The organism is Viridibacillus sp. NPDC093762 (genome assembly GCF_050279675.1).
GTDB lineage: Bacteria > Bacillota > Bacilli > Bacillales_A > Planococcaceae > Viridibacillus.
The window spans coordinates 57,672-173,014 of record NZ_JBNNUK010000001.1; the positions used below are offsets into that span (position 1 = coordinate 57,672).

At 36.9% G+C, this 115,343-nt stretch carries 98 protein-coding genes, 1 riboswitch and 1 other annotated feature (2 of these 100 cut by a window edge); of the genes, 87 read left to right on the forward strand and 11 right to left on the reverse strand.

Translation table 11 applies throughout. The features are described from left to right. From rho to ACQKM9_RS00465, 37 genes are all read left to right on the forward strand, one after another. Positions 1-378, forward strand: the 3' portion of a protein-coding gene (gene rho / locus ACQKM9_RS00285; RefSeq protein WP_427732774.1) for a transcription termination factor Rho. Its footprint begins 906 nt before the window's first position; the window shows 378 of its 1,284 coding nt (coding positions 907-1,284); its start codon lies beyond the left edge, outside the window; its stop codon occupies positions 376-378. A 192-nt stretch (positions 379-570) separates the two neighbouring features. Continuing rightward, on the forward strand, positions 571-771 hold the full coding sequence (gene rpmE / locus ACQKM9_RS00290) for a 50S ribosomal protein L31 (protein WP_053417903.1): 201 nt from the start codon (positions 571-573) through the stop codon (positions 769-771). Positions 772-991: 220 nt separating this feature from the next. Further along, positions 992-1,585 (forward strand): thymidine kinase, encoded by a 594-nt coding sequence (locus ACQKM9_RS00295; RefSeq protein ID WP_427731606.1) that lies wholly within the window; start codon positions 992-994, stop codon positions 1,583-1,585. 143 nt (positions 1,586-1,728) lie between these two features. Then, positions 1,729-2,463 (forward strand): N-acetylmuramoyl-L-alanine amidase family protein, encoded by a 735-nt coding sequence (locus tag ACQKM9_RS00300; protein WP_427731608.1) that lies wholly within the window; start codon positions 1,729-1,731, stop codon positions 2,461-2,463. Between the two features lie 130 nt (positions 2,464-2,593). Continuing rightward, complete coding sequence (prfA, locus tag ACQKM9_RS00305; protein WP_427731610.1) at positions 2,594-3,664, forward strand: peptide chain release factor 1; 1,071 nt, start codon at positions 2,594-2,596, stop codon at positions 3,662-3,664. A gap of 1 nt (position 3,665) precedes the next feature. Continuing rightward, the gene (prmC, locus tag ACQKM9_RS00310; RefSeq protein WP_427731612.1) at positions 3,666-4,523 is read left to right on the forward strand and encodes a peptide chain release factor N(5)-glutamine methyltransferase; all 858 of its coding nucleotides are present in this window, start codon (positions 3,666-3,668) and stop codon (positions 4,521-4,523) included. Positions 4,524-4,566: 43 nt separating this feature from the next. Then, positions 4,567-5,163, forward strand: a complete 597-nt coding sequence (locus ACQKM9_RS00315) for a stage II sporulation protein R (protein ID WP_427731614.1) — start codon at positions 4,567-4,569, stop codon at positions 5,161-5,163. A 103-nt stretch (positions 5,164-5,266) separates the two neighbouring features. After that, a complete protein-coding gene (locus ACQKM9_RS00320; RefSeq protein WP_427731616.1) occupies positions 5,267-6,313 on the forward strand; it encodes an L-threonylcarbamoyladenylate synthase in 1,047 nt (348 codons plus the stop codon). 239 nt (positions 6,314-6,552) lie between these two features. Continuing rightward, positions 6,553-7,047, forward strand: a complete 495-nt coding sequence (locus ACQKM9_RS00325) for a manganese efflux pump (protein ID WP_427731618.1) — start codon at positions 6,553-6,555, stop codon at positions 7,045-7,047. Positions 7,048-7,103: 56 nt separating this feature from the next. Beyond that, a complete protein-coding gene (locus ACQKM9_RS00330) occupies positions 7,104-7,544 on the forward strand; it encodes a low molecular weight protein arginine phosphatase (RefSeq protein WP_427731620.1) in 441 nt (146 codons plus the stop codon). A 2-nt stretch (positions 7,545-7,546) separates the two neighbouring features. Further along, complete coding sequence (locus tag ACQKM9_RS00335; RefSeq protein WP_427731622.1) at positions 7,547-8,842, forward strand: methyl-accepting chemotaxis protein; 1,296 nt, start codon at positions 7,547-7,549, stop codon at positions 8,840-8,842. Positions 8,843-9,219: 377 nt separating this feature from the next. Continuing rightward, positions 9,220-9,660 carry a ribose 5-phosphate isomerase B gene (rpiB, locus tag ACQKM9_RS00340; protein WP_038180051.1) on the forward strand — a complete coding sequence of 147 codons (441 nt, stop codon included), beginning with the start codon at positions 9,220-9,222 and terminating at the stop codon, positions 9,658-9,660. Between the two features lie 14 nt (positions 9,661-9,674). Further along, complete coding sequence (locus ACQKM9_RS00345; RefSeq protein ID WP_427731624.1) at positions 9,675-10,223, forward strand: TIGR01440 family protein; 549 nt, start codon at positions 9,675-9,677, stop codon at positions 10,221-10,223. Between the two features lie 21 nt (positions 10,224-10,244). Continuing rightward, complete coding sequence (gene glyA, locus ACQKM9_RS00350) at positions 10,245-11,480, forward strand: serine hydroxymethyltransferase (protein ID WP_427731626.1); 1,236 nt, start codon at positions 10,245-10,247, stop codon at positions 11,478-11,480. Positions 11,481-11,850: 370 nt separating this feature from the next. Further along, positions 11,851-12,015 (forward strand): hypothetical protein, encoded by a 165-nt coding sequence (locus ACQKM9_RS00355; protein WP_427731628.1) that lies wholly within the window; start codon positions 11,851-11,853, stop codon positions 12,013-12,015. Between the two features lie 19 nt (positions 12,016-12,034). Beyond that, positions 12,035-12,664, forward strand: coding sequence for a uracil phosphoribosyltransferase (upp, locus tag ACQKM9_RS00360; RefSeq protein ID WP_427731630.1), 630 nt, complete (start codon positions 12,035-12,037; stop codon positions 12,662-12,664). Between the two features lie 21 nt (positions 12,665-12,685). Continuing rightward, positions 12,686-13,801: a non-hydrolyzing UDP-N-acetylglucosamine 2-epimerase gene (gene wecB / locus ACQKM9_RS00365; protein WP_427731632.1), complete on the forward strand. Its 1,116-nt coding sequence runs from the start codon at positions 12,686-12,688 to the stop codon at positions 13,799-13,801. Positions 13,802-14,328: 527 nt separating this feature from the next. Beyond that, a complete protein-coding gene (locus ACQKM9_RS00370; RefSeq protein WP_038180038.1) occupies positions 14,329-14,700 on the forward strand; it encodes an ATP synthase subunit I in 372 nt (123 codons plus the stop codon). 28 nt (positions 14,701-14,728) lie between these two features. Beyond that, positions 14,729-15,442, forward strand: a complete 714-nt coding sequence (gene atpB, locus ACQKM9_RS00375) for a F0F1 ATP synthase subunit A (protein WP_427731634.1) — start codon at positions 14,729-14,731, stop codon at positions 15,440-15,442. Between the two features lie 76 nt (positions 15,443-15,518). Next, positions 15,519-15,743: a F0F1 ATP synthase subunit C gene (atpE, locus tag ACQKM9_RS00380; protein ID WP_038180035.1), complete on the forward strand. Its 225-nt coding sequence runs from the start codon at positions 15,519-15,521 to the stop codon at positions 15,741-15,743. 168 nt (positions 15,744-15,911) lie between these two features. Continuing rightward, a complete protein-coding gene (gene atpF, locus ACQKM9_RS00385; protein ID WP_427731636.1) occupies positions 15,912-16,433 on the forward strand; it encodes a F0F1 ATP synthase subunit B in 522 nt (173 codons plus the stop codon). Beyond that, entirely contained in the window at positions 16,430-16,966 is a 537-nt protein-coding gene (locus ACQKM9_RS00390; RefSeq protein ID WP_427731638.1) for a F0F1 ATP synthase subunit delta, read from the forward strand. The genes atpF and ACQKM9_RS00390 overlap by 4 nt, the downstream gene beginning before the upstream one ends. A 27-nt stretch (positions 16,967-16,993) precedes the next feature. Further along, entirely contained in the window at positions 16,994-18,511 is a 1,518-nt protein-coding gene (gene atpA / locus ACQKM9_RS00395) for a F0F1 ATP synthase subunit alpha (RefSeq protein ID WP_427731640.1), read from the forward strand. Positions 18,512-18,564: 53 nt separating this feature from the next. Beyond that, entirely contained in the window at positions 18,565-19,422 is an 858-nt protein-coding gene (gene atpG, locus ACQKM9_RS00400; protein ID WP_038180030.1) for an ATP synthase F1 subunit gamma, read from the forward strand. 46 nt (positions 19,423-19,468) lie between these two features. Continuing rightward, on the forward strand, positions 19,469-20,884 hold the full coding sequence (gene atpD, locus ACQKM9_RS00405; RefSeq protein ID WP_427731642.1) for a F0F1 ATP synthase subunit beta: 1,416 nt from the start codon (positions 19,469-19,471) through the stop codon (positions 20,882-20,884). 24 nt (positions 20,885-20,908) lie between these two features. Beyond that, positions 20,909-21,313 carry a F0F1 ATP synthase subunit epsilon gene (locus tag ACQKM9_RS00410; RefSeq protein ID WP_427731644.1) on the forward strand — a complete coding sequence of 135 codons (405 nt, stop codon included), beginning with the start codon at positions 20,909-20,911 and terminating at the stop codon, positions 21,311-21,313. Positions 21,314-21,394: 81 nt separating this feature from the next. Further along, positions 21,395-21,631, forward strand: coding sequence for a DUF1146 family protein (locus ACQKM9_RS00415; protein ID WP_370588367.1), 237 nt, complete (start codon positions 21,395-21,397; stop codon positions 21,629-21,631). Positions 21,632-22,096: 465 nt separating this feature from the next. Next, positions 22,097-23,395: a UDP-N-acetylglucosamine 1-carboxyvinyltransferase gene (gene murA, locus ACQKM9_RS00420; protein ID WP_427731646.1), complete on the forward strand. Its 1,299-nt coding sequence runs from the start codon at positions 22,097-22,099 to the stop codon at positions 23,393-23,395. A gap of 88 nt (positions 23,396-23,483) precedes the next feature. Further along, positions 23,484-24,467 carry a stage II sporulation protein D gene (gene spoIID / locus ACQKM9_RS00425; RefSeq protein WP_427731648.1) on the forward strand — a complete coding sequence of 328 codons (984 nt, stop codon included), beginning with the start codon at positions 23,484-23,486 and terminating at the stop codon, positions 24,465-24,467. A 36-nt stretch (positions 24,468-24,503) separates the two neighbouring features. Then, positions 24,504-25,160, forward strand: coding sequence for a peptidoglycan DD-metalloendopeptidase family protein (locus ACQKM9_RS00430; protein WP_427731650.1), 657 nt, complete (start codon positions 24,504-24,506; stop codon positions 25,158-25,160). A gap of 111 nt (positions 25,161-25,271) precedes the next feature. Then, entirely contained in the window at positions 25,272-25,547 is a 276-nt protein-coding gene (locus ACQKM9_RS00435; protein WP_038180010.1) for a sporulation transcriptional regulator SpoIIID, read from the forward strand. Between the two features lie 207 nt (positions 25,548-25,754). Beyond that, positions 25,755-26,750 carry a rod shape-determining protein gene (locus ACQKM9_RS00440; protein WP_427731652.1) on the forward strand — a complete coding sequence of 332 codons (996 nt, stop codon included), beginning with the start codon at positions 25,755-25,757 and terminating at the stop codon, positions 26,748-26,750. 69 nt (positions 26,751-26,819) lie between these two features. Then, positions 26,820-27,659, forward strand: a complete 840-nt coding sequence (locus tag ACQKM9_RS00445) for a flagellar hook-basal body protein (RefSeq protein ID WP_427731654.1) — start codon at positions 26,820-26,822, stop codon at positions 27,657-27,659. A 39-nt stretch (positions 27,660-27,698) separates the two neighbouring features. Next, positions 27,699-28,538, forward strand: a complete 840-nt coding sequence (locus tag ACQKM9_RS00450) for a flagellar hook-basal body protein (RefSeq protein WP_427731656.1) — start codon at positions 27,699-27,701, stop codon at positions 28,536-28,538. Positions 28,539-28,568: 30 nt separating this feature from the next. Beyond that, positions 28,569-28,868 carry a DNA-directed RNA polymerase subunit beta gene (locus ACQKM9_RS00455; protein WP_427731658.1) on the forward strand — a complete coding sequence of 100 codons (300 nt, stop codon included), beginning with the start codon at positions 28,569-28,571 and terminating at the stop codon, positions 28,866-28,868. Between the two features lie 40 nt (positions 28,869-28,908). Further along, positions 28,909-29,346, forward strand: a complete 438-nt coding sequence (fabZ, locus tag ACQKM9_RS00460) for a 3-hydroxyacyl-ACP dehydratase FabZ (protein ID WP_427731660.1) — start codon at positions 28,909-28,911, stop codon at positions 29,344-29,346. Between the two features lie 116 nt (positions 29,347-29,462). Further along, positions 29,463-29,768, forward strand: a complete 306-nt coding sequence (locus tag ACQKM9_RS00465; protein ID WP_427731662.1) for a hypothetical protein — start codon at positions 29,463-29,465, stop codon at positions 29,766-29,768. Between the two features lie 56 nt (positions 29,769-29,824). Here the strand turns inward: ACQKM9_RS00465 and ACQKM9_RS00470 are convergent, their stop codons facing one another. Next, the gene (locus tag ACQKM9_RS00470) at positions 29,825-30,247 is read right to left on the reverse strand and encodes a YwpF family protein (RefSeq protein ID WP_427731664.1); all 423 of its coding nucleotides are present in this window, start codon (positions 30,245-30,247) and stop codon (positions 29,825-29,827) included. Between the two features lie 261 nt (positions 30,248-30,508). Between ACQKM9_RS00470 and ACQKM9_RS00475 the strand changes: the two genes are divergently transcribed. Next, a complete protein-coding gene (locus tag ACQKM9_RS00475) occupies positions 30,509-30,952 on the forward strand; it encodes a single-stranded DNA-binding protein (protein ID WP_427731666.1) in 444 nt (147 codons plus the stop codon). 299 nt (positions 30,953-31,251) lie between these two features. On the opposite strand, the gene ACQKM9_RS00480 is transcribed toward ACQKM9_RS00475, so the two are convergent. Next, positions 31,252-34,029 (reverse strand): DEAD/DEAH box helicase, encoded by a 2,778-nt coding sequence (locus ACQKM9_RS00480; protein WP_427731668.1) that lies wholly within the window; start codon positions 34,027-34,029, stop codon positions 31,252-31,254. Beyond that, a complete protein-coding gene (locus ACQKM9_RS00485; RefSeq protein WP_427731670.1) occupies positions 34,026-35,597 on the reverse strand; it encodes a hypothetical protein in 1,572 nt (523 codons plus the stop codon). The genes ACQKM9_RS00480 and ACQKM9_RS00485 overlap by 4 nt, the downstream gene beginning before the upstream one ends. Before the next feature lie 328 nt (positions 35,598-35,925). On the opposite strand from ACQKM9_RS00485, the gene ACQKM9_RS00490 reads away from it, so the two are divergent. The 9 genes from ACQKM9_RS00490 to ACQKM9_RS00530 all read left to right on the forward strand — a co-directional run bounded on the left by ACQKM9_RS00490 (position 35,926) and on the right by ACQKM9_RS00530 (position 46,115). After that, positions 35,926-36,264: a hypothetical protein gene (locus ACQKM9_RS00490; RefSeq protein ID WP_427731672.1), complete on the forward strand. Its 339-nt coding sequence runs from the start codon at positions 35,926-35,928 to the stop codon at positions 36,262-36,264. A gap of 109 nt (positions 36,265-36,373) precedes the next feature. Continuing rightward, positions 36,374-36,826, forward strand: coding sequence for an IDEAL domain-containing protein (locus ACQKM9_RS00495; protein ID WP_427731674.1), 453 nt, complete (start codon positions 36,374-36,376; stop codon positions 36,824-36,826). Positions 36,827-37,181: 355 nt separating this feature from the next. Further along, a complete protein-coding gene (locus ACQKM9_RS00500) occupies positions 37,182-38,021 on the forward strand; it encodes a flagellin (RefSeq protein ID WP_427732776.1) in 840 nt (279 codons plus the stop codon). 754 nt (positions 38,022-38,775) lie between these two features. Next, a complete protein-coding gene (locus tag ACQKM9_RS00505) occupies positions 38,776-39,606 on the forward strand; it encodes a transporter substrate-binding domain-containing protein (RefSeq protein ID WP_427731676.1) in 831 nt (276 codons plus the stop codon). A 138-nt stretch (positions 39,607-39,744) separates the two neighbouring features. Next, positions 39,745-40,407, forward strand: a complete 663-nt coding sequence (locus ACQKM9_RS00510) for an amino acid ABC transporter permease (RefSeq protein ID WP_427731677.1) — start codon at positions 39,745-39,747, stop codon at positions 40,405-40,407. A 17-nt stretch (positions 40,408-40,424) separates the two neighbouring features. After that, entirely contained in the window at positions 40,425-41,153 is a 729-nt protein-coding gene (locus ACQKM9_RS00515; protein ID WP_427731679.1) for an amino acid ABC transporter ATP-binding protein, read from the forward strand. 203 nt (positions 41,154-41,356) lie between these two features. After that, positions 41,357-42,259 carry a nuclease-related domain-containing protein gene (locus tag ACQKM9_RS00520; protein ID WP_427731680.1) on the forward strand — a complete coding sequence of 301 codons (903 nt, stop codon included), beginning with the start codon at positions 41,357-41,359 and terminating at the stop codon, positions 42,257-42,259. 1,011 nt (positions 42,260-43,270) lie between these two features. Then, a complete protein-coding gene (locus ACQKM9_RS00525) occupies positions 43,271-44,425 on the forward strand; it encodes an aminotransferase class I/II-fold pyridoxal phosphate-dependent enzyme (RefSeq protein WP_427731681.1) in 1,155 nt (384 codons plus the stop codon). A 160-nt stretch (positions 44,426-44,585) separates the two neighbouring features. Beyond that, positions 44,586-46,115, forward strand: coding sequence for a glycosyltransferase (locus ACQKM9_RS00530; protein WP_427731683.1), 1,530 nt, complete (start codon positions 44,586-44,588; stop codon positions 46,113-46,115). A gap of 97 nt (positions 46,116-46,212) precedes the next feature. On the opposite strand, the gene tagD is transcribed toward ACQKM9_RS00530, so the two are convergent. Together tagD and ACQKM9_RS00540 are read right to left on the reverse strand one after the other, a co-directional pair. Then, positions 46,213-46,608, reverse strand: coding sequence for a glycerol-3-phosphate cytidylyltransferase (tagD, locus tag ACQKM9_RS00535; protein ID WP_427731685.1), 396 nt, complete (start codon positions 46,606-46,608; stop codon positions 46,213-46,215). Between the two features lie 157 nt (positions 46,609-46,765). Continuing rightward, positions 46,766-47,854 (reverse strand): CDP-glycerol glycerophosphotransferase family protein, encoded by a 1,089-nt coding sequence (locus ACQKM9_RS00540; protein ID WP_427731687.1) that lies wholly within the window; start codon positions 47,852-47,854, stop codon positions 46,766-46,768. Between the two features lie 418 nt (positions 47,855-48,272). Between ACQKM9_RS00540 and ACQKM9_RS00545 the strand changes: the two genes are divergently transcribed. The 15 genes from ACQKM9_RS00545 to ACQKM9_RS00615 all read left to right on the forward strand — a co-directional run bounded on the left by ACQKM9_RS00545 (position 48,273) and on the right by ACQKM9_RS00615 (position 75,762). Beyond that, positions 48,273-50,405 carry a bifunctional glycosyltransferase/CDP-glycerol:glycerophosphate glycerophosphotransferase gene (locus ACQKM9_RS00545; protein WP_427731689.1) on the forward strand — a complete coding sequence of 711 codons (2,133 nt, stop codon included), beginning with the start codon at positions 48,273-48,275 and terminating at the stop codon, positions 50,403-50,405. 176 nt (positions 50,406-50,581) lie between these two features. After that, positions 50,582-51,760, forward strand: coding sequence for a CDP-glycerol glycerophosphotransferase family protein (locus ACQKM9_RS00550; RefSeq protein WP_427731691.1), 1,179 nt, complete (start codon positions 50,582-50,584; stop codon positions 51,758-51,760). A gap of 1,885 nt (positions 51,761-53,645) precedes the next feature. Next, positions 53,646-54,455, forward strand: coding sequence for an ABC transporter permease (locus ACQKM9_RS00555; RefSeq protein WP_427731693.1), 810 nt, complete (start codon positions 53,646-53,648; stop codon positions 54,453-54,455). A 23-nt stretch (positions 54,456-54,478) separates the two neighbouring features. Further along, complete coding sequence (gene tagH, locus ACQKM9_RS00560) at positions 54,479-55,285, forward strand: teichoic acids export ABC transporter ATP-binding subunit TagH (RefSeq protein ID WP_427731695.1); 807 nt, start codon at positions 54,479-54,481, stop codon at positions 55,283-55,285. A gap of 31 nt (positions 55,286-55,316) precedes the next feature. Continuing rightward, positions 55,317-56,870: a glycosyltransferase gene (locus tag ACQKM9_RS00565; RefSeq protein WP_427731697.1), complete on the forward strand. Its 1,554-nt coding sequence runs from the start codon at positions 55,317-55,319 to the stop codon at positions 56,868-56,870. Positions 56,871-57,402: 532 nt separating this feature from the next. Next, positions 57,403-59,967: a GW dipeptide domain-containing protein gene (locus ACQKM9_RS00570; protein ID WP_427731699.1), complete on the forward strand. Its 2,565-nt coding sequence runs from the start codon at positions 57,403-57,405 to the stop codon at positions 59,965-59,967. A gap of 435 nt (positions 59,968-60,402) precedes the next feature. Further along, positions 60,403-61,227, forward strand: coding sequence for a pre-peptidase C-terminal domain-containing protein (locus ACQKM9_RS00575; RefSeq protein WP_427731701.1), 825 nt, complete (start codon positions 60,403-60,405; stop codon positions 61,225-61,227). A 604-nt stretch (positions 61,228-61,831) separates the two neighbouring features. Beyond that, positions 61,832-65,287 carry an S-layer homology domain-containing protein gene (locus tag ACQKM9_RS00580; RefSeq protein ID WP_427731703.1) on the forward strand — a complete coding sequence of 1,152 codons (3,456 nt, stop codon included), beginning with the start codon at positions 61,832-61,834 and terminating at the stop codon, positions 65,285-65,287. A 315-nt stretch (positions 65,288-65,602) separates the two neighbouring features. Continuing rightward, complete coding sequence (locus ACQKM9_RS00585; RefSeq protein WP_427731705.1) at positions 65,603-65,761, forward strand: hypothetical protein; 159 nt, start codon at positions 65,603-65,605, stop codon at positions 65,759-65,761. 571 nt (positions 65,762-66,332) lie between these two features. Next, the gene (locus tag ACQKM9_RS00590) at positions 66,333-67,211 is read left to right on the forward strand and encodes a LysR family transcriptional regulator (protein ID WP_427731707.1); all 879 of its coding nucleotides are present in this window, start codon (positions 66,333-66,335) and stop codon (positions 67,209-67,211) included. Between the two features lie 108 nt (positions 67,212-67,319). Beyond that, positions 67,320-67,715, forward strand: coding sequence for a CidA/LrgA family protein (locus tag ACQKM9_RS00595; RefSeq protein ID WP_427731709.1), 396 nt, complete (start codon positions 67,320-67,322; stop codon positions 67,713-67,715). Then, positions 67,691-68,383 (forward strand): LrgB family protein, encoded by a 693-nt coding sequence (locus ACQKM9_RS00600; RefSeq protein WP_427731711.1) that lies wholly within the window; start codon positions 67,691-67,693, stop codon positions 68,381-68,383. Before ACQKM9_RS00595 ends, ACQKM9_RS00600 begins: the two co-directional genes overlap by 25 nt. A gap of 696 nt (positions 68,384-69,079) precedes the next feature. Next, positions 69,080-73,639 carry a S8 family serine peptidase gene (locus tag ACQKM9_RS00605; protein ID WP_427731713.1) on the forward strand — a complete coding sequence of 1,520 codons (4,560 nt, stop codon included), beginning with the start codon at positions 69,080-69,082 and terminating at the stop codon, positions 73,637-73,639. 65 nt (positions 73,640-73,704) lie between these two features. Further along, a complete protein-coding gene (locus ACQKM9_RS00610; RefSeq protein WP_427731715.1) occupies positions 73,705-75,258 on the forward strand; it encodes an Ig-like domain-containing protein in 1,554 nt (517 codons plus the stop codon). Positions 75,259-75,495: 237 nt separating this feature from the next. Continuing rightward, positions 75,496-75,762 carry a hypothetical protein gene (locus ACQKM9_RS00615; protein ID WP_427731717.1) on the forward strand — a complete coding sequence of 89 codons (267 nt, stop codon included), beginning with the start codon at positions 75,496-75,498 and terminating at the stop codon, positions 75,760-75,762. 214 nt (positions 75,763-75,976) lie between these two features. Here the strand turns inward: ACQKM9_RS00615 and ACQKM9_RS00620 are convergent, their stop codons facing one another. Next, positions 75,977-76,528, reverse strand: a complete 552-nt coding sequence (locus ACQKM9_RS00620; RefSeq protein ID WP_427731719.1) for a hypothetical protein — start codon at positions 76,526-76,528, stop codon at positions 75,977-75,979. A gap of 317 nt (positions 76,529-76,845) precedes the next feature. Between ACQKM9_RS00620 and ACQKM9_RS00625 the strand changes: the two genes are divergently transcribed. The 3 genes from ACQKM9_RS00625 (at position 76,846) to ACQKM9_RS00635 (ending at position 78,971) form a co-directional block, all read left to right on the forward strand. Beyond that, positions 76,846-78,213: a S41 family peptidase gene (locus ACQKM9_RS00625; protein WP_427731721.1), complete on the forward strand. Its 1,368-nt coding sequence runs from the start codon at positions 76,846-76,848 to the stop codon at positions 78,211-78,213. Between the two features lie 247 nt (positions 78,214-78,460). Next, positions 78,461-78,691, forward strand: a complete 231-nt coding sequence (locus tag ACQKM9_RS00630; RefSeq protein ID WP_427731723.1) for a hypothetical protein — start codon at positions 78,461-78,463, stop codon at positions 78,689-78,691. Between the two features lie 79 nt (positions 78,692-78,770). Then, positions 78,771-78,971, forward strand: coding sequence for a gamma-type small acid-soluble spore protein (locus ACQKM9_RS00635; RefSeq protein ID WP_427731725.1), 201 nt, complete (start codon positions 78,771-78,773; stop codon positions 78,969-78,971). A gap of 394 nt (positions 78,972-79,365) precedes the next feature. Here the strand turns inward: ACQKM9_RS00635 and ACQKM9_RS00640 are convergent, their stop codons facing one another. Further along, on the reverse strand, positions 79,366-81,093 hold the full coding sequence (locus ACQKM9_RS00640; protein WP_427731727.1) for an ABC transporter ATP-binding protein: 1,728 nt from the start codon (positions 81,091-81,093) through the stop codon (positions 79,366-79,368). A gap of 307 nt (positions 81,094-81,400) precedes the next feature. Between ACQKM9_RS00640 and ACQKM9_RS00645 the strand changes: the two genes are divergently transcribed. The 10 genes from ACQKM9_RS00645 to ACQKM9_RS00690 all read left to right on the forward strand — a co-directional run bounded on the left by ACQKM9_RS00645 (position 81,401) and on the right by ACQKM9_RS00690 (position 94,965). Then, positions 81,401-82,639 (forward strand): ABC transporter permease, encoded by a 1,239-nt coding sequence (locus tag ACQKM9_RS00645; protein ID WP_427731729.1) that lies wholly within the window; start codon positions 81,401-81,403, stop codon positions 82,637-82,639. 13 nt (positions 82,640-82,652) lie between these two features. Further along, positions 82,653-84,143: an ABC transporter permease gene (locus ACQKM9_RS00650; protein WP_427731731.1), complete on the forward strand. Its 1,491-nt coding sequence runs from the start codon at positions 82,653-82,655 to the stop codon at positions 84,141-84,143. Positions 84,144-84,169: 26 nt separating this feature from the next. Next, a complete protein-coding gene (locus ACQKM9_RS00655; protein ID WP_427731732.1) occupies positions 84,170-85,972 on the forward strand; it encodes an ABC transporter substrate-binding protein in 1,803 nt (600 codons plus the stop codon). Between the two features lie 268 nt (positions 85,973-86,240). Beyond that, positions 86,241-88,673, forward strand: coding sequence for a hypothetical protein (locus ACQKM9_RS00660; protein ID WP_427731733.1), 2,433 nt, complete (start codon positions 86,241-86,243; stop codon positions 88,671-88,673). Between the two features lie 192 nt (positions 88,674-88,865). After that, a complete protein-coding gene (locus ACQKM9_RS00665) occupies positions 88,866-89,153 on the forward strand; it encodes a hypothetical protein (RefSeq protein ID WP_427731734.1) in 288 nt (95 codons plus the stop codon). Positions 89,154-89,589: 436 nt separating this feature from the next. Beyond that, positions 89,590-91,050, forward strand: coding sequence for a 4-hydroxyphenylacetate 3-monooxygenase, oxygenase component (hpaB, locus tag ACQKM9_RS00670; protein ID WP_427731735.1), 1,461 nt, complete (start codon positions 89,590-89,592; stop codon positions 91,048-91,050). Between the two features lie 133 nt (positions 91,051-91,183). After that, a complete protein-coding gene (locus ACQKM9_RS00675; protein ID WP_427731736.1) occupies positions 91,184-92,029 on the forward strand; it encodes a ComEC/Rec2 family competence protein in 846 nt (281 codons plus the stop codon). A 141-nt stretch (positions 92,030-92,170) separates the two neighbouring features. Beyond that, positions 92,171-92,866: a YqjF family protein gene (locus tag ACQKM9_RS00680; protein ID WP_427731737.1), complete on the forward strand. Its 696-nt coding sequence runs from the start codon at positions 92,171-92,173 to the stop codon at positions 92,864-92,866. A gap of 965 nt (positions 92,867-93,831) precedes the next feature. Then, complete coding sequence (locus ACQKM9_RS00685) at positions 93,832-93,984, forward strand: hypothetical protein (RefSeq protein ID WP_427731739.1); 153 nt, start codon at positions 93,832-93,834, stop codon at positions 93,982-93,984. A 126-nt stretch (positions 93,985-94,110) separates the two neighbouring features. Then, entirely contained in the window at positions 94,111-94,965 is an 855-nt protein-coding gene (locus ACQKM9_RS00690) for a nuclease-related domain-containing protein (RefSeq protein ID WP_427732778.1), read from the forward strand. A gap of 280 nt (positions 94,966-95,245) precedes the next feature. Here ACQKM9_RS00690 and brnQ read toward each other — a convergent pair whose 3' ends face one another. Both brnQ and pruA read right to left on the reverse strand, forming a co-directional pair. Further along, complete coding sequence (brnQ, locus tag ACQKM9_RS00695) at positions 95,246-96,571, reverse strand: branched-chain amino acid transport system II carrier protein (protein WP_427731741.1); 1,326 nt, start codon at positions 96,569-96,571, stop codon at positions 95,246-95,248. Between the two features lie 68 nt (positions 96,572-96,639). Continuing rightward, positions 96,640-96,892 (reverse strand) — a binding site (T-box leader). Positions 96,893-97,182: 290 nt separating this feature from the next. Beyond that, on the reverse strand, positions 97,183-98,730 hold the full coding sequence (gene pruA, locus ACQKM9_RS00700) for an L-glutamate gamma-semialdehyde dehydrogenase (RefSeq protein ID WP_427732780.1): 1,548 nt from the start codon (positions 98,728-98,730) through the stop codon (positions 97,183-97,185). Positions 98,731-98,869: 139 nt separating this feature from the next. Here pruA and ACQKM9_RS00705 point away from each other — a divergent pair, with 139 nt between their 5' ends. Then, on the forward strand, positions 98,870-100,192 hold the full coding sequence (locus tag ACQKM9_RS00705) for a helix-turn-helix domain-containing protein (protein WP_427731743.1): 1,323 nt from the start codon (positions 98,870-98,872) through the stop codon (positions 100,190-100,192). 31 nt (positions 100,193-100,223) lie between these two features. Here ACQKM9_RS00705 and ACQKM9_RS00710 read toward each other — a convergent pair whose 3' ends face one another. After that, on the reverse strand, positions 100,224-101,195 hold the full coding sequence (locus ACQKM9_RS00710) for a proline dehydrogenase family protein (RefSeq protein ID WP_427731746.1): 972 nt from the start codon (positions 101,193-101,195) through the stop codon (positions 100,224-100,226). Between the two features lie 482 nt (positions 101,196-101,677). On the opposite strand from ACQKM9_RS00710, the gene ACQKM9_RS00715 reads away from it, so the two are divergent. After that, positions 101,678-101,902, forward strand: coding sequence for a proline racemase family protein (locus tag ACQKM9_RS00715; RefSeq protein WP_427731748.1), 225 nt, complete (start codon positions 101,678-101,680; stop codon positions 101,900-101,902). Continuing rightward, on the forward strand, positions 101,899-102,690 hold the full coding sequence (locus ACQKM9_RS00720) for a proline racemase family protein (protein ID WP_427731749.1): 792 nt from the start codon (positions 101,899-101,901) through the stop codon (positions 102,688-102,690). The genes ACQKM9_RS00715 and ACQKM9_RS00720 overlap by 4 nt, the downstream gene beginning before the upstream one ends. A 493-nt stretch (positions 102,691-103,183) precedes the next feature. On the opposite strand, the gene ACQKM9_RS00725 is transcribed toward ACQKM9_RS00720, so the two are convergent. Further along, a complete protein-coding gene (locus ACQKM9_RS00725) occupies positions 103,184-103,318 on the reverse strand; it encodes a sporulation histidine kinase inhibitor Sda (protein WP_427731751.1) in 135 nt (44 codons plus the stop codon). Positions 103,319-104,978: 1,660 nt separating this feature from the next. Between ACQKM9_RS00725 and ACQKM9_RS00730 the strand changes: the two genes are divergently transcribed. From ACQKM9_RS00730 to ACQKM9_RS00770, 9 genes are all read left to right on the forward strand, one after another. Continuing rightward, the gene (locus ACQKM9_RS00730; protein ID WP_427731753.1) at positions 104,979-109,367 is read left to right on the forward strand and encodes a S8 family serine peptidase; all 4,389 of its coding nucleotides are present in this window, start codon (positions 104,979-104,981) and stop codon (positions 109,365-109,367) included. A gap of 119 nt (positions 109,368-109,486) precedes the next feature. Further along, on the forward strand, positions 109,487-109,816 hold the full coding sequence (locus ACQKM9_RS00735; RefSeq protein WP_427731755.1) for a hypothetical protein: 330 nt from the start codon (positions 109,487-109,489) through the stop codon (positions 109,814-109,816). Positions 109,817-109,998: 182 nt separating this feature from the next. Next, positions 109,999-111,462, forward strand: coding sequence for a hypothetical protein (locus tag ACQKM9_RS00740; RefSeq protein ID WP_427731757.1), 1,464 nt, complete (start codon positions 109,999-110,001; stop codon positions 111,460-111,462). Between the two features lie 79 nt (positions 111,463-111,541). Further along, the gene (locus ACQKM9_RS00745) at positions 111,542-111,742 is read left to right on the forward strand and encodes a hypothetical protein (protein WP_427731760.1); all 201 of its coding nucleotides are present in this window, start codon (positions 111,542-111,544) and stop codon (positions 111,740-111,742) included. Between the two features lie 26 nt (positions 111,743-111,768). Beyond that, positions 111,769-111,878, forward strand: a riboswitch (TPP riboswitch). Positions 111,879-111,982: 104 nt separating this feature from the next. Continuing rightward, the gene (locus tag ACQKM9_RS00750; RefSeq protein ID WP_427731762.1) at positions 111,983-112,975 is read left to right on the forward strand and encodes an ABC transporter substrate-binding protein; all 993 of its coding nucleotides are present in this window, start codon (positions 111,983-111,985) and stop codon (positions 112,973-112,975) included. A gap of 13 nt (positions 112,976-112,988) precedes the next feature. Further along, positions 112,989-113,282, forward strand: a complete 294-nt coding sequence (locus ACQKM9_RS00755; RefSeq protein ID WP_427731764.1) for a thiamine-binding protein — start codon at positions 112,989-112,991, stop codon at positions 113,280-113,282. Next, the gene (locus ACQKM9_RS00760) at positions 113,279-114,031 is read left to right on the forward strand and encodes an ABC transporter permease (protein WP_427731766.1); all 753 of its coding nucleotides are present in this window, start codon (positions 113,279-113,281) and stop codon (positions 114,029-114,031) included. Before ACQKM9_RS00755 ends, ACQKM9_RS00760 begins: the two co-directional genes overlap by 4 nt. Before the next feature lie 5 nt (positions 114,032-114,036). Beyond that, entirely contained in the window at positions 114,037-114,783 is a 747-nt protein-coding gene (locus tag ACQKM9_RS00765; RefSeq protein WP_427731767.1) for an ABC transporter ATP-binding protein, read from the forward strand. A 5-nt stretch (positions 114,784-114,788) separates the two neighbouring features. Beyond that, on the forward strand, positions 114,789-115,343 hold the 5' portion of the coding sequence (locus ACQKM9_RS00770) for a TatD family hydrolase (protein ID WP_427732781.1). Its footprint extends 234 nt past the window's final position; the window shows 555 of its 789 coding nt (coding positions 1-555); it begins with the start codon at positions 114,789-114,791; its stop codon lies beyond the right edge, outside the window.

Below are 115,343 nucleotides of genomic sequence, written 5' to 3' on the forward strand. Positions count from 1 at the left end.
GCGCGTAATATTGAAGAAGGCGGTAGTTTAACAATATTAGCTACTGCATTAATCGATACAGGCTCTCGAATGGATGAAGTAATTTACGAAGAGTTCAAAGGGACAGGTAACTTAGAGCTTCATCTAGACCGTAGTCTAGCAGAACGTCGTATCTTCCCAGCTATCGACATTCGTCGTTCAGGAACTCGTAAAGAAGAACTACTAATTCCAAAAGACCAACTAGATAAACTGTGGGCGATTCGTAAAACATTCTCAGATTCATCGGATTTTGCAGAACGATTCCTAAAAAAATTACGTCAAACAAAAACGAATGATGAGTTTTTTGAACAGTTAAATTCAGATATGAAAGCTGCTCGAAACGGTAAAGGGTTACTGTAAAAGAGAATCTGTTTTCTACTAAAATTTAAATTCATATAATTTATTTTCTTGCAACACTGTATAGTTTTTGATATACTTCATACAGTATTGCAATAAACGTGTTGCATATGCGGCAAACTAATCTGGGTCGTGTAAGGCAACAGTTCGAAATACTCTGTTCCAGATGGTTCAGGGCGAAAGGAGATCATACACATGAAACAAGGTATTCATCCAGATCACAAAGAAGCAACAGTAAGCTGCTCTTGTGGTAACACTTTCACAACTGGTTCAGTAAAAGAAAAAATCGTAGTAGAATTCTGCAACGAATGTCACCCATTCTATACTGGCCGTCAAAAATTCGCGTCTGCTGACGGACGTGTTGACCGTTTCAACAAAAAATACGGTATTAAATAATTTAACCCGTATATACAAAATGCCTGCCCTGCAAGTAATTGCTAGGCAGGTATTTTTCTTGCGCCAAAATGCTTTTTCGTGTAGTATAAAGCTCGTTCGTTTAAAATAAAAAACTATGTAAGTGGATTACATAACATAGTTTTTATATAAAAAAAAGGGAAGTATTCTCTCTATTTTTTCGTTATGATGATGGATATAAGTGTTGAAAGGAGTCTAATTCATGTACGTAATGACTCAAAATGGTTGGATTGAAGTAATATGCGGAAGTATGTTTTCGGGGAAATCTGAAGAACTAATTCGCCGTGTTCGTAGATCTCAATTTGCAAAACAGAAAATTGCAGTTTTTAAGCCTGAAATTGATAATCGTTATAGTGAAGAAGCAGTTGTAAGTCATAATGGCACAACAGTAATAGCGAGACCTATCAAATCACCCAAAGAAATATGGGATTACATTTCAGATGATTTCGATGTAATTGCCATTGATGAAGCACAATTTTTTGAAGATGATATTGTAGAAATTGTTCAGCAATTAGCTAATCACGGATTCCGTGTAATACTAGCGGGACTTGATCAGGATTTCAAAGGAGTTCCATTCGGTCCGATGCCGAAGTTAATGGCAATCGCAGAGCTAGTAACAAAATTACAAGCAGTATGTAGTGTATGTGGATCGCCATCGAGTCGTACACAGCGCTTAATTAATGGACAGCCTGCAGGAATCGACGACCCGGTAATATTAGTAGGTGCTTCTGAAGCGTATGAACCTCGCTGTAGACATCACCATGTAGTGCCAGTAGGGAAGTCAATTCCCCAGTAAGAGTAGCTTGAAGGCTACTCTTTTTTTATGCTTTAAATAGGGTTTTATTAACAAAAATAATCATTTATCCCTAAATAGGATTCTGTTCTATTAAGGTATGCTAGTATTAAATCTAGTGAATCCATTATAGGAAAGGGAAACATATGAAAAAGATTATACTAATGTTGTTTTCGTTTATCGCCTTAATTACTATTTTTTCACCAGCTTCAGTAACTGCAAAACCAGCATTAAAGAAATCTAGCAAGAAAATAATAGTCATCGACCCTGGCCATCAGCAATATGCCAATATTGATGTTGAACCCATTGGGCCAGGAGCAATTAAAACAAAGTATAAAGTGACGGATGGTACGCACAGTCCCTATACAAACAAAAAAGAATCTATCCTTACTTTAGAAGCGTCAAAAATGCTTGGTAATACATTAAAAAAACGTGGTTATAAAGTAATCTATACACGTACAAAACAAAGCGTGAATATTAGTAATCGTGAACGTGCCAATATTGCTAATAAAAGCAATGCAGATCTCTTTTTACGTATACATGCAGACGGGTCTATCGATAAAAAAGAAAAAGGCTTTTCGATTTTAACTACATCATCTAAAAATCCATATATATCAAAGAGTATCAATAAAGAGAGTCTAGTAATCTCTCGTGAAATTATACAAAAGGTAGAAAAGAATAAAAAAGTTAAAGATATAAAAGGAATTATTTATCGGGATGATTTATCAGGAGCAAATTGGTCGAAGGTACCTGGTGTGTTGATTGAATTGGGGTACATGACAAATAAGGACGAGGATAAAAAATTAGCAGATCCATTATATTTAAAAAGCCTGACAAATAGTATAGCGGACGGTATTGACCAATATATGAAGAAAAAATAAAGTTCAATTCTCAAAAGAGTAGCGATAGCTGCTCTTTTTCATTATACTATTGAAGGAGCATATTTCGATATATAGCTAATCACAAGTTGATTTAAATAAAATTTCCAAAAGAAAGGTCAAGGTGAAAAAAATGTTTGATCGCCTACAAGCCGTTGAAGATCGTTACGATCGATTAAATGAATTACTTAGCGACCCTGAGATAGTCAACGACTCAAAAAAACTAGCGAAGTTTTCAAAAGAGCAGTCTGATATTAGTGAAACAGTAGAAGTTTATAGAGAATATAAAGAAGTGAAACAACAGTATCAAGAAGCAAAAGAAATGTTTGAGGATAAACTAGATCCTGAAATGCGTGAGTTAGTTAAAGAAGAAGTAAGTGAATTAGAAGAGCGAATTACAAAATTAGAAGACCATTTACGTCTTTTGTTAATTCCGAAAGATCCTAATGACAGTAAAAATGTTATTATGGAAATCCGCGGTGCTGCTGGCGGTGATGAAGCTGCTCTATTCGCCAATACATTATTCCGTATGTATAGTCGATATGCTGAAGCACAAGGCTGGAAAATTGAAGTTATGAATGCTAACCCGACAGAACTTGGAGGCTATAAAGAAATTGTCTTCATGATTAACGGACAAGGCGCGTACTCAAAATTCAAATTCGAAAGTGGAGCGCACCGTGTACAACGTGTACCAGAAACAGAATCACAAGGACGTGTGCATACTTCGACATCTACTGTAGTTGTAATGCCTGAAGCCGAAGAAGTAGAGTTAGATATAGCTGATAAAGATATCCGAGTAGATATTTATCACGCAAGTGGAGCGGGTGGACAGCACGTCAACAAAACGGCCTCTGCTGTTCGTATGACACATATTCCAACAGGCGTAGTTGTTGCAATGCAAGATGAGCGTTCGCAATTAAAAAACCGTGATAAAGCGATGAAAATTTTACGTGCGCGTGTATATGATAAATTACAACAAGAAGCGCAAGATGAATATAATGCAGAACGTAAATCTGCAGTTGGTACAGGTGACCGTTCAGAGCGTATCCGTACTTATAATTTCCCGCAAAACCGTGTTACGGATCACCGTATCGGTTTAACAATTCAAAAGCTTGATCAAATTATTGAAGGTAAGATAGATGAAATCTTCGATGCACTAATCTTAGAAGAACAAGCTAACAAACTTGAAAGCCTAAACGATTAATATGACGAGACAAGTATTTGAGGCCCTCAACCGGGCTTCTTCTTTTTTACAAGAAAACGGTCGAGAAGAAGGAGCTGCAAGATTACTCTTACAGTATGCATTAAATACATCCTACACAGGATTAATGATCATCATGCGAGATGAAATGACGAATGCGCAATGGGAAAACTATTTTGACATGATTGAGGAACATAAGAGTGGTCGACCTATTCAGTATATTACGGGCTCAGAAGAGTTTTACGGTCGTACTTTTACAGTAGATGAATCAGTCTTAATTCCTCGTCCAGAAACAGAAGAATTAATCGTAGAAGCACTGAAGCGCATTAAGAAACTATTTTCACCTACAACAACCATTCAAATAGCTGATATTGGAACAGGTAGTGGTGCGATTGCTATAACGATGAAAAAAGAAGTACCTCAAGCGACTATAATCGCAACAGATATTTCTCCTGAAGCACTTACGACAGCCAAGAATAACGCTAAGCTTTTAGATGCCGAAATAATTTTCAGAGAGGGAGATTTAACAGCACCTCTAGTACATGAAAAATGGGATATTGTATTATCTAATCCTCCTTATATAGCATTTGATGAAGCGAATGAAATGTCTGATATCGTTTTAGAACATGAGCCGCATAGTGCATTATTTGCAGAAGAAAGTGGACTAGCTTTGTACAGGAAGCTTGCTGAAAACTTGCCACCTCTTATGAAAACACCAAGTTTTATTGGCGTAGAGATTGGTTATAAACAAGGGGAGGCAGTAGCGAAATTTTTCAAAGAAAAATTTCCTCAAGCCAAAGTAGAAGTAGTAAAAGATATTAATCAAAAAGATAGAATGATTTTTTGCGAGATTAGTGAATAAAACATCTGAACCCTGTCTATCCTTGTGACAGGGAGGGATTAAGATGATACCAGATTACAAGAATATTGAAATGCCAAAACAAGAAGCCAAAACAAAAATGATGCCAGTGCTACAATTTATTGCAGCTCTGCTTTTTATACAAACACTTTTATTTTTACTACCACAGTGGTTTTCGCAGGATGCTTCACCAATTGCAGATGCTGATCAAATGCGATTCCGTATTGTTGCAAATAGCAACTCAACACAAGATCAGCTTATAAAATACGATATGTTAAAAGAAATAGAACCTATTATTAAAAAGCTAGCTGTCCAAACAAATGGAACGAGACTGGAACAGAATCTAGCAGTTGTGGAGCAAGAAATTCAAAATAAATTATCCGTAAAATTCAGTCAGCAATCGATACAGGTTTCTAGAAAACAAGAATTATTCCCGGCTAAACGTTATGAAGGATTTTTATATCCACAAAACTATTATGATGCACTTGTCGTGACAATTGGTAGTGGTAAGGGGGATAATTGGTGGTGCGCGTTATTCCCGAAAGTATGCTATCGCGAAGAAGAACCAAAAAAACCAGAAGAAACAAAAGAGGAAACACAGAAGTTTTTCATATGGGAATGGTTAAAAGATATATTCTCATAATAGGTTATGCACAATATTTGTAAAATTGTCCACAATATACACGAAGTTATCAACAAATTGTGTATAACTTTCTGAAAACTCTTGATTGAAGGGAGATACAGAGATGGAAACTAAACGTCTAAATGTGGACATAAATGTGGATAATGGAAAAAGTTATGCACAAGCTGTGGATTTGTTAAATAATGGAGAGGTAGTCGCTTTTCCTACTGAAACAGTATATGGTTTAGGTGCAGTTGCTACGGATGAAGCGGCAGTAAAGAAAATATTTGCAGCAAAAGGTCGCCCTTCCGATAATCCACTTATCGTTCATATTGGCACTTTCGAGGAACTAGAAAATTATGTCGACCATATTTCGCAAAAAGCAAAACTTTGTATGGAAGCGTTTTGGCCAGGTCCTTTAACAATAATTTTCAAGGCGAAACCAAATGTACTTGCTACTAGTGTTACAGCTAATTTGGATACAGTGGGGATTCGTATGCCTGATCATCCAGTTGCATTACAATTACTCCGACAATTAGAGAAGCCTGTAGCTGCTCCAAGTGCGAATAGGAGTGGTAAGCCAAGTCCGACAGAAGGTATCCATGTTGAAGAAGATTTAAATGGAAGTATCCCTTTGATTTTGGATGGTGGCACTACAGGAATTGGTGTTGAGTCAACTGTGCTAGATCTAACATTGGACACGCCTGTTATCTTACGTCCAGGTGGTGTCACAAAAGAAATGTTAGAAGCTGTTATTGGTCCAGTTGCTCAACCGTCACATACAGAACAAAATAGTGGTGTGGCCCCAAAAGCACCAGGTATGAAGTATACTCATTATGCTCCAAATGCTCCCGTCTATTTGATAGAGAAAGAAGAAAAAACAATTACTGTGGCTCTTGAGACTCTACATCAAAAAGGACTTAAAGTGGCGTTACTAGCCCCAGAAAATTTAAGCCACATAGCAGCTGATTGGTTTTTTACATTTGGTCAAAAGGATACAAATGAAGAGATGGCAGTTAATCTATACCATGCTTTACGCTCGTGCGATGCAACAACAGCGGATCTTGTTCTTGCTACAACTACATCAGAAGAAGGTGTCGGTGCAGCAATTATGAATCGCCTCGAGAAGTCAGCAGGAGGTAAATGGTATTCAGCAGATATTGACTTTTAACTGAGGGCGAATTTATCTAGTAGAAGCCACTAATTAATTTCTGATACTAAGCTGTTCTTTCTATATAAAAGAGAGAACAGTTTTTTTGTATATAGATGAAAGAGAAAAAAGAGATATACGTAATTTTAGTTTAGGACATAATTACACTTTAATAGTGAAGCAACACATTTGAAAACTAGCATAAAGCTGAACATCCCTTGCATATCGTAAAGAGATATCCAAAAGCAAGGGGGAACAGCGTGCAGGAAATAATAGCAGGCGTTATTACAGCGTTAGATGTACTCGCCCTATTTCTTATTTTACCGAAAGTGCGTTTTCGATTCGCCCTTTCCTGTTGGACAGCCGGTCTCCATGTTATATTTCCACTAATCGGTTTTTATGTAGGAGAATGGGCTGCCCAATATTTAATTACAATTGCCAAGATGCTCTCCGGTGCATTACTCAGTTTGATAGGTCTACAACTTCTGTTATCAGCTAGAGTTAAAGAGCCACCAAGTCTCTCTCCTATATTATTAGCTGTTACTGCAAGTCTTGATACCTTTTCAGTTAGCGTATCTTTTGGTATGCTTCAACTACAAAAGAGTTTATTTATTATGAGTACAGGTATAACAACTTTTATCTTTTCTTACATCGCTTTATCAATAAAAAGAAAAACACCAGTGAATTTAGGTATAATGTTACAAGTAATAGCGGGAGTTGCATTACTTTTAATGGGGGTATTATCTATATTTTAATAATTATATGGAACATTATTACTACTATGATATATAATGAGGAATGAGGGTGCTTAATGAATATTTATTTTATATGTACTGGAAACACTTGTAGAAGTCCAATGGCAGAAGCTATTTTAAAAGCAAAGAAATTAAATGATTTGGAAGTTCGTTCGGCAGGTATTTTCGCAATGCCAGGCGGTGAAATTTCAGAGAATGCTAAAGTGGTGTTATCAGAGGCGGATATATTTACAGAACATGTTTCAAAGCAAATTGAAGCAGAGGATTTAGAATGGGCTAATCTTATTTTAACGATGACATCAGCTCATAAGGAAATGATTTTGCAGGCTTCCCCATCTATCTCTGATAAAACATTTACATTGAAGGAATACATAGCGCCATATGGCTCTTATGATGTTTCAGATCCATTTGGAGGAGATGTCCATTTGTATCGACAAACGTTCCAGGAGTTAAATAAATTAATTGATGCACTCGAAACAAAATTATCGGAGGGCTAACGATGAATAAACGAAGTGTGAAGCATTCTTTTGGATTGAGAAAGCAACTCGTATTATTTGTATCAATTTTAGCAATCATAACTTATTCAACCAGTTTAATTTTTATCGAATATATTCAACCAGAATTTTTCCCTAATATTAATCGATTAATATTTGAAATCATTACGTATGCATTAGGTATTATATGGTCTGGTATTTTAGCGGCAGTATTTAGCTCATTTATTATTAAGCCATTGCAAAATCTAGAGGCTGCTACAAACCGTGCAGCAGAAGGCTACATAGGAGAAAATGTAGATTTACCAAGATCAAATGACGAGATAAGAGCGCTGGCAGTAGCGTTTCAGTCTATGCTCGAAAATCTCCGTAAAATGGTAGATAGTATTGATCGGAATTTCCAATCAACTAACGAAACAGTTCTAAGTTTATCAAAGGAAACTGAAAATGCAGCTACTCAAGCAGAAGCAGTATCTCTTACAATTGCACAAATTTCTGAAGGCGCAGAAAGCTCAGCAGTATCTATTCAGCAAACAGCAGAGGCGCTTGAAGATGTTCGAGTTATAGCTGAGGAAGTTAATGGCCGTGCAGAATTATCCTCAAAACATTCTGAGCGTATGAAGAAAGAATTAACATTTACAACGAAGAAAATTGAAGATCTTGTTTCAGGAATAAAACAAATTGTCTCTGGTAACAAAGATGCACTTGGAAATATCCATCAACTCGAAAGTAATGCAAAACAAGTTGAACGTATTATCCAATTGGTTGGAGATATTGCCGCACAAACAAATTTATTAGCATTAAATGCGTCAATTGAAGCTGCACGTGCTGGCGAGCATGGTAAAGGCTTTGCGGTTGTTGCAGAAGAAGTACGTCAACTAGCGGACCAAAGTGCAGAAGCTGTACAAGGTATTACGGGATTAATCCAAACGATGCAATCAGATGTACATAATGTTGTAGAACAAATGACGTCTCAAGTAGCCTTTGCAGTAAAAGAAGTAGAGAGAGTGTCAGAAACAACAAATGCTGTAGAAGGAATGACGTCAATCGTTCATGAAATGGCGGATTCTGTTGTTGAGATTTCTCAATTTGTAGAACAACAATTGCATAATATTGAAACGACTGCTCATCAATCTCAAGAAGTAGCTGCAATAGCTCAACAAACATCTGCTGGTGCGCAAGAAGTTCGAAGTGTAACGGAGGAGCAGGCTAGGTCAATCGAAGAAATTGATCAACTATCGAAGCATTTGAAAATGCAGTCAGAAGAGCTGTATAAAATGATACTGCAATTTGACCGCTCCTAACCATTGATTTAGACATAATGACTATCACGAAAGCCTTAATGGGGCTATTGTGATAGTTTTTTACTATTAAAGAATGTATATTTTAGTTTAAAATAACACTTACTATCTTAAAGCTCAGTAATAGTTTGCGCGAATTTTCAGATTTTGAATATCGAAAGAAATTCCAAAAAGAAATCCATTGAAATCCGAATTTAATTCATGATAACAATGTTTTATATTCGGTAATTGATCAATAAAGTCTGTGAAAAATACTATATAAAGAATAATATTCGTGTTTATATTTAATACTTTTATTTAATTACTGTGAAAAATATGTCTTTCTCTAGCTAGAAGTGGTAAACTATTGTTGAATAAAATTATCGAAAAGAGGGAACCCATTGAAAATTGCGATTTCATCAGACCATGGTGGCAACAATTTACGAAAAGAGATTATGACACTGCTAGAAGAGCTAGGCATAAACTACGACGATTTTGGACCACAATCCTCTGATTCAGTTGATTATCCTGACTATGCACTACCAGTTGCAGAAGGTGTAGCAAGTGGAAAGTATGATCGAGGTATTTTAATTTGTGGAACAGGCATAGGTATGTCTATCGCAGCTAACAAAGTGAAAGGTATTCGATGTGCATTAGTTCATGATTTATTTAGTGCAAAAGCAACTAGATGCCATAACAATTCAAACGTGTTAGCAATGGGAGAACGTGTAATTGGCCCAGGACTTGCGCTTGAAATTGTGCGAACTTGGTTATCTACAGAGTTTGAAGGCGGACGTCACGAACGCCGCGTTGAAAAACTTGCAGAGATTGAAAACGACTAAGAAGGTCATAAATTATGAACTTACAACAAATAACAGATCAACTACAACAGCTTCTAACTGAGGTAGAGCAACAAGCAACATTCCTTAAGGGGCAACTCTTTGTTGTTGGTTGTTCAACTTCAGAAATCAAAGGACAAAAAATCGGTACAGCTGGTGGTTTAGAAATAGCAGAAGCACTGTACGAACCATTACATGCATTTGCTGAAAATCACGGATTGTCTTTAGTATTCCAAGGTTGTGAGCATCTCAATCGTGCTTTAACTTTAGAACGTAAAGTAGCGGAAGACTACCGACTTGAGCCGGTTTCAGTTATTCCTGCCCAAACAGCAGGGGGCTCTATGTCGACTTACGTATATAATCAGCTTACAGATCCGGTCGTTGTGGAAGAAATACAAGCACATGCTGGTATAGATATCGGTCAAACATTAATTGGTATGCATTTAAAAAGAGTGGCAGTTCCTGTTCGTACTTCTGTAACCCATATAGGTGAGGCAGTTGTGACAGTTGCGATAACACGCCCCAAATTAATTGGTGGCGAAAGAGCAGTATATAAAAAAGACTAGATTACAGGGGGAATATGAATAATGATCAAACTTGCAGCACTAGACACAGCGGTATTTGAAGCAATGGAAGCCGAAAAAGCACGTCAACAAGCTAATATTGAATTGATTGCATCTGAAAATATCGTTTCTGAAGCAGTAATGGAAGCACAAGGTTCAGTACTAACAAACAAATATGCTGAAGGCTATCCAGGCAAACGTTATTACGGTGGATGTGAACATGTGGATGTTGTTGAAAACATCGCACGTGATCGCCTAAAAGAAATCTTTGGCGCAGAATATGCTAACGTTCAACCACACTCAGGTGCACAAGCTAACATGGCTGTATACTTCACAATCCTTGAGCAAGGCGACACTGTATTAGGTATGAACTTATCTCATGGTGGTCACTTAACTCATGGTAGCCCTGTAAACTTCTCAGGTGTACAATACAATTTCGTAGAGTATGGCGTAACAGAAGATACAAATGTAATAGACTATGAAGACGTTCGTCAAAAAGCGCTTGAGCATAAACCAAAATTAATCGTTGCAGGTGCATCTGCATACCCTCGTCAAATTGACTTTGCCAAATTCCGTGAAATTGCTGACGAAGTAGGCGCGTATTTCATGGTAGACATGGCGCACATCGCAGGTTTAGTTGCTGCTGGTGAACATCCAAACCCAGTACCATATGCTGATTTCGTAACGTCTACAACACACAAAACTTTACGTGGACCTCGTGGGGGACTTATTCTTTGTAAAGAAGAGTTTGGTAAAAAAATCGATAAATCGATCTTCCCAGGAATCCAAGGTGGTCCATTAATGCATGTCATCGCTGGTAAAGCAGTAGCGTTCGGTGAAGCACAACAACCAGAATTCAAAGAATACATTGGACAAGTTGTGAAAAACGCAAAAGTATTCGGTGAAGCACTTCAAGCTGAAGGTATTAAATTAGTATCAGGTGGAACAGATAACCACTTACTATTATTAGATGTTCGTTCTATGGGGTTAACTGGTAAGGTTGCAGAAGCATTACTTGACGAAGTACAAATTACTGCAAACAAAAACACAATTCCTTACGAAACTGAAAGTCCATTCGTAACTTCAGGAGTTCGTGTTGGTACAGCTGCAGTTACTTCTCGTGGTTTTAAAGAAGATGATATGAAAGAAGTTGCTTCAATCATTGCATCTGTTCTTAAAAATCCAGAAGATGAAGTGATTAAAGTAGAAGCACAAAAACGTGTTGCAGCATTAACTACTAAACATCCACTTTACGCATAATTGAATAGATTAATAAACTATAATAATAGTCGAAGCTACTTTTGTTCATTCAAAAGTAGCTTTTTTTATACTTGATTTCTAAAATAGAATACTCTTTGTTAACTATGAGAAGATTTTAATATAACTAAGGCAATTATAAGTGACCTAAAATCATATAGTTTTGAAACATCCATGATAATTATTTGGTCAGCTTTTCATCATGCAACTATTTAAATGATTCCTCATTCGCAAAAAGTAAAATATATTGAAGCATTAGTGATAATATGTCTGTACTTAGTACCTTTGTAATTTTCTATACGATTATTTAATTAGTTTATAATTTCCTCGTTTTATCGGTCTCTGAAGATGTTGAAACATGCTCTAGAAAGTGATGATAAAGCGGTTAGGTTATGTAATTGGACAAGCTTACTATTTTAATGAGCCATTAACACTAGAGCGAGCAGATGAATTACTCGTCAAAATATTACAAATTAAAAAAACGCAATGGACTCATAGTCAAACTACGTTTTTCTGTTATAATAATCAAGATAAATAAAAGTAGGGAGAGGAACACATTGGGTAAAGTATACGTATTTGACCATCCACTAATTCAACATAAGCTAACATACATTCGCGACAAAAATACAGGAACGAAAGAATTTCGCGAGCTTGTAGACGAAGTAGCAACACTTATGGCATTTGAAATCACTCGTGATTTACCATTAGAAGAAATTGAAATTGATACACCAGTAACAACAGCTAAAACAAAAGTATTATCAGGTAAGAAAATGGCTATTGTTCCAATTCTACGCGCTGGTATCGGTATGGTAGATGGAGTATTAAAACTAATCCCTGCTGCAAAAGTAGGTCATATCGGATTATATCGTGATCCACAAACTTTAAAACCAATCGAGTATTATGCAAAACTTCCTGCTGATGTAGAAGAACGTGATTTCATCATTGTTGATCCAATGTTAGCAACTGGTGGTTCTGCAATTGAAGCGATCAACTCTTTGAAAAAACGTGGTGCTAAAAGCATTAAATTCATGTGCTTAATCGCAGCTCCTGAAGGTGTAAAAGCGATTCATGATGAGCATCCAGAAATCGATATTTATATCGCTGCACTTGACGAAAAATTAAACGACCATGGTTATATTATTCCTGGTTTAGGTGATGCTGGAGACCGTTTGTTCGGTACAAAATAATGTGAAGGTGGTGCAAGGTCATTGCGTAAAAAATGGAAAGTGATGACTATTTTTGGAACAAGACCAGAAGCCATTAAAATGGCTCCCCTCGTTTTAGAATTACAAAAACATTCAGATCAAATCGAAACAATTGTGACAGTGACAGCGCAACATCGACAAATGCTCGACCAAGTGCTGGATACATTCAAAATTACGCCAGATTATGATTTGAACATCATGAAGGATCGCCAAACACTTGTTGATGTCACAACAAAAGGGCTAGAAGGTTTAGACCGAGTGATGAAACAAGCTAAACCGGACATCGTATTAGTTCATGGGGATACGACCACAACATTTATCGCAAGCCTCGCAGCCTTTTATAACCAAATTGCAATAGGTCATGTTGAAGCTGGACTTCGAACAGGTGACAAATACTCCCCATATCCAGAAGAGATGAATCGTCAGCTTACTGGTATTATGGCAGATATTCATTTTGCGCCAACTGAGCAGTCTAAACAAAACCTATTGAAAGAAAATAAAGCAAATAGCACGATTGTAGTTACAGGTAATACTGCAATTGATGCATTAGAAACAACTGTTAACGAATCCTACAGTCATCCAGTGCTCGAACAAATTGGACAAGATCGTATGATTTTATTAACTGCACATCGCAGAGAAAATCTAGGCGAACCAATGCGCCAAATGTTTAAAGCTATAAAAAGACTGTTAGTAGAGCATAGTGATTTACAAGTTGTTTATCCCGTTCATATGAACCCAGCTGTCCGCGAAATTGCCAATGAAATATTGGGAGACGAAGCAAAAGTTCATTTGATCGAACCACTTGAGGTTTTTGATTTCCATAATTTCGCTGCTAAATCATACATGATTTTAACAGACTCAGGTGGTGTGCAAGAAGAAGCGCCTTCTCTAGGGAAGCCGGTACTTGTTCTTCGTAATACGACAGAACGTCCCGAAGGAATTGAAGCCGGTACTTTGAAATTAGCTGGTACAGAAGAAGAAACCATTTATCGCTTAGCAAAAGAGCTTTTAATAGAAGAAAATACGTATAATGCTATGGCTCATGCTTCAAATCCATACGGTGACGGATTTGCCTCAAAAAGAATTGTCGAAGCTTTACTGACCTATTTGGAAAAGTGAAATCAATAGTTTATTGAATAAAAACTACCTTATGACCTGTTACAAGTAATTTGTAAGGTAGTTCTATTTCTGTCTATAAATAGATGATAATCTAACTTAAGTCAATATTGTTGTAAATTTGTCGACAATTTGACAAGGTTTCCACCTTTGTGAAGTTTTTCACTCTAACCAATTGACATGAAATATTCACTATTGTATGCTAACTAAGGGTAAGAATGATAAGGGTTCCTTAACTGTAAACAATCTACAATTACTTGAGTTATCAAGTTTTGCTAGTTTCACAGTTTGGGCATAATTTGTAAATTTATATGGTATTGTGCATCATTTTTTATGTCCTTATATGCGGTGGTTCTCCATTTAAAGCTTATCTCTCACATTTAATATGGATTCCGATTCATCTCTTTATGAGAGTAGATTACGGCTTCCGCCCCCGCTAGTAGTTTTAAATGACTACTTATCCGGCATCCAACCGGTGGTCAGCTATTACTTCCGTCATTCGAAAATAAGATTCAGGAGATCAAAGACCAATGCTAGAATTGCATCAGATTTTTGCTAAGCAGAAAAGAATGCTATTTTTTTTGCTCGCATTTTGTGCGTTAGGATGGGCTTTTACGCCATATCAAACAGTATTCGCTGGTCTCGCATTAGGTGCGCTTTTTGGTCATTATAACTTTTGGATTCTAGTCCGAAGAATGGAACGATTTGATCGCTCTATTAGTGAAGGAAAGAAAGTGGCATCACTAGGTTCGGCTTTTCGCTTTGCATCAGGTATTGCTGCAGTAGCGGTTGCTACCATGTTGCCAAAGTATTTTCATTTAATTAGCACGGTCATTGGGCTAATGATTCCGTACGTTCTGCTTTTAGTAGACAGGATCGTATTTCATGTAAAATACCAATAAGCGCATTTGAAAGAGAGGTGAATGCAAAGTGCAACATGAAAATCCACATTTTGAATTGTGGGGACTAGGATTTAACCCAGGTAATATTTTAATGTTAGTGGTAGCAGCGTTAATAGTTTTCTTAATTGCTTTCATTTCGACACGAAACTTAAAATTGAAACCAACAGGTATGCAAAACTTTATGGAGTGGGTTATGGACTTCGTAAAGAATATTATTGGCAGCGCCATGGACTGGAAAACAGGTGGTAAGTTCCATATACTTGGAATCACGCTGATCATGTTCATCTTCGTTGCGAATCTAATTGGTCTTCCTTTCTCAGTCGTAATTAATGGAGAATTATGGTGGAAATCACCAACAGCAGATCCAATCGTTACTATGACACTTGCGGTTATGATAATTGTATTATCTAACTACTATGGTGTTAAAGCGAAAGGATTCAAAGGGTATCTTGGAAGTTTCGCTCAACCGATGGCTTTCTTATTCCCATTGAAGATTATTGAAGAGTTCGCAAATACGTTAACTCTTGGTCTACGTCTTTACGGTAACATCTATGCAGGTGAGATTCTTTTAGGATTACTTGCAAGTATGGGAACGCTTTGGGGAGGATTAGGTTTCTTCGCAGCAGTAGTTCCGACAATGATTTGGCAAGGTTTCTCGATCTTTATCGGTGCAATCCAATCATTTATTTTCGTTATGTTAACAATGGTTTACATGTCTCACAAAGTGAGCGAAGACCATTAAGTATAAAATACTTAATTTAATAAGTTAAGTAGCTGACACACAAAAAACTTTATATTTCCAAGGAGGAAAAATTTCAATGGTAGGTTCAGTTGGTTTATTAGCAGCAGCAATCGCAATCGGTTTAGGTGCACTTGGTGCAGGTATTGGTAATGGTATGATCGTTTCAAAAACAGTAGAAGGTATCGCTCGCCAACCAGAAGCACGTGGCGTTCTTCAAACAACAATGTTCATCGGGGTTGCATTAGTAGAGGCCCTACCGATCATCGCTGTAGTAGTAGCTTTCATCGTAATGAACAAATAATCGTCTTTAATTGTTTTATAAAAAAATGGCGAAGAGACTTTTTGATAAAGGAAAACTTCGCCATTCCTTTATGTCTTTAAGGCATAATATTCCTTTAGACAATACATCTTACTAAGATTCAATCATATAAGATTTGAACTCTAAGCTCTTGAAGGGAGTGAAACAATCGTGTTTTTAGACTATCTAGTACTAGGAAATTCTGCTGAATTTATTAATGGTGGAGATATCCTTGTAACGTTAGCAGTTTTCATCATCCTAATGTTCGTTTTGAAAAAAGTGGCGTGGGGTCCATTGATGGGAATCATGCAACAACGTGAAGAATTAGTTGCTAGTGAAATCGAGTCAGCTGAAAAGAGCCGTCAAGAATCACAACAACTTTTAGAAGATCAACGCAGCCTTCTTAAAGAAGCGCGTGTAGAAGCACAATCGATTGTTGAAAACGCGAAGAAACAAGGCGACTTGCAAAAAGAAGAAATTATTTCTGCTGCTCGCGCTGAAGCATTGCGTTTGAAAGAATCAGCTGTGCGTGATATCGAGACTGAAAAAGAGAAAGCTATTGCTGCTGTTCGTGGAGAAGTGGTTTCACTATCTGTACTTGCTGCATCTAAAGTTCTTGAAAAACAAGTCTCAGTTGAAGAGAATCGTGCTCTAATTGAAGAAACGATTGCGAAGGCAGGGGAAACTCTATGAGTCAATCGACTGCAGCGAGTCGCTATGCCAAAGCATTGTTCCAATTGGCACAAGAAAAACAATTACTAACTGAAGTAAGTTCTGACTTACGTGAAGTGAAAGTTGTTTTCGAGGAGAATAAAGGGTTATTCCAACTTTTAGATTCTCCAAAATTAGAAGACAAAGAAAAGAAAGAACTTGTTTCTAAAGTATTTGCTTCTGTTCAACCAATCATCGTGAATGCAATTAAAGTCTTAATTGATAAAAAACGTATTCATGAAGTAGTAAGTGTGATTGAAGAGTTTATCCGTTTTGCTAATGATACGCAAGGTGTAGCAGATGCAATCGTATATACTACTCAACCTCTTACAGAAGATGAAACTCAACGCATTTCTACGGCATTCGCTCGTAAAGTGGGTAAAAATACACTTAATATTACAAACGAAATCGATCCATCTTTAATTGGTGGAGTTCGACTTCAAATCGGTAACCAAATTTTTGACAGCAGTATTTCACATAAACTAGCTGGCTTAAAACGTGCGTTAATCGGTTAATTATAAAGAATTTGAGAGGTGAGAAACATGGGCATCAAAGCTGAAGAAATCAGTGGACTTATAAAGCAGCAGATGGAGAATTACCAATCTGCAATGGAAGTTAGCGAGGTAGGTACAGTTATCACAGTTGGTGACGGTATCGCTCGTGCTCATGGCCTCGACAACGTCATGGCTGGAGAATTGCTTGAGTTCTCTACTGGTGTACTTGGTATGGCACAAAACTTGGAAGCGAACAACGTAGGTATCGTTATCCTTGGACCAACTAAAGGCATCAATGAAGGCGATGAAGTGCGTCGTACTGGCCGTATTATGGAAGTACCAGTTGGTGAAGAATTGATCGGTCGTGTTGTCAATTCACTAGGTCTTCCTGTTGATGGTTTAGGACCAATCAACACTACAAAATCTCGTCCAATCGAAAGCCCTGCTTTCGGAGTAATGGATCGTAAATCAGTACACGAACCATTACAAACAGGTATTAAAGCGATTGACGCATTAGTTCCAATTGGTCGTGGTCAACGTGAGTTAATCATCGGTGACCGTCAAACTGGTAAAACTACTGTTGCAATCGATACAATTTTAAACCAAGCAGACCAAGATATGATTTGTATCTATGTTGCTATCGGTCAAAAAGAATCTACTGTTCGTGGCGTAGTTGAAACACTTCGTCAACACGGTGCACTAGATTACTCAATCGTTGTAACTGCATCTGCATCTCAACCATCACCATTATTATACCTAGCTCCTTATGCTGGTATCTCAATGGCAGAAGAGTTCATGTTACAAGGTAAACATGTATTAATCGTATATGATGATTTATCTAAACAAGCATCTGCTTACCGTGAACTTTCATTACTTCTTCGCCGTCCGCCAGGTCGTGAAGCTTACCCAGGGGATGTATTCTACTTACACAGCCGCTTATTAGAACGTGCTGCTAAGTTGAATGAAAAATATGACTGTGGTTCAATCACAGCACTTCCATTCGTTGAAACACAAGCAGGGGATATCTCAGCTTACATTCCAACAAACGTAATTTCTATTACGGATGGACAAATTTTCTTACAATCTGATTTATTCCACTCAGGTGTACGTCCAGCGATCAACGCAGGTCTTTCTGTATCACGTGTAGGTGGTTCAGCTCAAATTAAAGCAATGAAAAAAGTTGCGGGTACACTACGTCTTGACTTAGCTGCATTCCGTGAGCTTGAATCATTTGCTCAATTTGGTTCTGACCTAGATAAAGCTACTTCAGCTAAATTAGAACGTGGTAAACGTACTGTAGAAGTTCTAAAACAAGACCTTCACAAACCTATTAAAGTTGAAAAACAAGTTACAATTCTATATGCACTAACAAAAGGATTCTTAGATGATATTCCTGTACAAGATATCGTTCGTTTCGAAAGCGAATTATACGCTTGGTTAGATGCAAATGACGAAAGCCACAAAAACGTTTTAAATCATATCCGTACTACTCAAGGACTTCCATCTGATGAAGACATGGCAGAAACTTTAAATGCTTTCAAAAAAACTTTTGCTAAATCAGAATAAGATCTGATAGTTTTACGTCAATATAAAATAAACGGTAAGGTGGTGAAATACCAGTGGCATCATTACGCGACATAAAAAAACGTATCACATCGACTAAAAGCACAAGTCAAATCACGAAAGCGATGCAGATGGTTTCTTCTTCTAAAATGACACGTGCTGAAGCAAACGCTAAAGCTTACGTTCCATATATGGAGAAAATTCAGGATGTTGTAGCTGCAATTGCAGCAGGTACTCCAGACGGATCACACCCGATGTTAGTATCTCGTCCAGTTAAGAAAACGGCTTATTTAGTTATTACTTCTGACCGTGGTCTTGCAGGTGGTTATAACAGTAACGTAATTCGTACTGCTAAAAACGCTATGGATGAACGACACAACTCTAAAGATGAGTTTGTGATCATCGCAATCGGCCGTATGGCAAGTGAATTCTTTGCGAAACGTGGATATAACGTAGTAGATGAAGAAATTGGTCTACCTGACCAACCTTTATTTGCTGACATTAAACAAATCGCTCGTAAGGCTGTTGGTATGTTCACTGATGGTACATATGATGAACTTTATATGTACTACAGCCACTTTGTCAGTGCCATTCAACATGAACCAACTGAGAAAAAGGTACTGCCAATTACAGACATCGCAGCATCAAGCACAACTGCATCTTATGAATTCGATCCATCTGGTGAAGCAATTCTTGAAGTATTGTTACCACAATACGCAGAAAGCTTAATTTATGGTGCGTTGCTCGACGGTAAAGCTAGTGAACATGCTTCACGTATGACAGCAATGAAGAGCGCAACCGATAATGCAAACGAACTTATTAGTTCATTAACACTTGTATATAACCGTGCACGACAAGCGGCTATTACACAAGAAATTACAGAAATCGTTGGTGGAGCTGCAGCCTTAGAATAGGCGCTCTCCAGCTTCTGTAATGCAAGTACGATAGGAGGGGAAAAGTATGAAAACAGGACACGTTCTTCAAGTAATGGGTGCCGTTGTTGACGTTCAATTCGACAACTCATCATTACCGGAAATTTACAACGCGCTTACTGTAGAAATTAAACGCCCTGGTGAAGAGCCTCAAACACTTACTCTTGAAGTAGCACTTCACCTAGGAGACAATGCTGTCCGCACTATTGCTATGTCATCTTCAGATGGCTTACAACGTGGCGCAGTAGTAACAGACCTTGGTGCTCCAATCTCAGTTCCAGTTGGTGACATCACTCTTGGACGTGTATTCAACGTACTTGGTGAAACAATCGATTTAGCGGGAGAAATTCCAACAACTGAACGCCGTGACCCAATTCACCGCGAAGCACCAACATTTGAAAACCTTTCAACTCAAGTTGAAATCCTTGAAACAGGTATCAAAGTAGTAGACTTATTAGCACCATATATTAAAGGTGGTAAAATCGGTCTATTCGGTGGTGCCGGTGTAGGTAAAACTGTATTAATCCAAGAACTTATTAACAACATCGCTCAAGGACACGGTGGTATCTCCGTATTCGCAGGTGTAGGTGAACGTACTCGTGAGGGTAACGATTTATTCTTCGAAATGAGCGACTCAGGCGTTATTAAGAAAACAGCAATGGTATTCGGTCAAATGAACGAGCCACCAGGCGCACGTATGCGTGTAGCTTTATCTGGTCTTACTATGGCTGAATATTTCCGTGATGAACAAGGTCAAGACGTACTTCTATTCATCGATAACATTTTCCGTTTCACTCAAGCAGGTTCTGAGGTTTCTGCGTTATTAGGTCGTATGCCTTCTGCCGTAGGTTACCAACCAACTCTTGCTACTGAAATGGGTCGTTTACAAGAACGTATTACGTCAACAAACAAAGGTTCTGTAACTTCTATCCAAGCGATCTATGTACCAGCCGATGACTATACTGACCCGGCTCCGGCTACAACTTTCGCCCACTTAGATGCAACTACTAACCTTGAGCGTAAACTTTCTGAAATGGGTATCTACCCAGCGGTTGATCCATTGGCTTCAACTTCTCGTGCACTATCACCAGATATCGTTGGTGTTGAACACTATGAAGTTGCTCGTCAAGTTCAACAAACTTTACAACGTTACAACGAATTACAAGATATCATCGCTATCCTAGGTATGGATGAATTATCTGATGAAGATAAATTAACAGTTGACCGCGCTCGTCGTATTCAATTCTTCTTATCTCAAAACTTCCACGTAGCGGAACAATTCACTGGTCAAAAAGGTTCTTATGTACCTGTTAAAGAAACTGTTAAAGGTTTCCGTGAAATTCTTGAAGGTAAATATGACAAATTACCAGAAGATGCATTCCGTCTAGTTGGTCGTATTGAAGAAGTTATCGAAAAAGCGAAAAGTATGGGTATTGAACTTTAATACTAGGGACGAGGAGGAAAAAATATGAAGACCATAACAGTCAACATTGTCACTCCCGACGGCCCAGTATACGATTCAGAAGTCAACATGGTGATTGCTAAAACTGTAACGGGTGAGATGGGTATTTTACCTGGTCACATCCCTACAGTTGCGCCACTAGTAGTAGGTGCTGTACGTCTGGATTCAGACAAGCAAACTGAATTAGTAGCAGTTAGCGGCGGTTTTGTTGAAATTCGTCCTGATAAAGTAACGATTTTAACTCCTTCAGCTGAAACAGTAAGCTCAATCGATCTTGCTCGTGCAAAAGAAGCGTTAAATCGCGCTGAACAGCGACTACAAAGTAAACAAGATGGCATTGATTTCAAGCGTGCTGAATTTGCACTTAAACGCGCTATGAACCGTATCAACGTTAAAGAGGGTAACATCTAATCTTTATAAATTAGAAATGCGGGCAGAATTCTTCTGCCCGCTTTTTTAAGATTTATTTAAAAGGAGATGACAAGTGTGGATATAACAGCATCAATTGGTCAAAATGCACTAATTAGCATTATTTCACATATATTTTTTATAGGGATCTCATTCTATGCATTACAAGCAATTATGTTTGAAAAAGTGTTTAAAAAGAATCACGTGTTTCAAATACAGTTGCTATTTATTTTATTAAGTATCGCAATTGGATCATCTGTTTCGAATTTTTTCTTAACATTTTCTGGATGGTCAAGTCAACTTCCGTATCTCTTTGAGTAACTTGTTTTATATGGAAAACAAATTATAATATAATATTTCTAGATTATCGGTTATTTTGACAAGATACGCTAAAATTTTTGAACTCTTACAGAGGGAACGCTTTCATTATTGCTATTTATTTGTTATGGTTGAATTTGTGAGAGTATATTATTATTTTTCCATATAGAATAATCATTACCCAGGAAATATTTTGTGGAAATTTGTTTTATTTAGATAATAATTGGGTATATAAAATGGGCGTCTAGTTTTCTAAAATCAGACACCATTTGCGCTAGCTTTGCGTAAAGTATAATGTCTATAGTTAATTGTTATCACTTTATTAAATAGTTTGTTGGATACTTGCCATGAGGCAAAAAAGAAGGTAACATGTTATATGCTTTGTTTACTAATTATTGACATCATACAATAGAAATTTATCGACTGAAATATATAATAAATGGATACATGGGTTCGGAGGGACAAATGGTGGAGAAAATCATTGTTAAAGGCGGTAATACCTTAACTGGTAACGTTCGAGTTGAAGGGGCAAAAAATGCCGTATTACCTATATTGGCGGCTACATTACTTGCGTCAAAAGGAAAAAATATTATTAAAAATGTGCCAAATTTGGCCGATGTGTATACAATCGATGAAGTATTAAAAAGTTTAAATGTAGATTTATCATTTTCACCTGAAACAAACACAGTAGAAATTGATGCAACTAAACAATTATCATCTGAAGCACAATTTGAATATGTACGTAAAATGAGAGCTTCAATTTTAGTAATGGGACCTCTATTAGCACGTAATGGCTTTGCACGCGTAGCTATGCCGGGTGGTTGTGCAATCGGATCACGACCAATTGATCAACATCTAAAAGGCTTTGAACTAATGGGCGCGAAGATCTCAATGGGACACGGCTATGTAGAAGCAACAACTGAAGGACGCTTACACGGAGCTAAAATTTATTTAGACTTCCCAAGCGTAGGTGCTACTGAAAATATCTTAACTGCTGCAGCTTTAGCAGAGGGTACTACATTTATCGAAAATGCTGCTAAAGAGCCGGAAATTGTGGATTTAGCTAACTTTATTAATGAGATGGGTGGTAAAGTTGTTGGCGCTGGTACTGACACAATCCGTGTAGAGGGCGTTAAAGAACTATATGGTACAACTCATTATATTATTCCTGATCGTATTGAAGCTGGTACATTTATGGTAGCAGCGGCGATTACAGGTGGAGATGTACTAATTGAAAATGGCATCGCTGAACATATGACAGCACTTGTTGCGAAAATGCGTGAAATGGGTGTTGAAATTACAGAAGAAGGCGAAGGTTTACGTATCCGTTCAAACGGACCTTTAAAAGCTGTAGATATTAAAACAATGCCACATCCAGGCTTCCCAACAGATATGCAATCTCAATTGATGGCTTTAATGTTGAAAACAACTGGTACGGGTGTTATTACTGAAACAGTATTTGAAAATCGCTTTATGCACGTTGAAGAGTTTAGACGTATGAATGCTTCTGCGAAAATTGATGGTCGTTCTGTTATTATCGATGGCCCATGTGATTTACAAGGTGCAGAAGTTGCAGCGACAGATTTACGAGCAGCAGCAGCACTTATTCTTGCAGGATTAGTAGCTGAAGGAATTACGCGTGTTTCTGAATTGCATCACTTAGATCGTGGATATGTTAATTTCCATAAAAAGCTTGCCGCTTTAGGCGCTGATATTGAAAGAGTATCGACGATTGAAAAAGCATCTGTAGAATTTCAAACAAATTAAACTAGCATAATACTAAAACGTTTAAGAGCTTAATTGCTCTTGAACGTTTTTTTCGTATAACGACGAATGCCTCAGCATAGAATGGCATATGAAAAAAATCCTTCTAATACCCATCAGCCTTTTTGTCGTTATCCTTTTGTTTGTGCTACCGATTGTTAGTATGCATTTTTATCCTAAAAATTTCACAAACGTATCTACTACGCAACAGACTCAGAAGAAACAACAAGAAAACGAGCCGCCTTGTGAAGTTTACATTACTGTGGAAGGAATTAAAGACCCCCTACCTCTGGAACAATATGTTGCTGGAGTTATAGCAGCTGAAATGCCCTCTAGCTTCCACTTAAAGGCACTTGAAGCACAAGCTATAGCTTCACGCACATTTGTCCTTAAAGTCACGGAGAATGGCCAGAAAGCGATAAAACCGAGTGTTCTCCATCAAGTCTTTGAATCAAAACAGCAAAGAAAGAAAAAATGGGGAGCAAATTTCAATAAGAACGAGAAAAAATTACAACAAGCTGTAGCTACTACAGCAGGTGAAATACTCACTTATAACGGTGAATTAATCACGGCTATGTTCTTTTCAACAAGCAATGGTAAAACAGAAAGTGCAGAAGAATACAGTGGACAAGATATTCCGTATTTACAAACAGTTACTGTAGAAGGCGAAAAAGAATTGTCTCCAAATTACATTCAAAACACAGACTTTTCTCTAACACAGTGGAATGCTGCCTTCAATTTTAAATGGTCTGCTGAACAACTAAACACTATTAAACTAACGAGAAACAGTTCTAATCGTGTTCAAATGATGCAAGTGGGAAGCTACAGTTGGACAGGCCGGGAAATCCGGGAAAAGCTTAATATCCCTTCTACGGACTTCAGAATTTATTGGAACCCATCTCAAAATAAGATTACTGTTACAACAGTAGGGTACGGCCACGGAGTAGGCATGAGCCAATACGGTGCGGAGGCTTTGGCGAGGGAGGGGGTCAAAGCAAAGGACATCTTAAAGCACTTTTATAAGAAAGCTTCTATTACTTCCATAAAAAATAATAAAAACATATGTTTAAACTGAAGCGTTATTGTCTAGAATGACGTTGAGGTGATGACAATGAGGGAAGAAAAAACACCAAACCCTTCTCCGAAAAAAGGTAGTGTCACAACAAAGCGTTGGTTTTGGCCTACTATTTATGCAAGCTTTTCAATTCTGTTAGTAGGACTTGTATGGGGATATAGTGCTTATACAAACCCAGACACTAACAACGCTACGAATTTAGCAAGTAAAGGCGAGACAGGTACATCAGTTGAAACAAATGCTAAGGCAGAGTCTATGAAATACCCATTCCAACAGGATCTTTTAGATGAAGTAGCAATCGTACAAGACTTTTACGATGTCGAAGCAGATGAAAAAACGAGAGAAGGCGCATTGCTTGTGTTCAATCAAACGTTCACTACGAGCAACGGTATCTCACTTTCAGTTGATGGGAAACCATTTGAAGTATTATCAGTTATGAGCGGTAATGTAGAGGAAGTGAAGATGGATCCATTCATCGGCAACGAAATCGTTATTGCACATCCAAATGGTACAACGACGAAATATAGCTCTGTAGGCGATATCAAAGTTAAAAAGGGCGACAAAGTTTCACAAGGACAAGTACTTGGTAAAACAATCGAAAACGAGTGGAATCCTACAGCAGGTAATCACTTATACTTCGAAGTTTTGGAAGATGGGGTTAATGTTAACCCTAAAAAAATCTTACCTTTTTAAATTTAGCTGAATAATGTCATTTATCAACGAAATAAGGAATGCTTAGTTCTTAAAAGCTCCAAGCAAACATAAGTTGAAGAAACGTTCGTACATTGTGGAAAGGAAGAGAATGTGCACGAACATATTCGCAACCGCTGTTTGAAACTTGGGTTTATGTTGAAAGAAACGAGGCAAACCGTAAGAGCGATGGCACAAATTACAGGCTATTCAAAAAGCACTATTCATAAAGACTTAACAGAACGTCTCAATGAAGTAAATGAAGAGTTGGCCAAGGAAGTTAGTGAAATTCTGGCGTACCATAAATCGGTACGTCACATACGAGGTGGGGAGGCTACAAGGAAAAAATGGTTAGCCCGACAATCGACTATGGAGAAGGCATCGAAGTAGGCAATATGCTTCGATGTCTTTTTACGTTATTAGGAAAATGAAAACGTAGATCTAGATTGAAAGAAAACCTTTAACAAGCCGTTCATATAAGCTATCTCCATAAAATATGTAGATGTAATTTCCCCCTTGATATGATAAAATATTCTAGATAATTACATATATAAAATGTACGATAAATGCTGTTATGTGAAGGAAGGGGAAAGTTCCATGTTTTCTAAGGATATTGGGATTGATTTAGGAACTGCTAATGTATTAATCCATGTTAAAGGTAAGGGAATCGTTTTAAATGAACCATCTGTTGTTGCGATAGATAAAAATACAAACAGAGTGCTTGCTGTAGGAGAAGAAGCACGTAAGATGGTAGGGAGAACACCAGGCAATATTATTGCGATTCGACCATTAAAAGACGGCGTAATTGCTGATTTTGATATTACCGAAGCGATGTTAAGACACTTTATAAGTAAACTAGACGTTAAAGGATTTCTCTCAAAGCCACGTATTTTAGTTTGTTGTCCAACAAATATTACAAGTGTTGAACAAAAGGCTATTCGTGAAGCAGCAGAGAAATCTGGTGGTCGTAATGTCTACTTAGAAGAAGAGCCAAAAGTAGCTGCTATTGGAGCTGGAATGGATATTTTCCAACCAAGTGGGAATATGGTTGTTGATATTGGTGGAGGCACTACAGATGTTGCTGTACTATCAATGGGAGATATCGTTACTTCTGAATCCATTAAGGTTGCAGGAGATGTATTCGATAATGATATCTTACAATATATTAAAAAAGAATATAAATTACTAATTGGGGAACGTACAGCCGAATCAATTAAAATGACGATCGGTACAGTGTATGCCGGTAGCCGAGAAGATGAGATGGACATTCGAGGACGAGACATGGTAACAGGCTTACCAAGAACAATTACAATTGGTTCTGCTGAAATTGAAAAGTCTTTACGTGAATCGATTTCAATGATTGTACAAGCAGCTAAAAACGTATTAGAAAAAACACCTCCTGAACTATCAGCAGACATTATTGACCGCGGTATTATGATTACTGGTGGTGGAGCATTATTGCACGGTCTTGACCAATTATTAACGGACGAGTTAAAAGTACCAGTACTTTCTGCAGAGAATCCAATGAACTGTGTTGCTGAAGGAACAGGCATTATGCTCAACAATATGGACAAAGTATCAAAACATATTTGATTTGTAGCCGAAATAAAGAAAGTATAGAAATCGCATATACTTTAATTTATTGATGAAAGGGTGATTACAATGTTTCGTGGGTTTTATACAGTAGCTACAGGAATGATTGCGCAACAGCGACGTACTGAATTACTGTCAAATAATATTGCCAATGCCAACACACCAGGTTATAAAGCAGACCAATCTACAATTCGTTCTTTCCCAGATATGCTTATGTCGCGTATGACTAAGTCAGGTACAAATTTAGAGAGTGGACTAAACACAACAACCAATAATCAGATTGGTGCATTAAATGCAGGCGTATATATGCAAGAAACATTACCAGACTATTCACAAGGTCAAATTACAGCCACTGATTTAACCACTGATGTTGCTTTAGTTGATAACCAATTACCGACAGATGCAGAAACAGGCGCTAAAGGTGCAATATTCTTCCGTTTAGAGCATCCTACAGAAGGAGAAACGTATACACGTAACGGTAATTTCACTTTAGATCCACAAGGCTACTTAACAAATGCACAAGGTCTTTATGTGTTATCAGATAGAGGTCAGCGTATACAGTTGCAAAATGATGATTATCAAATTATGGATGACGGTCGTATTATCGGAGCTGGAGAACAAGAAGTAGCACGTATCGGCGTATCATACGCAGCACAGCCAGATACACTTCAAAAGCAAGATAACGGACTATATCGTACATACAACGGTGAAGATTTACCATCTGCATACACAGTAAATGGTGTCAGCTTTAATTTAAAACAAGGTTATATTGAACGCTCAAATGTTGATGCTAGTAAAACGATGACAGAAATGCTGACAGCATACCGTGCATTCGAAGCAAATCAAAAGGTTTTACAAGCCTATGACCGTAGTATGGATAAAGCCGTTAACGAAATTGGCAAAGTGTAACAGAAACAGTATTTTTGAAATACATAGGAGGGCTATGATATGCTACGTACAATGATTTCCGCTTCCAACACGATGTCTCAATTACAACAACAGCTTGATACAATTGGCAATAACTTAGCGAATAGTAATACGCATGGTTTCAAAGCTAAGGAAGCAAAGTTTGGCGAATTATTATATCAACAATTTAACAATGACAAGTCTGATAAGACAGAGCGCCAATCTCCAATAGGAATTCGTATTGGTGTTGGGGCACAACTTGCTCAAGCACAAACGGTTTGGAAGCAGGGGAATATTCAAACGACAGAACGTTCTCTCGACTTTTCATTCACAAAGCCGAAGCAATACTTGAATATCATCATGCCAAATGGTGAAAATGGCGACCGTACAGTCTATACACGCCAAGGGGATTTATATATATCAACCGATGATTATAACAATGCCATGCTAGTAAATGCAGATGGCTATCCAGTTGCTGGTGCTGATGGAAATCCAATTATTTTCCCTGAAAACGTAAAGGAATTTGGTATGAAAGACAATGGTGAACTGAATATTACTTTTGATGACGGTTCAAAACGTACAGTAGAACTTGCTGTTACGGAGCTTCAACGTCCCCAACTAATGGAACATATTTCGGGTACATACATCGGTCTCCCTACAAACTTAAATGAATTAGGTGTGACAGAAGGTGAAGTCCTTCGTAATTTACAAGGTGCAGACCGTGCTGAGATTGGATTACAAAACGGTTCTTTAGAAATGTCGAACGTAGATACGTCTAAAGAAATGACTGAGCTTATTAATACACAAAGATCTTATCAATTTAATGCTAGAACGATTACTTTATCAGATCAAATGTTAGGTCTTATTAACGGCATTCGATAAAGCAATCTGAACAGAGGAGAAAAACAAGTTATGACAAACAATATGAAAAAAAACGCGACTGAGCCTAATACTTCAAAGCCAATGACTCGTAAAGAAGCAAAAATCGAGAGAGAGGTTAAAGAAGAAGTTAATATGAAATGGTGGTCAAATTTACGACTATTCCCAATCGGGATGCGAATCCTTGTCGTATTCATTTTGCTTGTCATAGCGGCTGTGTCAGGTGCAATGATTGGTTATAGTGTTATTGGTGAAGGCGATGCATTAGATACACTGAAAGTCTCTACATGGCGCCATATATTTGATATTATGAACGGCGTAGTGGACAAATAATCATTATTTCTTCAGAACCTTTCATATTAGGAGGACTAAAATGTTAACTGCAGATCAAATTCAAGCGATTTTACCTCATCGTTATCCTTTTTTACTTGTAGACCGTATTCTTGAACTGGAAGAAGGAAAAAGAGCGGTAGGTTTAAAAAACGTTTCAATTAATGAGCAATTTTTCAATGGTCATTTCCCAGGATACCCTGTGATGCCAGGTGTTTTGATTATCGAAGCACTTGCACAAGTTGGTGGAGTAGCGCTATTGAAGTCTGAAGAGTTCAAAGGACGATTAGCTTTCTTAACAGGAATTGATAATGCGCGTTTTAAACGTCAAGTAATTCCTGGTGATCAACTTCGTTTAGAAGTAGAATTTACTAAATTACGTGGTGTGATGGGTAAGGGACATGCTAAGGCAACAGTTGACGGGGAGCTAGTTTGCGAAGCAGACATTTTATTTGCAATTGGACCAGTACAAAAAGCATAAAATAAAGTTCAAATCACTTTTTTTTAGGATAGTTTCCTTCTTTCGGGACAAGATATGTTATATCGCACGTATAGTGTGTGATGGATATGACATTGCAGAAAGGAGGGAACTTTTTTATGTGGATTAAACCTGCAGCAGTGCTATTGCTTGGTTCACTTTTACTCGTTGGATGTAATACTAATAAAGCAAACGAGCCTCTAAAAAACGAAACGCCAATGGAGCGTGTCGAGGATGATGTTAATAAAGGAGTGGAAAACGTTACGCCAGACGTTCATGACGAACGTGTGAATGAAACGGTACCAGGTGACAATAAAGTCATAGACGAGAAGACAACAAATGAGAAAATCATAGACGAAAACGTAACACCAAATGATGAAATCGTCGAGGATAATCTTAATAAAGATCATAGAGACAATAGATAAAAAAAGATTAACAAAAAACTCGGCATAGTATAAATATGCCGAGTTTTTATCGTTTCTTACGGTATTATTCGTGGTCTATTTTTCATATCCGTTTTAAATTGATTTAAAAGTGCATCACCTTCATGACCCTCATCAATTAGCTTAGCCAGTAGTAGCTCCGCATATTGACGACGTATCGTTTTTAGTGTTCCTTTCAGCAATACGGAAACTTGATTGTCTATTTCCTTCACGGCATTTACGACAACCCTAAAGGCAGCTGGTTCATTGTCTGGATAAGAAATAACTGCGCGCACTTCTAAAATTTCATCGGTTCCTAAATAAGGCTCAAAAACAGCTTTATATTGGCGATCCATATACATTTCCAAAACCCATGATTTATGGCTATTCTCTTGATTGATAATGATGCCATCTGTTAAAGGAAATGACTTCAACTGATCATCCTGTAACAATTCAATAGAGAGCATTTTAAACGTTTTCACTAAAACTAACCACCATCCTTTATGTAATGTATTATGTCCATTATAACATATACCTAAATGTTCCAATTTTCACTTTTGTACAGTCATTCTAAAATAGAAAACCTATATAAGACAACAGTTTACAGGAAAGTACTTAAATTGACACGTTTAAAAAGCTAATTATACATACCAAAAATAGCCCAAAATCTATTTTTAAGACTTTGCGTAATTACTCATTCCAGAATAAGATGAACTTACATTCAAGCAAAAGGAGGTGAGACATTGAATCAAGTTTCGTTAGTAGGAAGGATTACAAAGGATCCTGAACTAAGAAAGTTACATGAAGGGAAGGTTCAAACTAACTTTATTCTTGCTGTAAATCGAAACTACAAAAATCAAAACGGAGAAATAGAAGCTGATTTCATCTTCTGTACAGCATGGGGAAGGCTGGCAGATAACGTTGTGAAGTATTGTGGCAAAGGATCACTAATAGGGGTTAGTGGCCGCGTACAATCACGCTCTTATCAAAAGGAGGATGGCAAAAGAATCTATATAACGGAAGTCATTGGAGAGGACGTCCGTTTTCTCGTTTTGAAAGACAGGGAAGGTAGACATGAACAAGTCGCTTCAGAAGCGGGTCTAACGACACGACAAGCATCTGTAGCAGAATTCACAAAAGAATTTCATTTACCTAATACTGAAAAAGAAAAATTACCGATTGTTTAATCCATATCCCTATTGGAAGACCGCACCAATAGGTCCATAATTTCTTAATTGAATTACCAAATAATCTACCACCTTACAAGGAGAATGTTTCATAGATTATGGTATTAACATCGGATCAAGCAATTGGGCTCGACCACGGATGAAGCAGTAAAAGTAATGATAAATCATTGCATTGCAATTTCATCTATCTGGGAAGGGGAAGTAAGAAGTAGAAATAACGATAGTATGTGAATAAGATCTAACGGGAGAGATCAAAAAAAATCCGGCTATCATCATAGCCGGATTTTATCGATAATAATTTAGTTAAAATTGAATGACAATAGATCTAGGATTTCTTCGTCTTTTAGTTCAGTAATCCACTGACTTGATTGGATGAGATCTTCTGATAATGCTTGTTTTTCAGTTAATAGTGTATCGATTTTCTCTTCAATAGTTCCTGTCGTGATGAACTTATGGACATGTACAAATTGAGTTTGCCCAATACGGTATGCACGGTCTGTCGCTTGGTTTTCCACTGCAGGATTCCACCAGCGGTCAGCATGTAGAACGTGATTGGCTGCCGTTAAGTTTAGACCGGTCCCACCTGCTTTTAAAGACAAGATGAAAATAGGGAATTCACCTTTTTGGAATGATTCAACGAAATGATCGCGCTGTTGCTTAGGCATACTTCCTGTTAAAAACGGCACATCTATATCATAAATTTCAGAGAAACAATGTTGTAGTAAGTGGCCCATACCGATATACTGTGTGAAAATTAAGCATTGCTCATTATTACTGGCAATTTCAGAGCCAAGTGTTACAAGGCGATCTAACTTTTCTGAACGCGGAAGCATATCCACTGCATTATCAAATGGTTCTTTTAAATACAGAGCGGGGTGATTACATAACTGCTTTAACTTACTAAGCATTTTCAAAATCAAACCCTTACGTTCAAAGCCAGTTAATGTTTCGAGCTTGTGCATTGTTTCTTGGATAAAGCTTTCGTAAAGCACAGCCTGTTCTTGTGTTAATGGACAGTATTCAAGCTGTTCAAGCTTATCAGGTAAATTCAGCATTAGTGCAGGATCCTGCTTCGTTCTACGTAATAGGAATGGTTGGATTTTTTTACGTAATTTTTGCTTATGAGCTTCAGAATCATCACGCTCAATCGGAGCTATATAATCTTCTTGGAAGCGACGAATGCTTCCTAAGTAACCTTTGTATATAAAGTCGAAAATAGCCCATAGCTCGGACAAGCGGTTTTCAACAGGTGTCCCTGTTAATGCAATATGATGTTCACCATTCAACTTACGAATCGCTCTAGATTGCTTTGTTTGCATATTTTTTATATTTTGAGCTTCATCAAGTGCAATACAAGCCCAATTCAATTTTTCAAGGCTATCTGCATCTTGTGTAACAGTTCCGTACGTTGTCAACACAACTTGAGGGGATTGCTCTTTTAAATAACTAACTAGTGATTCTTCTTTCAAACGACCTGCACCATAATGTAAGTAAACCTCTAAAGAAGGGGCAAATCGTTCAAGTTCTTTTTGCCAGTTGCCTAAAACAGAAGTTGGGCAAATGATTAGAGTCGGTGGCTTTTCCTCTTCATAGACATGACATAAATAGGAGATAAGCTGAACCGTTTTGCCGAGTCCCATATCATCAGCTAAACAAGCTCCAAACTGCTGGTTACGCATGAATGTCAGCCATTCATAACCTTCCTGTTGATAAGGACGTAAAGAAGCTTGTAGCTTATCTGATACAGGAACAGACGGCAAACCTTTTTTATCTTGTAGCTTTTTCACATAGTCCTTCAATGACTTCTGAATTTCAAATTGGAAGAATGGATCATCCGCAGAATCATCCTCATCCTCTTCCACTGGTACAACAAGTTCTTCAGGCAACTCCTGGAATAGCAGATCACGAACGGTCCAATTTTCATTTTCAGCTTTATCCATTAGTTTACGGATCTCTTGCATCCAAGCCGCATCCACCCGTACCCATTCTGTACCAGCACGTATAAATTCACGATTATCATTGACCATTTGTTGAAATTGCTCCATGGTTAGTTCTTGACCGTTCAAGGACAATTTCCAATTAAACGTCAGAATTTCTTGTAGACCAGCAGCTGATTTATAATTTGAAGCAGTGTTAGCACTAGCTCGTACTTTCACACGAGAATCTTTTATGTCTTTTAACCAAGCGGGTAAAATGATTTCAAAACCAAGTGCTTGTAGGCGAATAAAATCTGCACGTAAAAACTGTCTAACATCTGCATCCGATAAAGTTAATGACAAGAATAAACTGGTATCTGCATTTTCCATATAGTCATGCATATGCAATAAACTAGACATTTGACCTTGTAGCTTTTCTATTCCGTCAGCATGTTGCTTCCACTTATCAGGCAGCGCGTTTTCGATTTTCAAAGCGCGCTTGCGCATAGGTGGTGCCCAATAAGTTGCACTTTTTTTCCCACGAATAACGGTCTCTAAAACCCAATCCTCAGATAATTCCTCCGGTTCACGTAACCGTAAAGCGACGAAAATTTCATCATGAACATTTTTGGTTGTAATTGGCCATCCGCCATTTCGGAAGAAAGGTAACAATGGCTGTAAATCTGTAAAACGCAAACCAGCCTCTACCATTTTTTGCATTAATGCATTTTCTAGTAAATTTGCAGCTGTTTCAGCTAATGGAACCTTTAGCTCCAACTTTTGTTCTTCTTCGTCAAGTGAAATTGAATCCCATAGTCGAGGAGAGTACCAAAAACTAGAGGCTTCATTTGCTGCAGTCAGCCACTTCGCTGAAGCCATGTCGATACCTTCGTATTGAACAAAAGGATGTTGCTCTTTTTGAGAAAATAATTCAACCATTTCAAGGGGCGTTAACGTAACAAATTCCTCCGTATGATTAGCCGTTAAACCATAAAAAGTAGCCTCGTAGTGGAAAAAGAGAAAAGGAAGCCATTCATGTGTAAACATTGGTTGTCCATCGGATTTAAAAGCTTGCAACGTGAACGACTGATTGGACTCGGTTTGAATGCCAAGCGTGATGGATTTCATGAAAGTAGATGGCACGTTTGAAATAGTTGTCATAGCTTTAGGTTTCCTTTCTCGATTTCTTCTTGTAAAGCTCGTAATCGTTTATATTGTTGTCGAAGTGTTTCGACATATTGATTCCAATATTCATTTTTTGCACTTTTCTTCGCCGCAGACTTCATTTTCTTCCAAACTCGGACGGCTTGTTTATAATGTTGTCTCGATTTTTGAGAAACTTCTTCTAATGCAAGTGCATGATAAAGAGGAAGTAGAACTTCAGGTTTATACTCCAATACATCCTTCACACCACATAACTCCAAATAAGCTAATGAAGAAGGGAAGCGATGATGCAGAGCAGCCCATTCTAAATAACGTTCCTTTTCAATCAAATAATGTGAAAAAGGTTGCATGCCATACATACCAGAAGCTGTAAAGAGTAACTCTGCCTCTTCATCAGTTAAATCTATTTTTGAACAAAGACGATTAAAAGTATTGACGAAATTAGAACGATACCTCGTTGCTAGCCAACTATTGATGAATTCATCTAACAGCGGAAGCATCGAACGCAAAATCATTTGTAACGCTTCTGAATCCTCATTGCGGTCTGCAAAATGAGCTAGATCAAGCCATACTAATAACTCATCGACTTTAATTTGTGCCAATGATTGTTGTAAATCATCATACTTTTTCAGCATAAGGAAGAACATAGCTCGGATGCTTTCTACATTTACATCACTCGAAAAGTCTTTTTCTGCTCGAAGCATATCAAGTTCAAGCTCACGTCGCTTTTTCTCATTAAACATTGACTCCCAAAACAATGTGTAAATGTACAAACGCTCTTCAAAATAGCCTTCCTGTTTTACAAGGAAATAATGCGTCATTTGTTGCAATGTATCATAGAACGGATCCGTCGCAAAAAGACGAGATTTACTAGCAGTTAAGCGAATATAATCTTTTAATGCCTGGCTTTCTTGCTCGATAAAATTGATCATATAGGAGCGCGCTGACTCATTAGCTGGATGTAGGTGCTTCCAAGTATGAGATAGAAGTGCCATATGCGTAAATAATTGATATAAACTGCGCCATTCACGTTCTAATGGCGTATGTTTTGCAATCTGAGACTGCATATCAGCGAAAATACTCTCAATTAAATAAGGGTTTAATGATTGTTGATTATATAAATTCACTTTGTAAATATTCTCTACAAGCTTAAGCCAACTTTCAGGCGTACGCTCATCTTTAAATAAAGAAAGCTGATTTAACTTCTGAGAACGGAAATTCTCGAGCCAACCAGACAGTGAATCAACATATTGATATAACACGAACATCGCCGCTAATTTATGGCGGCACCATTTCTTATTACGACAATCGCATGTAAATAAATCATCGTTTATATATAACGTTGCCGTAGCAGGAGTAGCATCCTGCACAACAAAATGAAGTATATTAAGTACTTCACTATATGAGGAAATTTTCACATAGTTATGGCGTGCTAAAAAAGCTGCTCTTCTGACAAGCTCTTCATCCTCGGGAACTGATGAATTCAGCTCTAATTCAATTGCAGCCATATTATTGCGAATAGCATCTTCATATTTTTTGGCAATTTCTGAAATATTTGTATTCATACATTCCGCTCCTGAAAAAAATCGTTCCTTTCATTATACGGCTATTTCAGGTCATCCGTAAATGCATAAGGACAGTCTTTATTTTTTTATATAACTAATCAAACAAGAATAATATTATATTTCCTGAAAATAAGCGGCTATAAGCATACTGTATGAATTGATAAATAGTGAAGAAAGTCTGGTTTTATTAAAAAAAAACATCTAAATCATGAAGAAACTCAATAAAACAGGGTACTTTTTCATTATGTTATTGAATTCTTAAGAGAATAATGTGAGAATGTATATAACTAAATATTGGAATAAATAATAATATTAGGAAGGTGATTGATTGGCACGTTATATGATTCGAATTCCTGATTTTAGATCATCCATACATTCAGTTAAATCTTTTAAATGGTATTTAGTTTATGCACCTAAAAACCGATCTAAAAAGGTCATCATTTCTTCTGAGGGAAGTTATGAAGAACGCCACGACGTTTACATTGATAATCACTTTTTCGATACAGTTAGTGTAGACTTAACCCGGAACCATATTTTACTACATCAACGAAGAATATCATACGAGCAAAGCGAGGAGAATTTAAAAGCTTTATTAACCACTATTTATGTAATCGCTGAGCCGAATACTTTTTATTTTTTTACATATGGAAGGAAGAAAAAGAGCTAAATTCTAGAAGGCAAAAGAAATTTGTTCTTTTGCTTTTTATCTGCACTAAATGAGCATATAATGGTACCATATAAATAATCTGAAAATTCTATAAAAAGGAGTGGCTTACATGTTACATGTACGAAGAATGGAACCTTTTTATACTAAGAAAGAGGGGAATCGACTAAAGTTAGTATTTGCTTATCAATATTTCTCCATTACCAAAGAAGATGAGCTATATCATTTTGTCCCAGTAGAGGGCAAGGAAATCATTATTAATCTAAATAATTTACAAATTGAAAACTTATCTGAAGTATTTGTTTTCCAAAAAGGTAGTCGCTTCATACGCTTACCGTTGTATCAATTGCTAACCATATCTAACATCCATGATCATCTGAAAATTATTTACGACTCCCTTGAGCTGAGTAAGGAAAAGGGCAAAACAGAGCAATTCATTAGTACTAATAAGGAAGTAGTAGACCTAATCACTCAACTTGAAAAGGACAACAAACTTCGCCTTATAGATCATGCACTTGCTGTTCGAGATGAAAATTTATTTATCACACTAACACACAAACTATAGCATCGTACTAACGGAGGATTATCAATTGAATAACCAAACCACATAGAAAGCACCTATCATTAATAAAACGATAGGTGCTTTTAACTTGCCCTCAATGTGTTAATACATATACAAAAATAATTAAAAGTGCTATAAAAACCCCAAATGCATTAATTACAAAATCGTAGAAATCCAATTTCACATTTTTTTTCTTTTCCAATTCAATACATCCCCTTTCGATGAATACCAGTAATAGTTATATAAAGCTTTGACAAATCACTTAAACTTTAAACACATAAACTAGAATTATAATTTCCTTATAAAGGAATAAATGTAAAGGTCGATATAAATGAAAAACACAAAAGGACTGAGGGGTATGAGGATAGGAAATTGGTATTCACAAGGACTCTCTATATTAAAAAGTATGAATAACAACTGGAATATGGCGAGTAAAGCACTCGAACGCCTATCAACAGGTTATCGTATTAATCGAGCTGGTGACGATCCTGCAGGTCTAGCCATTTCAGAGAAGATGCGTGCACAGATTCGTGGACTCAACATGGCCAGTAAGAACATTCAGGATGGTATTGGAATGATCCAAACAGCCGAAGGAGCACTAAACGAAACACACGCTATGCTTCAGCGTATGCGAGAACTCTCAATTCAAGCCTCAAATGATACATTAACCGACGAAGATCGTCGTCAACTGGACCTAGAATTCCAAGAGCTAAAAAAAGAAATTACAAGAACATCAACAGACACCGAATTCAATACAAAAAAGCTACTCAACGGCAGTGCATCAAAAGATCCTTTGAAAATTCAAGCAGGTGCAAACGCAGGTCAGACTATCGACATATACATTAACGATATGAGCGGCGCAAGCCTCGACATGGACGGACTATCTATTGATACCAGAGAGAATGCTGAATCAGCCATCTCTAAACTTGATGCAGCGATCAACAAAGTCTCCAGCGAACGCTCACGCCTAGGAGCTTACCAAAATCGTCTCGAACATGCCTACAACAACTCAGTCAACATGGCAGAAAACTTAACCGCTGCTGAATCCCGCATCCGTGATACAGACATGGCCCAAGAAATGATGAACTTCGTCAAAGCCAACATACTCCAACAAGCAGCCCAATACGCCTTAAGCCTACACATCCAAAGAGCCCAATCCATCTTAGAACTACTACGCCCACCCAATCCAAAACGCTAAAGCCCAGCTTAACAGCGGGCTTTTTATTTTTGGGGAATGGTGGTAAGTAGCGCTAAAGGGAGATTGAGTGGAGCTAGAGTGATCTTGAGTAGGGCCAAAGAGAGCCCGAGTAGCGCTAAAGAGAGGCCGAGTAGAGCTAAAGAGGTCTCGAGTAGCGCTAAAGAGAGGCCGAGTAGCGCCAAAGAGAGCGAGTAGAGCTAAAGAGGTCTTGAGTAGGGCCAAAGAGAGGCCGAGTAGCGCCAAAGAGAGGCCGAGTAGAGCTAAAGTGATCTTGAGTAGGGCCAAAGAGAGCTCGAGTAGAGCCAAAGAGAGGCCGAGTAGCGCTAAAGGGGCCTTGAGTAGGGCCAAAGAGAGGCCGAGTAGCGCCAAAGAGAGCGAGTAGCGCTAAAGAGGTCTTGAGTAGGGCCAAAGAGAGGCCGAGTAGAGCTAAAGTGATCTTGAGTAGGGCCAAAGAGAGCTCGAGTAGAGCCAAAGAGAGCGAGTAGCGCTAAAGAGGTCTTGAGTAGGGCCAAAGAGAGCCCGAGTAGCGCTAAAGAGTCTCGAACAACAGCAAATCTACCATAATCGCTGTATAAAGTAATATACATATAAATTGCATAAAAATGAATAAAAATACGAAAAAACTATTAAAATATGAATAAAACATCTAAAAAACTTATAAAATATTTATTTTTATGTAGACGAATGAATAAAAATAAACTATACTTCATTTTATCAACTTATTCTAAAAATTAAATGAAGTGAGGTATATATTATGAAGAAATGGTTAGCGGCATTATTAATGATTACCATGCTAGTAGTTGCAGGCTGCGGCAATGGAGGAGATTCAAATTCATCTGCAGGAAAGAGCAATAACAACTCAACTATCCAAAAAGTAATTAAAGCAAAAAAACTAGTAATTGGTACAAACCCTGGTTACTTCCCATTTGAAATGGTCGACTCAAAAGGAAAATTCATTGGTTATGATATCGACGTTGCGCAAGCAATTGCAGATAACTTAGGCGTTAAACTAGAAGTAAAACAATACGGATTTGACGGACTGGTTCCGGCTCTACAAACGGGTGAGATCGACATGGTTTTCGCAGGTATGTCTATCACAGGTGAACGTGCATTAGCAGTTAGCTTTGCAAATCCTTACTACAAAACAGGACAAGCCATTATGCTTCAATCAAAAAACAACACTATAAAATCATATGAAGACCTAGATAAAAAAGGCACTAAAATTGCAGCTCAAATTGCAACAACAGGTTCATTAATTTCAAAAGACATGTTCAAAAATGCAGAAATTAAAGATTATGAAGACTTCCCGGCAGCAGCACTAGCACTACAATCTGGACAAGTTGATGCAGTAATCTATGACGAGCCAGCTATCCAAGTTTACAACCTACAACATGTAGGAAAAGTGAAGAAACTGGAAGGCGTCATCTCTGCAGACAACTTAGGTCTGGCAGTACAGAAAAATGATTTCGAATCAGTACAATGGTTAAATTCATTCTTACACTCATACATCGATAGCCCAGCTGAATTACAATCACGTGCAAAATGGTTCGAAAATAGCGAATGGTTAAAAACAGTTAAAGAATAATAGAACAAGCTATACTTTGAAACATTACAAATGGCTTAGCTAAACATAAGAGGGACTACTCCACTATGTTTGCTGACGTCATTGTAGTCTTTCATCGAATAAAAACCGATCACAGAAATGATCGAGGAGGACATTTACATGGACATTCAACTAGACTGGAGCGTCATTCCAAATAATATGGACGTCTTCATCCAAGGCGCCTTACTAACATTAGAAATTTCAGCTATCTCATTATTATTAAGTATTCCATTGGGAGTTATTTTTGGAATTGGGCGTATTTCACGTAACCCTATTATTCGCTTTATATCAAGTACTTACGTTGAAATCATGCGTGGCGTACCGTTACTAGTATTGTTAATGTGGATTTACTTCGGGTTAGGTCAATTTTTCTCATTAGGATCTTATTGGGGTTCAATCGTTGGTCTAGCAACATTCTCAGGTGCATTCCTTGCTGAAATCGTTCGCTCGGGTATCCAAGCGGTTCCTAAAGGTCAAATGGAAGCGGCACGTTCAGCAGGTATGTCAAATTTCCAAGCAATGCGCTACATCATATTACCTCAAGCATTTAGAAGAATCTTACCGCCAATGGCATCACAATTTATCATTCTTATCAAAGACTCTTCATTAATTTCTGTCATCGCAGGTGTAGATTTAACGTTAAAAGCAAAAAATTTAGCTGCAACATCATTCCGTTATATAGAAATTTGGACATTCGTTGCGCTCGTTTATTTCATCATGACATTCAGCTTATCTTTAATCATTCGTCAAATCGAAAAACGTATGCTGAAAAATGAACAATAAGAAGGGGAATACGAATTATGATTTCTATCAAAAATGTTAATAAAAGTTTCGGTAATCATCATGTATTAACCGACATTGACCTAGAAGTACCAAAATCAAATGTTGTCGCACTAATCGGGCCAAGTGGAGCAGGTAAATCAACTCTAATCCGTACCATAAATGCACTAGAAGAAATCGATACGGGTGAAATAATCGTAGACGGTATTTCTATCCATGACAAAAAAACGGATATTAACAAAGCCCGTACGAACATCGGCTTCGTATTCCAAAGCTTTAACCTATATCCGTTCTTAACCGCACTCGAAAATGTCACAATCGCCCCAATAAAAGTAAAGGGACTATCAAAAGCTGAAGCAGAAAAACGAGGCAAAGAACTACTAACATCTCTAGGTTTAGGTGACAAATTCGATGCCTACCCAGGACGCCTATCCGGTGGTCAACAACAACGTGTAGCAATCGCACGTGCACTTGCAATGGATCCACAAGTCATGCTCTTTGACGAACCAACATCAGCTCTTGACCCAGAAATGGTCAAAGAAGTACTCGATGCCATCCGTAAGCTTGCGAACGACGGCATGACAATGGTAGTCGTTACCCACGAAATGGGCTTCGCTAAAGAAATCTGCGACCAAATCGTCTTCATGGCCGATGGTAAAATCGTCGAAGTCGCACCACCAGAAAAATTCTTCACAAACCCAGACTCAAAACGTGCACAAGACTTCCTATCAGTTGTCTTAAATCACTAATAATGAGCCAGCCGCATAAGCAGCTGGCTTTTTTGTGCACATTATTTAATTGTAAAATATTACATAAAAAGATATAATAGTATGTAAAATTATGATAGAAAGGAGTAAGTATAATTTTTGAACCACGACAAAAACCAATAATATTGTCAGCATATCCGAGACTATTAAGGAGACTCTCCCCAACATTCTCAAAAACCATTGACTTGCAAAAAGAATTGGAAAACATCCAAGCAGGATACAATGGAGAATGTAGAGTCGACCAATTGATCCAAGAAACGCATTTTACTCTCCCATTTCAAACGCTCCCCAATGTCGAAATTCAAGCATCCTCAAACAGACTCATTCAAATAGATTCATTAATAATCACACCAAGCTATATTTGCATCCTTGAAGTAAAACATCTAAGAGGAACATTAAAGTTTTTAGAAAACCCCTACCAACTAATCCAAACAATTGATGGTAACAACACACCATATGTATGTCCTCAACAACAAATATTACGAACAGTCGACAGTTTGGAATACTGGTTGCAACACCAAGTCGGCATCCAATTACCAATTTTCAAAGCAATCGTATTACCAAACAAACGCACACACGTTGAAATCCCACCAACACAAATTAAATTACTAGGACCAAAAGAAGTACCACTCTACCTACAAAAATTAAATAAACACCCAGCCATTATCACAACAAACCAATTTCAACATATCGTTTATAAAATAAAAAATAGCAACAAACCATACAACACATTTCCGTTAACAAAAAAACATAGCATTCCTTTAGACCAACTTAAAACAGGCATCATCTGTTACTGTGGGGGACAAGGTCGACGTTTTTCCCAACGTACATGGACATGCCAAAACTGCGGAAAAAATATCGATAACGCTATCAAACTAGCAATGCTAGACTGGTTCTGGCTCTTCAAATCAACCATAACCCATAAAGAATGTAGTCAATACCTACAAATCAACAACAAAAACCGAATAACAAAACTACTAAAACAAATGAACCTAACCCCTACAGGCCATACTAGATCACGAACATATCACTATAATTATAGAAAGCCATTGTTTAAAGAAACTCTGTCTAACGAGAATAGTATCTAAATAAAGAAAGCTTGTGAGCAGCACCAAAGCCGTAGCGAGCAGCGCCAAAGCCATGCCGAGCAGCGCTAAAGCCGGAGTGAGTGGCGCTAAAGCCGGTGAGAAGCGCCAAAACTGTAGTGAGTAGCGCTAAAGCCAGAGTGAGAAGCGCCAAAGCCAGAGTGAGAAGCGCTAAAGCCGGTGAGAAGCGCCAAAGCGCGGGTGAGAAGCGCCAAAGCTGTAGTGAGTAGAGCCAAAGCGCGGGTGAGAAGCGCCAAAGCCAGAGTGAATAGCGCCAAAGCGCGGGTGAGAAGCGCCAAAGCCCTCGTGAGAAGCGCTAAAGCCAGAGTGAGAAGCGCCAAAGCCCTCGTGAGAAGCGCTAAAGCCGGTGAGCAGCGCCAAAGCCCTCGTGAGAAGCGCTAAAGCTCCCGTGAGAAGCGCTAAAGCCAGAGTGAGAAGCGCTAAAGCCGGTGAGAAGCGCCAAAGCCAGAGTGAGTAGAGCCAAAGCCAGAGTGAATAGCGCCAAAGCCGGAGTGAGCAGCGCTAAAGCCAGAGTGAGAAGCGCCAAAGCCCTCGTGAGAAGCGCTAAAGCCGGTGAGAAGCGCCAAAGCCAGAGTGAGAAGCGCCAAAGCCGGAGTGAGAAGCGCTAAAGCCAGAGTGAGAAGCGCCAAAGCCCTCGTGAGAAGCGCTAAAGCCGGTGAGCAGCGCCAAAGCTCCCGTGAGAAGCGCTAAAGCCAGAGTGAGAAGCGCTAAAGCCGGTGAGAAGCGCCAAAGCCAGAGTGAGTAGAGCCAAAGCCGGAGTGAGAAGCGCTAAAGCCAGAGTGAGAAGCGCCAAAGCCGGAGTGAGAAGCACTAAAGCCGGGATGAGAAGCGCTAAAGCCAGAGTGAGAAGCGCTAATCCCCACTCGAACACCCATAAACTCAAAATCAAAAAATATCCAAAATATGAAATAAGATATTTAAGTTTTCAGAATTTGAGGGTATAATAAATAGCAAGAAATAAAAATGCTAATCATATGAAAGAAGGAACACCAAATGTCTCTATCCCTTAATCCGCAAGCTCAAAAGGGTGGATTACCCGGAATACGCCAATTCTCAAATCAACTTATCAATTATCCCGATGCCGTCAACTTAACGATTGGCCAACCAGACTTCCCAACTCCTGAATCAATCAAACAAGCAGGTATCCGTTCAATCGAACAAAACCTTACAACATACTCACATAACGCTGGTCTCATCGAACTTCGCGAAGCGGCTGTAGCGTTCTTTAAAGAAAAATACGACTGCCACTATAATGCTGTAGACGAAATTATCGTTACAAACGGAGCAAGTCAGGCAATTGATTCTGTATTCCGTACAATCTTTGAAGAAGGGGATGAAATCATCCTCCCAGCACCAATTTACTCAGGATACGAACCAATTATCCAATTTTGCGGTGCAAAAGTAGTTTACCTAGACACGACAGACACTAATTTCCAACCATCTGCGGAACGTCTAGAAAAACTGATCACACCTAAAACGAAAGCCGTACTATTTAACTTCCCATCTAACCCAACAGGAGCCACAATCTCCCACGAACAAATGGATACGTTAGCGAAAGTACTATCAAAACAAGATGTCTTTATCATTTCAGACGAAATTTATAGTGAAAACACATTCGAAGGAGAACACCGTTCATTCGGTGCGTATCCTGAGCTAAAAGATAAATTGTTCTTAATTCACGGTTTATCAAAATCACACTCAATGACAGGTTGGCGTATTGGATTCCTTATGACATCTGCTAAGCTTCTGGCAGAAGTCGTGAAAATTCACGCATTCAATGCAATCTGTGCAGCACTTCCTAGTCAATATGCTGCTATCGAAGCACTGACAAACTGCAAAGACATTCCAGCTGAGATGAACAAACAATATATTGTCCGTCGTGATTACGTTTACGATCGCCTAATTGCAATGGGTATTGAAGTTCAAAAACCAACAGGTGCCTTTTATATTTTCCCATCTATCAAAAAGTTTGGATTATCATCTCAAGAATTTGCAATCCGACTTATGAAAGAGGGGGGCGTTGGTGCCATCCCAGGATCTGTTTTCACTCCATATGGTGAAGGCTACCTTCGCATCACTTACGCGTATGCACCAGCAACATTAAAAGAAGGGCTTGATCGTCTAGAAGCCTTCATTCAAACACTATAAATTAAAAATTATACCCAAAATGCCAAGTGAAACTATCTCACTTGGCATTTATTATGAACAATGCAAAACATACGGCTAACTTGAAAATAATTGAATTCAGAACCGAAAACAGAGTATAGTAGACCTTAACAAACACACCCAAAAAGAAAGTAGTGAAATAATGAAAAAAATATTCATGGTCATTTGGGACATTGGCGTAGATAAATATGGCGTTAATAGTGTCATGTACAAACGAGCAGGTTTATTAAATAACGCTGACTATTGCTCTGAACTAATCACACTAGACTACAAAGATAATTATTCTGAAATAGAATTACAATTAAAAAAAGAAGGCAGACTTGCCGAAAACGTCAAAATCACGAACATTTATGACTACTATAAACAAAGCTACACAACAAGTGAACCAACAGTCGAAAGTATTGAAAGCTACCGTTTAGCTAGCGAAAAATTTGAACCCGGATATCAAGTAGAAGATAGCGGAGAACAAACGCACTACTTCCAAAATGGTACATATGTAAAATGTAAAACTTGGGACAGGCATCAAAAACTGAAATACATCGACTATTACACACCCGAACAAATTCTCATTAAACGTGAAGAATTCCATAACGATGGTTATATTAACCGTACGCTCTATTATCATTTGTCTAACAATGAGCTAAACCAAGAACTACACTATACGCCAGACGGCTTTTGTTACCTTTCGAAATGGTACAACCATAAAACGGGTAAGCAACAGAAAACTTATCTATTCCATCCCAATTCAAAGAAAGTCTTAAGTTTTGCCAATAACAAAGAATTCCATGTCAATTGGTTTAACGAATTATGCAACAATGAGCCTGAAAAGCCAATTATCATCTGCGATGGAGCAGGTACAGCAAGCAAAGTTCGCAGTATGGAATCCGGCTTGGCACACCGTATCTATACTATTCATACAAATCATTTTGAAGCACCTTACACATATGGTAGCGAGCTCAAGGAACATCACAATGGCATACTAGAAAACTTGGAGAATGGCGACCCTATTGTGGTCCTAACAGAAAAGCAAAAAGAGGATATCATCAAGCAATTTGGTGATCACGACAACATTTATGTTATTCCCAATGTAATCGAAGTGAGAAATGTGGATATAGCTACAAAAGATCCACTTCTAGTTACAGTCGTAGCAAGATTAGATGAAGGGAAAGCAGTTGGTGAAGCTGTTCGTGCATTTGCTAAAGTTATTCAAGACGTTCCTGATGCTAAACTTCATATTTACGGTGAAGGGCCAAAAAAACGTGCGTTAACGTCGCTTATTCGGAAATTAAAATTGAGAAAAAATGTCGAATTAAAAGGCTACACAAACAAAGTAGACGAAGTATTAGCAAAAGCTACCGTAACAGTCCTAACATCAAAATACGAAGGCTTTAGCTTGATAGCATTAGAATCATTTGCTAATAAAACGCCGGTCATTTTATACGATAACAACTACTATATAGACGAATTTGAACCAGCTGGACAGAATGGTTATGCTGTTCCAAATAAAGACCTTGAGCAATTAGCAGAAAAGATCATCTACCTACTAGAAAATGAAGACGAGGCAAAAAGAATGGGAGAAAATGCATACCGTACCGCACAAAAGAAATACTCTCCTGAACTTCAATACGAATTATGGACAAGCCTTTTGAATAAAGTCGCATTACAAGATTAAAAGGTCGCCTATGCGACCTTTTTTGTTTGTCATTTCTAAACAAAATAAAAAACCACCTCTCCAATATAGGAGCAGGTGATTAGTTAAAGTGAAATGCTTATTTAGATACTTTATTTAAATCTTTTTTAATCTTAGTTGTAGAAATACCTTCAGTACGAGGTAAGTAAACTACTTCGCAATGATCTTTTAGGAAATCGAATTTACCTTCCCAGTCGTGGCCCATAACAAATGTGTCGATATTATGTTCTTTCACGTCTAGAACTTTTTGTTCCCAATTATCTTCCGGTATTACTTCATCTACATACTTGATTGCTTCAAGAATTGTCTTACGGTCTTCAAAACTATAGTAAGCTTTTTTCCCTTTTAAAGCATTAAATTCATCAGAAGAAATAGCAACAACAAGGTAATCGCCTAAAGCTTTTGCACGTCGAAGAATATTAACATGTCCCACATGAAGTAAATCAAATGTACCATACGTAATTACTTTTTTCATAGTGTGCCTCCATACATAATACTAAATGGTATTATATTATATTTAACTAGAAATGCCAAATTCATTTCTGTAGATAATCTCCATAAAAGGTCTTAATAGAATTAAGAACGCCTAAAACTCATGCAAGGTTCCCGAGAATAAGCTCCGAACCATTTGCCTAATCCATCAAATACGCTGCCAATCTTTCACTAGCATGACCATCAGAATAGGTATTCCAATCATTTGAAAAAGCCTCCACTTGCTCCTGATTAAATTCATGATGCAATAGTACATAAACTAGTTCTTCATCATTTGAAACAACCGGACCAGGAACCAACTGTTCATAATCCATCCAAAAACCTCGCTCCATTTCATATGCTTCTAAATCATAAGGATAGAAAATCTGCGGTTTACCAAGTAGAGCAAATTCAAATGGGATCGAAGAATAATCACTGATTAAATAATCCGTTACAAACAGCAGCTTGGAAACAGGTACATCATTTGCAACGGAAACAATTGCAGGATGAGCAATTGACTCAGCATTATGAGCCACAGCAGGGTGTAACTTGATCACCATTGCAAAATCTTCTCCAAGTGAATCCATGATTTCTACAAAATTCAAAGGAATCTTCTGTTCTAACAGTTGCTGATCGCGGAAAGTTGGTGCATATAAAATAACCTTTTTTCCAGCTAATTGAGGATACAACTCGAAAATTTCACTACGAGCATTAACCTCTTCGTTTTGTTGAAAGTAAAAATCAGTACGTGGAATCCCAAATCGCAAAAATTGATCTTTGCGCATGCCAAACGCAGACTTGAAAATCGGTACCATTTCATCAGATCCAATAATTACTTTCGTCATCCGCCCATAAACCTTCTCAAATCGCTTTACAGCAGAAGGAGAACGGAACATGATACTTGGATCTTGCAATGCAAACTTCTTAATTGCGCCAGCTGCATGCCATAACTGTATACACTCGACATCCGCGCGAAACGACGTTGCACTTAAAATGGCAAAATAATTGTCGATCAATACCTTACTCCCCGTTGCCAAATGATATAAACCTTTCAAATAGCCACTAATATTGGATGCGTGGAAATCCACTACATTTCCAGCAGTTAAGCCTAAATCTGAAAAGTCATCTTTGCATTTGCTAGTTTTCAGAACATAAATCTCTTCAAAACCGCGTGATTGCAACTCGCGTATTACAAACCGCGCATTATCACCAAAGTCACATAAAAAAACAATTTTATTCTTTTGTGGCAAAAACTTAAAAAGCCCGAATACAATCTTATTTATCAATAAATAAATATATATTATAAATTCCTTTAACATTCATTCACCTATTTTTCTACATTTCGTTGGATAATCGCTAAAAAAAAACGAAATATTCGAAAAAACATTCATTTTTATGTTTGATTACCACATTGTGAGAGGTATTGTAATTTAGGAATTACATACAATAACTGCTATTAGTATAACTGAAATAATAGTTATATAACAAAGAAAATTTTAAGAATAATTATACTGATTAATATTGTCTTGTGGTATTATCGATGAGGCATATATATCAAAAAAATAATAAAGAAAATGGAATATTCGCGAAAATCATTAAGAGGAAGATAGAATACATAACCATTAATAATTTTAGGATAATGCATGAACTTAATAAAGAGGTGTAAGAATGGATAAATTAGTATCAATTATTGTAACTGTATATAATACAGCTGAATTTTTAGAAGAATGTTTAACATCTATAACGAATCAAGTATACAAAAACATAGAAATAATTATAGTAAACGACGGCTCGACAGATAATTCAACAGAAATAATTGAGCAGTATACAACTGCAGATTCTCGCTGCCGTAGCATCAATTTAACTGAAAATAAAGGTGTAGGTTATGCAAGAAATCTTGGAATCGAACAAGCTTCTGGGGATTTTGTATATTTTGTAGATAGTGACGACTTTATCAATGAGAATGCGGTTGATAAATTAATACAAGGTCTTGGTAACAAATCTTATATTATGGGTCGCACTAAGAAACTAACGAATAAAGAAGATAGCAATATCGATATTGAAGAACATGAAGTGACAGTAAGAAAACGTAACAAGGTATTTAAAGTGTTACAAAATTTAAGTGTGCTCAATAGTTTGTTTTCTATGGAAATCATTCGTAAATACAATCTTCGTTTCTCAGAAGAAACAGATTGTTATACCGAAATGTCATTCTTAGTGCCTTTATATAAAAACCGTACAGTAATTTATCAAGTGAAAGAAAGTGTATATTTCCGCCGTCTTCGAAATGATCCGATTACCAACCCATCGCTTATGCAGCAAGATAGAGAGAAGATATTAAAGGATTTCTTAACAGTTTATAATCAGCTTAAAGCAGAGCTAGAGGGGACAAACAAAGAACAAAAACTCCTTGATAAATTACTTATTCATTTTTACCGCTCTAAATTTATCCTAATAATGAGAGATGCAACTCAAATCGATCGAAACTTTGAACAACTAGCAACTGCAATGGAAAAGGTTTCTCCAGCGCAATATAAAAATCAAAACTTATTAGTTCGTGGTGAACTGAAAGCACTACGTAATCACAAATTGAAAAGTTACAAAAGAGCAGTTAGCATTCACCATTTCGGAAGAGAATCAAAACAAAATTTTTCAAGCAAAACAAAACTGACTCGACAAATTTATAAAGATATATTCCAAAAACGACCTCTAAATGAGAAGAAAATAGTTTTCGAAAGTTTCCTTGGAAAAAACTACGCGGATAGTCCGAAGTATATTTATGAATATATGGTTAAACACTACCCAGAGTACGAATTCGTCTGGTCGTTTAATGAAACAAATCATGATATTCCAGGAAATGCGAAGCAAGTGAAGCGTCTAAGCCTTGCTTATTACTATCACATGGCAACGGCAAAGTATTGGGTAAATAACATGCGGCAGCCACTTCACCTTCAAAAACGTGAAGGGAATGTATTTTTAGAAACTTGGCATGGTACACCACTGAAAAAACTAGTTTTCGATATGGATGAAGTCTATTCAGCCAATCCTAAATATAAACAACAATTTTATGAGCAATCACGATTATGGGATTATTTAATTGCGGCAAATTCGTACTCATCGGAAATTTTCAAAAGCGCATTTAAATTTGATAAAGTCATGCTGGAAGATGGCTACCCACGTAATGATACTTTGTACATTAACAACAATTCAGATTACATTACGAAGATGAAAACTAAATTAAACATCCCGTTAGATAAAAAAGTAATTCTTTATGCACCTACATGGCGTGATGACGAATTTTATGAACCTGGAAAATACAAGTTTAATCTAAAATTCGATTTGCAAAAAATGCATGAAAAACTTGGTGATGAATATGTCATCTTACTAAGAATGCACTATTTCATAGCAGATGATCTCAACATTAATGGTTATGAAGGTTTTGTCTATAATATGTCCAAATATGACGATATTGCAGAACTATATCTGATCTCAGACATTCTCATTACAGATTACTCATCTGTTTTCTTTGATTACTCAAACTTGCGAAGACCGATTCTGTTCTACACTTATGATCTCGAAAAGTATCGTGATCAACTGAGGGGCTTCTATATCGATATCGAAAACGAAGTACCAGGGCCACTAGTCAAAACAACTGATGAAATCATTGATGCCGTACTTAATATTGATAAAGTAACCATCGAATATAAAGAAAAATACGACGTTTTCTATGACAAAATATGTAGCTGGGAATCCGGAAAAGCAACAGAGAAAATCGTAGAAAAAGTATTCAAAAACCATTAAATTGATGAAAAGCGTTCCACCCGTTGTACAATATGCGGGAAGAACGCTTTTTTTTGAATAGTAAAAAATAAAAACTTTAATGTTTTTTTCTTGTTATGCTTAATGATAAAATATAACATGGGCCAAATGAACTTATATAACATGAATATAAATATGAATAGAAAGAGTGGATTCAGTTGTTAAAGAAGATAAAGAAAAGTAAATACACTAAAAAGCTCATTACAAAAGCATTTAGGCTATTATCTAGAACACCTAGAAAGAAAAATTTAGTCATATTTGAAAGTTTCCATGGAAAACGTTATAGCGATAATCCGCGTGCCATTTATGAATACATGAAAGAAAATAATACGGAATACACACTGATCTGGAGTGTAGCTAAGGACAGCATACCTCTATTTGAAGAAATGGGCGTTCCGTACATGAGACGCTTTTCATTAAAATGGTTACTGAATTTCCCGCGTGCCGAGTACTGGGTCAACAACGTTCGCTTACCGAAGTGGATGCCAAGACCGAAAGAAACGGCGTATCTACAAACTTGGCATGGTACACCGCTGAAAAAACTAGGTACTGACATTGAAGAAGTATATATGCCAGGGACAAAAACAAACAAATATCGTAAAAATATTATTGCTGAGTCAAAAAACTGGAACTATTTAATAGCGCCAAATGCATATTCAGGAGAAATTTTAGCACGTGCATTTCACTTTAAAGGCAAAGTGATTGAGTCAGGATATCCACGAAATGATGCATTACAAAACACAGATCCAAGCAAAACTGAAAAAATCCGTAAGTCACTAAACATCCCAGAAGGTAAGAAAATCGTCCTATACGCACCAACATGGCGTGATGACCAATTCTTCAAAAAAGGGAAATACAAATTCGAATTCCAATTCGACATTCAAAAACTTAAAGAACAATACGGAGACGATTTCGTCCTACTTGCTCGCATGCACTACTTAGTATCAGAAAGCTTTAATTTCGCTCAATACGGAGACTTCATCAAAGACGTTTCAAACTACTATGACATTGCAGACTTATACTTAGTCAGCGACCTTTTAATCACTGACTACTCATCGGTATTCTTTGACTATGCTATCCTAGATCGCCCAATTATCTTCTACATGTACGACCTTGAAGATTACCGCGACCGTCTACGTGGCTTCTACATCGACATCGAAGCAGATGCACCAGGACTAATCGTCAAAGAACAGGACGAACTATTTACTGAAATTGGTCGTGCCCTAACTGAAGGCCACCATTCAAAAGAACAATTCGACCGCTTCGCAGAACGCTTCTGCGAATGGGAAGACGGCAAAGCCTCAGAACGCGTAGTCAACGAAGTATTCAAAAAATAAAACTAAACAAATAAAAAGCGAGAGAAAATATTATATTTTCCCCTCGCTTTTTTATTTGGCAAAGATAATCTTGAGCAGAGCTAAAATTCTTGCTGGTAGCGCCAAAACCAGAGCGAGTAGCGCCAAAGCCAGAGCGAGTAGCGCCAAAACTCGAGTGAGTAGCGCGAAAGCCCGTGAGTAGCGCCAAAGCCAGAATGAGTAGTGCTAAAGCCAGAGTGAGTAGCGCGAAAGCCAGAGCGAGTAGCGCTAAATCCCACGCGAGTAGCGCCAAAGCCAGAGTGAGAAGCGCTAAACCCCGAGCGAGTAGCGCTAAATCCCGCGAGTAGCGCCAAAGCCAGAGTGAGTAGCGTGAAAGCCAGAGTGAGTAGCGCGAAAGCCCGAGCGAGTAGCGCCAAAGCCAGAGCGAGTAGCGCCAAAACCCGAGTGAGTAGCGCTAAAGCCCGCGAGTAGCGCCAAAGCCAGAATGAGTAGTGCTAAAGCCAGAGTGAGTAGCGCGAAAGCCAGAGCGAGTAGCGCTAAATCCCACGCGAGTAGCGCCAAAGCCAGAGTGAGAAGCGCTAAACCCCGAGCGAGTAGCGCTAAATCCCGCGAGTAGCGCCAAAGCCAGAGTGAGTAGCGTGAAAGCCCGCGAGTAGCGCGAAAGCCAGAGCGAGTAGCGCCAAACCCCACGCGAGTAGCGCGAAAGCCAGAGTGAGAAGCGCTAAACCCCGAGCGAGTAGCGCTAAAGCCCGCGAGTAGCGCGAAAGCCCGAGCGAGTAGCGCGAAAGCCAGAGTGAGAAGCGCTAAAGCCCGAGCGAGTAGCGCGAAAGCCCGAGCGAGTAGCGCTAAAGCCCGCGAGTAGCGCCAAAGCCAGAATGAGTAGCGCGAAAGCCCGCGAGTAGCGCGAAAGCCAGAGCGAGTAGCGCCAAACCCCACGCGAGTAGCGCTAAACCCCGAGCGAGTAGCGCGAAAGCCCGCGAGTAGCGCCAAAGCCAGAGTGAGTAGCGCGAAAGCCCGAGCGAGTAGCGCCAAAGCCAGAGTGAGAAGCGCTAAACCCCGAGCGAGTAGCGCGAAAGCCCGCGAGTAGCGCGAAAGCCAGAGTGAGTAGCGCCAAACCCCACGCGAGTAGGGCGAAAGCCAGAGTGAGAAGCGCCAAAGCCCAAGCGAGTAGCGCCAAACCCCACGCGAGTAGCGCCAAAGCCAGAGTGAGAAGCGCCAAAGCCCGCGAGTAGCGCGAAAGCCAGAGTGAGAAGCGCCAAAGCCAGAATGAGTAGCGCTAAAGCCCATGCGAGTAGCGCGAAAGCCAGAGTGAGAAGCGCCAAAACCCGAGTGAGTAACGCTAAAGCCCGCGAGAAGCGCTAAACCCCGAGCGAGTAGCGCCAAAGCCCGCGAGTAGCGCCAAACCCCGAGCGAGAAGCGCCAAAGCCAGAGTGAGAAGCGCCAAAGCCCACGCGAGTAGCGCCAAAGCCCGAGCGAGTAGCGCCAAACCCCACGCAAGTAGCACCAAAGCCACCACGAGTAGCGCTAAACCCCACCCAATACGCACCCCAAACCCTACCCCAAAATCAAAATCTTTTCCCCTCATCAACACAACTGTTAATTTCTCTCAAATATTTACGTTTTGAAAACAGAATTAAAGGATATTATATGATATACTATGTTGTATGTTTTTATGGTAATATGTATAATATTTGGCGTGATAAAATGCCGTCATCATACACTTTCAAGACTTTTAACAGAGCTACATAATGATGGAAGATAGTATCGCCAAAAACGCGAAAATGCATCTTTTCGAAAACAATAGCGTCATGATAATCAATCATTCTACAATTAAGCTATCATTTATACGAAACAATGCGACAAAATCATCCCTTAATGAAATTCGAGGAATTGAGGAAAAAACAATATGAAAGCATTTATTAATATCATTAAAGAACAAATTTCGTCTTTTTATATGGTACAAAGACTAGCAAAGTTCCAACTAAAGATTGATAATCAGAACAACTATCTAGGCTTCATCTGGGAAGTACTTAACCCAGCGATTCAAATGGCTATGTATTATGTTGTCTTCGGACTTGGACTCAGAGGGAAATCAGAATTGGACGGAGTGCCCTATGTCTACTGGATGCTTGCAGGGATCTCGATGTGGTTCTTTATCAACAAAGCTATATTAAATGGTTCAAAAGCGATTTATCAAAAGTATTCAATGGTCGCCAAGATGAACTTTCCGTTATCAGTACTACCAAGCTACATCATTACTGGGAAGTTTTACGGTCACTTAACATTAGTAGGCGGCATTATGGTCGTCTTTTGGATAAAGGGTTACGCCCCGAGTATTTATTACATCCAGCTTATTTACTTCCTAGGGATGAGTTATATTTTTGCGTTTAGTGTTACACTATTAACTTCAACTTTGACAGTCGTAGTTCGTGATGTACAAATGCTAATCCAATCTGTATTACAAGGGATGTTCTTCTTATCACCAATTTTATGGGATCGTAGTGAAAACTTTCCTGAATGGCTACAAAGTTTATTGACACTAAACCCATTCTATTATTTAGCAAATGGATATCGCGCATCACTACTTTATAACAATTGGTATGTTGTTGAGCATTGGCAATTAACGTTATTTAACTGGGGACTTATTCTCGTCATATTGATAATTGGTTCATCAGCACACTATAAATTCAGAAACCGTTTCTCTGACTTTATCTAAAAGTAACATGGAGGACATAAAACATGGCAGAATCAGTCATTATAAAAAATGTAACTAAAAAGTATCGTATGTATAGATCAAAAAAAGAACAAATCGGCGATCTACTTTTCCCTGGTAAAATGGGCTCTGACTTCAATGCTATCGATGGCATATCATTTGCCGTAGAAGAAGGAGATGTAGTTGGGCTAGTAGGTATAAATGGTTCTGGTAAATCTACCCTTAGCAACATCATTGGCGGAATTATTCCTCCTACTTCAGGTGAAATCATTGCCAAGGGTGAGGTCAATGTTATCGCCATTAATGCAGGTTTAAACAACCAACTAACAGGTATCGAAAATATCGAATTTAAATGTCTATTAATGGGCTATAGCAAAGAAAAAATTGATGAAGTAACACCGCAAATTGTCGAATTCTCAGAACTAGGAGATTTCATCTATCAGCCTGTAAAGAAATACTCTAGTGGTATGAAGTCCAAACTAGGCTTTGCTATCAGCGTTACAGCTGACCCTGATATTATTGTTATAGATGAAGCGTTATCTGTAGGAGATCAAACTTTCGCAGACAAGTCACTAGCCAAGATGAATGAATACAAAAAACGCGGTAAAACGATCTTCTTCGTCAGCCATAACTTAAGACAAGTAACAAGTTTCTGTAACAAAATTGCTTGGATTGAAGGCGGTCAGCTTAGAGAATTTGGCCCGGCAAATGTCGTTATGAAAAACTACAATGATTTTATCAAACAGTACAACAAACTTTCATATGAAGATCAAATAGATTTCCAAAAGAAACTTGCAGATCGTCGTAAATATGGGTCCAAAAAGAAGAAATAAATAACGGCACTAGAAAGGATGTGAACCCCTAATGAAAAGAAAAATCTTCATGACAGCATGGGATATGGACATCGAAAAAGGCGGCATCAACAAAGTCATGCTCAAGCGCGCCAGCCTTTTTACTAATGACGAATACGATATTGAACTCCTAACAATGGATTTCAAATTTAACTATGACATCATTGAAAAAGAATTGAAGCTATCAGGGCAACTTCCGAAAAGCGCAAAAATAACAAACGTTTATGATTACTATAGAAGAAAATTTACAAAGAATACGATATCATCTGCAGCTCAATCTAAATTCGAACAACAGCTAAAGAAATTCGAAGAAGGATACTGGGTAGAAGATGGTGGTGAATTCGCTCGCTACTTCCAAAATGGGACTTATATAAAGTATAAAAAATGGCATGAAGATGGCACGATTAACTTTATCGATTACTTCGATGACAACCGAGTACGTATACGCCGTGAAGAATTCCATCATACTGGTTTCCTTCAGCGCGAAGTCCTTTATCATCCAAGTAACAACAAAAAGAACCAAGAGCGTTTCTATACGGAAGATGGTTTTTGCTTCTTATCACTTTGGTATAACAACAACAATGGTAAGCTTCAAAAAGTATACTTATTCAGTCCAGATTATGATAAGGTCGAATACTTCCCGTCGAGCAAAGAATTCCATGATTTCTGGCTAAACGAAATGTGTCGTGTAGAAGTCGTTAAACCTATCATCATTTGTGATGGCTCAGCACCAACAACGCGAGTGACATCAATTGACGATGAACTTGTCTATAAAATTTATATGTTACACTCAAATCATTTCGCTGCACCATACGAATTGGGTAGTCCATATAGAACAGTGTATCAAGCAAAACTCGATATCATTCCAAAGGGGTATCCGGTCGTAGTGCTAACAGAACAACAACGACTTGATCTACACAAAGAAATTGGTAACCGTGGCAATATCCATGTCATCCCAAACTGTGTAGAAGTGAATGATTTTAACGTCGAAAAGAATCCAAAGCTTGTGTCGATGATTGCCCGTTATAGTCCAGAAAAACGATTAGACGAAGCAATCAAAGCCTTCTCACGAGTTGTAGAACAAGTACCTGAAGCGAAGTTGCATATTTACGGTAATGGCAATGAAGAAGAGGCGCTAAATAAGTTGATTCAAGAGCTTAAGCTAGAAAACAGTGTTGAGCTTAAAGGTTACACAAACAAAGTGCATGAAGTACTTGCAGCATCATCTGTCTCGCTCGTTACTTCAGCATACGAAGGTTTCAGCCTAGCCATGCTCGAGTCACTTGCAAATAAGACACCAGTGATTAGCTATGACATCAACTATGGACCATCTCAAGTAATCGAAGACGGTGTAAATGGCTATCTTGTCCCAAATGGTGACCGTGAACAACTAGCGGAGAAAATCATTCATCTATTAAATAACCATGATTTAGTAGTGAAGATGGGGAAAGAAACACGTAACACTGTGCTAAAAGATTACACACCAGAGCGATACTATGAAAAGTGGTCAAAATTATTACAAGACGTCGTAAACGAAAATCATAATCTATATACACAAGAAATCTAAGAGTTGCCCTGGGCAGCTCTTTTTTTTTTGTCCCAAAACCTCATGAATCCCCAAAAATAATAAAAAACAATGAACTACAAATGCTATTCCACAATTTTGTAACATAATCGTAAAGACAAACTCTACTATGAATAAGCTATACTTAACGTGAATAGTGATAGGTCGATATACACATCAGATAGAATGGTACATTATATTACAAATTCTCTGCTTTTTTAAAATATATCGACAATTACATAAGTCATAAGATGTGATGATAAAGAACTAATTTAAGTATTACAACACAATTTTAATATAATTTACTATATAATGGAATGTGTGTATTCTAGTAATCTCATTTTTATAAGGCAAAAGTCTATAGTTCTGCATCAATTTAACCATTGTACGCAAACACCAGCTATATGATTGCCAATATCTAATGACCACCTATTTTGTCGACGTAACTTAAAAAAGCCCAAGCGATAACCATCAGTATCCAACATTTCTGACGCGTATATGAACCTATTAAAGTGAAAAAGAAAGGAAGTAGAATATGATAAAAAAACACGGTTGGACAATCATCTGTACCTTACTACTAGCAATTTTCGTCATTGGAGCTAACGGCACCGAAGCTGCGGAAAGCTACAAAACAACGGCAATTAGCAAGATCACAGTCATTAAATCTACAAAAGCGAAAATCTATCAACAACCAGACGCAAAGTCTACAAGCAAAGCCGCAACAACAGCTCAAACAAAACAAGTAATGATGAGCAATAAAAAAGCCACAACAGGTGGAGTGACATACTATGCCATCTACAAATTCGGAGATACGAAAAAAACACAATTAGGCTGGGTAAAATCTACCGACCTTAATATCCGAAACTACAGCCTAACTTCAACAAAAGCTCAAACATTCTATCTAAAAGGCTCCGGTAGAGGATATGTTAGTCCTTGGGGAAGTACAGATGCAATCTACACATCATTAAAAACATATAAAAACGCTAAATTTACAGCTACAACAACAATTACATCAACAAGCAAATGGTACCAAGGTAAGCTAAATGGCAAAACAGTATGGATTCACAACAGCCATCTATCAACAAAGCCAACTGTTGATACTTCAGAAGTTCCAACAGAAAAGCCTGTAGAAACGAGCGTTAGTTTCGTAGCTAAAGTTAAAAGCAGTTCAGCTAAAATTTTCAAAGATATCACTAAAGCATCAACATATACAAAAGCAGGAACTAGTAATATCAACACCGTTTTATATGTTAAAAAGAAAGCTACATATAAAGGAAGCAAATACTACCTACTAAGCACTAAAGAAAGTGCAACATCAGGCGTCATCGGCTGGATCAAATCAACAGATGCAACAGCCTATAACCATAAAGCAATCAGCACAAAATCTAAAACCCTTTCGTTAACTGGAACAGGATCAGCCTATACGAAAATTTGGGGCGGCACAAATGATGTTGCCATCAAAACCCTAACAAAATATAAAAACGCAAAATTTGTCGTAACAAAAACAGAAAGAATTGGTAACACAGATTGGTACCAAGGTAAAATCGGTACAAAAACAATTTGGATTTCATCAAAATATACAAAGGCATATGTCGAAGTAGCAGCAGAACCAGAAGAAACGGACGCGAGCTACCTTGGTCGACTTTCTAGTAACACAGTGAAAATCTACAAAGATATCACAAAACTAGAAGACTATATCTTAGCAGGTAGCACATATACCAATGAAACCTTCTACATAAAAAAAGAAGCGTCATTCGAAGATGAAGAATATTACCAAATTAGCCGCACAAACGACACATCAACAACTGTAGTAGGATGGGTAGAGGCAAGTGATGTAACTACATACGATAATTCACTTGTAGATACAACTAAATTTACAACTTACATTGCAGGGACAAGCAGTGCTTATAATATCCCTTATGGTACAACAAATAACATCGTCTACGACTTAAGTAAATACCGTGCAAAAACATTCAAAGTTACTCGCACAGAAAAAGTCGGCTCAAGTATTTGGTACCAAGGTACATTATCAAACAAAACAGTATGGATCAATTCAGCTTACGTAGAAACAAATCCATATATTGCACTTAACTTAAGAAAACCAACAGATCTAACAGCTACACAAATGCGCTCGTTCCTGATTAGTAAAGGAAAAACGACAGACAATGTACTTTACAAACTAGTACCATCATTCTTAGAAGTTCAAAACGAAGCAGGTATTAACGCACAGTTCATGCTAGCCCATGCAATTTTAGAAACAGGTTGGGGCAGCTCAGCTATTTCACAGTACAAAAACAACTACTTTGGTTTCCAAGCATATGACACATGTGCTTTCACATGTGCGAAGTACTTCCCAACAGGAAAAGATGGATTGAATGCCTACGCATATAAAATCTACCGTGATTACCTAACTACTACAGGTGCTTATTACAACGGTCCGACATTATTAGGTATGAATGTAAAATATGCGACAGACAAAGAATGGAGTCGTAAAATTGCCAACCTAATGGCACAGATGAAACCCTATAGTTCATCTGACTACAGCGGTAAAACAGCGAGTACAAAAGTTATGACAGCACCAAAAGAATATGATCATATTCTGCCAGAATCTAAAGCGCAACCAGCGCAATTCGTAAAATTACCAACAGATGTAACAGCAACAGTATCAGCGAGTAGCTTGAACATCTATTATATGCCATACGCGTATTCGAAAAAGATTGGAACTTACGGAAAAGAAAAAGTGATCACATTAAAGGCTTATCATACAGATGTACGTGACTTTAAAAACTCGAGTGGCAAAAACACACGCTGGTTACGTATTGCTTACAATGGCACACAAGGTTGGGTACGCACGGACGAGATTACGCTAGATAATCTATCGTTCACAAAAGACGAATCAAACCTACGCTCAAGTGCAGGAGCAACAGCAAGTGATACAATCCAAGAAGTAGTGCCAAACAACACACCACTTAAACACGTCTATACTATTTTCGGTAACAAGAAAAAAGAAAAAGTAGGAAAAGACACATGGTACCAAGTATATGCCCCTAAATCAGGCAAAAAACTATGGATCAGTGGCAGCCTATTAACAACATTCTAATATATAAGGCCCCTTGCAAACGCAGGGGGTCTTATTTTGTCTAAAGAGAAAAATTCCATCATCTAAAACTCCACAAATTCCACCAAATAATGCGGATTCATTCTAAAGAACAATCATTTAAGGGAGTATTACAATTCAAGTAGATCATACAAAAACACATAAAAAGGTGCAAAAAGAGATTCCTCCAATACATGTTGCTCACATAACTAAAAAACATCATCAATCAGGACGTGAATATTCTGCTAAATAACAAACAATTAAGTTAACGCAACAAACAACGAATTTAACGTAACAAACACTCGAGTTAGCGCAATAAATACCTCAGAAAACGCAACAAACCACCCCCACAACAAAATAATGTATATGGATAATATTGGTTTAAAGCCAAATTACTAGTATACTAAAAAAGAACAAAATAGATTGGAGATGAAAGAAATGAAAATGATGAAGTACATAGTAATGATGGCGGTGATGGTCATGATATCCGTATGTCTAAACAGTACTATAGGCCATGCTGAGGAATTTTATGAAACAATCCCACTAAACAAAACGCTATCAAAAACATTGATTATGGATGAAAACAAAGAAGCAGGGAATATGTATCAAGTGAAAATACCAAAAGATGGGGTTGCAAAACTTCAAATCGAGTCCCCAAAAAACAAAGAATTCACGCTGTTCCTTATGAGTGGCTTAGAAAATGTAGGCATACTTGATCCGAAAGTGAATTCACCAATTATTAGCTATGCCATCAGTTCAAAAGAAGCCGATTACAACAAATCAATTATGACCGATTCAGTCGGTGTAAAAAAGGGAACTTACTATGTATTTGCCTTCACAGAAGGGAATGTTGAGAAAGTAAAGTTCAAAGTATCCTTCAAAGCAGCATCTAACTACGAAAAGGAAAACAACAACACGATAAAAACTGCGACACCGATCAAGCTTGGTAGCACATATAAAGCAGACATTAAGATGTATGATAGGAAAGATTATTACAAAGTCACAGTGCCTAAAAAGACGAAGCTCCAAATTACAGTAAAGAAACAACTAAAAGCGCCATTTAAAATTGCACTACAAAATAGCGAGAAGCAAACAATCAAACAACTGAAGATGAAATCATTAAACAATACATTAACACACACAGGTACGGTAACAGTAGATAAAGGAACATACTATGTGAATGTATCAAGTGGAGTATATTTCGGAACCTCATCTGATTATGACAAAGCACCTTACACGATTAAAGTGAATACTACTAAGTAGAAAATAGCGTCACTAGTGACGTAAAAGAAATATTACAACCTGTAACATTTAACATGCAGGTTGTAATATTTGTAATGGAAGAATAGGCATGTTATTAAAAGTAGAATCATATAAATCACAAACAATAAAATGATAGCGCTTACAATAATGCGTGTGAATAGTGAAAATATTGCTATATAATAGGAAGAAACTCTATATAAATATTAGCGAGCGGATCAAGAAAGAAGAAGAGTAGGGCAGTTATCTTCTATATGAGCATGTGTCTTATGTTACAAGAAAGAAACTAGCAGTATAAGTTATGATATATTTTTAAGTATTTTGTTAAAAAAATACCTTAATTGGTATTATATTACTAACTTTACAGTCGTTATCGTAATAATCTCATAGGTTTTGTATAAAATTGCTAATATCTCTCAGTTTTACTAATAATTTTGTTAAACATAGCATTATAGTATTAAAGTAACGAATAACTACAAATCTATGGAAGAAAAAAGGGTGGAAATTCTCCTATATATAAACGATAATTAGGCTTAAGCATGATTAGCTGATGAAAAACAAAACAGCGAAATGCTAATCATATCCAATAAGGGAGGATTTTTTAAAAATGGGTAAATTCAATCTAAAATTTGTAAAACCTGTCGCATCACTAGCAATCGGTGCAGCAGTATTAACAGGATCATTCGCAGTATCTGGTGCTGCTGATACAGCTTTCGCAAAAGCAGCAACTGTAAAAGTTTCTAAAGGTAAATTGGTATCTGCAAAATCAGGTAAAGCGGTGAAAGGTTACAAATCTTACAAAGGTGTTCTTTACAAGAACGGTAAGAAATTCACTGGCCTTTACAAAAATACTTATTACAAAACAGGTAAAAAAGGCACTGGCCTTTACAAAAACGTATACTACAAAGCTGGTAAAAAAGGTAGCGGCTGGGTAGGAAGCGGTTCTTCTAAAAAATGGTACCAAGATGGTAAATTACTAACAGGTCTTGGTAAAAACTCTGGTAAACTATTTATCAAAGGGAAATACGCTAACGGTATCGTAACTTACAAAGGTCAAGAAAAACTATACAAAGACGGCGTTGTAGTGAAAACTGTAGTTGATGCAGCTAAAGCTATTAACAACACAACTGTTGAAGTAACATTCGCAGAAGCTCAAAAAGCTAGCGATATCTCAGCTGGACGTTTCAAAATCGAAGGCTTAGAAGTTACTAACGCTTCAGTTAAACAAACTGACGACAAAGTTATTGTATTAACAACTGCTGCTCAAACTGGTGGTAAAACTTACACTGTAGCTCTTGATGGCGTGAAATCACGTACATTCAAAGGTGTATCTAACGTATTACCAACAGCTATCACTAACGTAACTCCTTCTTTACAAGGTATTATCGGTAAAGAAGTAACTGTTAAAACTCAAGTTGATGTTCCAGCTGGACAATCTAAAGAAGGTATCGCTGTAACATTCAACATCACTAACTCTGCAGATACTTCTGTAGGTAACTTCGGTAAGAAAATCACTGCTGAAGCATTTACGGATGCTAACGGAGTAGCTTCTTACTCTTACACTCAATATGTAGCAGGTACAGATGATACTGTTGAAGCTTATCCAACTGGTAACGCATCATTAAAAGCTACTGCTGCTAAAGTTTACTGGGGTAATACTGAACGTTTAACTATTACTGAAGTAACAACTGGTAATGCATTAGCAAACGGTTCTAAAAAAGTTTACAAAGTTAAAGCTCAAAACTATGCAACTGCATATGATGCTAACAATAAAGCATTATACAACTATGTAAACGTTGCATTTGCTGAAAATGTAAACGTAACTCCTGACAAATTAGTTCGTGGAGCATCAATTGAAGACACAGGTATTTCAGGTAACGCTTCATACCCATCTCAAGTAACAACTGGTGGCGTAAATAAAGTACAAGTTAAATTAGATGCTAACGGTGAAGCAACATTCACAGTTACTGGTTCTAATGCTGCTGTAACGCCAATCGTTTTCGTTGACGCTGCTACTAAAGATGATAAATTAGCTTCAACTGAGTTACAAGCTAAAGCAGCAACTGTTACATTCGCACTTAGCCATACTTTAGGTTTAGCAGTTAAAGCTGAAGGCGTTCAAAACGCTGCTGCAATTAATGTTGGCAATGCTAACAACAAAGGTACTGGTGAAGGTGGACGTTCTTACACTGTAACTGTTACTGACAAAGATGGTAAAGTAGCTCCAGCTGGTACTAAAGCTTATGTAACGTTTGCTGAAGGAAGCTATAGCACTGATAAAAAAGCTTACATTTTAAATGGTACTTCTAGAGTAGAAGCAAATAAAACTGTTCGTCATGAAATTTCAGTAACAGGTACAAAAGGTGAAGCAACATTCACTTTAGTAGGTGATCATGATGCTTATGCTGCTCCAACTGTTTACTTAGAAAACGGTAAAGAATTTGGATTAGATAAAGCTGATTTACAAATTGTAGGTGAAACAACTTACTTCGTAAATGCAGTAGTTAATAATGCACTATTAACTGTTGTAGATGCAGATGGTAAAGAAGTTACTACATTACCAACTACTAAAACTGCATACTTTAACTACGATTCTGTAGATCAAAATGAATTTGAGTACTTCACTGGTAATGGAAACTACGAAGTTTCTTACCAAGTAACAGCTCACTTTGCTGATGTTACAGCTAATGGTAAAGTAGTTAAAAAAGGTACAACTGAAACTATCAAAGTGAATGCTTCTGCTGGTAAAGCAGTATTAGCAGTAACTTCTGAAAATGTTGGATCTAACGTAACTGTAAATGCTTCTGCTTCACAAGCAAGCTTACCAAACAAAACAGCTTCAATTGCATTTACTAAAGGTTCTCAATTACCTGCAGTTTACACTGGTGTAATTTCAAGTATTGATACATCTAAAAATACTTTAACATTTGCTGGTTATGATGCAATTAAATATTCAACTTCTTCATTCAAAAACGAACAAGGCATTGTAATTAACGAAGCTAAATTCGAAGAGTATGTAACAGATGCACTTGCAGCTAAGAAAAAAGTAACTGTTTCTGCTGTTCAAGGTACAGATGGCACTTACGTTCTTGAAATTGAGAAAATTGAAAATGGTTCTGTTGTAACTGGTACAATTACTAAAGCAGAATTAAACGCTGCTGGTGATGAACTTACAGTTACATTTGATAAAGACTTAAAAGCTTCTTCAGTCGTTTATGCTGACTTTACACTTACTGGTGTTGCATCTGGATCTATTAAGTCGGTTTCAGGAAATAAAGTTGTATTAAATGTAACGGGTGCATCAACTTCAAGTACTGTAGCTGTAGCTGCTGACAGTGTAGAATTTACTGATGGATCTTCAAATAGTGCAATTACTGCTAAACCTGTAACTCAACCAGTTGTAAATAAAATTTCAACTTTATCTACAACTAAACAAAACATTAAAGGTGCTACAGAAGTTCTAGCTAAGGGCGATGTAACAGTAGACACTAAAACAGTTACAGCTACTGTAACTGCAGGTGAAGATCAAGCTGCATACAATGGCTTGAAAATTAAATTTGTAGGATCTACAACTGCTGCAACTCCTTCAGCTGCATACAATTCTTCTGACAAAGAAGTAACTGTAACTTTAGGATATTCTGATGGAAATAATACTCTATCTAATGTTAACACTGCAATCCAAGGTTTAGCTGCTCATGGTACAATTGATTTCGCTAAAATCACATTGACTGGTACGGCTTTAGAATCTGCAGATGTAGCTACTGCTAAAACTATTACATTAGGAAAAGGTGTAACTGCTGCTACTGCTACTGCAGGTGTATATGCATTTACTATTTCTAATAACTTATCTTCTGGTGATGTAATCACTGTTAACGGTAAATCTTATGTAGCGGGTACTGACTTTACGGTTGGTTCAACAAACGTAGTAACTGCAACTAACTTAGCTGTTGCAATTGAAGCTACTGATAAACGTTTCGCAACAGTAACAAGTGCAGCTGGTGTAATTACATTAACTGATGCTACTGCTGATGGCGCTGCTAAACCAACACTATCAATTAAATAATTAACCAATCAATTGGTGTACAGTCACCCAAATAGTCGTGAACTTCACGTTAGTTTGAACAATTGATACAGAATAAGTCTTAGTGACTAGCCCCTAATCTCTTCGGAGGTTAGGGGTTTTCTGTTTGCTGTAATAAGTGAGATTTCAAATATATATCATAATCATGATTGAATCAGAAGCCTTAATACCACTGGTATTAGGGCTATTTTTATTGGAGGAGGAATGAAACATGAATGAAGGTAAAAGAGCTTCAAAAACAAATTGTGATTAAAAAAGGGAAGGGTGAACAAGATGACGACTCTAGGACGTTTTTGGTTGGCTTTAGAAAAGGTTTCTAAGGAAGAAGTAGATTTGAAGGACGTTGGTCATGAAACAATAGAATTGTATCGAGATGAATTAGATACAAACTTAATACCAGCGGATGAAATGAAGAACTTACCAGATGAGGTTCTCGTATCATCAGCTAATTTATAGATGAAAAAAGTGATGAGTACTTAATGATTGATATTACATTATATGAAAATTCTGAACAATTAAGTACTGTTTGGATGAAAAATGGAGAAGTAATTGAAGAACCGACTCAATGATTAGGGGAGGAGGGAAACTCACGACGTTTCTAATAAGAATCTCTCGACATAAGTAAATGGCATTGGCATGGAAACAGGAAAGTACATGAGATACATAGTATGTGCTTATTTGGCGCGCCTATAAACTGCCGACATTATGATATAACTGTCGCGAGTGATGGGAGGAGAATAACTCTTTATAAGGAAATTAAACATGTATGTAATAAGAAAAAAAAGACCACCAATAAAAATATGAAGGTCTTTAAAAACAATGAGGTATATAATTTTCATTGTATATCGAGAGATACCACTTTTAAGAATAAATGAATATGTAAAAGGATGTCCAAAAATCATCTTCCCAATTATGTAGAATCGAACACAATAAAATATAATGAATTAGAAGGTTGTTCGAAATGAAAATATGGAACCATTAAGTATGACGGGAAGAAATTATAATTATAGTACCGGGGAGTTTTAAAATGGATATTCAACATCTTAAATATTTTGTAGAAGTAGCCAAACAAAAGAATTTTACGAAGGCAACTGAGAGCCTTCATGTATCTCAGCCTTCCATTAGTAAAATGATAAAAAGCCTGGAAGTGGAGCTTCAAGTGACGTTGCTAGATCGTTCGGAGAGAAAAGTGGAGCTGACAGATGCGGGCAAGATTGTTTATGATCAAGCATTGAAAATTTTGCAGATGATGGAAGATATCCATTCTTCTGTAAACGAAGTCGTTCATGTAAAAAAGGGAACCATTAAAATGGGATTAATGCCGACTTTGGGTGTAATGTTATTTCCGAACGTGCTGGCTGATTTTAAAAAGGGTTATCCGCAAATTGAAATGCAAATGGTCGAATTTAGCGGGAAACAATTAGAAAGAAAAGTAGTACAAGGGGAAGTGGATGTGGGTATTACCGTATCACCAGTTGACTCTGAAGTGTTTGGATCCATCCCCTTATTCAAAGAAGAACTAGTTGTCATTGTTGACAGCGATCATTGGCTGTCGGAAAGAAAATCAGTACTTTTATCCGAATTAAAGGAGGAAGCCTTTATTCTTTTTACCGAAGAATATGTTCTGCATGATGTGGTAATGAAGGCCTGTTTGCAATCGGGATTTGAACCTAATTTAGTCTACAAAAGTTCCTTATGGGATATCGTTGGAGAGATGGTAGTGGCGCAATTTGGAATATCTGTTATTCCTAAGTCGGTAGCAAACCGATTTAAGGATCAGGTTTCTATTGTTTCGATTACTTCATCTCAGGTTGATTGGGAATTGGCATTGATTTATAAAAAGAATAAGTATCTTTCCTATGCAGTTCGGGAGTTCATTACTTATCTTCAGGAAGGAAAAACCTGACTATAACTTCATGGAATAGTTTTGATGTCTTTTATATATTTTACGAATAGTGAATCTCCAAGTAGAATGATCTATATTACATAGTGTTCTATTTCGGAGGTGTTGCTCTTGAAAAAGGGCTTAACAATTTTATTGCAAATAGGGGTTATTATTGCATTTACCTGGATCGGTGACTATATTGTCTCTCTTCTTCATGTACCTATTCCAGGAAGTATAATCGGGATGATTTTATTATTCTTCGGTCTTCATTTAGGCTTGATTAAATTAAATTGGGTGCAAGTGGGGGCTACGCTTATTATTTCCGAGATGATGTTATTTTTCATACCGGCAGTCGTTGGATTTATGGAATACTCATGGATATTTGGCATCAAAGGCATAAGTATTTTATTCATTGTTGTTAGTGGTACAGCACTTATGATGATAGCAACAGGTGTCATCTCCGATAGGATTTTAGAAAGAAAAGATGGTGAAGCAAGGAAATGGTTACCAAGATCTTTTATGTAATTATTACTGTCCTTTTTTATTTTTTGGCGAAAAAGATTAATCGGAAAAAAACAGGATTGTTATTTTCACCAATCATTCTCACTCCTGTTATGCTCATTGTTCTCCTTTTGATAATGGATATACCATACAAAGAATATGCAAATGGCACTTTTCCACTAACTAAATTGTTAGACGTTGTAACCGTTGCATTAGCCATTCCATTGTATCGAAACTGGTCGTTTCTGGCGAAAAATTGGCGCGTGATTGTATGTAGTCTTGCAGCCGGTTCCTTGATTGCTGTTGTTTTTGGCATTTTATGTACTTACCTGCTTGCAATGGGAAAGGATTATATGCTCAGTATTATTCCTCGAATTGTCACCATTCCAATTGCTGTCAGTTTGTCTGAATCAATTGGAGGGACTCCTGCCATAACTGTTCTTTTTAGTATGTTGACATGCTTTGTAGGTGTCTTCATAGGACCATCTATAATGAAGCACTTTTCCATTAAGCATCCATTGTCTATCGGCATGATGTACGGTTTGGGTGCACAGGCACTTGGAACTGCAAAAGCGTTTACAATCGGGGAAAAAGCGGGAACAACCTCCAGTGTATCCTACATTCTGACTGCCATCTTTACAGTCATCTGGGCATTAATCCTAACACCTTTTATCCATACTTTGAACGTGTAGGAAAATTGGTACCACCCCTTACATTAAAGAGCGCTTTAGTTGAACCAGCTAAAAAAAGTCGATTCCTTGAAGTGGAAATCGGCTTTTTAGATTACTTTAGTAAACTAACCTTCAAATAGTGAATCTTATAGCAATAGATCGAGAGCCTTTATTCCTTCTAACAGGAATAAAGGCTTTTTATATTTGAGAAAGGAACTATGAAAGAAAAGTATTGTATCTCACAAAGCATGTAGTTAATGGCCACTAGTTACAACTAGAGGTGACATGAGGATCTATGTAACAGAAATCAAAAAGAGGAAGCGTTTAAGTCAATCAAATAGTTATTAAGAAACAATAGTTATGTCGAATAATACAGGTCTATTTATAATGTAGAAAAACAGTGATGATGGGAGAAATCCCTCTAATAGTTGTATATTTTCTGTGATAAATTTCTGATGTTTTCCTTTTAAAGTATTCAATCTAAAACATTACTTAACAATGTGAATTTAAACAGAAAATAAATAAAAAAGAGATATTTTAATGCATTAAAAATATATTTTAGAATATTCAAAATACTACAGTCTTCGCTATTTACTAGCTAAATTTCGAATGATACATTTTGGATACCTAGTAAAATAGTTTAATTTACTAGGTTTTATTCTAAGTAGAGAGGAGCGGGGGTTTATTATTTCACTAATTGAAAAAGGGGAGAAACGAGTGAAGAAAATTCAAAAACTGAGAAAGAGTGCGATTATTGGTTTAGTTTCTTTATTAACTGTTTCAAATGCTGCGTTTAGCACATCTTTTGCAAAAGCTGAAACAAGTGATCTCGACAAACTTGTGAAGATTGAAAAATCGAACAAAAAAATTGAAGAAGTCACGAATGAGTATAAGGATAGTGACACTGTTAGGGTAATAGTTGAGTTGGAAGGAGCCCCAGCCATCTCTTACTCTACTAAAAAAGGTATAAGATATAAAGATTTAGCAAAAGAAAAGAAAACAGAATTACAAAACACTGTGAAAGAAGAACAATCAGAATTCATGACAGTTGTGGAAACAAAAAAGATTGATTTTGATGTGGAAAATACCTTCACTACTGTTGTCAATGGAGTCAGTGGAGAAATAGAATTTGGTCAAATAGAGGATCTTGAAAAATTGCCGAATGTTGAATCGGTGAGCATTGTAAATGAGTATGAAAGACCAACTGTAAAACCTACAATGCTATCAAGTAAAGACATGGTGGAAGCCATTCAAACTTGGAATGCTGGCTATGATGGGAAAGGCATGGTTGTAGGAATCATTGATACAGGAATTGATAATACCCATAAAGATATGGTTTTACAAGAAGATGCCAAACATAAATTGACATCAGGAAAAGTAGCTGACTTTGTAAAAAATAATAATCTCCCTGGGGAATATTACTCTTTGAAGGTTCCTTATGGATACAATTACGCTGATAAAAACAAAGAAATTCGTGATCTTGGCCCTGATGCTACAATGCATGGAATGCACGTAGCGGGCACAGTAGGAGCAAATGGTGACGAAACAGGTAACGGATTAAAAGGTGTAGCTCCACAGGCTCAATTACTGGCACTTAAAGTGTTTGGTAATGACCAAGCAATGCCAAACACTTTTGGAGATATTTATATTAAAGCCATTGATGACGGAATCATTCTTGGTGCAGATGTATTGAATATGAGTTTAGGCTCAACTGCAGGCTTTGTTGATTCAAATAGTTTAGAGCAAAAAGCCGTAGAAAGAGCTGTTGAAAATGGAGTGTTAATGTCTATTTCGGCTGGTAACTCTAGTCAGTTTAGCTATAATTACGGGAAAAATCCGTTAGCTTCAAATCCTGATATTGGTTTAGTCGGTGCTCCTGGGCTTACCGCCAATTCAATATCAGTAGCTTCCATTGAGAATGATAAAATCACATTAGATCAAATGACATTGAAAATAGGGAAAGAAACGTTGCCAATCGCTTATAAAACGCAGGCGTCCCCAATACCTCTAGAAGTATTTGGGAAATCGCCTGAAAAAGATGTTGTCTATGTTGGCGATGGAAGTGAAGCACAATATAAAGGTAAAGAAGTAAAAGGTAAAGTAGTATTCGCAGTCAGAACAGCAGCGAATCCAAACTATGGAGAAATTCAAGCTCAAGCTGAAAAAGCAGGTGCAGTAGGTGTCATTATTAGAGGAACTGCAGCACATGGCGATTACGTGAATATGGCACTAAATAGCCCTACAATTCCCCTTGTTTCTTTAAGTGTAGCAGATGGTACCACTTTAGAAACAAAAATCAAAGCAGCAGGCGGTACAGGAAAAGTAAACTTTGATGGGAAAATGACTACGGTTGTTAATGGTTCTAAGGGGCAAATGGCAGCTACTAGTTCTTGGGGTGTCACTCCGAGTCTTGAAATGAAACCAGAGATTACTGCTCCAGGCGGACAAATCTATTCTACTTTTAATGATGATAAGTATGGTGTCATGAGTGGGACATCAATGGCAGCCCCTCATGTATCAGGTGGTGCAGCACTGGTATTGGAAAAAGTTCAAGAATTATTCCCAGGTTTAAAAGGTATAGAAAAAGTGAAACGCGCGAAAACTTTATTGATGAATACTGCGAAAATTGTAACGGATGCATCAAATGACAACATTGCTTACTCACCGCGTTTACAAGGTGCAGGATTAATGCAGTTGAATGCTGCTGTTACAACGCCAGTATTTGTAGAAGCAAAGGGTACAAATGAAGGTAAAGTTGAGTTGAAGGAAATTGGCACTGACAAGTTCAAAATGACTGTTACAGCTACCAACTTCAGCAAAGAAGATGCAACTTATAATATAGGCGCATCTGTTTTAACTGATGCAACGAAAGGTTCAGGAACTTCAGCAACTAATGCTCTGAAGGAACAAGTTATTAAAGGTGCAGTAGTAAAAATTGACACGCCAAAGATTACTTTATTTGCAGGGGATTCTAAAGATATTACTGTTGAAATAGACCTTTCAAATGCAAAAACAGAATTAGAAAGCATCCAAAAGAATGGCTACTTTGTTGAAGGGTTTATCACGCTTACAAATGAATCTCAAGATGTCGTCTTTCCAGATTTATCAATTCCATACCTAGGGTTTAAAGGTAATTGGAATAAGCCACCAGTTTTAGATCAAATGATTTATGACACAGGCTCTTATTATGGCGTTTCAGGAACGGTAGATGATCAAGGGAGTTATCTTGGATACAATCCATTTACTAAAAAATACAGCAAAGATTTGATTGCTATTTCTCCAAATGGAGATGGAGAAAATGAAGCAGTAGCACCTGTGCTTTCATTCTTGCGAAACAGTAAAACAGTGGAATATGCGATTACCGATACAAGCGGCAATGTATTGCGTAAGCTACGTACGGATAAAGAGCAACGCAAAAATTATCATAATGGAAAAAGTAACAATTCTATTTATTCGTATAAACCATCTTATACACAATGGGATGGGAAACTGAATAATAAAATAGCAGCAGATGGAACCTATTATTATCAAGTAAAAACAAAAGTTGATTTTGCAGGTAAAGAACAACAAGTAACTAAAATCCCTGTTATTGTTGATAACACAGCACCAGTTGTATCAAACATCGCCTTCAGTAAAAATACGGGCATCCTTTCATTCAATGCTACTGATAATAAAGGAAGTGGATTACAATATCTTGAGATTTATTTAGACAATAAACTCTTAGGTTCAGTAAATCCTGGTACAGGTAATGCGTTTAAATTAGACTTACAGAAATTTGATGTTAAAGATAACATTAAGGTTGTTGCATATGATTATGCATTTAATAATAGTGGACAAGAGACGTCAAGCCCTGGAGACAATACAATTCCTTATATCGTATCTGACACACCGGAAGCCCTGGGCGTTTATGATACACGCGAAGTACCTTTTACTGGCTATGTAACAGATGCATCACAAGTAGAGTATTTGAAAATCAAGGGTGATAAATTAAACCCTACTGAACAAGATGTAGTTTTAAAATACAATGAAGTCACAAAAAAACATGAATTTGCAACACATATTACATTCACAGAAGATGGTGTGCATGACATTTTCATTGCAGGTGCCGATAAAGTTGGTAATAAAATTGAATTTAGAAGACAAGTAATTATTGATACGCAGGCACCTAGTCTTTCTATAAGTAATCTACCAGCTAATAATTTCGTACCTACGGGTGGTAAAGGTTCTACTGAAGAGCCAGAAAGTAAAGACCCTAATGATGGCAAAGAACCGAATGAAGGAACTGAAAGTAAAGATCCTATTACCGCTTCAGAAGGTGAAATGACTAATGAGGGAAATGAAAATAAGGATCCTAATGATACGAATGAAAGTGAAAAACCTACTGAAACAACAAAAGATGGAGATCCTATTGTTACAGTAACGGTTGCAGATAACTTTGATGAGTTACGCTTATTAGTAAATGGCAGTGAAGAATATACACATGAATTCGATGAGCCATATGAAATGAGATCATTAACTCACAAGCAAGAAGTTCAGTTAGTGTTAGATGAAGGTAGAAACGATATTGTCTTCGAAGTATCAGATCTTGCGGGTCATGTGACTAAGAAAACGATAGCTATTTATAAAGGGGCAGCCCTAAATGCACCATTTGTAAAATCAGTAGAGATTGCAAATGGCGGTGGGGATGTTACAGTTGAAAATCCAGCTAATATTGTTGCAGAAGCTACGGAATCAATTACGTGGGAAGCAAAAGTAATTGATCCAAAAGGAAATGTAATAGATTTAGATACTGCTGAAGGCGAAAAATATGAAGCTATATTTACACCGGATATTTTGGCTGAGAGTGGTAGTTACAAATTATTAATAGGTGCTGCTGGTAGTGCTGAAAGTGAAAAGCTAGAAACTAATTTCACCGTTTCAAATTATTTTGTAAGTGTTGAATCCGTTTCAACACGTGATTCAGACGGTAAAAAGGCCACATCCTTCACAACAGATAGCAGTGTAAGCATCAAAACAAACATTAAAAACCAAGGGAAAAACATGTTGAATCCAACAGTAGCCTTCCAAGTCAAAGATGAAGATGGTGCAGTTGTTTACTTTAAAGAAGTTAAATCGAAAGAGATTAATAGCAAATCAAGAAATAATTTTGGAATAGATATCCCGTTAGAATCATTTGATAAAGGTAAATACACAGTCGAAGTGTTTGTATGGGATAACGATGAAAATCCAGTTCCACTAGCAGATTCAAGCAACCTCGAATCATTTACAGTTAACTAATAAAAAGAATAGGGAGGCAGAAATTGCCTCCCATCTTCTTATCTACGAATATGGGAGTGAATGTTTTGAAAAAAAGCCTAATCACAAGCTTAATTGCTACTTTCTTATTTTTAAATGTAGTTTTTCCCGCCTTAGCAGCTAGTAGTGTAACAATTACAGTAAATACTGACACCTCACAATATACTTCCGGAGATAAGATAAATGTATCGGGAGTGGTATTAAAGGACGGGAAAGCAGGAACGGGAACGGCTCCCCTTATGCGAGTAAAGAAAGGGGATACAGTCGTTGAAACTTACCAATGGAAAGATTCTGAAATGGATGGAAACGGCAACATATATAAAACTATATCTCCTAAGAAATACGAGAGTGGATCTTATACGATTCAAATTACTGCAAAGAATGCAACGCCTGCAATTGCTACTTTTGAATTAACAAATACAAATCCAGTTTCAAAAAAGAGCATAAGTGTGCAAAGTGATAAATCTAAATATGAAATTGGTGATAAGGTCCAACTAACTGGAAAAGTGACGCTTGATAATAAGCCTGTCAGCAATGAAACTGTTGATATTTTTATTGAAAGAGAAGGCGTAAAAGTAAATACAGAGAGTGCGGTCAAAACAACTAAAGGTGGGACATATAGCTTTAGTTTTGACTCTTCAAAATCTAAAGTAGGTATGTACACAGCTTCAGTTAGCCTGGCAGATAAAAGTATTACTGCAAAAACAAATGCTTTTGAACTGGTTGCTAAAAAAACTACACCAGATCCAACACCAAAGCCAGATCCAGATCCAACAACACCTGTAGTACCAACACCAAAACCAGATCCAGTTCCGACGATTCCATTGGATCCAACACCAGTTCCTGACCCAACAGTGACTCCACATGCCCCAGAAGTCAATGTAGTAACATCTGAAAGTATGGAAATTAAGGGTACAGCAGATGCAGGTGCACTGGTAAAAGTAACGGATAAAAATAATTTCTATGGACAAGCCGTTACTAAAGCCGATGGTACTTTTTCTATTCCATTGAATGTAAAGATTAAAGCAGGAACAATTCTTTATGTAACGGCAAATGCTTCTGATAAAGTGAGCTCTGAAACAACGATTATAGTCGAGGATAAAACACCTCCAACGAAACCAATTGTCAAGACAGTCACTGACAAAGACCGTAAAGTAAATGGAACAACAGAAGCTGAAGTAAAAGTAACTATCAAAGTCGGAGGGAAATATATCGGTACAGGTTATTCAGATAAAAACGGTGTATTTTCTATTACTATCAATTCTCAAAAAGCAGGTACTATCCTAACATTTACTGCAACAGATGATGTAGGAAATACAAGTGCTTCTCAGAAAATGATAGTAATAGACAAGACTGCACCAAAAACACCTTCAGTAAATTCAGTGAGAACAACATCTACCAAGGTAACTGGGAAAGCTGAAGTTGGTTCAAAAGTCTATGTGAAAGCGGGCAATAAGATGATTGGATCAGCTACAGTATCTAAGAAAGGTACTTTCTCAGTCGCTATTAAAAAACAGAAAGTGAATACGAAGTTGTCAATTTATTCGAAAGACAAGTCAGGTAATGTAGGCAAAGCAAAAGTGATTACTGTTAAGAAATAAGAAGAATGAAATATAGTGATTTGAAATGAAGAGGGATATCATGTGAAGTAAATTCTTAAAATGATGAGTTCAGGGGTATATATCGAATATTTGTTAAGTAAAGATTTGCTAAGATAAATCCTTCAATTTCAATAATCAAAAATAATTGAGTTTTTGTTTTGTGTTCAGTTCCTTTTATATACGTAGCTATAAAGACAAAGGGTGAAGTTACCTAGTCTTTTATAGCTACGTTTTTTATTGAACGATTTAAATACCTTTATTCTTTCTCTACTATTAAATGTTGACCCGCAGATAACGGGGGGCATACTGGCAGGAGATATTATCAAGGCAGTCAATGGCAAGAATTTGGTGGGAGAAGCTGTTCAAATAACGAATGGGCTTATTACGGGAAAAGAAAATACCAAAGTAACATTGACCATATATCGCTCAAAAACAAACAGTACATTTACGAAAACGTTTATCCGTAAAGTCATCAACATACCCAATGTTGAAACAGAAAACTAGCAGGCAACATTGGATACATACGTCTTAATAGTTTAACGTTAATCTGGTTAAGCGATACTTAGTAATCAATCTCACACTTTTAGTAGAAATTGCAAAAAACTTACGTAATATAGTAAATCTAAAGAGCCAGCGATTTATGTGAAAATCGCTGGCTCTTTAAGTATTCTTTCATTTTTTTTAAACTCACATTATATTCAATTATTTTTAATGGATACTAGTATCCATTAAAATATGCAGCTAAATCCATCATATCGCGTGTGCCAATCGCGATATCTGTTATATAACCTTTACCCGATTTATAGCTACGGAAGCCGATATAGTAGACACCTGATTTATAAAGCTTGTTTTTGGTACCATATGTACGATTCCCAACAGGATGACCAAAATACTTTATCATTTGTTTGTGCGTTAATTTACCAGAATAACTGTTAGAAATGTACTCGACATCATCAGTACTTTTAAATTTATACGAGATTGTACCAGTATGTGGATTAAATTGTTCAAATCCATACATAGTACCGCCTCTTTTAGCATAATAGACATTTACAGCTTCGGCAACAATAGCTTTACCCGGTACCGATTTCTTCAATTCTTTGTAAGACATACCGACATAGCCTTTATTACCAAGAAGTTGCCCTTTTTTTGCAGCACTTTTAAACGATTTGTTTACTTTAATGCTCTGCGCATGAGAATTAATGGGTACTACAACTGCACTTATTGAAAAAAGCAGTACAAAAGCACATAGAAAACGCGTAAGAAACTTCATGGTTATCACTCCCTTTATTATGAAATATATGTATTTATTTTATAATATTGGACATGGAACGTCAAAAAAGGTATTTATAGGTCTTTTAATTTAAACAAAGCGATCGATTTCCGTATCATCACAACCGTTTGTTTTCTGTTAGTGTTTAGATGCCATCTTCTTAAATTTTGGCATTCGGTATCACCACATTACTCAAGCAACTCCGCATTAACATAGTGTATTGTGAAAAGTAGTAGAATATTAATATTACATAACTATCATCAATTTCAATATAATGGTAAAATAAATAATAAACTTACTAGTATAAGAGGGATACCATGAAAAAACTACGGATTTATGTATTAAGTCTTATTGCCTTATGTGTTTTCTTTACGACATCGGTTGCTTATGCGGCAGAACCACTGGATGAAGTGAAGCAGTTAGTGAAAAAGTACTATTATCCAAATGTGTCAGAATCAGTGTTAAATAGTACTTCTATCGGGGATTTAACAAAACAGCTAGACCCGTATTCCGTTTATATGACGAAAGAGGAATATAAGGATTTTACGAATTCGATTGATATGAAGTTAGTCGGAATCGGTGTGACCATTGAAGAACATGCTACTGGATTGAAAATTATCTCTACTATTAAAGGCGGACCCGCAGATAACGGGGGCATACTGGCAGGAGATATTATCAAGGCAGTCGATGGTAAGAATTTGGCGGGAGAAGCAGTTCAAACAACGATTGGGCTTATTACGGGAAAAGCAAACACCAAAGTAACTTTGACCATATATCGCTCAAAAACGAACAGTACATTTACGAAAACGTTAATCCGTAAAGTCATCAACATACCCAATGTTGAAACTGAAAAACTAGCAGGTAACATTGGTTACATACGTCTCAATAGTTATGCGGAAAATAGTAGCAAAGAGATTCAAAAGGCTATTAAATCAATGCCTGGTATGAAAGGGTGGATTTTTGACTTAAGAAGTAATGGTGGTGGATACATTACTGCAGCTGAAGAAGTGATTGGCTTGTTTCCGAAGGCGCAAGTAGCTTATTTGTTTAAATATAAGGATAGTGAAACCTACTACACAGAGCCGATAAGGCAAAAGATTAGATGGAATGCACCCGTATCAATTACTATGGATGCTAACTCTGCGAGCGCTTCTGAAATGACAGTAGCATCACTAAAAGATCAAAAAGCAGCCAAATTATATGGGCAAACAACATATGGGAAAGGTGTTATGCAGCAAGTATTTCCTTTAAAAGATGGTAGCCAGTTAAAACTAACCATCGGAGAGTTCATGGGACCAAACTACACTAAAATACAAAAAAAAGGCATCACACCAAATGTTAAAACACCAGTCGGTAAAGAAATCGAATATAGCCACCGAGATTTCTTAAAGCAACAACTAAAAGGGTATAACAAACTCTCGAATATTAATCAAACAACAGCTCAGAAAACGATCACTATAAAAAGTAGTACGAAAATGAACTGGAGCACACTGAAAGATACTAAAGTATCACTACTACAAATTGCTGGCAAACAACAATCAATTAAAGTTCAAAAAACATCAAACCAACAATTAAAACTAACACCAAACAAACAGCTAAAAGCGGGTACTAAATACTATGTTGTACTAACGAGTAAAACGAAAAAGGCCAAAAGTGCATATGCAGAGCTTAATATTTCTAAATAACCAAATTACTCTAATCACCAAATCAAACGATACTATTAACAATAATCCTCCAATGCTTAATTGGGGGATTTTAGTCTCTAAAAGGGATAATAGCAGTATACAGTTTATAAATCATGGATCTCTTTTACTTAGTCAATAAAAATCCATTAAAACAAACTGCTAAATTGGATGTAAGAAAGACATTTTGTACATCATAAACAAAACTGAAACCAATTAATAAGAGAATATATATGAGGTGATTTTTATAATGAAAGAATTCAAAATAACATACTTCTTTGATGAAGAGCATTATATTAGAAGGTTTATCCATATCGAGTCTCAAGAAAAGGCGGAAGAGCTCATTCAAAGTGAGAGGGAGCAATATATAACGTTTACGGATAGTAGAGGCATATACCACGAACTTCATACAAGTAATGTTCGCGTAATTCAAATATCTGAATACTTCAGAGTGGACAAGAGTAAAAAAACGTTCAATTGAATTGAGTGTTCCATACATTACACTTATAAAAACCTGAGCTTGAGGGAACATAATGGCATACTAAAATGGAGGTGTCTTTATGAATAATAATGGCAAGGGCAATTTTACGTCTTCTGGAACAGATATTGATGAGGTAAAAAGAAAAAATGCAGAGTCCGGCATGTCTTATAATGAAGTAAAAGCAATGCTTGCAAGAAATGGCGGACAAGATACTGCAATGTATAGTGATACGAATAGTGAAGAAGTAAAAAACAAAAATCAAAACCAATATCCAAATTAATTGTGAAACCATGTTAGTTTAAACAATGGGCACAATTTAATCCCTAAACTCTTTAGAGGTTAGGGTTTTTTTGTATAGAGAAATATGTGATGTAAAAAGAACATGCTATATGCAGCAGTGTTTTAACGGGGAAAAGGAATTGAAGGAAGGCTTGATTTTGATGAAAAGAAACAGGTTATTACTACTTCGATATACCAATTTGAATAAAGAACTCTCATAAATTCTTTCTATACAACATTTAATATAGGAAGAGATGAGTAAGTGTTCATTACTATCTCGATAGTATCAAAAATAATAGTGAGTCCTTCATTGATGTCAGTATAGTAAGACCATAAGAGGAAAGACAAAAAAATACGTAGCCACTTTTTACATGACTACGCATCTTATTAATTATTTATTTACTCGCAAGTACCCAGTGACCAGGCTTAACTTCTTGCAAAGTACCTTGACTGAAGTCATAAGTCTGTACTTCTACCGCTTCTTTTTTTAATTTCTTCGATTCAATAGAAGGATCAGGAACAGGTACAGCAGCTAATAATGATTTTGTATACGGATGAATCGGGTTGCTATAGAGCTCTTCACTATCTGCGAGTTCAATAATTTTCCCTGCGTTCATCACCGCGACGCGATCACTAATATGCTTCACCATCGACAAATCATGTGCGATAAACAAATACGTTAAGCCGAGCTTTGCTTGCAAATCCTTTAGCAAATCGACGACCTGAGCTTGAATGGAAACATCGAGTGCAGATAGTGGCTCATCACAAACGATAAATTTTGGGTCAACAGCTAGAGCTCTCGCAATGCCAATTCTTTGACGTTGGCCACCAGAGAATTCATGTGGATAGCGCATCGCATGTTCTTTTTGTAAGCCAACTAGTTCTAACAATTCTTCCACACGTGCAAGTCGTTCAGCTTTTGTTTTACATAATTGATGAATATCTAAAGATTGACCTATAATATCCAACACCTTCATGCGCGGGTTCAAAGAGGCATAAGGGTCTTGGAAAATAATCTGAATCTCTTTGCGCAGCTGTTTCATTTCCTTCTTATTCAATCGATTAATAGCCATACCTTTGTATAAAATTTCCCCGTGTGTAGCTTTTTGTAGCTGTAATAGTAATCGACCAGTAGTTGATTTTCCGGAACCAGATTCACCAACAAGGCCTAATGTTTCGCCAGGTTGGATTGAAAAGCTAATAGAATCGACAGCTTTTAATGTACGACCACTGCCAAGTGGAAATACCTGATTTAAATCCTGTACTTCAATCAGTGGTTTATCAGGGTTAATATCTGCTGGTAAATGTAGCTTTCCTTTAGGTTTTTTCTTTTCATCCATACGAGGAAGTGCATTCAACAATTTCTTTGTATATGGATGTTGAGGAGAAGCGAAAAGCCCCTCAGTCGTATTCGTTTCAACAATTTGGCCTTCTTTCATAACGACGACACGGTCACACATACCGGCAACTACACCTAAATCATGCGTGATTAAAATAATCGAAGTATCAAATTGTTGTTGCATTTTTTTCATTAAGCGCAGTATTTGAGCTTGTATAGTTACATCTAGCGCAGTAGTTGGCTCATCAGCAATGAGTAATTTTGGTTGGCAAGCGAGAGCCATAGCGATCATGGCACGTTGACGCATCCCCCCAGAAAATTCATGTGGATATTGATTGTAACGTTCTTCGGCATTTTTTATCCCTACGAGTTGCAGCATTTCAATTGATCTGTTTTTCGCTTCTTTAGAAGTAAGCTGTTGATGTTTTGTTAGGATTTCATCGATTTGCTTGCCAACTTTAATCGTGGGATTCAGAGATGTCATTGGATCTTGGAAGATCATACTAATCTCTTTTCCGCGAACTGCTTCCATTTCGGGATCAGTAAAATTAGAAATCGTTTCTCCTGAGAATTCAATAGAACCGTCAGTCATTAACGCAGGTGGAGAAGGAAGTAAACGCATAATGGAACGTGCAGTAACACTTTTTCCAGAACCAGATTCACCGACAATTCCTAAAGTCTCTCCTTTATGTAATTCAAAAGAAACTCCTTTAACCGCTTCAAAAACTTCGTGATTTGAGACAAATGAAATATGTAAGTTATCAACCTTTAAAATACTATCCATATAATAATTCCTCATTTACTGAAAATTTAAAATAATTATGTTGACTTCTAATAAGATAAAATTTATACTTTGTTTCTAATAGTATACTAAATTACTAGGAATAATCAAGATTAAAGGAGTGATTTTTCTGAAAATAAAAAATGAGCGGATAAAAGGCAGTTTAGAGAATGTTTATAGCAATCTAAGCTCTCTCCTTTTTTATAAGTACATAATATTCTTGTTAGGTTTACCAGTTCATATCGTCATGTGGTGCATATATAAAACAAAATATAAGAGCACACAATATCAGCAAATGCTATTTGAACATATGGAAAAGATAAAAAAATCTTCTACATATAGTGAACTGATTCAGCGGTATGAGGAACAATATCGAAGTAAAAAGCTATATTTTGATGAAACCATCCGTGAACAAGAAATGCAGGAGGAAGCAACAAAGCTTGCAAATGAAAGAGTATTGAAAATGGCGCAAGCCGAACTGGAAACAACGGATCAAAGCAATACAAACTATCAGCATTTCTTTGCAAAATGCTTACAAAATAGAAACTTTGTTATAGTGAGTTTTATACCAGGTATTCTTATGTATTTGTTCTTAATGATGTATGCTAGACCGCTCGTTCGCTATATTTTCGAACGATTAGTAATGACTATTTTTGTAATTATATCGGTTACCATCTTTGTATTCTCTATTTTGCATTTTTCTCCTGCTGATCCAGCGGCAAATATTTTAGGAGAATCAGCAACAGCTGAGCAGCGAGCAGAGTTTGATCATCGATATGGCTTAGATCAATCGTACTGGGTGCAATTATGGGATGCGACTAAAGGGATTCTGACGTTAGATTTAGGCTATTCCTATACAGGCAATGAAGATGTAATGGCAAGCATTGCAAACAAATTCCCTGTCACACTAACAATCGCGTTTTGGTCATTATTAATGGCTATCGTAATAGCGATTCCAGTTGGGATGATATCGGCAGCGAAGCCCAATTCCTTTTGGGATTATAGCTTTATGTTTATCGCCTTAATTGGCTTATCTATTCCTAACTTTTGGCAAGGACTTGTGTTCATTTTGAACTTCTCTATAAAATGGCACATACTACCAGCTACGTATTCTCCAGGTGATTGGTTATCAATCATAATGCCTGTGATTGTATTAGGGACAGGGTTAACAGCGTCTATAGCGCGAATGACTAGATCCTCCATTTTAGAAGTAGTGAACGAAGAGTATATTGTGACTGCGAAGGCGAAGGGTTTAAAGCCAAGTCGAGTATTTATCAACCATGCTTTACGTAATGCAATCATTCCTATTATTACAATTATCGGGTTGCAGTTTGGTGGCATGCTAGGCGGGGCAGCAGTAACAGAGAAAGTATTTAATATTAGTGGTTTAGGCAGTTATATCGTAGATAAACAATTCGTACCAGATATTCCTTCTATATTAGGGGGAGTTGTCTACATTGCCATCACGATTTCGATTGTAAACTTAGTAGTTGATATTCTATATGCTTTCTTAAATCCAAGAATTCGATCGCAAATGAAAAATACTTAACGAGGTGTATGAAATGACAACACAACAGGATTTTGCTTTAAAACGATCGCAAGAGTATAAACATGCACTCTTTGTTTTAGTTATTTCAATTGCACTAGTACTTGTTTTTTTAGTGAATGCCTTTGATGTTACAGAGGGAACATGGAACAAAGTGTGGGGCTCCTTGACAATTGCTTATTTAGTAATAGCATGCTGGCAAGCTATTATTCTATTTTGTATGAAAAGAGATTTACTAAATACGGGGGATATTCAAAAAAGAACAAGGGTAATGAGTGCAGTAAACTTACTAACTATTTTAGTGGGGAATGTTTTTACGACAACCTTCGCCTTCCGAATGTTGCGTCGCAAAGCTTCAATTGAATATACGCTTTCTTACTATATGTTGCTGACCCAATTGTTAATTGTTTCAGTGTCATTATTAAATCTATTTAAACCATATGTATCAGACATGTTTTTACTTTCAATGGCTGTATTTATTTTATTAATCATCTTTGATGTCGTAGCTGTAGTAATCTTCGGCAAGGTGGATACGGACTATCAAATTAAACCTGTATTTAAATGGTTAGGTATTGCTTTAATCGTAACAGGGTTTTCTGGAAATATATTTGGTTTTATTTTAGGGTATAGCGTGTTATTAAAAAGTACAAATAGAGATATGTCAACAATTGAAAAGTGGAATAAGATTTGGTCTAAAATCACAAAGAATTTCACAGCGATGCTAGGCTTACTGTTTGTAATTTTCACATTTGCTATTTCAATCGCTAGCTACGGTACATTTGTTTATGAATTTGCTGTAGAGAACAATTATGAAGCCATGTTATTAGAGCCAAGTTTAGCCAATCCATTTGGTACAGATAACTTCGGACGAGATGTGTTTTCACGCATTATTTATGGTGCACGTATTTCATTAATTGTTGGAGTAGTATCAACACTTATTCCATTAGTTATTGGTGGCTTCCTAGGTGCTATTGCTGGCTATTACAACAAGTCAATTGACAACGTCATCATGCGTATTTTGGATGTTCTTTATGCGGTTCCTGGTATCTTACTTGCGATTGCTATTATTGCCGCATTTGGTGCAAATACCGTCAATTTAATCATCGCATTAAGTGTAGGATCTATTCCTACCTATGCAAGAACAATGCGTGCAAATGTCATGATGGTATCCAATTTAGAGTTTGTAGAAGCTGCAAAGGCTTTAGGGGAAGCAGATTGGAAAATCATCTTTAAACAAGTAGTACCCAATTCATTTGCTCCGATGATTGTCAAAGCAACCCTAACTATTGGGGGAGCTGTTATTGCGACAAGCAGTCTTAGCTTTTTAGGCTTAGGCGTGGAACCACATATTCCAGAGTGGGGCAATATTTTAAAAGTAGGAAGCATGTATCTTGAAACCAACCCTTATTTAGCGATTTTCCCGGGGATAGCCATTATTTTATTAGTACTTTCCTTTAACTTCTTAGGAGATGGGTTAAGAGATGCTTTAGATCCAAAATTGGATTGATAAATATTATGTATGGAGGAATTCAAATGAAAAAGAGATTAGTACTTTTTTTAGCAGCAGTAGTACTCGTTTTAGCAGGATGTGTTAATACAAAATCCGATGTTAAAAAAGATGAATCAAAACCATCTTCCGAAACAAAAAACACGTCTATTGAAATTTTAGGCATGAGCACAGGTGAAGATGATTTAAATATTCTACGTGACCAACTAACAAAGAATGGATTCAATGTAAAGTTAAACATTCAACCTGATTACGGTAGTTTCACTGCGCAAAGAGATGCAGGTAATTATGATTTAGCGCTAAGTGGATGGACTACAGTAACAGGGAATCCTGATTACGCTGTTCGTTCATTGTTTACAACTGATGGGGACAATACTTTATTTGCAGATGAAGAAGCAGATAAATTAGTAGAAAAAGCAAGTACACAATTAAAAGAAGAATATACACAAACATATAAAGATTTAGAACAGTTAGTAGTATTTGATAAAGCTTATATTGCCCCACTTTATACTTCATATAAAGCACAAGGCGTTAACAACCAAGTAATCGATGAAAAAACGTTACGCTTACCAAAATCAAGAGCAGCAGTTTGGGAAGCAATCTCATTCAAAGATAAGGCTAAAAACGCAACACAACCTTTACTTGTTCAACAAGGAATCGGTGCTTTAACTTCGTTAGATCCGATTAAAGGAAATGACGGTTCTATCAATACATTAAATACAAATATGTATGTGCGTTTAGTAAATTTAACGGATGATGATGAAGTTGTATCAGACGGCTCATTGTCGTTAAATCACGCGATTGCAGATGGCAGTAAAGATTATTACTTCTTATTACGTGATGACATTCAATTTGCATCAGTTAAAGACAAAAAAGCAGTTAACTCAGGTGAGCGCGTAGGAGCAGAGGATGTAAAATTCTCACTTGACCGTGCTAAAGACAAAAATTCTGTACCTGATCACCGTACGTATAGTCTTCATGAAAGCATGAAAGACATTTCAATCGTTAGTGACTTAAAAGAATTAGATGTAAAAACAACAGATGGTCAATCGACTGTTCGTGAACAATTAGAAAAAGGTTTAGATAAAAAGATTTCAACTTTAGTAACAGATAAAACAAAAGCAAATAATGGCTCTGGTGCCTATCAGATTGTTAAAGTAACGACTGAAAAGCCATTCCCACAAGTACTAAATTATTTAGCACACCAATCTGCTGGTATCGTTTCTAAAAAACAAGTTGAAAGCATTAACACGTATGATGTAGCAAAATACGATGTTAACAAAGACATCGCTTATGGTGATCAAAAAACAATCACTGAAGGAAAAGATTACAATAATGCTATTTATGCAAGCGGCCCTTACATCTTAGTTTCTAAAAATGATTACGAAGCGAAATTTGTGAAAAACCCTGCTTACATGAAAGGTACAGAATATGAGCCGAAAATTTCAACAATAACAGTGAAATTTATTCAAGATCCAGAAAGTGCATTATCTGCATTACGTAACGGTGAAATTCATATTTTAAATGGCGTTCCAGAAAGTAAATACGATATCGTGAAGAAAGACGACAAACTTACATTGCAACAAAATAAAAGTAATGGTGTCGCATATCTTGCCTTTAATATGAAAGACCGTGATGTGTCTAAGAGTGTAGCATTACGCCAATCAATCTTGTATTCAATCAATCAAGAAGAAATTAAAAACTTCTATCAAGGTAACAAGATGAACGCTGTTTCAACATTGAGCCCTCTTGTGGAAACTGGATTAAAACTAGAGGCGGATAACAACAAAGCAAAAGAATTATTAAAAGAATACCAAAGTGAGAAGTAACGATTTCACTTAACGAATCATCCCCTAATCTTTTTGGTTAGGGGTTTTTAAATTTTTCTTTAATAATATATTGATGAGAATATCGTTAAAATGCTAGAAAGATAAAATTGTCATCAAATTTCTATGGCTATTGTGTAATTTAACATCAATCCTAAATATAAAACCCATGAATTTTAAAAAATCCCTTTATTATACTATTATTGGGTATTTTGATATACTATTCTTAATGGAAAGTAGAGTGTGATATCTATTAAGGAGGATTTTAGAAATGGGGAAATTTAGCTTGAAATTCGTTAAGCCTGTAGCTTCTTTCGCAATCGGAGCTGCGATATTAACAGGATCATTTGCAGTAACGGAAGCTACCAATACAGCGTTCGCTAAATCTGCGACTATCACGATTACAAAAGGTAAATTAGTTTCGGTGAACACAGGTAAAGCTGTAAAAGGCTATAAATCTTTCAAAAATGTCTTATACAAAGACGGTAAAAAATTTACGGGACTTTATAAAAAAACGTATTACAAAGCAGGTATAAAAGGAACAGGTCTCTATAAAAACGTCTATTACAATGTAGGTAAAAAAGGGAATGGATTATTCGGAAAGAAATTGTATCAAAACGGTAAAGAATTTACAGGTATTGAAAGTGCCTCTGGAAAATTGTATGTAAAAGGAACGGTGGCAAATGGTGTAGTCCTTTATCAAGGTACTAAAAAACTATATAAAAACGGATTTGTTGTTTCGACTACAATTAATGCAGTGAAAGTAATCAATAACACTACGATTGAAGTCACATTTGATAATGCACAAAAAGTTAGCGAAATTACTGCTGGACGTTTTGTCATTGACGATTTAAATGTGATAAATGCTGCGATAAAGGCAACTGATGACAAAGTGGTTGTATTAACAACTTCTCCACAGCAAGGTGGCAGAAAGTATACAGTAGCACTTGATGGTGTCAAACAACCAGAATTTGTGGGGGTCTCGGCTGTTATGCCAACAAAGGTCTCTTTAAAAAATGCTTCCCTTCAAGGAATTTTAGGTTCGCAAGTAACGGTTGAGGCGCAAGTAGAAGTAGAGAATGGTCAGCCAAAATCTTATATTCCAGTAACATTTACGATTGGAAATGCAGCGGATACAAGTAAGAAAACAACTGTCGAAGTTCTAACAGACGAAAATGGTGTAGCCAAGTATAGTTACATACAGCATGTCTTTACTCAAGATTCTGTATATGCATATTCATCTGTAAACTCTGGCGTGAAATCATCCGAAACAAAAGTCTATTGGGGTGACTCTGAACGTTTAAGAATTACGGATGTGACAAAGGAATCTACAGTAGCCAACAATTCTAAAAAAGTATATAAAGTGAACGTTAATCCAGTAGATGCATCAAGTGATACAAAAGGTAAATACGTCAATGTTACATTTGCTGAAAACTTGAATGTAACATCAGATAAGATTAATCGCAAAGCACAGATTGTAGAGAGTAATAAGACAACACCTTATCAAACTGCAACGACTCAAGCAGGAGCAAAAGTGTATGTTAATGCTAAAGGTGAAGGAACTTTTACAATTACGGGTGCTGGTACATCTGTAACGCCTATAGTATTTGCGAATGGTAATGATTCGTTAGAAAGATTAGATGCAACAGAATTACAGGCAAAAGGTTCAACAGTTAAGTTTGAAATTAAGCATTCAATGGCTATAAATGTTGAAGCGCTTGGAACAGAGAATGCTTCTAACGTTTCTACTGCAAAAAATGTCGTAGTTGGTAATACATATGGGGCAAACTTCGGTGGTCGTCAATATGTAGCGACGTTAACGGACGTAGCTGGTAATAAAGCTCCTGCTAAATATCCTGTTAAAGTAGCGTTAAAAGGTGACACAGAAACAGCTTTTATTTTCCAAGATAACAAAATAATAACGCCAGATAGATATGGTAATTACACATTAGTAACGGATAAAAAAGGTACTGTAGCATTTACAGTAATTAATAGAAAAGTAGATTCTTATATTATTCCAACAGTATTTATTGATAATGCTTCTAGTGCGGGAACTGGCCAACTAGATGAAGGCGATTTACAACAAACAGCACCACTTACTTACTTTAACGAAGCAATCGTAAGCATAGCTAGTATGAAATTCGTTAATGCAAATGGTGAGGATGTAACTTCAATTTCAGCGGAAACACCAGTGACACTAAACTATCAAACTGTAGATCAAAACGGCCTACCATATGCACCTAAAGTCAGCAGTACAGTTACGTTTGAATTTAAGTCAACATTCGCTACGGTGATGTTATCTAACGGAATTAATAAAGTAATTACGCCTGAAAGTTTAGATAACAGTCAAGTAGTAACATTGGGGAACAATGGAAGCATCACATTTACGCTTAGATCCAATCTTGCGGATATAGTGAATATCGAAGCAACCTCTTCAGATAGTCTCATCGTACCTGCGACTGCTACTTTAAAAGTGTTTGATCAAGCAAGTGCTTTTGAAAGAGCCAATAGTGTAACAGATATTGATGGGATGCTTTCTGCACTATATGAAATGGATACTTTAAAGGATAAGTTAAGTAGACTAGATGTTGTCAAAAGTAGAGAAATTGCAAAATACGTTCTAGAAAAACGCCCTGCAGGAGCAGGTTATGCTAAACAATCAGATTTAGAAAAAGAATTCAATGTAAAGTTCAATGGACTATAAATAATGAATTTTCCACAAAGCCCTTCAAACACTTATGTTTGGTGGGCTTTGTTTTTAAGGAGTTTAAAAATAGCATCATTATGCCTACTGAAAAAGGTGAATTTAAAAATATTACACATATTTAATGGTTAATTTTTCCTATTTATGATAAATTAAGAGAGGGGATAAAATTTCTAAAAGGAGATGGGAGAAGTGAAGTACTATTATCAAGGGGAAGAAATAATCGATTTTAGTGAAATAACAGTGCATATAATTGAGGCAGATCGAAATGAGCAGAGAATGATATACTTAGTTCGAAAATTATTTCAATTCCCGGTAATATTTATTGTTGATGACACTATGAAGAGCAATTCTACTTTTGATATGAAAACAACTGAAACGAGACTTCAACGAAAAGACTTACATATGCATATGAAAGAATGGAAAGGGTTTAAAACCCACCATCATTTTATTACAAGACGAAGAAATAACGAAAAGTAGCACAATTATGCAATCTAAGTAGGTGAAAATAATAAGTTTACATTATTAAAATTGTACGATTACTAATACATAAAATGACTGGAAGAATCCTAACACTGTGTAATTAGTGAATAAGAATGTAAAAACAATAGAATCATTAAAAAGTAAACCTCCGCATGCTATATCAGGGGGTTTTTTTGCTTTTAAAGTTAATGGTTATCGAAGATGGAAAGTGGAATCTAAAAGTTGGTTACACAGTATTTGATGTCTTCTTGTTGAGTAAAATTTTTCTTTGAGTGTTTTTATTCCTACTTAAAAGCTAATGCAGTTTAGAATGCCTTAATCGGACAGTAACAATAGTTAGGTCATACTCATAAAATATGACTAAAGAAATAGTTGGATGAATATATCCGTACAGCTATTTCACCATTAGCAAGTATAATTTAGGAGTGTGCGTATGACAGCAATAACCGGCAAACAATATATTGACCGAATTAACAAGCTGAAAACAAATGTTTGGATTGATGGTAAGCAAGTGACAGGTAATATTTCCGAGCACCCGGCATTTAAGGGGATTATGAAAAGCCAAGCGTTGTTATATGAGATGCAGCATGATGCTTCACTAATAGATGCCCTCACCTATCCATCACCAACTACTGGAAATCCAGTAGGTCTGTCTTATCTACAACCTAAGTCGAAAGCAGATTTAGCTAAAAGACGAGAAATGATTCAGCATTGGGCTAAATCAAATAATGGCATGATGGGCAGAAGTCCAGATTATATGAACACAGCGTTAATGGCGTTTGCAGCGTCTGCTCAATTTTTAGAAGGAAAAGAAAATTGCTTTCCTGAACATTTACGAGCGTTCTATGAATATGCACGAGAAAATGATATATCGATGACACATACATTTGTGGACCCTCAGGTAAATAGAGGGCAATATTATTTTGAGTCTACAAAAGAGCCTATTGCTGCAAAAGTAATAGATAGTAATGATGAAGGTATTATTGTAAAAGGTGCGCGGTTACTCGCAACACAGGGTGGCATTACTGACGAATTATTAGTGATGTCAGCTGCCGGGATGTTGGAGGAAGAAAAGGGATTTGCCTTTTCGATAGCAAGTAACACTAAAGGATTGAAATTTCTATGCAGAGAGTCTTTTGTTGGGGGTGATTCAACATTTAATTACCCATTAAGTTCTCGTTATGATGAAATGGATACGATTGTGGTATTTGATAATGTATTGGTTCCTTGGGAGCGTGTATTTTATTATAACAATTTAGGTGTATCCAATAATTTTATGATGGCTAGTGCTTTTCAACCTTTTGCGTTGCATCAAGTAGCGTGTAGACAAATTGTGAAAACTGAGTTTGTATTGGGTGTAGTACAGTCAATTATCAATACGATTAATATTGGTGGATACCTACATGTTCAAGAAAAGGCTACTGAAATTATTGTTGCGTTGGAAACAATGAAAGCACTGGTCATGAAATCAGAAGAAGAAGCCAAGTTGGATGAATCAGGCATTATGAGACCAGATCTGACAACGTTACAAATATCTATAAACGTATTTCCTAAGGTCTATCCGAGATTTGCTGAAATCATTCAAATCTTGGGAGCAAGCGGATTAATGTCAATCCCAACTGAAAATTCATTCCAATCAAGTATAAGAAAAGACCTAGATCATTATTTGCAATCGAAAGCCGATACGGCAGAAGATCGCGTTAAAATATTCCGTCTAGCTTGGGATATGACTATGAGCTCTTTTGGCACACGTCAAACACTGTATGAACGACTGTTCTTTGGTGATCCCGTAAGGCTCTCTAGTCAGCTTTATTTAACGTATGATAAAGATCCATACGTGCAAAGAGTGCAGGATGTATTGAGTTCTAATACCAATCCGCTAAAAAAAATTTAATGTACGTATAGTCCCAATAGCAATAACGAAAATCTCCTCATCATTAGATAAGGGGATTTTTTTTCGTCATAATTCAACTCATTTAGAGGATACTACACGTACATTAATTTGAAGAAAAAAGGGGAGTGGTTGTATGAATCAGCATTTGTCCAAAGGCAAAAGATTGATGTTCCAGTACATAATTATGCTCATCATTCTGACTTTAATAGGTTGCTCCTCTTTTCACACGAAAATTGCTGCAAATAGTGAGACCACATTATTAGATATGACGATTTTTCAAATTGGTAAAGCCGACAGCATGCTTTTAATGTCCGGTGGCAAAACGATATTGATTGATACTGGAGAAGACAAGCATGGCAAAAAAATTGTCGATTATTTAGAAGAACATAATATAGAAAAAATTGACTACCTAATTTTGACTCATTTTGATAAAGATCATGTTGGTGGAGCAGATACAATCATCAATAGTGTAGACGTTCAAGAAATTATTACGCCTAATTATAAGCGTAGCAGTATACAATATTTGGAGTACAAAAATGCCATTACAGCAAATCACATCAATCCTAAAGCTTTAACCTCTACCTATTCCTTTACAGCAGGTACCGCTGAATTTACAGTATACCCACCTCAAAAAAGTAAATATAAAATAGAAAATGATTATTCACTTATAGTAAGCGTACAGCATGGAAGCAACAGCTTTTTATTAACAGCAGATGCAGAAGAAGAACGCATGGATGAAATAATGAAACATAGCGTTGTTGAACATACGTTTTTAAAAGTACCGCATCATGGGAAATTTGAAGATAATACATTGGAATTTTACAGCATGGTGAATCCAAAATTCGCTGTCATCACGAGCGCAAGGAAAAGAACTAAAGCAGTTAGGGCCTTGGAGAAATTAGGAACGAAAGTATTTGTCACAAAAAACGGAACAGTATACGTGAAAAGTGATGGTACTTCGATTAGTATGCAACAATAACTACAGTTTAAAACTTGGTCTAAATGCTTCACAAAAATAAACCCTAAGCTCACGGGAGTGTAGGGTTTATTTTTTTCTCGTTTGAATATATTCATCAAAGGGAATAATAAACATTGTAAAGTTATAGAAAGGAGTTAGGAAATGAATATTAGACCTTGGATCATAACGCAGGAATGGCACGATGTATTATTTCTACATTGGCCGGTTCCAGCTGAAGATATACGTCAATACATCCCATCAGAACTCGAACTCGAGCTCTTTAACAATAAAGCATGGATCAGTTTAGTGTTTTTTCAAGTAAAAGAGAATCGCCCAAGGTTGATACCATCCATACCTGGAATCAGTTCTTTTTTAGAATTAAATGTCCGCACATATGTCACTTATAAAGAAAAGGCTGGCGTATATTTCATAAGCATAGATGCCAATAATCAACTAATCGCTAAACTAGTGAATTTTAAAAACTTTATGCCTTTTAGAAAAGCGAATATTACCTTGAAAAAGAATGAGAATGTAATTACTTTTTATAGTAGAAGTAAACAAATAGAAACGAATTCCGAAACTCTAATAGCTTCATATGAACCAATTTCTGGACCCATTGAACGTAGTCAACTCGAATGCTGGCTAAGCGAACGTTACCATTGCTGGACAAAAGTAAACGACCAGTTACTAAGAGTAGATAATGACCATACTCCATGGACATTGCAAAAAGCCGCATATACTATCCATGAAAATTCAATCGCCTCTTTTTTAAATTATCATGATAAAGAAAATTACCCCATCGCTCACTTTTCTAAAATAAAAAAAGTCTACCTTTACCCACCAGTTAAAGAAATCTAAAATCATTGATATCTTTAGGGGAGAATGAAAGCCTCTAAAGACATGAATATTCTGCTAAATAACAAAGGGACGAGTTAGAGCAACAAAGGGGTGAGATAGCGCAACAAAGGGTTGAGTTAGAGCAATAAAGGGTTGAGTTGGCGCAATAAAGGGGCGAGTTAGTGCAACAAAGGGTTGAGTTGGCGCAACAAAGGGTTGAGTTGGCGCAACAAACAACTGAGTTAGAGCAACAATCCCCGAAATTCGAGCAGTAATCAAAATCTGCCGCTATCCAATCCTTAAATAACAGTGAATATCGAGGGATAGCAAAATAAGATCAAAATCAAGATTTTCGCAACCTCAAGGTACCTCAAAACGGAGAAAAAGGAGCGGAATAGGACGTGAATATTCTGCTAAATAACAAAGGGACGAATTAGCGCAACAAAGGGGTGAGATAGCGCAACAAAGGGTTGAGTTAGCGCAACAAACAACTGAGATAGCGCAACAAACAGCTGAGTTAGAGCTACAATCCCCGAAATTCGAGCAGTAATCAAAATCTGCCGCTATCCAATCCTTAAATAACAGTGAATATCGAGGGATAGCAAAATAAGATCAAAATCAAGATTTTCGCAACCTCAAGGTACCTCAAAACGGAGAAAAAGGAGCGGAATAGGACGTGAATATTCTGCTAAATAACAAAGGGACGAATTAGCGCAACAAAGGGGTGAGATAGCGCAACAAAGGGTTGAGTTAGCGCAACAAACAACTGAGATAGCGCAACAAACAGCTGAGTTAGAGCTACAATCCCCGAAATTCGAGCAGTAATCAAAATCTGCCGCTATCCAATCCTTAAATAACAGCGAATATCGAGGGATAGCAAAATATGATCAAAATCAAGATTTTCGCAACCTCAAGGCACCTCAAAATGGAGAAAAAGGAGCGAAATAGGACGTGAATATTCTGCTAAATAACAAAGGGACGAGTTAGTGCAACAAAGGGGTGAGTTAGCGCAACAAACAGCTGAGATAGCACAACAAATGACCGAATTAGAACAACAAACAACTCACTTAGCGCAACAATCCACATCTCTATTGAAAAATTTTCCATATTGTGATAGATTCTATCTAACTAAAGTTTAGAGGGAGTGAATCTTCATTATTACAAGACCCGTTCCGCTACAATTTCAAGCACTCAATCGGCTCCTTTATAGAGTCCCGAACACGCATCATAAAGCCATTAACAGTATACGGCAAGACACCGAACGTATTTTAGCAGGCTATAAAGGAGAATTGCGCGTTGACCATTTCGTCCTAGAAACTCATTTTAAACTGCCATTTGTCTATTTTCCTAATGTTGAATTACAAGTTTCAAAATTTCGCTTTGTGCAAATAGACTCGCTCATTGTCACGCCTAGCTACATTTGCATATTTGAAGTGAAAAATATGCGAGGTGTATTAAGATTTCACGAAAATCCTTATCAATTAGTCCAAATAGTAGATGGTGAAAAGCGAATATACGAATGTCCCCAAAGTCAAATTATCCGTGCAGTAAGTAGCCTGAAATATTGGCTCCAAAATAACAAATATGAAATCCCGATATACTATAAAATTGTCATGCCAAACACCAACACATTAATAAAAAAGCGCCCCAAGAAAGTGCAATTACTGTTCAACAAAGAAATCTCCCTCTTTCTAGAACAGCTTAATTCTCTCCCACACAAACTCAACGTTGAAGAATTCCGTTTACTTTGCAATCAACTAAAGTCACAAATCAAGCCGTATAATCCCTTCCCCTTATGTCAAAAATACAACCTACAACCCGAAAACTTAAATCCAGGAATGATCTGCCCATGTGGTGCCCCTATAGAGTATTCATCTAGAAGAGGTCAATGTTGCTCTAATTGTAAGGCACCGAAGCAAGTCATTCTCGAGCAAACTATGCTCGATTGGTTTCAACTGTTTAAACCTACCATTACAAACAAAGAGTGTAGAGGCTTTCTACAAATAGAAGATAAATTTACAATATCAAGACTCCTCAAAAAGATGAATTTAACTCCGATAGGGAACACAAAATTGCGTGTTCATCACTATGATTACAATCAACCGCTATTCAAAAAATAAAACCAGCAAAAGCTGGTTTTTTTATACCCAAAATCAATAAAGGCACCTATCATAAGGACATGAATATTCTGCTAAATAACAAACATTCGAGGTAGCGCAACAAACACCTGAGATAGTGCAACAAACAACGCACTTAGCGCAACAAACAACTAAGATAGCGCAACAATCCCTGCACTTAGTGCAACAGTCGATAACCAACCCACATTCTCCATCCCAAGTCCATTTATTCCACAAATAAAAGACTACCCAACGAACTGCGGGTAGTCTCTACTATAAAAAATCACTTCCCAACAGCCCTTGAGACAACCACCGGAGATTCGCCCTTAATAAGATATAGACAATAACCAATGGCAGTCCCTACAATGGCAGGAATAATCCACCCCAATCCTAAATCCGCAAATGGAAGATAGCTCATATATTTATCAACTACACCAAACTTGAGGCCGAAAGCTTTTAAACCATCATATAAAGCAACTATTCCGGTAAGGGACATTGCTGTAACGTAAACATAGGAAGAACCTTTAAATAACGGATGGAATAGAGAAATCACGATCAATACAATTGTTAATGAGTATGCAGCGATTAAAAAAGGAACACTTACCAATAAAATTGTATTTAGTCCGAAGTTAGCTAATCCGAAACCAATAAATGAAAAGAATAAAGAGATTTTTTTATAACCAACTTTAGGTACTAAAGTAGAAAAATAGTTTGCACACGCAGATACTAATCCAACACATGTAGTGAAGCAAGCGAGTACGAAAATAATACCTAATAATAAGTTGCCCCATTGTCCAAACAATAAATAGGAAGCAGATGAAAGAAGGGCGCTGCCGTTTTCAAATGTACCTGTTCCTGCCATTTTCACACCGATATAGCCTAGTGAGCAATATACAACAGCTAGTAAGAATCCAGCTAAAAGCCCCGCTTTAAGCACTTCTCTTCGAAGCATCTTACCTTCCGTAGCACCTTGTTGTTTCAATGTGCTCAAAATAACAATACCAAACGCAAGTGCAGCAAGAGCATCCATTGTGTTATATCCTTCTAAAAAACCTTTTAGGAATGGAGATTGAATATACTCTGTTGTTGTAGGAGCTAATGCGCCATTTTGTAATCGAACAAAACCTACTACAACTAAAACAATCATACTAATTAATAAAAGTGGCGTAATGATTTTACCCATTAAATCCATCATTTTACTTTGGTTTAAGCTAACTAAAAATACTAAAAGGAAAAATAAAGCCGTAAAACCGATTAGAGCAAAAGTGGAATCAGATATAAAAGGCTTTAATCCCATCTCGAATGCCAGTGTTGCATTACGAGGGATAGCAAGAAATGGTCCGACTGATAAATATGCGGTGATTGTATAAACGATACCAAAGATAGGGTGGACACGACTCCCTAGTGTACGCACGCCACCTTCAACAAATGATAAAGCTATTAATACAAGTAATGGTAGACCAACTGCAGTCACGATAAATCCAGTAATAGCGAGTGGAAAGTTTGTCCCTGCGTTAGCACCTAAAGACGGTGGGAAAATAAGATTACCTGCTCCAAAGAACATTGAAAATAACATTAGACCAATAAACAAAGTTGTCGATTTTTTCATTTCATTCACTCCTTCAAAATAGTAATCCATATTCAGTGAAAATAGGCACAAAAAAAACTCGCCCCTATAAAAGGGACGAGATTACTCGCGATACCACCCTAATTCCGGAATTTTGTTGTTCACAAAAAATCCGGCACTCAGCCACCGTACTAATATACGTGATCCCTTGGTAACGGAGGATTTGCCGGCAAAATCTACTTCAAGTTCAATTTTGCTTCTCAGAGATTACTTCAGAAATGGATTTAAACATCGACTTTCAGCAAGTGTCGACTCTCTATGGATTAAGTGTCCATCCGTACTTATTCTCTTCAACGAATTTGGATATGTTTCATAGTTTACCAACTAGAAACAGAATTGTCAATATAAATTGAACAATTAAATTATTCTCAAAAATATGATAAAAACAGTGTGAATCTACATATGTTCTAATATTAAAATCCATAATAATTTAAATCCCAGTAAATAAAATAAGGAGAATTATACTAAGAAGTAACGTAATTTTAACAATTCTATTAGTATATAAAATGTATAAATAAAAACTCGACGTATGAACTATCATACGTCGAGCATAAAAAAATCTAGAGTTTCTTCCTATAGTATAGGAGAGAAATTTATAGTGTTTCTGAAGTTGTTTTTGCTTGCATATGAAGCTGTAAATAATCAGGGCCACCAGCTTTAGAATCTGTACCTGACATATTGAAACCACCGAATGGTTGGTATCCTACGATAGCGCCAGTACAGCCACGGTTGAAGTACAGGTTTCCAACATGGAAGCGTTGACGTGCGTATTCGATGTTAGCACGATTTTTTGAAATGACAGCACCAGTTAAACCATATTCAGTGTCATTAGCAATTGCGATCGCTTCTTCAAAATTAGAAGCTTTTGAAATAGCTACAACTGGTCCGAAGATTTCTTCTTTCATAATGCGTGCTTCAGGAGAGACATCTGCAAATACTGTTGGTTGAACGAAATAGCCTTCTGATTGGTCAGCAGTACCGCCAGCGATTAAGCGGCCTTCTTCTTTACCAATTTCGATGTAGCTAGTAATTTTATTGAATGCAGCTTCATCAATAACTGGTCCAGTATAGTTAGTAGGATCTTCTGGATTACCGACTTGTAAAGCGTTTGTTAGTTCCTCTACACGTGCGACTACTTCATCATAAACTTCATCCACAATTACTACACGTGAACATGCTGAACATTTTTGACCACTAAAGCCGAATGCAGATTTAACGATAGATTGAGCAGCTAATTCTAAATCAGCCTCTTTATCTACTACAATCGTATCTTTACCGCCCATTTCAGCGATAACACGTTTAATCCAAATTTGTCCTTCATTTACTATGGAAGCACGTTGGTTAATACGAAGACCAACATCACGAGAACCAGTGAAACTGATGAAACGAGTAAGCTTGTGATCAACTAAATAATCGCCAACTTCAGCGCCTGAACCTGGGATGTAGTTAACAACACCTGCTGGAAGGCCAGCTTCTTCTAATACTTCAATGAATTTGTAAGCAACAACTGGTGTAGTTGAAGCAGGTTTTAAAAGTACTGTGTTACCAGTAACAACTGCTGCTACAGTAGTACCAGCCATGATTGCAAATGGGAAGTTCCAAGGAGAGATGATGACACCAACACCTAATGGGATGTAGTCATAGCGGTTAAATTCGCCAACACGACTTTCAACTGGTTGACCATCTTTAATCGCTAACATTTGGCGACCATAATACTCAAGGAAATCGATTGCTTCAGCAGTATCAGCATCAGCCTCATTCCACGGTTTACCAGCTTCGAATGTTAACCAAGCAGAGAATTCGTGTTTACGACGGCGGATGATTGCAGCTGCTTTAAATAAAATATCAGCTCTTACTTCAGCTGGCGTATATTGCCATTCCCCAAAGGCAGTATGTGCAGCTTGCATGGCTTTTTCAGCTAATTCTTGGTTAGCTTTTGATACAACACCAACTAATTCTGATTTCTTAGCAGGATTGTAAGATGAAATTTTTTGCTCAGTTGTTACTTTTTCACCGTTTATGATTAAAGGATATTCTTGTCCTAATTGTTCTTTTACTTGTTTTAATGCAGTTTGATATGCATCTGCATGCTCTTTCGAAGTGAAATCTGTAAATGGTTCATGTTTGTATGGAATCATTATTTTTTATCCCCCTAAGTTGTAAGGTGCAAAATGAGTTTGCACTTTTCTGAAAAGTATATATATAATAATGCAATATCATTTGGCATATTACAATAAAAATATTCTAAAAATTATAAAAAACTTAAAGGGGTATATAAAATTGGAAATAAACGGTCTACTTCAAGTGTATGAATTTATTACAGAAATGAGTGATATCGGCATTAGTGCAATCGATGCCAACGGAATGCCAGTAATTTATAATAAAAAAATGAAAGAGCTTGAGGGCATCACAGATCAAGAGGTAATAAAACGCTCTGCAAGGGAAATTATTAATTTTGAAGCTGAAGAGAGTTTATTGCTCCAAGTGTTACATAAAGGTCAACCGATTCGAAATCATAAAAAAACTTTTTGGAATCGAAAAGGGCAGGAGATAACGACAATCAATAATATTTTGCCAATTGAAAAAGAGGGGAGAATTCTTGGGGCAGTAGAATTTGCGAGAGATATTTCTACACAAGAATTCATGATGTATCAACCACTTCGCCGTTATGGACAGCCATTAACGTTTGAAACAATTACAGCTGTTTCAGCATCGATGAAAAATGTAATTTCGACAGCTAAAGTAGCTGCGACTAGCCGTATTTCGGTGATGCTCATAGGGGAATCGGGAACGGGTAAGGATATGATTGCTGAAGGAATCCACCATTCACTTTCTATGCCAAATGAGCAGTTTATAACACTCATTTGCAGAAGAGACGAAGAAACAGTAATTGCGCAGCTAGAAAAATATATAACCGAGCATTATAACATTACGTTTTTTGGTGAAAGAATAGAATATTTATCGATGTCAGCTCAGGAAAGAATCGTAGAGTTGATGAAAATCCATGAAACAAAAAATCACGTCTTTATTGCTAGTATTGGCGGCGACCCAATTGAACTTATCAGTAATGGTAAGCTATCGAAAAGTCTATACTTTTTCTTCTCATCCCTTACAATTCGTGTCCCGTCAATCAGAGAACGGAAAGAAGATATTATGCCCTTTGTGAATGATTACTTGTCGAGACATCGACAAGACTACGGGTCCTTTGTGAAAGATCTTGCACTAGAAGTCGAAGAAATATTTTTGTCTTATGACTGGCCAGGAAACTTGAAGGAATTAGAAGTGTTATTAGACGAAATAGCATCTCTTATCACTACAGAAGAGAGTATTACCTATGAGATGTTACCAGCTTATTTCCGATGGAAGGTGCAAGACATTCATCGTCAGGAAAATAGTGTGCAAAGTGAATTGTTTATCATCCAAACGGCCAAGGATCTTCGTCCACTTGACCAATATATCCGTGAAGTGGAAGACTATTATGTGATCAAGGCACTTGAATTCTTTGGTGGTAATGTATCAAAAACAGCAAAAGAGCTTGGATTGAAAAGGCAAAGTTTACAATATCGCATGAAGCGAATGAAAAATGCAGAAGAGAATAAATAAAAAAATCCCGCCTATTGAGCGGGATTTTTTTTTATTTGCGTTTTGATAGACGACCAATGATAAACGCAGATGCAGCTAAGCCAATCGCAGTGTTTGTTTTTTTATTGAAAACTTGTTTAGTAACAAGTGATAAGTTTTGTGGACGCTCTGCTAAACGGCGCATGAAATAGCCATACCAATCACGACCAAATGGTACATAAGTACAGAAGTTATAGCCCTCTTTTGCTAATTGAAGTTGCATGTCTTTACGGAAGCCATATAGCATTTGGAATTCAAATTTGTCATTTGAAATATTATTTGTTTTAACAAATTGTTTTACACGATTAATAACATGGTGATCGTGTGTTGCGATTGAAGTGAATTTACCATTCAGTAAGTGATACTCGATCAATTTAATATATTTTGCATCAATTTCAGCTTTATCTTGATAAGCAATATTTGCAGGTTCTTTATAAGCACCTTTTACGATACGCAAACGATAGTTTTTATACTTTTCGATATTTTCATCAGATTCATGGAAGTATGCTTGAATAACTGTACCGACATTTTGATGCTCAGCATTTAATTGCTCCATCAACTCGAAAGAAGGATGTAAACGATCATAATCTTCCATGTCGAAGTTAACGAAAATATCAAATTTGTCTGCTAGGGCAACAATTTCTTTTAAATTTTCATAACAGAAGTCACGATCAATATCTAAACCTAATTGAGAAGGTTTTAAAGAGATATGAGCATCTACCCCATGATCGTGAATAGCTTGAATTAATTCTAGAATTTGATTTTTAGCAGCGATAGCTTCAGATTTTTCAAACACAAATTCTCCTAAGTTATCAACTGTACATGCAATACCATGCTTGTTTAATTCTTTAATACTATCAATCGTTTCTTGAATATTAGTACCGGCTACTACGCTTTGTGCCCCCATCTTTAAACCATATCTTTGAGCAGCTGCATTTAGTGTGCGATTCTCGGATAAATACATAAAAAAGTCTCTTAATATCATAAAAATCTCTCCCCATCATTTGTGAACTAAATTCCAAGCGATTATATCATAAAATTTCAAATTGCAAGAGTTTTCTTTTAAAAGAAATTTTGTGAAGAAAATAATTTAAGTGAAATTTCATATTTAAAACAGTTAGAAAATAACCGTTCTAGATAGATAATTTTAGACTTATTTAGAATTTTATTTAAAAAAAGACTTTTCAAAACTAACTAAATAGTAAATATTTTTAGAACGAGTTAGTTTTTTAAATCTGAAAGCCGTCACATCATTTTTTTGGTTGTAAAACTGTTACTATGTTGAAGTTTTGATAAAGTGTTAGAGTCAAAATTTCAAACTAATTATCATTAAAAATTAAAACCGAAATTCAAGTTTTATATGACGATGAGGAGTAATAAGTAATACGCTGGCTAAGATAAATAAGATCGTAATTAACTAACTTATGAATTTGATTTTTTGTGAAATTGTTTTTCAAGGGGATTATTATGGGGGAAGCAACGCGAATTGTTGTCAATGGTTTTCCAGAAATCGTTGGGGAAACGATGATGGAAAAAAAGGAGTATGTGAAAGATAACTATGATCATTTAAGAAAATTATTGATGAACGAACCGAGAGGTCATAAAAACATGTTCGGTTCGTTCACTACAGAGCCTATGAATCCAAAATACGATATTAGTATAATATTTATGGGGGTGGCGGTTCATATTTGAACATATGTGGTCATGGCACAATAGGTACAGTTACGATGTATCTGAGCAAAGGAATTATACCGAAAAAAGAGTTTATTTATATTGTTTCTCCTTCTGGGATTATTGAGTGTAGAGCTACTTATATAGGCGATAGTGTCGAAAATGTTGAATTTACAAATGTACCAGCATTTTTGTTACATAAAGAAATTGAAATAGATTTAAAAAGTATTGGTAAAGTTTCAGTGGACATAGCATTTGGTGGAAGTTTTTTTGGAATAATAAATGCAGTTGAATTCCAATTAGAAATAGACTTGATTAATAAACAACAAATTTTAGGGATTGCAACAGAGGCAAGAGATTTTATCAATGGAAATATCGTAATTCAACATCCTACTATTCCTGGTATTAATACCGTTGACCTAATTGAAATATCAAGTAAAGTATCAGAGGATCATTACAAACTTTGGGTTAAAGAAGATTTTAATAATGGCATCACCTATTTAATGTTACTATATCCAATCGCAATTGCATTGATTATCCTTATCTTCACGGATTCGTTCTTTAAAGGTGCAAAATCTGTAAATGTAGGAACAATCATCGGAGTAGGTTTTATAGCAGTTATAGATGTACTAAAAGAAGCAAATCTAGGTGTAGAGACTCTGAATAATACATTTAATTTTATGCCATTGTTTACAAGTGGAGCAGGTTGGATTATTACAGGAATCATTGGTGCAAATATTGGTTACTTCTTTAGAAAGGAAAAAATAGCAGACTCAGCTGATTTCGAGGATGGATTAGCGAAGGACTAGAATGAAAGAATAATATTATTCTAAATAGTAAGCACGTCAGAAGCTGTTATTAAAACAATTCTGACGTGCATAAACCAGTATTAGTAAAGGTGTGATTGTATAACATCACGCATTCAAGACTATATATAAGCGAATCTATTATTTTCTAAATATGTTATTCAAGTTAATAGATTCATCGTGCTTTCACGTTTTATGAAGTATATTAATCGAAAATGGTATCTTTAATGAACAACATTTTGTTTATACCATTAATAGAGGAAACAGTACCTTCTGTAATGAGTTTCCGAATAATTAGCAGATAAACTATCAATAATGGGAAACAGGCTAATATAACGCTCTATACACATCTACAAGATGGAATACATGACAATCATCAAAAAGATCTCTAATTTAATTTGGTGTTCAAACGAAGAAATAAATAGCTACTTATATTGAGATGACTATCAAGAACAAGAAAAGCTAATGCAGCATTTTATATAAATGCTGAATCAGTTTAACACGGGACTTTTTTAATTAGGGAGCGACGCATAATTTCAACTTTTAATAGGTTAATAAAATCTGGATTTAACATGCTAGTAGTTGCCGTAACATAAGCTTTAATCAGTAAATCGTCTGATAATTTACTCACGAATTAGTTCACCTCCATATTTTGTGAGTTGAGTTCTAAATCAAAATAAGATGGAATATATTGATAGTTAACTTTGCTATAAATAATGTAGCAAATTGCTTTGTTCAAAACAACCACCCCTTTATCCACAGGTTTTGGTGGATAATTTGTGATTAACTTATGGATATGTTGGGAGAATATAGAAGTGCCAGTGTGTGTAGTGTGCATAAAGTTATCCACAGTTGTCTAGACCACTAAAATTTGTCGAAACATTTTTCTGAATTGTCAGCTTTTCGATGGTATTTCGAGTTGAATTGACAACTTAAATGGAATTTTTAATCATTAAAATAGAGATATTAAACTTTCTCAAATCAGCATGAGAGCTAGAATTTACTAATAATAAGACGTGAATATTCTGCTAATAATTAATTTAGATGTTCATCATAATTAATTGTCATAATATTACAAAAATATAATGTTTTAGCATAATGGTTTTTACGTTTTCCTCAACAATCATTGTTTTTAGGCAATAAACCTACACTTTCCCTTCCTATTAAGGTTCAAACAATATAAAAAACATTAATTTTCGTAAAATTCTGTCGATTTTACTTTTATTTTTTAAAATGTTGAAAAGGTTAATCTTACCAGTATCAAATCTATTGAAGAATGTTTACTTGAATAAAATTACAGAGCAATAGACATGCTTAATCTAAATTTAAAGTAATTGTGAAGAAATTAGTATTAAAACAATCTCCTAATCTAAAAATTAGGGGATTTTTTATTGCATTATGCTCATTCTTTTTTTGAAAAAATCATGAAAATCATTAATAAATGATCCATTTAATAAATAAAGAGTCTTTGCAGATGTAGAGTTTATTCATCAAAGAATTATCGGACTCTTACCTCATATGAAATTTATCTGTACATAAATTTTGAATGAGTTATTATATCTTTTTTTAGCATTCCTAGATAGCAAAAGAGGATTGCTTGTTTTAGAGGGTATCTTTCATTTTATAGAGGTTAGGATATTAGTCCTTTGAAAATGCAATGCTTAATTTGATATTTCAAATTTTATTAAATATGAAAATAAACAAATAAAGACCTTGGAGACTAGCATGAAAAACACATGAAAACTCTTTATCTTCAAGTGTCTATATAAAATATATATACGCTGGAAAGAGGTTGAATTTAAAAATGTGAATAATCATTTAGTACTATTCATATATTTTGAAAGTTAATAGCCAAATTACCCTCTTTTTAATTTTGTAGGTGTATTTAGGCATTTTACAATAAAATTGAAAATCTAATAAATTTAACAAAAATACAATTAATCCTTATAAATATTGTTATATCAACTTTCCTACGTATTTTTTTTGAATAGCTCCAATACATCAAGAGGAACTTTTAGAGACTTAAGACCTGCAATCTAATAGTAAATTACTATTATTTGTAAAAATGGAGAAAAAAATCGATAAAATCTGACAAAAATTTGAATTGTAATCTTATATAGTTGTAGTTACAACTAGAGATTGATATTTGGCACCATTGATTCTGTTTACCTAAATGTCTGTTTGGGAAAGGAGGCAAAGGTGTTTTTCTTTGGTTTTTTGAGGGTGACTTAAAAGGCTATAGGCTTCTAGCAAAGCACAAATATCTTTATAAAATTAGAGGGGGAATGAAGATGAGGAAAACTAGTAGTTCTGTCAAAGCATTTAGCATCGCTGCATCTGTACTCATGGCATTTTCTTTAGTCGCTCCAAATGTGGCTAGTGCGAAAACGACTGATAAGCTGCATCAATCTTTCAGAGATTCAAGTTCTAACACAACTCTCGTGAAAGACAAGCTAAGCGATCGATTACTCAATAATTTTAAAGATGATGAAAAGGTAACATTCCTTATCAAATTTAAGGAAAAATCTGCTGCAAATAAGGTAGCTACTGAAGCGAAGAAAAATGCAAAAGCAGACAAAATGACAGGCCATCAAGCTAAGCTCGCTCAACGATCTGCAGTTGTATCTGATTTGAAGGCAACTTCACTTGAATCACAAGAAACAGTCAAAGAATTCCTTGAACAAGAAGAGAAAAAAGGAAATGCAAAAGATATCACATCTTATTACATCGTCAATGGGATGGCAGTTACTGCAACAAAAGAGGTTGCTGAAAAAGTGGCGACATTTGCAGAAGTAGAAAAAGTATTACCAAATGAAAAACGTCAATTATTTACGACAAAGACAAAAGAGACACCTGCACCTAAATCAAAAACTACAAATGTAGAGTGGAATGTAGAGCGTGTAAAAGCACCTCAAGTTTGGGCAAAGGGAATTGATGGAACAGGAACAGTGGTAGCAAGTATTGATACGGGTGTGCAATGGGATCATCCAGCCCTAAAGCAAAAGTATCGTGGTTTCAATGCATCTACTGGACAAGTTTCACATGACTTCAACTGGTTTGATGCAACTGTTGGACGTACTACACCATATGATGATCTTGGACATGGTACGCACGTGACAGGAACAATGGTTGGTAGTGAACCAAACGGGTCTAACCAAGTTGGGGTTGCACCTGGTGCGAAATATATTGCTGTCAAAGCATTTACATCAGAAGGTGGTTCAGATGCGGATCTATTGGCAGCTGCACAATGGATTTTAGCGCCAACTGATGCCAATGGAAATGCACGTGTGGATATGGCTCCTGATATTGTAAATAACTCTTGGGGTGGAGGTCCAGGTCTTGATGAATGGTACCGAGACGTAGTACTCAATTGGCGTGCGGCAGAAATTTTCCCTGAATTCTCGGCAGGTAACACAACGAGAACGAATCCAGGTGGACCAGGTTCTGTTGCTGCACCAGCGAATTACCCAGAGGCATTTGCAACTGGGGCAACAGATATTAATAACAAAGTAGGAAGTTTCTCACTTCGTGGACCATCGCCATATGATCAAATCAAGCCAGACATTTCAGCCCCTGGTGTGAACATCCGATCAACTGTTCCAGGTAGTGGCTATGAAGGTGGCTGGAATGGAACATCGATGGCTGGACCAGCAGTATCAGGAGTGTTAGCTCTTCTTCGTCAAGTAAATGCGAACTTAACAGTTGATGAAATGGAACAAATTCTACTTGATACAGCACTTTCATTAACTGACTCTGAATATCCACAAACACCAAATCATGGCTATGGTTATGGATTAGTAGATGCTCAGGCAGCTGTTTCTTCAATCATTACTGGCTTAGGTTCGTTAAAAGGTCAAGTGACAAAACAAGGTGACGACAATGAAGCGCCAGTACTAAAACATAAAAGTCCTGTAGAAGTATTTGCGGGGATGGATTTAGATTTGACAGCTTCAGTAACAGATAACATTAGTGTTTCATCTGTTATCTTAAATTACAAAGACGCTAATGGGGCTTGGAAAGCAATTACCGCAACTCATAAATCAGGCGATTATAAATCAGGAGAGTTCGGTGTGACGATTCCAGGTGAAGCGATTAAAGTAGATTCATTCAAGTACAAATGGACAGTCAATGACTTTGGCAATAACGAAGTGAATAGTGAAGAATATGTAGTGCAAGTAAAACCTGGCATCACAGTAGGATACTTTGAAAACCTGGAAAAACAACCTACTGGCTGGACTTCTTTTGGCAATAAAAACAGCTGGGAGTGGGGAAAACCAACTTCTGGTCCCGGAAAAGCGGCATCTGGTGACAATGTGTATGCTACAAATTTAGCTGGTAACTATGACAGCCAAATGAACGCAACACTCGTGATGCCTCCAGTTGATTTACCACAAGGCCACTCTTATTTACAGTTCAAACAATGGCATAACTTCGAGGAGTCTACATCGGGAAGAGCTTGGGATTACGGACATGTCTTTGTCTCAACAGATAGAGAAGAGTGGACACAAGTAATGAAGGTTCAAGGTGCTTCAAACGGTTGGAAAAATGCAGAAGTTGATTTAACAGCTTATGCAGGTCAACGCATCTATATTGGTTTTAATGCATTCTCTGACGGAAGTGTTAATAAAGAAGGTTGGTATATTGATGATATCGGATTAGTGGATGTCTCACAAACAGGTAAAGTGTCTAAAGACAAGAATAAAAATAAAGGTGTGGATGGCAATAAATCTAATAATGCTAATGATAAAAACAGCAGCAACAAAGGTAATGTAGGAAAGGATCCAGATAAAAATGCTAAGAAAGAGCCAATTGATCCGAAGACTATTCGACCTGTAATGCCTACAAAAGAAAAAACACCAATAGAAGAAGCTGTTGTGAATCCAACACTTTTACCACTAGGTGCTCAAGTAAGTATTCTTGAATCTGGCCGTTCAGTGTATTCAAACCCTGCTGATGGTTCATATTCACTAACACATGGTGCCGGAACATTCACTGCGAAAGCAGAAGCTTACGGGTTTACATCTAGACAGCAATCTGTTTCGATTGAAGCAGACGGCATGGCAACTGCAAACTTCACATTGAATGAAGTTGCGCAAAATACAGTGAGTGGTAAAATCACTGACAAATCAACAGGCGAAGGCGTAGCAGGAGCAACTATCTTACTAGTTGAAGATGCGAATATTACGCCTGTTACTACAGATGCAGAAGGTAACTATTCAGTGACTGCATATGAAGGCGACTACACATTAAAAGTAATTGCTCGTGGCTACTATAGCCAAGAAACAACTATTAAAATCGGCCAACAAGCTACAACAAAAGATATTGAGTTAAAACCATTCTACACTTACCCAGGTGGCGAAATTGGGTATGATGATGGTACTCCAGAAAATGCACGTGCATTTAATGCAGCTGGAAACGCTTGGGCAGTGAAAATGTCTCTTCCTGAAGGAAAGGAAAGCGGCATTGTAACTGATGGCGTATTCCGATTCTGGGACACTGAATGGCCAGTTCCAGGTGGTACTGCATTCGCAGTTGAAGTGTGGGATGCAACTGGAGCTGATGGATCGCCTGGTAAGAAACTTGCAGGTCCGTTTGATGCTACAGCTCTCCGTAATGGTGAGTGGACAGTTGTAGATTTAAGCGAACATAATATTATTGTCAAAGGCGACTTTTATATGGTATATCGTCAAACGTTTGCTAATCCGAACACGCCAGGCCTTGCAACAGATGAAAGTGGAGAAAATGCGGGAAGAAGCTACCAAGGTGTTTCCGATGCTTGGTCACCTTCACCTGCTGAAGAAGGAAACTACATGATTCGTGCCCGTGTAAGTTATGAAGTACAGGGTCCAGTAATCACTTCACCAGCATCAAAATCTGTAACAAATCAAGCATCAACAAAAATCGAAGGAACAGCTTCACCAACAACAACGATTAAATTAAAACAAAATGATCAAGAAGTTGGATCTGCCGTGGTTGGAGCAGATGGTAAATTCTCAATCGATGCTAAATTATCAGAGGGTTCAAATGAATTCGTAGCAGTAGCAACTCTTGATAATCGAGTAATAGGGGAATCTGAAGCTGTCAATGTTGTATTAGATACGATGAAACCGGAACTGAAAATCGAAAGTCCGCTTGACGGGGATAAAACAAATCGTGAGTCAGTGACAGTTGAAGGTACTGTTGAAGATGCGAACCTAGATTGGGTACGTGTAAATGGAACAGACGCACCAGTAGTCAACGGAAAATATTCAAAACGTATTCTTCTCGACAACGGTGTGAATGAAATCAAAGTAGTAGCTAGCGATAAAGCAAACAACAAAGTAACAAAGAAAATTAGCATCACAGCAAATTATGATGCGCCTGTCATTGAAAACTTAACACCAGTAGAAGACCTTAATCTGGAAACAGGCAAAAGTGTTAAAATTGAATTTGATAGTGCAGTTGGATTGAAAGCTACTTTCGTCATCCACATGCCTCTAACAAACGTTAATGGACAAGTTCAAAATGCGACTGAGCTACCTATGTCAGAACAAGCAGACGGTCATTACGTAGGCTATTGGACAGTACCATCAGGAACAGTGGCTAAAGGAGCAGTAATTGAAGTAAAAGCTGTTGATAATTTCAAAAACGAAACGCGTCAAGAAGCGAAAGGTAAGCTATATATCAATGTGGAGAAATAAACGCTTTTGAGTAATGAACCCCCTATCTCTTTTGAGAAGGGGGTTTCTAACGTCTAAACGAAAAATGCATTTGCTTTAGCAATGGCATGCTAGAGGAACATAAAAAGAAGGGAAAAGTAATGAAAAACACTTTTTTTAATCACTATTTTGGACCATTTTACACTCTCATACATATCCTACAAAGAATGAATAGAAAAAGGAGTGAAATTGAATGGTTCAACCTTTTCATGGAGGACAGTGGCAACGCGAAAGTTCTAATTTCTGGCGGGGACAGCAGTGGAATCAAGGTAACGACTGGCGCCACGGTCAAAACTGGTTCCCAGGTCAGCAATGGAATCAATGGAATCAATGGCAACCGTGGAATCCTTGGAATCAATGGAATCAATGGAATCCATGGAATCCATGGAATCAATGGAATCCATGGCACCATGGGCACCGTTGGTAATTAATTAGAACGAGTATAGTCACACATAGATTTCACATATATTTAATACGACTATCAAGCATCCCCTGATTCGATTGAGTCAGGGGATATTATTATGTCTCAGAGGTAAAACACTTTAGAAGTGCAATGGGGATGCAAATTATCTAACAGGAGCACGCATATAATTGATTGAAAGGTGGGGGGATATTGAAAGAATATGCAGATACAATGATGAGATTTTTACCTTCTACGGCAACTATTTTACAAGTACAACAACCGGAAAAAAGGCCAGCAATACTGCTAGCAGATATAGATGGAGATCATATTGAAGAGATGATCGGAGCGTACAACTATCAAGGTCAAAATTATATAAAGATATTAAAAAAAAACCATAATGAATGGGTTCCAATAGCAGACATTAAAGGAAGCGGATATGGAATAACGAATTTAGTGGCTGTGCCATTAGTTAACAAAAATATAAATACATTAATTGTAGGTTGGCAAATAGGCAGTATATGGTCGAAGTTAGACCTACTGCAATGGACAAACAAAGGTTTTATTCATATACCAACGAATAATATGGTCTATAGTAAGTTGCAAGTTGAAGATATGCCGAGTACCCAAAATTCAGACGGAAAATATGAGCTAGCTATTTGGGTTCACGATACGGGTGATGCCTATAAAATAGCCGTCTATCGTTTTAATGGTATGAGACTTGTCAAAGCAAAGGATGTGTACCCATATTATTTCAAAAAAGTAGAAGCGTACTATAAGAATCTATTGAAAAATAATGATTATCCTTTTTATTGGTCCTATTTATCGGATGCTCAGATGAAGGCGGGAGATTTAGAACAGGCACTTATTTCAATTGATAAAACGTTGTCATTTAATTCACCATACCCATCTAAAGAAACCCTACTAGAAAAGAGAAGGCAAATCTTAAATAAGTTGAAGCAACACCAAGTAATCGCCCAAATCGTCATCGATAAAAAAAGAGGCGATGTTACGGGAGATGGCTTAATTGACACAATTCTTCTAACTGCTGAGAGAACTGAAGGAAGTCCATATTTAAAAAATATTACCTTAGTTGTTTTTAATGAAAAAACGAATTTTTATGAACAAATACCGTTAAAAGAAAATGCAGGTTATAATCCCACTATATCGCTCGGGGATTATACAGGAAATGATGTAGAAGACATTTTAGTTGTCATAGACTCAGGGGGAAGTGGTGGCATCATATTCGCATATATATTTGCATATGTGAATGGGGAAATGCGCCAAGTATTTGACTCGGATGCCTATAATGAACTTTCAAAATATGAAGTTAATTATTTGGATAATTACAAAGTTAGTGTTACTAGCTCCTACCCAGCGAAAAAGTATATCTTAGATCTAACTTATAAAGGGAAAGATTATTTGTCTGAAATTTATAATATAGACGGCACACTTAAAGCGCCAATTCAAGGGTGGGTGGATCCAATTAGCGGACTCTATCCTATAGATTACGCGCGTGATGGCAACTACGAATTTTTGGCATACCAAAAAATCGCGGGTAGATACCATGCAGATGGGTTGGGTTATGTAGAAACAATATTGAAATGGAATGGACATGAATTCGTTCCAGACCGCCAAACTGTATCGATTTTCGGTGAAGATTTACTAGCGAAATAATCTGTTTTTATATTAGCAGTTAGCAATTAGAGGGTGCTTAAGACGTGAATATTCTGCTAAATAACAAACACTCGAGTTAGTGCAACAAACACTCAAGTTAGCGCAACAAACACCGAAGTTAGCGCAACAAACACTCAAGTTAGCGCAACAAACACCGAAGTTAGCGCAACAAACACTCGAGTTACCTCAACAAACACAAAAACACCGCATTCCAAAATCTTACAACAACAATCCAAAACAATCATATCCAAATAAATATTGGAATCTTTTGTTTTTTTGATATAATAGGTGTGAAAGTTCATATGTGCAAGAATGTGGGGGGGCTGGTGTTGCCAGCTGAGAATGTATCCGATAGATGCTGACCCTTAGAACCTGATCTGGTTAACACCAGCGGAGGGAACATCAGCTAAAATCTCGAGTATCATTGAATTTTAGAGTGTATGTTAACGTCCGGAATAGTTCCGGGCGTTTTTCTTTTTGCATGGAACTTGTCAAAATAATATAGATGGAGGCAAGGGAAATGAAAAAATGTATGCTGCTGCTTGTAGCATTATTCGCTTTAGTTGGTTGCCAATCAAATGAGTCAAAAGGAAATGATAATGACTCGAAAAACGCATTAAAAAAAGTAACCGTCGTTTTAGATTGGACGCCAAATACAAATCATACTGGTTTGTATGTAGCAAAAGAACAAGGTTTTTTTAAAGAGCAAGGCTTGGATGTAGAGATCATTCAACCAGGTGAAACTGGAGCAGATCAACTAGTAGCTTCAGGAAAAGCCGAATTTGGTATCACAGCGCAAGAATCAATTACGCAAGCAAGAGTTCAAGGAGTCCCACTCGTGTCAATTGCAGCTATTATTCAACACAATACATCGGGCTTTGCATCCCCATTAGACAAAAATATTAAATCACCAAAAGATTTCGAAGGTAAAACATATGGAGGATGGGGTTCACCAATCGAAAAAGCTGTGCTTGATTCTCTTATGAAAATTGAAAACGCAGATAGTAAGAAGCTAGACATTATCAATGCAGGAGATGCAGACTTCTTTACAATGGTCAAAAAAGATGTAGATTTTGCATGGATTTACTATGCATGGACAGGTGTCGAAGCAGAACTGCGAGGAGAAAAGATAAATATGCTTTATTTAACAGACTATAGCGACAAGCTAGATTACTATACTCCAGTTCTTACAACAAATGAAAAAATGATCCAAAGAAATCCCGAAACAGTGAAAGCATTTACTAAAGCGACTTCACAAGGATATGAATTTGCTATAAAAGACCCAGAAGCGGCTGCAGATATCTTACTAAAAGCTGCCCCAGAATTAGATGCAGAGTTAGTTAAGAAAAGCCAACAATGGCTAGCTGACAAATATCAAGATGATGCAAAACAATGGGGAGAGCAGAAGCTTGAAGTTTGGAAAAACTATGCAAATTGGATGAGTGAAAATAACATATTAGAGGGTAAATTCAATCCTGAAAATGCGTTCACAAACGAATTTTTACCACAATAAGGAGGAGAAAGAAATGGCAAATTCATTAATCAGTGTACAAATTATTCCAAAAACAAAAACTTACGAGGATGTTATACCTTTTGTAGATGCAGCTATCAAAATTATCGACGATGCTGGTGTGAACTATGAAGTGCATCCACTTGAAACAACAATGGAAGGTGAACTTTCTGAACTACTAGAAATTATCAAAAAAATGAATGAAAAGATGATTGAACTAGGTAGTGTAAACGTCATTACTCAAGTGAAGATGCTTTATCAACCAACAGGTATCACACTTGGTACATTAACGGAGAAATACAGAAAATGAAATGGATACGTGAAAAAGGAGGAGCGATTTTTCTGCTCCTTTTCATTTTATGTTGTTGGGAATTGATTGTTCGCTTAAAAGAAGTTCCGGGTTGGTTGTTACCGGCTCCTACAGCCATATTTTCAGAGGCAATCAAAGCGATTCCTACTTTTTCAACCGATATTTTATCAACAACTCAGTTGGCAGTATTAGGACTTACAATTGGAAGCCTCGTAGGATTTATCATAGCGGTCTCCCTACATATGATGCCGAAAGTGCAGAAACTTGTTTATCCGTTACTTATTCTATCGCAAAATATTCCAATCATTGTTTTAGCACCTCTTCTAATTATTTGGTTCGGTTTTGGCTTATTTCCCAAACTGATCATTATAAGTTTAGTCTGCTTTTTCCCAATTGTTGTAGCAGCATTAGATGGCTTTAAAAATACCGCGCCAGAGCTCAAATACTATATGGAAATGGCGGGGGCATCAAAAAGCCAGTTATTTTGGAAACTCGAATTGCCACATTCACTTCCGTCCTTGTTTTCGGGATTGAAAATCTCTGCGACTTATAGTGTCATGGGGGCAGTTATTTCTGAATGGTTAGGTGCGAAAAAAGGGATTGGCGTATACATGACTTTATCTCAGTCCTCGTTCCGTACAGATCGTGTGTTTGTTGCTATCTTCACCATCATGCTATTAAGTGTCATCGTATTTAGCTTGTTACGTGTGGTTGAAAGAATAGTAATTAAAGGCAAACTGGAGAGGTGAGTACAATGTTACTTAAAATGGATCATATCGAAAAGTCTTTTGGTACAACACAGGTTCTACATGACATTTCTATACATGTAGAAGAAGGAGAATTTGTTGCATTACTCGGACCTTCAGGGAGTGGCAAGAGTACAATTTTTAATCTAATAGGTGGAATGGCTACACCAGATGAAGGAACTATTTCTTTGAATGACAAAACCATTCATGGACAAAAAGGCTTAATCGGCTATATGCCTCAGCAACCGTCACTTTTCCCATGGAGAACCGTCATTGAAAATGTAGTACTTATGCAAGAATTATCAGGTAAACCAAATTATGAAGAAGCTAGTGAATGGCTAGAAAAAGTAGGATTACGAGATTTTAAAAAATCCTACCCAATTGAATTATCAGGTGGTATGAAGCAACGCGTAGCCTTTATAAGAGCGTTACTCAGTAACCAAAATATATTATGCCTAGATGAGCCATTTTCAGCGTTAGACGAATTTACAAGAATTGAAATGCAAAAATGGCTTTTATCTGTTTGGGAAGAAAATCGAAAATCAATACTATTTGTCACTCATAGTATTGAAGAAGCAATCTTTTTAGCAGATCGAATTTATATACTAACGAAGCGCCCAGCTACTATAAAAGAAGAGATAAAAGTACCCTTTGCAAGACCGAGAGAGGAAAGTCTCTTAAATACAAATGAATTCTTTCAGCTCAAACAAAAACTGTTTAATCTGTTGAAGGATGAAATTGGGGTAGGTGAGTGAAGTTGATGATAGATGCTCATATCCACTTTAATCAATACAATGAAGAGCAACAAAAGATGATTTTAAAAGAAATGGCTCAATTTAATGTGACACATCTAATCGCAGTATCTACTCACTTAGCATCAAGTAAGGTCAATTTAAAATTAGCTCAAAATGATAAGCGCATCCTACCTGCATTTGGCTTTCATCCAGAACAGGAAATCTTAGAGGAAAGTGAGCAAGCTCAATTGTTTGAATGGATAAGAGCGCATCAGAGTGAGATGGTTGCAATTGGTGAAGTGGGGCTCCCTTATTATTTAAAGCAAGAAAAAGAGCTCCAATATCACCCCTATATCGATTTACTTGAAAAGTTCATCGCACTTGCAGCTGAAGTGGATAAGCCTATAATTTTGCATGCTGTTTATGAAGATGCGCACATAGTTTGTGATTTATTAGAAAAATATAATGTAGCTGCTGCACATTTTCATTGGTTTAAAGGAGATATACAAGTAGTTAAACGGATGATTGCAAATGGATATTTCATCTCCATAACTCCTGATGTATTGTATGAAAAAGAAATT

Excerpts from the sequence above, each read along its gene's own strand:
- rpmE (WP_053417903.1), top strand. The coding sequence starts at position 571 with ATGAAACAAGGTATTCATCCAGATCACAAAGAAGCAACAGTAAGCTGC.
- ACQKM9_RS00295 (WP_427731606.1), top strand. The coding sequence starts at position 992 with ATGTACGTAATGACTCAAAATGGTTGGATTGAAGTAATATGCGGAAGT.
- ACQKM9_RS00300 (WP_427731608.1), top strand. The coding sequence starts at position 1,729 with ATGAAAAAGATTATACTAATGTTGTTTTCGTTTATCGCCTTAATTACT.
- prfA (WP_427731610.1), top strand. The coding sequence starts at position 2,594 with ATGTTTGATCGCCTACAAGCCGTTGAAGATCGTTACGATCGATTAAAT.
- prmC (WP_427731612.1), top strand. The coding sequence starts at position 3,666 with ATGACGAGACAAGTATTTGAGGCCCTCAACCGGGCTTCTTCTTTTTTA.
- ACQKM9_RS00315 (WP_427731614.1), top strand. The coding sequence starts at position 4,567 with ATGATACCAGATTACAAGAATATTGAAATGCCAAAACAAGAAGCCAAA.
- ACQKM9_RS00320 (WP_427731616.1), top strand. The coding sequence starts at position 5,267 with ATGGAAACTAAACGTCTAAATGTGGACATAAATGTGGATAATGGAAAA.
- ACQKM9_RS00330 (WP_427731620.1), top strand. The coding sequence starts at position 7,104 with ATGAATATTTATTTTATATGTACTGGAAACACTTGTAGAAGTCCAATG.
- ACQKM9_RS00335 (WP_427731622.1), top strand. The coding sequence starts at position 7,547 with ATGAATAAACGAAGTGTGAAGCATTCTTTTGGATTGAGAAAGCAACTC.
- ACQKM9_RS00345 (WP_427731624.1), top strand. The coding sequence starts at position 9,675 with ATGAACTTACAACAAATAACAGATCAACTACAACAGCTTCTAACTGAG.
- glyA (WP_427731626.1), top strand. The coding sequence starts at position 10,245 with ATGATCAAACTTGCAGCACTAGACACAGCGGTATTTGAAGCAATGGAA.
- ACQKM9_RS00355 (WP_427731628.1), top strand. The coding sequence starts at position 11,851 with ATGATAAAGCGGTTAGGTTATGTAATTGGACAAGCTTACTATTTTAAT.
- ACQKM9_RS00370 (WP_038180038.1), top strand. The coding sequence starts at position 14,329 with ATGCTAGAATTGCATCAGATTTTTGCTAAGCAGAAAAGAATGCTATTT.
- atpE (WP_038180035.1), top strand. The coding sequence starts at position 15,519 with ATGGTAGGTTCAGTTGGTTTATTAGCAGCAGCAATCGCAATCGGTTTA.
- ACQKM9_RS00390 (WP_427731638.1), top strand. The coding sequence starts at position 16,430 with ATGAGTCAATCGACTGCAGCGAGTCGCTATGCCAAAGCATTGTTCCAA.
- atpA (WP_427731640.1), top strand. The coding sequence starts at position 16,994 with ATGGGCATCAAAGCTGAAGAAATCAGTGGACTTATAAAGCAGCAGATG.
- atpD (WP_427731642.1), top strand. The coding sequence starts at position 19,469 with ATGAAAACAGGACACGTTCTTCAAGTAATGGGTGCCGTTGTTGACGTT.
- ACQKM9_RS00410 (WP_427731644.1), top strand. The coding sequence starts at position 20,909 with ATGAAGACCATAACAGTCAACATTGTCACTCCCGACGGCCCAGTATAC.
- spoIID (WP_427731648.1), top strand. The coding sequence starts at position 23,484 with ATGAAAAAAATCCTTCTAATACCCATCAGCCTTTTTGTCGTTATCCTT.
- ACQKM9_RS00430 (WP_427731650.1), top strand. The coding sequence starts at position 24,504 with ATGAGGGAAGAAAAAACACCAAACCCTTCTCCGAAAAAAGGTAGTGTC.
- ACQKM9_RS00440 (WP_427731652.1), top strand. The coding sequence starts at position 25,755 with ATGTTTTCTAAGGATATTGGGATTGATTTAGGAACTGCTAATGTATTA.
- ACQKM9_RS00445 (WP_427731654.1), top strand. The coding sequence starts at position 26,820 with ATGTTTCGTGGGTTTTATACAGTAGCTACAGGAATGATTGCGCAACAG.
- ACQKM9_RS00450 (WP_427731656.1), top strand. The coding sequence starts at position 27,699 with ATGCTACGTACAATGATTTCCGCTTCCAACACGATGTCTCAATTACAA.
- ACQKM9_RS00455 (WP_427731658.1), top strand. The coding sequence starts at position 28,569 with ATGACAAACAATATGAAAAAAAACGCGACTGAGCCTAATACTTCAAAG.
- fabZ (WP_427731660.1), top strand. The coding sequence starts at position 28,909 with ATGTTAACTGCAGATCAAATTCAAGCGATTTTACCTCATCGTTATCCT.
- ACQKM9_RS00465 (WP_427731662.1), top strand. The coding sequence starts at position 29,463 with ATGTGGATTAAACCTGCAGCAGTGCTATTGCTTGGTTCACTTTTACTC.
- ACQKM9_RS00480 (WP_427731668.1), bottom strand. The coding sequence starts at position 34,029 with ATGACAACTATTTCAAACGTGCCATCTACTTTCATGAAATCCATCACG.
- ACQKM9_RS00485 (WP_427731670.1), bottom strand. The coding sequence starts at position 35,597 with ATGAATACAAATATTTCAGAAATTGCCAAAAAATATGAAGATGCTATT.
- ACQKM9_RS00495 (WP_427731674.1), top strand. The coding sequence starts at position 36,374 with ATGTTACATGTACGAAGAATGGAACCTTTTTATACTAAGAAAGAGGGG.
- ACQKM9_RS00500 (WP_427732776.1), top strand. The coding sequence starts at position 37,182 with ATGAGGATAGGAAATTGGTATTCACAAGGACTCTCTATATTAAAAAGT.
- ACQKM9_RS00505 (WP_427731676.1), top strand. The coding sequence starts at position 38,776 with ATGAAGAAATGGTTAGCGGCATTATTAATGATTACCATGCTAGTAGTT.
- ACQKM9_RS00510 (WP_427731677.1), top strand. The coding sequence starts at position 39,745 with ATGGACATTCAACTAGACTGGAGCGTCATTCCAAATAATATGGACGTC.
- ACQKM9_RS00515 (WP_427731679.1), top strand. The coding sequence starts at position 40,425 with ATGATTTCTATCAAAAATGTTAATAAAAGTTTCGGTAATCATCATGTA.
- ACQKM9_RS00525 (WP_427731681.1), top strand. The coding sequence starts at position 43,271 with ATGTCTCTATCCCTTAATCCGCAAGCTCAAAAGGGTGGATTACCCGGA.
- ACQKM9_RS00530 (WP_427731683.1), top strand. The coding sequence starts at position 44,586 with ATGAAAAAAATATTCATGGTCATTTGGGACATTGGCGTAGATAAATAT.
- tagD (WP_427731685.1), bottom strand. The coding sequence starts at position 46,608 with ATGAAAAAAGTAATTACGTATGGTACATTTGATTTACTTCATGTGGGA.
- ACQKM9_RS00545 (WP_427731689.1), top strand. The coding sequence starts at position 48,273 with ATGGATAAATTAGTATCAATTATTGTAACTGTATATAATACAGCTGAA.
- ACQKM9_RS00555 (WP_427731693.1), top strand. The coding sequence starts at position 53,646 with ATGAAAGCATTTATTAATATCATTAAAGAACAAATTTCGTCTTTTTAT.
- tagH (WP_427731695.1), top strand. The coding sequence starts at position 54,479 with ATGGCAGAATCAGTCATTATAAAAAATGTAACTAAAAAGTATCGTATG.
- ACQKM9_RS00565 (WP_427731697.1), top strand. The coding sequence starts at position 55,317 with ATGAAAAGAAAAATCTTCATGACAGCATGGGATATGGACATCGAAAAA.
- ACQKM9_RS00570 (WP_427731699.1), top strand. The coding sequence starts at position 57,403 with ATGATAAAAAAACACGGTTGGACAATCATCTGTACCTTACTACTAGCA.
- ACQKM9_RS00575 (WP_427731701.1), top strand. The coding sequence starts at position 60,403 with ATGAAAATGATGAAGTACATAGTAATGATGGCGGTGATGGTCATGATA.
- ACQKM9_RS00580 (WP_427731703.1), top strand. The coding sequence starts at position 61,832 with ATGGGTAAATTCAATCTAAAATTTGTAAAACCTGTCGCATCACTAGCA.
- ACQKM9_RS00590 (WP_427731707.1), top strand. The coding sequence starts at position 66,333 with ATGGATATTCAACATCTTAAATATTTTGTAGAAGTAGCCAAACAAAAG.
- ACQKM9_RS00600 (WP_427731711.1), top strand. The coding sequence starts at position 67,691 with ATGGTTACCAAGATCTTTTATGTAATTATTACTGTCCTTTTTTATTTT.
- ACQKM9_RS00620 (WP_427731719.1), bottom strand. The coding sequence starts at position 76,528 with ATGAAGTTTCTTACGCGTTTTCTATGTGCTTTTGTACTGCTTTTTTCA.
- ACQKM9_RS00625 (WP_427731721.1), top strand. The coding sequence starts at position 76,846 with ATGAAAAAACTACGGATTTATGTATTAAGTCTTATTGCCTTATGTGTT.
- ACQKM9_RS00630 (WP_427731723.1), top strand. The coding sequence starts at position 78,461 with ATGAAAGAATTCAAAATAACATACTTCTTTGATGAAGAGCATTATATT.
- ACQKM9_RS00635 (WP_427731725.1), top strand. The coding sequence starts at position 78,771 with ATGAATAATAATGGCAAGGGCAATTTTACGTCTTCTGGAACAGATATT.
- ACQKM9_RS00640 (WP_427731727.1), bottom strand. The coding sequence starts at position 81,093 with ATGGATAGTATTTTAAAGGTTGATAACTTACATATTTCATTTGTCTCA.
- ACQKM9_RS00645 (WP_427731729.1), top strand. The coding sequence starts at position 81,401 with ATGGAAAAGATAAAAAAATCTTCTACATATAGTGAACTGATTCAGCGG.
- ACQKM9_RS00650 (WP_427731731.1), top strand. The coding sequence starts at position 82,653 with ATGACAACACAACAGGATTTTGCTTTAAAACGATCGCAAGAGTATAAA.
- ACQKM9_RS00655 (WP_427731732.1), top strand. The coding sequence starts at position 84,170 with ATGAAAAAGAGATTAGTACTTTTTTTAGCAGCAGTAGTACTCGTTTTA.
- ACQKM9_RS00660 (WP_427731733.1), top strand. The coding sequence starts at position 86,241 with ATGGGGAAATTTAGCTTGAAATTCGTTAAGCCTGTAGCTTCTTTCGCA.
- hpaB (WP_427731735.1), top strand. The coding sequence starts at position 89,590 with ATGACAGCAATAACCGGCAAACAATATATTGACCGAATTAACAAGCTG.
- ACQKM9_RS00675 (WP_427731736.1), top strand. The coding sequence starts at position 91,184 with ATGAATCAGCATTTGTCCAAAGGCAAAAGATTGATGTTCCAGTACATA.
- ACQKM9_RS00680 (WP_427731737.1), top strand. The coding sequence starts at position 92,171 with ATGAATATTAGACCTTGGATCATAACGCAGGAATGGCACGATGTATTA.
- brnQ (WP_427731741.1), bottom strand. The coding sequence starts at position 96,571 with ATGAAAAAATCGACAACTTTGTTTATTGGTCTAATGTTATTTTCAATG.
- ACQKM9_RS00710 (WP_427731746.1), bottom strand. The coding sequence starts at position 101,195 with ATGATATTAAGAGACTTTTTTATGTATTTATCCGAGAATCGCACACTA.
- ACQKM9_RS00715 (WP_427731748.1), top strand. The coding sequence starts at position 101,678 with ATGGGGGAAGCAACGCGAATTGTTGTCAATGGTTTTCCAGAAATCGTT.
- ACQKM9_RS00730 (WP_427731753.1), top strand. The coding sequence starts at position 104,979 with ATGAGGAAAACTAGTAGTTCTGTCAAAGCATTTAGCATCGCTGCATCT.
- ACQKM9_RS00735 (WP_427731755.1), top strand. The coding sequence starts at position 109,487 with ATGAAAAACACTTTTTTTAATCACTATTTTGGACCATTTTACACTCTC.
- ACQKM9_RS00750 (WP_427731762.1), top strand. The coding sequence starts at position 111,983 with ATGAAAAAATGTATGCTGCTGCTTGTAGCATTATTCGCTTTAGTTGGT.
- ACQKM9_RS00755 (WP_427731764.1), top strand. The coding sequence starts at position 112,989 with ATGGCAAATTCATTAATCAGTGTACAAATTATTCCAAAAACAAAAACT.
- ACQKM9_RS00760 (WP_427731766.1), top strand. The coding sequence starts at position 113,279 with ATGAAATGGATACGTGAAAAAGGAGGAGCGATTTTTCTGCTCCTTTTC.
- ACQKM9_RS00765 (WP_427731767.1), top strand. The coding sequence starts at position 114,037 with ATGTTACTTAAAATGGATCATATCGAAAAGTCTTTTGGTACAACACAG.